Annotated in this window: 85 protein-coding genes, 2 tRNA genes and 1 pseudogene; 54 read left to right on the forward strand and 34 right to left on the reverse strand. The window is 70.7% G+C overall.

All coding sequences use genetic code 11. From position 1 onward, the window contains the following. Positions 1–193: 193 nt before the first annotated feature. The 4 genes from GXW76_RS08020 (at position 194) to recJ (ending at position 5,585) form a co-directional block, all read left to right on the forward strand. Entirely contained in the window at positions 194–1,414 is a 1,221-nt protein-coding gene (locus GXW76_RS08020) for an LL-diaminopimelate aminotransferase (protein WP_211861487.1), read from the forward strand. After that, a complete protein-coding gene (locus GXW76_RS08025) occupies positions 1,411–2,703 on the forward strand; it encodes a homoserine dehydrogenase (RefSeq protein ID WP_211861488.1) in 1,293 nt (430 codons plus the stop codon). The genes GXW76_RS08020 and GXW76_RS08025 overlap by 4 nt, the downstream gene beginning before the upstream one ends. Before the next feature lie 90 nt (positions 2,704–2,793). Next, positions 2,794–3,804, forward strand: a complete 1,011-nt coding sequence (gene glpX / locus GXW76_RS08030; protein ID WP_246514026.1) for a class II fructose-bisphosphatase — start codon at positions 2,794–2,796, stop codon at positions 3,802–3,804. Next, on the forward strand, positions 3,804–5,585 hold the full coding sequence (gene recJ / locus GXW76_RS08035) for a single-stranded-DNA-specific exonuclease RecJ (protein WP_211861489.1): 1,782 nt from the start codon (positions 3,804–3,806) through the stop codon (positions 5,583–5,585). Before glpX ends, recJ begins: the two co-directional genes overlap by 1 nt. Before the next feature lie 168 nt (positions 5,586–5,753). Here recJ and GXW76_RS08040 read toward each other — a convergent pair whose 3' ends face one another. The 3 genes from GXW76_RS08040 to GXW76_RS08050 form a co-directional block, all read right to left on the reverse strand. Continuing rightward, positions 5,754–6,683: a sugar kinase gene (locus GXW76_RS08040; RefSeq protein WP_211861490.1), complete on the reverse strand. Its 930-nt coding sequence runs from the start codon at positions 6,681–6,683 to the stop codon at positions 5,754–5,756. A gap of 1 nt (position 6,684) precedes the next feature. Then, on the reverse strand, positions 6,685–7,311 hold the full coding sequence (locus tag GXW76_RS08045) for a bifunctional 4-hydroxy-2-oxoglutarate aldolase/2-dehydro-3-deoxy-phosphogluconate aldolase (protein ID WP_211861491.1): 627 nt from the start codon (positions 7,309–7,311) through the stop codon (positions 6,685–6,687). Positions 7,312–7,375: 64 nt separating this feature from the next. Further along, the gene (locus GXW76_RS08050; protein WP_211861492.1) at positions 7,376–7,675 is read right to left on the reverse strand and encodes a hypothetical protein; all 300 of its coding nucleotides are present in this window, start codon (positions 7,673–7,675) and stop codon (positions 7,376–7,378) included. A 350-nt stretch (positions 7,676–8,025) separates the two neighbouring features. On the opposite strand from GXW76_RS08050, the gene GXW76_RS08055 reads away from it, so the two are divergent. After that, positions 8,026–9,324, forward strand: coding sequence for a hemolysin family protein (locus GXW76_RS08055; RefSeq protein WP_211861493.1), 1,299 nt, complete (start codon positions 8,026–8,028; stop codon positions 9,322–9,324). Between the two features lie 4 nt (positions 9,325–9,328). Here GXW76_RS08055 and gpt read toward each other — a convergent pair whose 3' ends face one another. Next, positions 9,329–9,805, reverse strand: a complete 477-nt coding sequence (gpt, locus tag GXW76_RS08060; protein ID WP_211861494.1) for a xanthine phosphoribosyltransferase — start codon at positions 9,803–9,805, stop codon at positions 9,329–9,331. Next, positions 9,805–10,146, reverse strand: coding sequence for a tRNA-binding protein (locus tag GXW76_RS08065; protein WP_211861495.1), 342 nt, complete (start codon positions 10,144–10,146; stop codon positions 9,805–9,807). Before GXW76_RS08065 ends, gpt begins: the two co-directional genes overlap by 1 nt. A gap of 127 nt (positions 10,147–10,273) precedes the next feature. Between GXW76_RS08065 and ggt the strand changes: the two genes are divergently transcribed. The 3 genes from ggt (at position 10,274) to GXW76_RS08080 (ending at position 14,034) form a co-directional block, all read left to right on the forward strand. After that, positions 10,274–11,884, forward strand: coding sequence for a gamma-glutamyltransferase (gene ggt, locus GXW76_RS08070; RefSeq protein ID WP_211861496.1), 1,611 nt, complete (start codon positions 10,274–10,276; stop codon positions 11,882–11,884). 153 nt (positions 11,885–12,037) lie between these two features. Then, entirely contained in the window at positions 12,038–12,541 is a 504-nt protein-coding gene (locus GXW76_RS08075; protein ID WP_246514027.1) for a macro domain-containing protein, read from the forward strand. Beyond that, positions 12,538–14,034, forward strand: coding sequence for an amidase (locus GXW76_RS08080; RefSeq protein ID WP_211861498.1), 1,497 nt, complete (start codon positions 12,538–12,540; stop codon positions 14,032–14,034). Before GXW76_RS08075 ends, GXW76_RS08080 begins: the two co-directional genes overlap by 4 nt. A 6-nt stretch (positions 14,035–14,040) precedes the next feature. Here the strand turns inward: GXW76_RS08080 and GXW76_RS08085 are convergent, their stop codons facing one another. The 4 genes from GXW76_RS08085 to GXW76_RS08100 all read right to left on the reverse strand — a co-directional run bounded on the left by GXW76_RS08085 (position 14,041) and on the right by GXW76_RS08100 (position 15,315). Then, on the reverse strand, positions 14,041–14,307 hold the full coding sequence (locus tag GXW76_RS08085; RefSeq protein ID WP_211861499.1) for a hypothetical protein: 267 nt from the start codon (positions 14,305–14,307) through the stop codon (positions 14,041–14,043). Positions 14,308–14,425: 118 nt separating this feature from the next. Next, positions 14,426–14,689, reverse strand: coding sequence for a hypothetical protein (locus GXW76_RS08090; RefSeq protein WP_211861500.1), 264 nt, complete (start codon positions 14,687–14,689; stop codon positions 14,426–14,428). A gap of 113 nt (positions 14,690–14,802) precedes the next feature. Continuing rightward, complete coding sequence (locus tag GXW76_RS08095) at positions 14,803–15,057, reverse strand: Lrp/AsnC ligand binding domain-containing protein (RefSeq protein WP_211861501.1); 255 nt, start codon at positions 15,055–15,057, stop codon at positions 14,803–14,805. 39 nt (positions 15,058–15,096) lie between these two features. Further along, entirely contained in the window at positions 15,097–15,315 is a 219-nt protein-coding gene (locus GXW76_RS08100; protein ID WP_211861565.1) for a papain-like cysteine protease family protein, read from the reverse strand. 486 nt (positions 15,316–15,801) lie between these two features. Between GXW76_RS08100 and GXW76_RS08105 the strand changes: the two genes are divergently transcribed. The 6 genes from GXW76_RS08105 to GXW76_RS26145 all read left to right on the forward strand — a co-directional run bounded on the left by GXW76_RS08105 (position 15,802) and on the right by GXW76_RS26145 (position 26,294). Then, positions 15,802–16,854, forward strand: coding sequence for an ABC transporter ATP-binding protein (locus GXW76_RS08105; protein ID WP_211861502.1), 1,053 nt, complete (start codon positions 15,802–15,804; stop codon positions 16,852–16,854). Continuing rightward, positions 16,851–17,843, forward strand: coding sequence for an ABC transporter ATP-binding protein (locus GXW76_RS08110; protein WP_211861503.1), 993 nt, complete (start codon positions 16,851–16,853; stop codon positions 17,841–17,843). Before GXW76_RS08105 ends, GXW76_RS08110 begins: the two co-directional genes overlap by 4 nt. A 73-nt stretch (positions 17,844–17,916) precedes the next feature. Continuing rightward, positions 17,917–19,035, forward strand: a complete 1,119-nt coding sequence (locus GXW76_RS08115; RefSeq protein ID WP_211861504.1) for an efflux RND transporter periplasmic adaptor subunit — start codon at positions 17,917–17,919, stop codon at positions 19,033–19,035. A gap of 5 nt (positions 19,036–19,040) precedes the next feature. Next, positions 19,041–22,184, forward strand: coding sequence for an efflux RND transporter permease subunit (locus GXW76_RS08120; protein ID WP_211861505.1), 3,144 nt, complete (start codon positions 19,041–19,043; stop codon positions 22,182–22,184). A 64-nt stretch (positions 22,185–22,248) separates the two neighbouring features. Next, entirely contained in the window at positions 22,249–24,012 is a 1,764-nt protein-coding gene (locus GXW76_RS08125; RefSeq protein ID WP_211861506.1) for a thiamine pyrophosphate-dependent enzyme, read from the forward strand. A gap of 158 nt (positions 24,013–24,170) precedes the next feature. Further along, positions 24,171–26,294: an ATP-binding protein gene (locus GXW76_RS26145; protein WP_211861507.1), complete on the forward strand. Its 2,124-nt coding sequence runs from the start codon at positions 24,171–24,173 to the stop codon at positions 26,292–26,294. Positions 26,295–26,303: 9 nt separating this feature from the next. Here GXW76_RS26145 and GXW76_RS08135 read toward each other — a convergent pair whose 3' ends face one another. Beyond that, on the reverse strand, positions 26,304–26,732 hold the full coding sequence (locus GXW76_RS08135) for a response regulator (RefSeq protein ID WP_211861508.1): 429 nt from the start codon (positions 26,730–26,732) through the stop codon (positions 26,304–26,306). A gap of 363 nt (positions 26,733–27,095) precedes the next feature. Between GXW76_RS08135 and GXW76_RS08140 the strand changes: the two genes are divergently transcribed. Further along, positions 27,096–29,159 carry an ATP-binding protein gene (locus GXW76_RS08140; RefSeq protein ID WP_211861509.1) on the forward strand — a complete coding sequence of 688 codons (2,064 nt, stop codon included), beginning with the start codon at positions 27,096–27,098 and terminating at the stop codon, positions 29,157–29,159. Here the strand turns inward: GXW76_RS08140 and GXW76_RS08145 are convergent. After that, on the reverse strand, positions 29,126–29,902 hold the full coding sequence (locus GXW76_RS08145) for a response regulator transcription factor (RefSeq protein WP_211861510.1): 777 nt from the start codon (positions 29,900–29,902) through the stop codon (positions 29,126–29,128). The genes GXW76_RS08140 and GXW76_RS08145 overlap by 34 nt on opposite strands. 90 nt (positions 29,903–29,992) lie before the next feature. Then, on the reverse strand, positions 29,993–30,427 hold the full coding sequence (locus tag GXW76_RS08150; RefSeq protein WP_211861511.1) for a carboxymuconolactone decarboxylase family protein: 435 nt from the start codon (positions 30,425–30,427) through the stop codon (positions 29,993–29,995). A gap of 50 nt (positions 30,428–30,477) precedes the next feature. Between GXW76_RS08150 and GXW76_RS08155 the strand changes: the two genes are divergently transcribed. After that, entirely contained in the window at positions 30,478–30,969 is a 492-nt protein-coding gene (locus tag GXW76_RS08155) for a flavodoxin family protein (protein WP_211861512.1), read from the forward strand. Between the two features lie 98 nt (positions 30,970–31,067). On the opposite strand, the gene GXW76_RS08160 is transcribed toward GXW76_RS08155, so the two are convergent. Genes GXW76_RS08160 through GXW76_RS08170 form a run of 3 tightly spaced genes read right to left on the reverse strand, consistent with a single transcriptional unit; the run spans position 31,068 to position 34,625 of the window. Then, positions 31,068–31,892 (reverse strand): amidohydrolase family protein, encoded by an 825-nt coding sequence (locus GXW76_RS08160; protein WP_211861513.1) that lies wholly within the window; start codon positions 31,890–31,892, stop codon positions 31,068–31,070. Positions 31,893–31,944: 52 nt separating this feature from the next. Continuing rightward, positions 31,945–32,787 carry a hypothetical protein gene (locus GXW76_RS08165; protein ID WP_211861514.1) on the reverse strand — a complete coding sequence of 281 codons (843 nt, stop codon included), beginning with the start codon at positions 32,785–32,787 and terminating at the stop codon, positions 31,945–31,947. Beyond that, a complete protein-coding gene (locus GXW76_RS08170; protein WP_338150917.1) occupies positions 32,787–34,625 on the reverse strand; it encodes a gamma-glutamyltransferase family protein in 1,839 nt (612 codons plus the stop codon). The genes GXW76_RS08165 and GXW76_RS08170 overlap by 1 nt, the downstream gene beginning before the upstream one ends. A gap of 72 nt (positions 34,626–34,697) precedes the next feature. On the opposite strand from GXW76_RS08170, the gene phnN reads away from it, so the two are divergent. Then, positions 34,698–35,255: a phosphonate metabolism protein/1,5-bisphosphokinase (PRPP-forming) PhnN gene (gene phnN, locus GXW76_RS08175; protein WP_246514028.1), complete on the forward strand. Its 558-nt coding sequence runs from the start codon at positions 34,698–34,700 to the stop codon at positions 35,253–35,255. Here the strand turns inward: phnN and GXW76_RS08180 are convergent. Genes GXW76_RS08180 through phnG form a run of 8 tightly spaced genes read right to left on the reverse strand, consistent with a single transcriptional unit; the run spans position 35,221 to position 41,488 of the window. Further along, positions 35,221–35,901 (reverse strand): DUF1045 domain-containing protein, encoded by a 681-nt coding sequence (locus tag GXW76_RS08180; RefSeq protein ID WP_211861515.1) that lies wholly within the window; start codon positions 35,899–35,901, stop codon positions 35,221–35,223. The two genes, phnN and GXW76_RS08180, sit on opposite strands and share 35 nt — an antisense overlap. Next, the gene (locus tag GXW76_RS08185) at positions 35,898–37,040 is read right to left on the reverse strand and encodes an alpha-D-ribose 1-methylphosphonate 5-triphosphate diphosphatase (RefSeq protein ID WP_211861516.1); all 1,143 of its coding nucleotides are present in this window, start codon (positions 37,038–37,040) and stop codon (positions 35,898–35,900) included. Before GXW76_RS08185 ends, GXW76_RS08180 begins: the two co-directional genes overlap by 4 nt. Then, positions 37,037–37,735: a phosphonate C-P lyase system protein PhnL gene (gene phnL, locus GXW76_RS08190; protein WP_211861517.1), complete on the reverse strand. Its 699-nt coding sequence runs from the start codon at positions 37,733–37,735 to the stop codon at positions 37,037–37,039. Before phnL ends, GXW76_RS08185 begins: the two co-directional genes overlap by 4 nt. Next, positions 37,732–38,490 carry a phosphonate C-P lyase system protein PhnK gene (gene phnK / locus GXW76_RS08195; RefSeq protein WP_211861518.1) on the reverse strand — a complete coding sequence of 253 codons (759 nt, stop codon included), beginning with the start codon at positions 38,488–38,490 and terminating at the stop codon, positions 37,732–37,734. Before phnK ends, phnL begins: the two co-directional genes overlap by 4 nt. Then, the gene (locus tag GXW76_RS08200) at positions 38,487–39,374 is read right to left on the reverse strand and encodes an alpha-D-ribose 1-methylphosphonate 5-phosphate C-P-lyase PhnJ (protein WP_272876037.1); all 888 of its coding nucleotides are present in this window, start codon (positions 39,372–39,374) and stop codon (positions 38,487–38,489) included. The genes phnK and GXW76_RS08200 overlap by 4 nt, the downstream gene beginning before the upstream one ends. Then, a complete protein-coding gene (locus tag GXW76_RS08205) occupies positions 39,371–40,456 on the reverse strand; it encodes a carbon-phosphorus lyase complex subunit PhnI (protein WP_211861519.1) in 1,086 nt (361 codons plus the stop codon). The genes GXW76_RS08200 and GXW76_RS08205 overlap by 4 nt, the downstream gene beginning before the upstream one ends. Positions 40,457–40,460: 4 nt before the next feature. Continuing rightward, positions 40,461–41,036, reverse strand: a complete 576-nt coding sequence (gene phnH, locus GXW76_RS08210) for a phosphonate C-P lyase system protein PhnH (RefSeq protein WP_211861520.1) — start codon at positions 41,034–41,036, stop codon at positions 40,461–40,463. Further along, a complete protein-coding gene (gene phnG, locus GXW76_RS08215; protein ID WP_408904316.1) occupies positions 41,033–41,488 on the reverse strand; it encodes a phosphonate C-P lyase system protein PhnG in 456 nt (151 codons plus the stop codon). The genes phnH and phnG overlap by 4 nt, the downstream gene beginning before the upstream one ends. 88 nt (positions 41,489–41,576) lie before the next feature. Between phnG and phnF the strand changes: the two genes are divergently transcribed. The 11 genes from phnF (at position 41,577) to GXW76_RS08270 (ending at position 51,559) form a co-directional block, all read left to right on the forward strand. Continuing rightward, complete coding sequence (gene phnF, locus GXW76_RS08220; protein ID WP_246514029.1) at positions 41,577–42,308, forward strand: phosphonate metabolism transcriptional regulator PhnF; 732 nt, start codon at positions 41,577–41,579, stop codon at positions 42,306–42,308. 4 nt (positions 42,309–42,312) lie between these two features. Then, positions 42,313–43,455: an alpha-D-ribose 1-methylphosphonate 5-triphosphate diphosphatase gene (locus GXW76_RS08225; RefSeq protein WP_211861522.1), complete on the forward strand. Its 1,143-nt coding sequence runs from the start codon at positions 42,313–42,315 to the stop codon at positions 43,453–43,455. A 268-nt stretch (positions 43,456–43,723) separates the two neighbouring features. Next, positions 43,724–44,995, forward strand: a complete 1,272-nt coding sequence (locus tag GXW76_RS08230; protein WP_211861523.1) for a tyrosine-type recombinase/integrase — start codon at positions 43,724–43,726, stop codon at positions 44,993–44,995. An 804-nt stretch (positions 44,996–45,799) separates the two neighbouring features. Beyond that, the gene (locus GXW76_RS08235) at positions 45,800–46,198 is read left to right on the forward strand and encodes a helix-turn-helix transcriptional regulator (RefSeq protein ID WP_246514030.1); all 399 of its coding nucleotides are present in this window, start codon (positions 45,800–45,802) and stop codon (positions 46,196–46,198) included. Then, positions 46,195–46,515: a hypothetical protein gene (locus GXW76_RS08240; protein WP_211861524.1), complete on the forward strand. Its 321-nt coding sequence runs from the start codon at positions 46,195–46,197 to the stop codon at positions 46,513–46,515. The genes GXW76_RS08235 and GXW76_RS08240 overlap by 4 nt, the downstream gene beginning before the upstream one ends. After that, positions 46,512–47,123 (forward strand): hypothetical protein, encoded by a 612-nt coding sequence (locus tag GXW76_RS08245; protein WP_211861525.1) that lies wholly within the window; start codon positions 46,512–46,514, stop codon positions 47,121–47,123. Before GXW76_RS08240 ends, GXW76_RS08245 begins: the two co-directional genes overlap by 4 nt. Before the next feature lie 503 nt (positions 47,124–47,626). After that, on the forward strand, positions 47,627–49,516 hold the full coding sequence (locus GXW76_RS08250; protein ID WP_211861526.1) for a hypothetical protein: 1,890 nt from the start codon (positions 47,627–47,629) through the stop codon (positions 49,514–49,516). Between the two features lie 103 nt (positions 49,517–49,619). Beyond that, entirely contained in the window at positions 49,620–50,066 is a 447-nt protein-coding gene (locus tag GXW76_RS08255) for a hypothetical protein (protein WP_211861527.1), read from the forward strand. Then, on the forward strand, positions 50,063–50,308 hold the full coding sequence (locus GXW76_RS08260; RefSeq protein WP_211861528.1) for a hypothetical protein: 246 nt from the start codon (positions 50,063–50,065) through the stop codon (positions 50,306–50,308). Before GXW76_RS08255 ends, GXW76_RS08260 begins: the two co-directional genes overlap by 4 nt. 304 nt (positions 50,309–50,612) lie before the next feature. After that, on the forward strand, positions 50,613–51,188 hold the full coding sequence (locus GXW76_RS08265) for a hypothetical protein (RefSeq protein ID WP_211861529.1): 576 nt from the start codon (positions 50,613–50,615) through the stop codon (positions 51,186–51,188). Next, a complete protein-coding gene (locus GXW76_RS08270) occupies positions 51,185–51,559 on the forward strand; it encodes a hypothetical protein (protein ID WP_211861530.1) in 375 nt (124 codons plus the stop codon). Before GXW76_RS08265 ends, GXW76_RS08270 begins: the two co-directional genes overlap by 4 nt. A 291-nt stretch (positions 51,560–51,850) precedes the next feature. Here GXW76_RS08270 and GXW76_RS08275 read toward each other — a convergent pair whose 3' ends face one another. Next, positions 51,851–52,939, reverse strand: coding sequence for a COG3904 family protein (locus GXW76_RS08275; protein ID WP_211861531.1), 1,089 nt, complete (start codon positions 52,937–52,939; stop codon positions 51,851–51,853). 700 nt (positions 52,940–53,639) lie between these two features. After that, the gene (locus GXW76_RS08280; protein WP_211861532.1) at positions 53,640–54,107 is read right to left on the reverse strand and encodes a hypothetical protein; all 468 of its coding nucleotides are present in this window, start codon (positions 54,105–54,107) and stop codon (positions 53,640–53,642) included. Here GXW76_RS08280 and GXW76_RS08285 point away from each other — a divergent pair. Further along, a complete protein-coding gene (locus tag GXW76_RS08285; RefSeq protein WP_211861533.1) occupies positions 54,094–54,867 on the forward strand; it encodes a hypothetical protein in 774 nt (257 codons plus the stop codon). The genes GXW76_RS08280 and GXW76_RS08285 overlap by 14 nt on opposite strands. Positions 54,868–54,897: 30 nt before the next feature. On the opposite strand, the gene GXW76_RS08290 is transcribed toward GXW76_RS08285, so the two are convergent. Both GXW76_RS08290 and GXW76_RS08295 read right to left on the reverse strand, forming a co-directional pair. Continuing rightward, complete coding sequence (locus tag GXW76_RS08290) at positions 54,898–55,422, reverse strand: hypothetical protein (RefSeq protein WP_211861534.1); 525 nt, start codon at positions 55,420–55,422, stop codon at positions 54,898–54,900. 12 nt (positions 55,423–55,434) lie between these two features. Beyond that, positions 55,435–55,719, reverse strand: a complete 285-nt coding sequence (locus tag GXW76_RS08295) for a helix-turn-helix domain-containing protein (protein WP_211861535.1) — start codon at positions 55,717–55,719, stop codon at positions 55,435–55,437. 62 nt (positions 55,720–55,781) lie between these two features. On the opposite strand from GXW76_RS08295, the gene GXW76_RS08300 reads away from it, so the two are divergent. From GXW76_RS08300 to GXW76_RS08350, 11 genes are all read left to right on the forward strand, one after another. Then, entirely contained in the window at positions 55,782–56,558 is a 777-nt protein-coding gene (locus GXW76_RS08300; RefSeq protein WP_211861536.1) for a hypothetical protein, read from the forward strand. 86 nt (positions 56,559–56,644) lie between these two features. Further along, complete coding sequence (locus tag GXW76_RS08305; RefSeq protein ID WP_211861537.1) at positions 56,645–57,145, forward strand: hypothetical protein; 501 nt, start codon at positions 56,645–56,647, stop codon at positions 57,143–57,145. Continuing rightward, on the forward strand, positions 57,142–57,456 hold the full coding sequence (locus GXW76_RS08310; RefSeq protein ID WP_211861538.1) for a hypothetical protein: 315 nt from the start codon (positions 57,142–57,144) through the stop codon (positions 57,454–57,456). Before GXW76_RS08305 ends, GXW76_RS08310 begins: the two co-directional genes overlap by 4 nt. Beyond that, positions 57,443–57,892: an antitoxin Xre/MbcA/ParS toxin-binding domain-containing protein gene (locus GXW76_RS08315; RefSeq protein WP_211861539.1), complete on the forward strand. Its 450-nt coding sequence runs from the start codon at positions 57,443–57,445 to the stop codon at positions 57,890–57,892. Before GXW76_RS08310 ends, GXW76_RS08315 begins: the two co-directional genes overlap by 14 nt. Further along, positions 57,889–58,587 carry a hypothetical protein gene (locus GXW76_RS08320; protein ID WP_211861540.1) on the forward strand — a complete coding sequence of 233 codons (699 nt, stop codon included), beginning with the start codon at positions 57,889–57,891 and terminating at the stop codon, positions 58,585–58,587. The genes GXW76_RS08315 and GXW76_RS08320 overlap by 4 nt, the downstream gene beginning before the upstream one ends. Beyond that, positions 58,584–58,997: a hypothetical protein gene (locus GXW76_RS08325; protein ID WP_211861541.1), complete on the forward strand. Its 414-nt coding sequence runs from the start codon at positions 58,584–58,586 to the stop codon at positions 58,995–58,997. The genes GXW76_RS08320 and GXW76_RS08325 overlap by 4 nt, the downstream gene beginning before the upstream one ends. Before the next feature lie 289 nt (positions 58,998–59,286). After that, positions 59,287–60,000, forward strand: coding sequence for a hypothetical protein (locus GXW76_RS08330; RefSeq protein WP_211861542.1), 714 nt, complete (start codon positions 59,287–59,289; stop codon positions 59,998–60,000). Positions 60,001–60,154: 154 nt separating this feature from the next. Then, complete coding sequence (locus GXW76_RS08335) at positions 60,155–60,739, forward strand: hypothetical protein (RefSeq protein ID WP_211861543.1); 585 nt, start codon at positions 60,155–60,157, stop codon at positions 60,737–60,739. An 80-nt stretch (positions 60,740–60,819) separates the two neighbouring features. Further along, positions 60,820–61,149 carry a hypothetical protein gene (locus GXW76_RS08340; RefSeq protein WP_211861544.1) on the forward strand — a complete coding sequence of 110 codons (330 nt, stop codon included), beginning with the start codon at positions 60,820–60,822 and terminating at the stop codon, positions 61,147–61,149. Positions 61,150–61,152: 3 nt separating this feature from the next. After that, complete coding sequence (locus tag GXW76_RS08345) at positions 61,153–61,704, forward strand: hypothetical protein (protein ID WP_211861545.1); 552 nt, start codon at positions 61,153–61,155, stop codon at positions 61,702–61,704. A gap of 226 nt (positions 61,705–61,930) precedes the next feature. Further along, on the forward strand, positions 61,931–62,437 hold the full coding sequence (locus tag GXW76_RS08350; RefSeq protein WP_211861546.1) for a thermonuclease family protein: 507 nt from the start codon (positions 61,931–61,933) through the stop codon (positions 62,435–62,437). A 16-nt stretch (positions 62,438–62,453) separates the two neighbouring features. Here the strand turns inward: GXW76_RS08350 and GXW76_RS08355 are convergent, their stop codons facing one another. Together GXW76_RS08355 and GXW76_RS08360 are read right to left on the reverse strand one after the other, a co-directional pair. Next, positions 62,454–63,038: a hypothetical protein gene (locus tag GXW76_RS08355; RefSeq protein ID WP_211861547.1), complete on the reverse strand. Its 585-nt coding sequence runs from the start codon at positions 63,036–63,038 to the stop codon at positions 62,454–62,456. After that, positions 63,035–64,012, reverse strand: coding sequence for a hypothetical protein (locus GXW76_RS08360; RefSeq protein WP_211861548.1), 978 nt, complete (start codon positions 64,010–64,012; stop codon positions 63,035–63,037). Before GXW76_RS08360 ends, GXW76_RS08355 begins: the two co-directional genes overlap by 4 nt. A gap of 277 nt (positions 64,013–64,289) precedes the next feature. Here GXW76_RS08360 and GXW76_RS08365 point away from each other — a divergent pair, with 277 nt between their 5' ends. Next, the gene (locus tag GXW76_RS08365) at positions 64,290–65,030 is read left to right on the forward strand and encodes an SOS response-associated peptidase (protein WP_211861549.1); all 741 of its coding nucleotides are present in this window, start codon (positions 64,290–64,292) and stop codon (positions 65,028–65,030) included. A gap of 133 nt (positions 65,031–65,163) precedes the next feature. On the opposite strand, the gene GXW76_RS08370 is transcribed toward GXW76_RS08365, so the two are convergent. From GXW76_RS08370 to GXW76_RS08380, 3 genes are all read right to left on the reverse strand, one after another. Beyond that, complete coding sequence (locus GXW76_RS08370; protein WP_211861550.1) at positions 65,164–65,811, reverse strand: hypothetical protein; 648 nt, start codon at positions 65,809–65,811, stop codon at positions 65,164–65,166. A gap of 240 nt (positions 65,812–66,051) precedes the next feature. Beyond that, positions 66,052–66,127: transfer RNA gene (locus GXW76_RS08375), tRNA-Asn, on the reverse strand. 59 nt (positions 66,128–66,186) lie between these two features. After that, positions 66,187–66,260, reverse strand: a tRNA-Cys gene (locus GXW76_RS08380). A 115-nt stretch (positions 66,261–66,375) separates the two neighbouring features. Here GXW76_RS08380 and GXW76_RS08385 point away from each other — a divergent pair. From GXW76_RS08385 to GXW76_RS08430, 10 genes are all read left to right on the forward strand, one after another. Continuing rightward, the gene (locus tag GXW76_RS08385; protein ID WP_211861551.1) at positions 66,376–67,032 is read left to right on the forward strand and encodes a protein-L-isoaspartate O-methyltransferase family protein; all 657 of its coding nucleotides are present in this window, start codon (positions 66,376–66,378) and stop codon (positions 67,030–67,032) included. A 369-nt stretch (positions 67,033–67,401) separates the two neighbouring features. Next, positions 67,402–68,922, forward strand: a complete 1,521-nt coding sequence (locus tag GXW76_RS08390) for a TolC family outer membrane protein (protein ID WP_246514032.1) — start codon at positions 67,402–67,404, stop codon at positions 68,920–68,922. Then, entirely contained in the window at positions 68,919–69,473 is a 555-nt protein-coding gene (locus tag GXW76_RS08395) for a DUF2497 domain-containing protein (RefSeq protein WP_211861552.1), read from the forward strand. The genes GXW76_RS08390 and GXW76_RS08395 overlap by 4 nt, the downstream gene beginning before the upstream one ends. Before the next feature lie 380 nt (positions 69,474–69,853). Further along, a complete protein-coding gene (locus tag GXW76_RS08400) occupies positions 69,854–72,553 on the forward strand; it encodes a valine--tRNA ligase (protein ID WP_211861553.1) in 2,700 nt (899 codons plus the stop codon). A gap of 6 nt (positions 72,554–72,559) precedes the next feature. Further along, complete coding sequence (locus tag GXW76_RS08405; RefSeq protein ID WP_211861554.1) at positions 72,560–72,748, forward strand: hypothetical protein; 189 nt, start codon at positions 72,560–72,562, stop codon at positions 72,746–72,748. A gap of 69 nt (positions 72,749–72,817) precedes the next feature. Beyond that, positions 72,818–73,636, forward strand: coding sequence for a DUF72 domain-containing protein (locus GXW76_RS08410; protein WP_211861555.1), 819 nt, complete (start codon positions 72,818–72,820; stop codon positions 73,634–73,636). Positions 73,637–73,674: 38 nt separating this feature from the next. Beyond that, positions 73,675–74,682, forward strand: coding sequence for an LLM class flavin-dependent oxidoreductase (locus GXW76_RS08415; RefSeq protein ID WP_211861556.1), 1,008 nt, complete (start codon positions 73,675–73,677; stop codon positions 74,680–74,682). A gap of 85 nt (positions 74,683–74,767) precedes the next feature. Next, the gene (gene ilvD / locus GXW76_RS08420; RefSeq protein WP_211861557.1) at positions 74,768–76,492 is read left to right on the forward strand and encodes a dihydroxy-acid dehydratase; all 1,725 of its coding nucleotides are present in this window, start codon (positions 74,768–74,770) and stop codon (positions 76,490–76,492) included. A gap of 81 nt (positions 76,493–76,573) precedes the next feature. Continuing rightward, a complete protein-coding gene (locus tag GXW76_RS08425; protein ID WP_211861558.1) occupies positions 76,574–76,789 on the forward strand; it encodes a hypothetical protein in 216 nt (71 codons plus the stop codon). 26 nt (positions 76,790–76,815) lie between these two features. Then, positions 76,816–77,166 carry a hypothetical protein gene (locus tag GXW76_RS08430; RefSeq protein ID WP_211861559.1) on the forward strand — a complete coding sequence of 117 codons (351 nt, stop codon included), beginning with the start codon at positions 76,816–76,818 and terminating at the stop codon, positions 77,164–77,166. A 6-nt stretch (positions 77,167–77,172) separates the two neighbouring features. Here GXW76_RS08430 and GXW76_RS08435 read toward each other — a convergent pair whose 3' ends face one another. Beyond that, positions 77,173–77,940 (reverse strand): exodeoxyribonuclease III, encoded by a 768-nt coding sequence (locus tag GXW76_RS08435; RefSeq protein ID WP_211861560.1) that lies wholly within the window; start codon positions 77,938–77,940, stop codon positions 77,173–77,175. Positions 77,941–78,030: 90 nt separating this feature from the next. Continuing rightward, entirely contained in the window at positions 78,031–78,384 is a 354-nt protein-coding gene (locus GXW76_RS08440) for a HesB/IscA family protein (RefSeq protein WP_211861561.1), read from the reverse strand. A gap of 106 nt (positions 78,385–78,490) precedes the next feature. On the opposite strand from GXW76_RS08440, the gene GXW76_RS08445 reads away from it, so the two are divergent. From GXW76_RS08445 to GXW76_RS08455, 3 genes and pseudogenes are all read left to right on the forward strand, one after another. Continuing rightward, the gene (locus GXW76_RS08445; protein WP_211861562.1) at positions 78,491–79,639 is read left to right on the forward strand and encodes a deoxyguanosinetriphosphate triphosphohydrolase; all 1,149 of its coding nucleotides are present in this window, start codon (positions 78,491–78,493) and stop codon (positions 79,637–79,639) included. A 7-nt stretch (positions 79,640–79,646) separates the two neighbouring features. Further along, complete coding sequence (locus tag GXW76_RS08450; protein WP_211861563.1) at positions 79,647–81,485, forward strand: arginine--tRNA ligase; 1,839 nt, start codon at positions 79,647–79,649, stop codon at positions 81,483–81,485. A 29-nt stretch (positions 81,486–81,514) separates the two neighbouring features. Then, positions 81,515–81,897, forward strand: a pseudogene (locus tag GXW76_RS08455) (hypothetical protein); the annotation flags it as partial.

Raw genomic sequence — 81,897 nt, forward strand, 5'->3', positions numbered from 1 at the left:
CCGCGCCCGCCCTGCCGCAGATGGATGCGGCCCCGCCGCCCCCGCCGCCGGCGGAACTGCTCGCCCCCGGCGCCGCGCCGCCGGCGCTGCCATCCCCCGACCTGCTTGCGCCCCGGACCCGCTGAACGCGGCGATACACAGGGGGCGGCCCTTGATCTATGGTCCGCGCCCCTCTCACCCACGGATCCCGAGAATGACCGAGGACTTCCACCGCATCCGCCGCCTGCCGCCCTATGTCTTCGCCGAAGTGAACGCGGCGAAGGCGAAGGCGCGCGCGGCAGCGGAGGACATCGTGGACCTCGGCATGGGCAATCCGGACAGCCCGACGCCGCCGCACATCGTCGCCAAGCTGATCGAGGCGGTGCAGGACCCGCGGACGCACCGCTATTCGGTGTCCAAGGGCATCCCGGGCCTGCGCAGGGCGTTGGCCGGTTACTACGACCGCCGCTTCGGCGTGAAGCTCGACCCCGAAACGGAAGTCGTCGCGACGCTGGGCTCCAAGGAGGGACTCGCCAACCTCGCCCAGGCAATCAGCAGCCCGGGCGACACCATCCTGGTGCCGAACCCGTCCTATCCGATCCACCAGTTCGGCTTCATCATCGCCGGCGCCTCGGTGCGCAGCATCCCGTACACGCCGGATGATTCGATGCTGGCGGCGATCGACCGCGCGGTGCGCCATTCCGTGCCCAAGCCGACCGCGGTGATCGTCAACTTCCCGTCCAATCCGACCGCGCTCGTCGCGTCGATCGAGTTCTATCGCGAGCTCGTGGCGCTCTGCCGCAGGCACGAGCTCTTCATCCTGTCGGACCTCGCCTACGCCGAACTCTACTACGGCGACGTGCCGCCGCCCTCCGTGCTGGAAGTGCCGGGGGCGAAGGACATCACGGTCGAATTCACCTCGATGTCCAAGACCTACAACATGCCGGGCTGGCGCATGGGCTTCGCGGCGGGCAACCCGCGGCTGATCGCCGCACTCGCGCGGGTGAAGTCCTATCTCGACTACGGCGCCTTCACGCCGATCCAGGTCGCCGCCACCGCCGCGCTGAACGGCCCGCAGGACTGCATCGCGGAGATGCGCGCGCTCTACAAGGACCGCCGCGAGGTGCTGGTGAAGGGCCTGCGCGCCGTGGGGTGGGACGTGCCGGCGCCGGAGGCGTCGATGTTCCTCTGGGCGCCGATCCCGGAGCGTTTCCGCCATCTCGGCTCGGTCGGCTTCTCCAAGCTGCTGCTCGAGAAGGCGAAGGTCGCCGTCGCACCGGGCCTCGGCTTCGGCGAACATGGCGACGAACACGTGCGCATCGCGCTGGTGGAGAACAACCACCGCATCCGCCAGGCGCTGCGCGGCATCAAATCCTTCCTCGCCGGCGACAATGCCGCGCCGGCCGAAGCGCAGCAGGAACTGACCAACGCATGAACCGTCCGCTTGCCATTGCGGTCGCCGGCCTGGGAACGGTCGGCGCCGGGGTCGTCAACGTGCTGCGCGCGAATGCGGACATCATCGCCGCGCGCGCGGGGCGGCCGATCGCCGTCACCGCCATCTCCGCCCGCGACCGCTCCCGCGACCGCGGCATCCCGCTGTCGGGCCTGCGCTGGTACGAGGACCCCGTGGCACTCGCCGCCGACCCGCAGGTCGAGGTGGTGGTGGAGTGCATCGGCGGCTCCGACGGCCCGGCCAAGGCGCTGGTGGAAGCGGCGCTCGCCGCGGGCAAGCACGTCGTCACCGCCAACAAGGCGCTGCTCGCGGTGCATGGCGCGGCGCTCGCCCAGGCCGCCGAGGCCAAGGGCGTGGCACTCGCCTTCGAGGCATCGGTCGCCGGCGGCATCCCCGCGATCAAGGCGGTGCGGGAAGGGCTCGCGGCCAACCGCATCCAGCGCGTCGCCGGCATCCTGAACGGCACCTGCAACTACATCCTGACGACGATGCGGACCGAGCGGCGCGAATTCGCCGAGGTGCTGCACGAGGCGCAGAAGCTCGGCTACGCCGAGGCCGATCCCTCCTTCGACATCGACGGCATCGACGCGGCGCACAAGCTGGCGATCCTCGCGGCGCTCGCCTTCGGGCGGCCGGTGGATTTCTCCGCCGTGCACGTGGAAGGCATCCGCGACGTCTCCGCGCTCGACATCGCGCTCGCCGAGGAACTCGGCTACCGCATCAAGCTGCTCGGCATCGCCAAGCGCGAGGAAGGCGGCATCTCGACCCGCGTGCATCCCTGCATGGTGCCGGTCGGCGCGCCGATCGCGCGGGTGGACGGCGTGTTCAACGCCGTGGTCGCGGAAGGCGATTTCGTCGGCCGCGTGATGATGGAAGGCCGCGGCGCCGGGGCGGGGCCGACGGCCTCGGCCGTGGTGGCGGACCTGGTGGACATCGCCCGCGGGCGCTTCACCCCGGTCTGGGGCGCGGCCTCCGCCGCGCTGAAGCCGGAGCCGTCGCTGCCGATGGACCGCCATGTCGGCGCCTATTACCTGCGCCTGATGGTGGTGGACCGGCCCGGCGTGATCGCCGACGTGACGGGCGTGCTGCGCGACCACGCGATCAGCCTCGAATCCATGCTCCAGCGCGGTCGCGCGCCGGGCGAGGCGGTGCCGGTGGTGCTGACCACCCACGAGACGAGCGAGGCCTCCGTGCGCGCCGCCCTCGCGCGCATCGCCGCACTCGATGCGGTAGTGGAAAGGCCGGCGCTGATCCGCATCGAGGCACTTTAGCCCCGGGGCGGCCGGGGGGGGGGCTCTGCCCCTGGCCGCGCGAATCCAGGCACTGGTATAGACTGGGGTGGAATCACAGGAGAACGCCCCATGCCCGAGACCGCCACCCCGCCCGGAATGGTCGTGGACCGCAACCTGGCCCTGGAACTGGTGCGCGTCACCGAGGCCGCGGCGCTTGCCGCCTCCCGGTGGATCGGGCGCGGCGACAAGAACTCCGCCGACGGCGCGGCGGTCGAGGCGATGCGCAAGGCCTTCGACACCGTCGCCATCACCGGCACCGTCGTCATCGGCGAGGGCGAGATGGACGAGGCGCCGATGCTCTACATCGGCGAGAAGGTCGGCCTCTACGCGCGCGCCGGCGGCGGGCCGGAAGTCGATATCGCGGTCGATCCGCTCGAAGGCACCTCCATCACCGCCAAGGGCGGGCCGAACGCCATCGCCACGGTCGCGCTGGCCGAGAAGGGTGGCTTCCTGCACGCCCCCGACATCTACATGGACAAGATCGCGGTGGGCCCCGGCCTGCCGGACGGCGTGGTCAACCTCGACGCCTCCCCCGAGGAGAACCTGCGCGAACTCGCCAAGGCCAGGAAGTGCGACATCAGCGACCTGATGGTCTGCACTCTCGATCGCGATCGCCACAAGGAGATGATCAAGGCCTGCCGCGCCGCCGGCGCGCGCATCACCCTGATCGGCGACGGCGACGTGGCGGGCGTGATCAACGTCAGCCAGCGCGATGCGGGCATCGACATCTACATGGGCTCGGGCGGCGCGCCGGAAGGCGTGCTGGCGGCCGCGGCGCTGCGCTGCATCGGCGGCCAGATGCAGGGCCGCCTGATGTTCGAGAACGAGGAGCAGATCGCCCGCGCCGCCACCATGGGCGTGACGGACCCGAACCGGATCTACGGCGTCGAGGACATGGCCCGGGGCGACGTGATGTTCGCCGCGACCGGCGTGACCTCGGGCGCCATGCTGCGCGGCGTGCGGCGCTTCGCCGGCGGGGCCTACACGCATTCGATTGTGATGCGCTCGAAGTCCGGCACCGTCCGGTACGTCGAGGGTCACCACAACTTCGCCCGCAAGCCCAGCGCCTTCGTCGCCTGATGGATGGCGCGGGGGCGTCAGGGCCTGTCCTCGGGGTCGAGCGCAGCGTGACCGGCCGCCGCTGGCTGTGGCGGCCGGCGGATGCGCGAACGGGGCTCGGCATCGCCCAGCGCCTTGGCCTGCCGGAAATGGTCGGCCGGCTGCTCGCCGCGCGCGGCATCGGGCTCGACCACGCCGCCGACTTCCTCGAACCGACGCTGCGCGTGCTGATGCCGGACCCCTCGGCGCTCGCGGACATGGACGCGGCGGCGGACCGGCTCGCGGCGGCGGTGCGCAGCGGGGAGCACGTCGCGGTCTTCGGCGACTACGACGTGGACGGGGCCTGCTCCGGCGCGCTGATGTCGCGTTTCCTGCGCGACCTCGGCTGCGAGGTGACGCCCTATGTCCCCGACAGGCTGAAGGAGGGCTACGGCCCGAACGCGCCGGCGATCGCCGGGCTTTGCGACGGCGGCGCCTCCCTGCTCGTCTGCGTGGATTGCGGCATCGCGGCGGGCGAGGCGCTTGCCGCCGCCGAGAACCGCGCCGATGTGGTGGTGCTGGACCATCACAAGGCGGAAGGGCCGCTGCCGCGCATCCTCGCGGCGGTGAACCCGAACCGGCTCGACTGCGGCTCGGGCCTGCATCACGTCTGCGCGGCGGCGGTCGCCTTCCTCGCCGCCGCGGCGACGGTGCGCGTGCTGCGCAAGGCCGGCTGGTTCGCGCGCCGGCCCGAGCCTGATCTGCTCGGGCTGCTCGACCTGGTGGCGCTTGCCACCGTCTGCGACGTCATGCCTCTGACCGGCTTCAACCGTGCGCTTGTCGCGCAGGGGCTGAAGGTGATGGGGCGGCGGGGCAGGGCGGGGATCGCCGCGCTGCTCGAGGTGACCGGGGCGCGGGATGCGCCCTCGGCCCATACGCTCGGCTTCCTGCTCGGGCCGCGGATCAACGCTTCCGGGCGCATCGGGGAGCCCGATCTCGGCCTGCGCCTGTTGCTCTGCGAGGACGCCGTCGAGGCGCGCGTCATCGCCGAGAAGCTCGACGCCGTGAACCGCCGGCGGCAGGAGGTGGAGGGCGAGGTCCTCGCCGCCGCCCACGCCATGGCCGAAGCCCAGGCCGCCGAGGGCCGCGCCGTGCTGCTGCTGGTCGGCGAGGGCTGGCACCCCGGCGTGGTCGGCATCGTCGCCGGCCGCATGAAGGAACGCTTCAACCGCCCGGCCTGCGTCGCCGGGCTCGCGGATGGGCTGGCCAAGGGCTCGGGCCGCTCGGTGCCGGGGGTGGACCTGGGTGCGGCGGTGATCGCGGCGCGCCAGGCCGGGTTGCTGGAGACGGGCGGCGGGCACGCGATGGCCGCCGGCTTCTCCTTCCGCGCCGGGCGGCACGAGGAAGTGCACGCCTATCTCGAGGAACGCCTCCAGCACGCGGCGTTGCTGCCTGCCGCGGCCGACCTGCTGGTGGAGGGCACGCTGAACGTCCTCGCCGCGCAGGCGGACCTGGCGAAGGACGTGGCACGCCTCGCGCCCTTCGGGCCGGGCAACGAGGAGCCGATCTTCGTCATCCAGCGCGCCCGGGTGGTCAAGGCCGATCGCGTCGGCAAGGAGGGCGCGACGGTGCGCGCCATCGTGGAAGGCGAGGGTGGCGGCCGGCTCAAGACCATCTGCTTCCGCGCCAAGGACGGGCCGCTCGCGCAGACCCTGCTGGCCGCGGACAGGGTGCCGCTGCACCTTTGCGGCCACCTGCGCGCGGAACAGTGGAACGGGGAGGTCAGCGCCTCCCTGCAGGTGGTGGACGCCGCGCCGGCTTAGAGACCGTTTGAGAATGCCGGCACCGGCCCGCATCCCCACGCGGCCATCCAACGACAGTATCCTGGATGGGTGGCCGGGTGGGCGGTGCCGGAGTTGAGCATGCGCCATCCGGCGCATTCTCAAGCGGTCTCCCAGGCCATTCCGCCGGCAACAGCGCCGCCGCCTGCCTCAGGCCGGCGTGGCGGCGAGCAGGGCGCGGACCTGCTCCGCGCGAGGGATCGGCGCCACCGCCCCATACCCGGTCGTCGACAGGGCGGCGGCGGCATTGGCGTAGCGTGCGGCCTCCTCCGGCGCGTCGCCGGTCAGCAGGCGCGCCAGGAAGGCGCCCGCGAAGGTATCCCCCGCGCCCGTCGCATCCACCGAGGCGACGCGATGGGCCGGGATGCGCGTTCGCCTGTCCCGCGTCGCGACCAGGCAGCCCGCCGCGCCGCATTTCAGCAGCACCAGCGGGCAGAGGCGCAGGTAGTAGTCCGCCACCGAATCCGGATTGGTAAGCCCGGTCAGCGTCGTGGCGTCGTCGAGGGAGGGCAGGGCAATGTCCGCCATCCCGATCGCTGCGTGGATCACCGCCGCCGCCCGCGCCGTGGGCCAGAGCCGAAGCCGCAGGTTGGTGTCGTATGAAACGCGCACACCGGCGGCGCGCGCGATCCCGATCGCGCGGAAGGCTGCATCGCAGGCGCTCTCCGAGATGGCCTGGCTGATGCCCGAGAGATGCAGGACGCGCGTGGCCCGGATGGCGTCTTCCGGCACCTCCTCGGGCAGATAGCGCGCGGCGGCGCTGCCGCTGCGGTAGAAGGTGAAATGGTGCCCTGCGGCGTCATGGGAGACGAAGTAGATGCCGGTCGGCGCCTCTGCACGGCGGATCACCGTCGCGGTGTCCACGCCTTCGCGTGCCCAGAGCGCCATGAAGGAATCCCCCGGCCCGTCGCGCCCCACCGCGGTGACGTAGCCGACCGAGGCGCCGGAGCGCGCTGCGGCGATGGCGGCGTTGGACGTATCCCCGCCGTGCCCTTCCAGGTAGAGCATCCGCCCATCCGCTCCGGGCGGCTGCTGGTTGAACTCCAGCATGGGCTCGCCCATGCAGAGCAGGTCCGGCATCTCAGGCCCTCATGATGCCGAGGGCCGCCTCGGCGGCCTTCTGCACGGCAGCGCGGTCGCCCGCGGCGATCAGCGCCTCGTCCACCAGGCGGCCGCCGATGCCGACGAAGGCGGCCCCGGCGGCGAGGTAGGCGGGCGTGTTGTCCGGATCGACCCCGCCGGTCGGGCAGAAGACGACGTCCGGAAAGACTGAGCGCAGCGACCTGATATGCCCAGGGCCCCCGGTCGAGCTCGCCGGGAAGATCTTCACCACGTCGGCCCCGGCGGCCAGTGCCGAGCGCACCTCCGTGGGCGTCAGCGCACCGAGCATCAGGCAGGCCCCGGCATCCTGCACCGTGTCGGCAAGTGAAGGATCCACCCAGGGCGCCACGACGAAGCGCGCCCCGGCCTCGAGGCATGCCTCTGCCGTCCGCGCATCCGGCACGGTGCCGGCCCCGATCAGCAGTTCGGGGTCGGCGGCCAGCGCGCGGATCAGCGCAGGCGCTTCCGGCACGGTCATGGTGATCTCGAACACGCGCAGCCCGGCTTCCTGAAGCCAGGCGACGGCGGTGGCCGCGCGGGCGGCGGAGGAGGCGCGCACCACCGGGATGATGCGTGCTTCCTTCAGGCGGGGGATCAGCGGGTGCATGGCAGCCTCGGACTTGGCGACACCATGCTCGGGGCGCCTCGCACCGGAGGCAAGGGGCGGGCGGTCAGACCGCCATGCGATCGGCGGTTGCCTGCAGGGTGCGGGCGGCGGCGAGGGCGCGCTCGATCTCGGCCGCGGTCGTATCGAGGGCGCCGCGATAGCCGGCCACGCCTTCCCCGAGCCGCGCCATGGTGCAGGAGAGGTCGCCGATGGCCGAGCGCAGCCCCTTCGTGGCTTCGGACTGCTCGCCGATGGCCTGCTCCAGGCGACGGAGCGCGAGGCGGAGCCGATCCTCGGGCCGCAGCGGGAGGGTCGTGACGTTCGTCTCGGTTGCGGGGGATTCGCTGGGGACGGGCGCGGACATGGGGCCTCGGTGGAGGACGTTAACGAACGATTAGTGAATCTTCCTGAGGGATGCGAGCAAATTCGTCTTGTTTTTGTTCGCTTGTCGCGAAAATGCGTGAATCATCCTGCGGCCGGATTCACCACGGGCGTCACACGATGAACCCGCATTCTCAAACTCTTGCGGGAAGCACGGCTGCTTGGCCGGCCGCTCATGCCGCGTGTCCTGTGTCCGTGCCGGCGCCGCGCCACAATCGCTGGTGGCGTGGCCGGCTCCGATACATCCCCACGCGCGCCTTTCGGCCTGCCGGCACGCCGAATTCCAACCACAGCCCCGATGCTCTATGACGCAGCCCGGAGGTGGCTTACCCCATGGGCCTGGCCCTAGAGATCGGCGTTATCCTTGTTCTCGTGCTGTTGAACGGCGCCTTCGCCATGAGCGAATTGGCGATCGTGTCGTCGCGGCGTTCCCGCCTGATGGCGCTGCAGCGCCAGGGCAGCGTGGGGGCCGAGGCCGCACTCGCCCTCGCCGACGACCCGCAGCGCTTCCTGCCGACGGTGCAGGTGGGCATCACCATGGTCGGCATCATCGCCGGCGCCTTCGGCGGCGCGCGCCTCTCGGGCACGGTGGGGGAGGCCTTCAACGCCATACCGGGCGTGGCGCCCTACGGTGTCGAGATCGGCTTCGCCCTGGTCGTCATCCTCATCACCTATCTCAGCCTCATCCTGGGCGAACTGGTCCCGAAGCAGGTGGCGCTCCGCAACCCGGAGCGGGTCGCGGTGGCCGTATCCCGCCCGCTCGCGGCGCTGGCGCGCTATTCCGCGCCCGTCGTCTGGGTCCTGGGGAAGTCCTCGGCCTTCGTGCTGAGGTTCTTCGGCCCAGCCGTCCCCGGCGAGCAGTCGGTCACGGAAGAGGAGGTCAAGGCCGTGGTCGCCGAGGGCGCCCAGGCCGGTGCGCTCGAGACCGAGGAGCAGCACATGATCGAGCGCGTGCTGCGCCTGGCCGACAAGCCGGTGCGCGCGCTGATGACGCCGCGCAACGACCTGGCCTGGCTCGATCGCTCCGACCCGCCGGAGGAGAGCGCCGCGCGCCTGCGCGCTTCGGACGTGACGCGCTTCGTGGTTGCCGACAAGCGCGTGGACAATGTCGTCGGCGTGGTGGTTGCGAAGGATCTGCTGGACCAGATGCTGGAAGGCAAGCCGATGTCGCTTGCCGCCGTGATGCGCCAGCCGCTGGTGCTGCCGGACACGCTGACCGCGCTCGATGCGCTGGAGCGGCTGCGCGGCGACCGTCTCGGCATGGCGCTGGTGATGGACGAGTACGGATCCTTCGAGGGCGTCGTCACTGCCTCGGACCTGCTCGAGGCCATTGTCGGCGACCTCGGCCCTGTCGAACTCCCGCGGGACGGCGTGGCGGTGGAGCGTGCGGATGGTTCGCTGCTGCTCGACGGCTCCATGCCGTCGGACGAGTTGCGGGCGCGGCTTGAACTCCCGGAACTGCCGGGTGCGGGCACCTACCACACGGTGGCGGGGCTGATGCTGGCGCTGCTCAAGCGCGTGCCGAAGGAAGGCGACCGCATCGTCTGGGCCGGCTGGCGGTTCGAGGTCGTCGACATGGACGGCCGCCGCGTGGACAAGGTGCTGGCGATGCGCGAGGAGGCGGCCACCTGACTGCTCACCTCGTCGCGGTCTTGGCGATCGGCGCGACGAACTGCGGCTCGGTGTCCCAGGGGAACAGGATCCAGGTGTCCTGGGAGACCTCGGTGATGAAGGTATCCACGGTCGGCTTGCCTGCGGGCTTCGCATAGACGGTCGCGAAATGCGCCTTGGGCAGCAGGGCGCGGACCACGCGCGCCGTGGTGCCGGTGTCCACCAGGTCATCCACGATCAGCCAACCCTCGCCGTCACCGGCGGCGACCGGCGGCTTGGCCACGCGGGGCTGGCCGCGCTTCTCCTCGTCGTAGGTGACGATGGACACGCTCTCGATGAGGCGGCAGTCAAGTTCGCGCGCGATGATCGCGGCCGGGATCAGCCCGCCGCGGGTGATGGCGACGATGCCGCGATAGGGGCCCCTGTCCAGCAGGCGCCAGGCGAGGGCCTTGCTGTCCCGGTGCAGCTGGTCCCACGTCACCGTGTAGTATTTCTGCGTCATCAGTACATCTTTCCCCCGTCCGGGACCCGCATGTCGGGTTTGAGAAGCACAACCTCGCCGTTCTCGTCCGGCACGCCGAGGGTCAGGACCTCGCTCTCGAAGCCGGCGATGCTGCGCGGCGGGAAGTTCACCACCGCCAGCACCTGCCGGCCGATCAGCCGGTCGGTCGGATAGTGCACGGTGATCTGCGCCGAGGACCGCTTGACCCCGAGCGTGCCGCCGAAGTCGATCCAAAGCCGGATCGATGGCTTGCGTGCCTCCGGGAAGGGCTGCGCGTCCACGACGGTGCCGACGCGGATATCGAGGCGGAGGAAGTCGTCGAGCGTGGCGAGGCTGTCCATGGTCAGCGTCTAGAGCAGGTTGCAGGGGGCTGGGAATGCCCTTCGGCATGGCCGGGGGGCTTTCCCCCGCGCCCGCGCCGTTGCATGGAGGGGACCAAGCACACCCCCCAACGGAAACGGACAAGCAATGCGCGACTTCCACCTTCCCGGCCGCAGCGCCGCCTATGGCACCAATGGCATGGCCGCGACCTCGATGCCGCAGGCGACGCTCGCCGCGCTCGACATCCTGCGCGCCGGCGGCAATGCGATGGACGCCGCCATCGCCGCCTGCGCCGTGCAATGCGTGATCGAGCCCGCCTCGACCGGCATCGGCGGGGATTGCTTCTGCCTCTACGTGCCGGCGGGTTCGTCGAAGGTCGTCGCGCTGAACGGCTCGGGCCGCGCGCCGGGGGCGGCGACGCCGGAGGCGCTGCGCGCCGCGGGCCTGACCGCGATGGTCAACACCTCCGCCCATTCCGTGACCGTCCCCGGCGCGATCAGCGCCTGGGAACTCCTGAACCGGACGCATGGCAAGCTCGGCCTCGACGTCATCCTGCAGGCGGCCATCCGCTATGCGGAGGAAGGCTTCGCCGTCTCCCCGCGGGTGGCCAGCGACTGGCAGGGCCTGGTCGGCAAGCTGTCGAAGCATCCGGCCTCGGCGCGCCGCTTCCTGAAGGACGGCGAGGCGCCGGCCCTCGGCAGCCGCTTCGTGCAGCCCGAACTCGCGCGCACGCTCCGCGCCATCGCGGCCAAGGGCAAGAAGGCCTTCTACGAGGGCGAGGTCGCGGCCGACATGGTCGCCACCCTGCGCGCCGCCGGCGGCCTGCACACGGAAGAGGACTTCGCCCGCGGCGCCGACGTGGCCGAGTTCGTCGAGCCGATCTCGATCAAGTGGCGCGGCATGGAGGTGTTCCAGTGCCCGCCGAACGGCGTCGGGATGCATGTGCTGCAGATCCTGGGCACGCTTGGCAACCTCGAGACGCCGGAAGGCGGGCCGGGCTCGGCGCTGCGCTACCATCGCCACATCGAGGCCGCCCGCTTCGCCTATCGCGACCGCGACGCCTTCCTCGCCGACCCGTCGCAGGTCGATGTGCCGGTCGCGAAGCTGCTGAACGCCGACTACCTGAAGCGCGTCGCAGGCGCCATCCGCGACGACGCTGCGATGACCGAGGCGGAACTACCGCCCGCGGGCGAGAGCGACCTCGCGAAGCACAAGGACACGGTCTATCTCTGCGTGGTGGACAAGGACGGCAACGCCTGTTCCTTCATCAACTCGCTCTTCGAGGGCTTCGGCACCGGCATCCTCGCCGAGAAGGCGGGCGTGATGCTCCAGAACCGCGGCTTCGGCTTCCGCATCCAGGAAGGCCACCCCAACTGCATCGCGCCGAACAAGCGGCCGCTGCACACCATCATCCCCGGCATGGTGATGAAGGACGGCCAGGCGATCATGCCCTATGGCGTCATGGGCGGCCGCTTCCAGCCGATGGGCCATAGCCTGTTCCTGACCAACCACTTCGAGTTCGGCCTCGACGTGCAGGAGGCGATCGACTTCCCGCGCCTGATGCCGCAGGGCGGCAATGTGCAGGTCGAGCGCGGCATCCCCGGCAGCGTCGTGGACCAGCTGAACCGGATGGGCCATGTCTGCGAACTGGTCGACAAGCCGCATGGCGGCGGGCAGGCCATCTTCATCGACCGGAAGAACGGCTGTCTGGTCGGCGGGTCGGACCCGCGCAAGGACGGGTGCGCGATGGGCTACTAGCGTAGCCTCGCTACGTCTACCTTGCCCTCAGACGTCGGGCGGGCCGCATCCGCGGCCCTTGGCTTCGCCGGGCAACCGGCGGGCCGCATTCGCGGCCTCGGCGCGCCAGGGAGGCGCGCCGCAGGTCGCGCTCGCCAGATGAGGGAGGGAAGGATGCCGCTCCATGCCATCCGCGCCGACATCACGACGCTTTCTGTGGATGCGATCGTGAACGCGGCGAATGAACGCCTCGCCCAGGGCGGCGGCGTCTGCGGTGCGATCTTCCGGGCTGCGGGCGCGGCGGAACTCGCCGAGGCCTGCGACCGCGTCGCCCCGTGCCCGACCGGGGAGGCGCGCATCACCCCGGGTTTCGCGCTGCCCGCGAAGCACGTGATCCACGCCGTCGGCCCGGTCTGGTACGGCGGCGACCGCGGGGAGCCTGCGCTGCTCGCCGCCTGCTACCGCGAATCCCTGCGCCTGCTGCGGGAGGCGGGCGGCCGTTCGATCGCCTTCCCCGCCATCTCCACCGGCATCTTCGGCTACCCGCTCGACCAGGCGACGCGGATTGCCGTCGCGACGGTGCGGGAGGAGATTGCCCGCCACGGCGAGGTGGACGTCACCTTCGCCTGCTTCGACCAGCACACGCTCGACACCTACGTGAAGGAAATCGGTCCATGACGGAACCCTGCGATCTCTCCGCGGTCGAGGCGCGGCGCCTGATCGGGCGCAAGGCGCTTTCCCCGGTCGAATTGCTGGAGTCCTGCCTGGCGCGCATCGGCGAGGTGAACCACGCGGTGAACGCGATGGTCGCGATGGACGAGCCCGCCGCCCGCGCCGGCGCCAAGGCCGCCGAGCAGGCGGTGATGAAGGGCGAGACGCTCGGCGCGCTGCATGGCCTGCCGGTCGGCATCAAGGACCTCGAGGAGACCAAGGGGCTGCGCACCACCTATGGCAGCCCGATCTTCGCCGACTTCGTGCCCGAGGCCGATTGCGGCATGGTCGCCAACCTGCGCAAGGCCGGCGCCATCGTCATCGGCAAGACCAACACGCCGGAATTCGGCGCCGGCGCGAACACGCGGAACGCTGTCTATGGCGTGACGGGCAATCCATTCGATCCCACGAAGTCCGCGGCGGGTTCCTCGGGCGGGTCGGGCGTGGCGCTGGCCTGCGGCATGGCGCCGATCTGCTCGGGTTCCGACACCGGCGGTTCGCTGCGCAACCCGGCGGCGTTCAACGGCATCGTCGGCTACCGGCCCTCGCCGGGGCTGGTGCCGTCCGAAAAGCGCGGGCATGGCTGGTCCGGCCTGCCGGTGCTCGGGCCGATGGCGCGGAACATGCAGGACACGGCGCTGATGCTCTCGGCGATGGCATCGGACGATGCCCAGGACCCGCTGGCCTATACGCTGCATGGCGCGGTGGGGCGCGGCGTGGCGGACATGTATTATCCGGTGAAGCCGATCGACCTCGGCTCGCTGCGCCTCGCGGTCAGCGCGGATTTCGGCCAGGCGCCGGTCGAGAAGCACATCCGCGAGGTCTTCGCGACCCGCGCCCGCGCCATCGCCCCGATGTTCGGCGCGGCGGATGAAGCCAGCCCCGATTGCCGCGGCGGCGACGAGGCCTTCGAGGTGCTGCGCGCCACCGGCTTCCTCACCTCCCACCTCGAGAAGGCGCGCACGCGCCCGCAGGATGTTGGTCCGAACGTGCGTGCCAATGTCGAGGAAGGCCTGCGCTACACGATCGAGGACGCGGCGCGTGCCGCGGCGCAGCAGACGCGCATGTACCGGGCCTGGCAGCATTTCTTCGCGCGCCACGACATCCTGATCACGCCGGCCATCACCGTCTCCCCGCGGCCGTGGAAGGAACTCTACCCCGCGGAGATCGACGGCCAGCCGACCCGCACCTACTTCCACTGGCTGGCGATGGCCTACTACGTGACGCTGTGCGGCCACCCGGCGGTGTCGATCCCGATGGGCGTCGACCGCAACGGCATGCCCTTCGGCCTGCAGGTGGTCGGCCCGCGCGGCGGCGACGCACTCCTGCTGCGCGTCGCGGCGGCGATCGAGGAGGCCTTCGTGAACGACCCGGAACTGCGCCGCCCGGTCCCGGACCTCGCCGCGCTGAAGGCGGCACCGCCGGTCAAGGAGATGCCGGGCGCGGTGGGCTGGGACTGATCGGGTTCACCAGCCGCGGTAGTAGCCCGACGGCGGACCGTAATAGTACCGGGGCGCCGGGGCATAGTAGCGCGGCGCCGGCGCGTAGTAGCGCGGGCTGTCGTCGTAATAGCGGTAGCGCGGCTGGGACGCGGCGGCGACGCCGAGCCCCGCCGCCGCACCAACGCCGGCGCCGAGCAGCGCCGTGCGCGCGGGGTCGACGCGGCCGTAGGCGTCGTAGCATCCCGCAGTGAGAAGCGCGGCCCCGAGGGCCAGGATCGGCATGGCTCGCATGGCGGGTCTCCTCTTTTCCATTGGGCCTGTCGTCACCCTGTAAGAAGACGCGCTCAGCGTGAAAGTTGCGGGGCTGAATCAAGGCCGGGGTGCGGCGGTTTGTAACGCGCCGTCGCTCTCACCAGCGTGAGCGATAGGGCCGGTCCCAGCCGCTCGCATAGCGGTCGTAGCCGCGCTGGCGGTAGCCGCCTTGGCGCCTGTAGTCGCGCCGATAGTACCGGTCGTTGTCGCTGTTGTTCGCCGCGACTGCCGCCAGGCCGACCAGGGCCGCCGCTCCGATGCCGAGCGCGGCCGTGCTGCCCCAGTCGGTGCTGCCATCCGGATGCTGGCAGGCGCCGAGGGCGATGCTCGCGGAAAGGGCGAGGGTGGGAAGAAGACGCATGGCGGAGATCCTCCTGGCACCTCGGAGGATCGCCGCGGCTCATGGCCCGGCGGCGGCCGGGCGGCGGCATCGCGGCGGCACCATTGCGGCGGGCCGCCACGATTCAGCGGGCTTCAGCCCCGCGTGCCGGAGAAGGCGTTGAAGGTCTGCAGCGTGTAGGTGTCCTTCACGCCGGACACGGTCTGCACCTTCTCCACGACGAAGAGGCCGATGTCCCGGTCCGGCTCGAGGTAGAACTTCCCCAGCAGGTCGTACTGGCCGGAGATGGAGTGCATCTCCGAGAGTTCCTCGATGCTGTCGGCCATTTCCCGGGCAACCCGGTAGGCCTGCCCCATGTCGCATTTGATCATTACGAAGATCGCGCGCATCGCCGGTCCATCTGCTGCGGCGCCGCGCGGATCGGGCGCCTACTTAGCCGGCTTGTACATCATGCAGCGGTCCAAGGCCCAGAAGAGGTGGTGGTTGAACCACTGCACGGCTTCGGTCCCGCGCCGCCCGTCGTCACCGCCGATCCGGTCGTCCGGATCGTTGAGGCGCAGCGTGTCACCGTCGATTCCGGTCAGCACGATCACATGGCCGAGGCCATACCAGTCGCCGGCCGCCCGGACGGGGCCGTAGAGCGTCAGCCAGCGGACGCGCGGGGGTTGTGGGTGCCGGAGGGCAGCGGCACGGGTTCCAGCCCCTCGACGGCGGCGGGGCGGGTGAAGCCCTGCTCGGTGATGCCTTCATTCGCATTCCATTCGACCGGAATGGCCGAGGCGCGGCCCGGCCTCCCGGCAATAGGCGACCATGCAGGCGGCCGCGTGCCAGCAGTCCATGGAGCGACCTGCCCGACCAGCGGCTCGTGAGCAGCAGCGAAGGCCCGGTCGACGAAAGGGCGTTCGAGCGGCTGCGGCCGGGGAAGCGGTGGGCACCGATCAGCGTGGGATGCCTCTCGAGCGGAAGCGGGCAGATGCCTCCAGACTTCGTGGATTTGCTGCCACGAAGCTTCGATGAGCGTCGCGTGGCGCACGGGTGGGCGGCAGTGCCCAAGCGCTGGGCAGGTGGCGTCCGCGGCTGGCGGGAGCAGGGGGGGGACGACACGCGGCATGGTGGTTGCTAGCCTCCCGGGCATGACCGCACTCTCCCAGGCCCCTGATCGGGGCGGACCTGCGCAGCCACTGCTCGAGGTGACCGGCCTCGTGAAGCATTTCCCCATTCACGGTGGGCTCCTCGGCCGCCAGGTCGCGACGGTGCGCGCCGTGGACGGCGTGGACCTGACGATCCTGAAGGGCGAGACCCTTGGCATCGTCGGCGAGAGCGGCTGCGGCAAATCCACCACCGCCCGCCTGCTGATGCGCCTGCTCGACCCCGATGCCGGCCGGATGGTCTTCGACGGCGAGACGGTCGGCGGCAGCGACCAGGCCGGCGGCATCGCGCTGCGCGACTACCGACGCCAGGTGCAGATGGTGTTCCAGGATTCCTACGCCTCTCTGAACCCGCGCCTGACCATCGAGGAAACCATCGCCTTCGCGCCCAAGGTGCATGGCGTGCCCGCGCAGGAAGCGCGGGAGAGGGCGCATGACCTGCTCGCCGCCGTCGGCCTCGCCCCCGGCCAGTTCGCCCGGCGCTACCCGCATGAGCTCTCGGGCGGCCAGCGCCAGCGCATCAACATCGCCCGCGCGCTGGCGCTGCAGCCGCGGCTCGTGATCCTGGACGAGCCGGTCTCGGCGCTCGACAAGTCGGTCGAGGCGCAGGTGCTGAACCTTCTCGTGGACCTCAAGGAGAAGTTCGGCCTGACCTACGCCTTCATCAGCCACGACCTGAATGTGGTGCAGTACATCAGCGACCGCGTGCTGGTGATGTACCTCGGCAAGGTGGCCGAGCACGGTCCGGTCGGGGAGATCTACGAACACCCGGCGCATCCCTATACCCGCGCGCTGCTCGCTTCCCGTCCCTCGATGGACCCCGGCCAGCGCCGTACCGAGCCGCCATTGACGGGCGACCCGCCGAATCCGGTGAATCCTCCCTCCGGCTGCCGTTTCCGCACGCGCTGCACGATGGCCGAGGCCGTGTGCGCCGAGCGCGAGCCGGCCCCCGCCACCCTGATGAACGGCCACGAGGCCGCCTGCCACGCCGCGATGGCCGGCAGCGGCCATTCCGCCGCGCCGAGGATCGCCGCATGAGCGCCGCCCTGAAGCCCGAGGCGCCCGCGCCGCTGGTCCGCGCGCGCGACCTGACCGTGCGCTTCGTCTCCCGCGACTCAACGGTGCATGCGGTGAACGGCGTCGACCTCGACCTCGCGCAGGGGGAGGTGCTGTGCCTGCTCGGCGAATCCGGCTCCGGCAAGTCGGTGACGCTGCGCGCGCTGATGAAGCTGCTGCCGAAGCGCGCCCAGGTCGGCGGGACGATCGAGGTCGCCGGCCGCGACGTGCAGGCGATGAGCGAACGCCAGCTCGCCGACTTCCGCGGCGGCGATGTGGCGATGATCTTCCAGGAACCGATGACCGCGCTCGACCCGGTCTTCACCATCGGGCGCCAGATCGCCGAGGCGGTGCAGCGGCATGAGGGTGCCTCCCGCGCTGCGGCGGATGCGCGCGCGCTGGAACTGCTGGAACTGGTGCATATCCCATCGGCCAAGCGCCGGCTCGCCGCCTACCCGCATGAGTTGTCCGGCGGCCTGCGCCAGCGCGCGATGATTGCGGTGGCGCTCGCCTGCAAGCCCAAGGTTCTGCTGGCGGACGAGCCGACGACGGCGCTCGACGCGACAGTGCAGATCCAGGTGCTGCTGCTGCTGCGCGAATTGCAGGAAAAGCTCGGGATGGGCGTCATCTTCGTCACGCACGACCTCGGCGTGGCGGGCGAGATCGCCGACCGCGTCGCGGTCATGTACGCCGGGCGCGTGGTGGAGGAAGGCCCTGTCGGCCCCTTCATGGCGGGGCCGCTGCACCCCTATCCACAGGGATTGCTGGGCGCGACCGTGCATGCCGGCATGCGTGGCAAGCGGCTGACCACCATCCCCGGCGCACCGCCGAGCCTGGAGCGGTTGCCGGAAGGTTGTGCCTTCGCTCCGCGATGCAACCTCGCCGAACCTGCCTGCACGGCCGCCATGCCGGAGGCCCGCCACGCCGGGCCAGGCCGCATGGCGCGCTGCATCAAGGTTCCGGGCATGTGAATCCCGTCCGCCCGAAGCCTTGTGGAAACGGCAGGCTGGCGTCACATATTCGCGACGGCAGGGCGGACGACGTATGCGGACCATAACCCAGGTGGCGGTGCTGGCCTTGATTGGTGGCGCCGGCGCTGCCTGGCACTTCTACGGCGACAAGGTGGGTCTCCCGCCGCCGCTGGAACTGCTCGGCATGCAGGTCGGCTCGCAGCAGGGCGGCGGGCGGGGCGGCGGCGCGGGCGGTCCCGTCGGCGTGATCGTGCAGCCCGTGCGCGTCGCGCCGGTCGTCGAACGGGTCGAGAGCGTCGGCACTGTCCGCGCGCGGGAAGCCGTGACGATCACCAGCAAGGTCGCGGGCATCGTCGAACAGATCCGCTTCACGGAAGGCGAGCGCGTCGAGATGGGCACGACGCTGGTGCAGCTCGATGCCGCTGCCTTGCGTGCGGAACTCGACCAGGCGCGCGCAATGCTGGATGACGCGCGCAACCAGTTGGTGCGGGCGCGGCAGCTGCAGGCCGGCCAGACCATCGCCGCCCAGCGGCTCGAGACGCTGGAGGCGCTCTCCCGCCAGTCCGAGGGCCGCGTCCGCCAGGCCGAGGCGCGACTCGAGGAACTGCGCGTGACCGCGCCCTTCTCCGGCCGCGTCGGGCTGCGACAGGTCAGCCCCGGCGCCCTGATCCAACCCGGTACGACGATCACGACGCTCGACGACACGGCGCGCGTGCGCGTCGAGTTCTCGATCCCGGAGGTGTATCTCGCGCGAATCCGCGTCGGCAGCGGCGTCACCGCGCGCAGCAGCGCCTACGGCACCCGGCGCTTCCAGGGCACCGTCGCGGTCATCGACACCCGCATCGACCCGGCGACGCGCTCGATCCGCGTCATCAGCGAGTTCGACAACTCGGATGAGGCCTTGCGCCCGGGCCTGTTCCTGACCGTGGAACTGGTGCTCGAGGAACGCGAGCGCGCCCTGCTGGTCGCCGAGGAGGCGATCGACCCGGTGGGCGATCGCGCCTTCGTGTTCGTCGTCCGCGACGGGCGCGCACGGCGGCAGGAAGTGAAGCTCGGCCTGCGCCTGCCCGGCGAGGTCGAGGTGCGCGAGGGCCTGAACGCCGGCGAGCCGGTGGTGGTCCGCGGCGTGCAGAGGCTGAGGAACGACCTGCCGGTGCGCGTGGTCGAGACGCTGGCGCGGCCGACGAGCTGACGGGCATGGTTCTCTCGGACACCTCGATCAAGCGTCCGGTCTTCGCGGCCGTCATCAGCCTCATGCTGACCGTGCTCGGCATCTTCGCGCTCATGCGCATGCCGATCCGCGAATACCCGGCCATCGACCCGCCCATCATCCAGATCACCACGACCTATACGGGCGCCTCCGCCCCGGTGGTGGACAGCCAGATCACCGAGATCCTCGAGGCCGCCGTCGCGGGCATCGAGGGGATCAAGACCATCTCCTCCCAGTCGCGCGACGAGCGCAGCCAGATCACCCTGGAATTCCGGCTGACGCGCAACGTGGACGCCGCGGCGAACGACGTGCGCGACAAGGTGGCACGCGCCCTGGCGCGCCTGCCGGAGCAGGCGGACACGCCGGTGGTGGCGAAGGTCGATGGCGACAGCCGGCCCATCCTCTGGATCGCGCTCGCCTCCGACCGGCTCTCGCCGCTGGACCTGACGGACCTTGCGCGGCGGCGGATCGTCGATCGCCTCGCGATCGTCGAGGGGGTCGCCCAGGTGCTGATCCAGGGCGAGCGGCGCTTTTCCATGCGCATCTGGCTCGACCGCCAGGCCATGGCGGCGCGCGGGCTGACCGTGCAGGACATCGAGGACGCGATCCGGCGCGAGAACGTCGAACTCCCGGGCGGCCGCATCGAGAGCCTCCAGCGCGAGCTGACCGTGCGCACCGACACGCGCATGAGCCGGCCGGAGCAGTTCCGCGAGGTGGTGGTCAGCCGGAACGCGAGCGGCGCGCAGGTGCTGCTCGGCGAGATCGCGAGCATCGAGATCGGCGCCGAGGACACGCGCGGCGCCTACCGGATCAACGGTCGCCCCGCCATCGGCCTTGGCGTCCTTCGCCAGTCAACCGCCAACACGCTGTCCGTCGCCAACGGCGTGAAGGCGGAGATGGAACTCATCCGCCCCTCCCTGCCCGAGGGCGTGGACACCATCATCGGCTACGACGAGAGCCTGTTCATCAGCCAGTCCATCTATGAGGTGGAGCATGCGCTGATGATCGCGCTGGCGCTGGTCGTCGGCGTCATCTTCCTGTTCCTGCGCAGCGTGCGGGCGACGATCATCCCGGCGGTCGCGATCCCGGTCTCGATCGTCGCATCCTTCATCGTCATGGCCGCGCTCGGCTTCTCGGTGAACGTGCTGACGCTGCTCGGCCTGGTGCTCGCCATCGGGCTTGTCGTGGACGACGCCATCGTGGTGCTCGAGAACATCCACCGCCGGATCGAGGAGGGTGAACCCGTCCTGCTCGCCTCGGTCTATGGCGCGCGGGAGATCGCCTTCGCGGTCATCGCGACGACGCTGGTGCTGATCTCGGTCTTCGTGCCGCTCTCCTTCATGGGGGGCAACACCGGGCGGCTGTTCACGGAATTCGGCCTGGCGCTGGCGGCCTCGGTGCTGTTCTCAGGCCTCGTCGCGCTGACGCTGACGCCGATGATGTGCTCGAAGCTGCTCAAGCCGCATGAGGGCGAGACCTGGCTGATCCGGCTGACGGAGCCCTTCTTCGTCGGCCTCAACAACTCGCTGCGCTGGACGCTCGACCGCGCCCTGCGGGCGCCGCTGCTGGTGCTTGGCGGCGCGGCCCTGCTCTCGGCCTTCGCGGTGGTGTTCTACACCGTGCTGCCCAAGGAGTTCGCGCCGACCGAGGATCGCGGCGTCGTCATCATCCCGACCACGGGGCCGGAGGGCGCGTCCTTCAACTACACGATGGAGCACGTGACGCAGATCGAGCGCCTGCTCCAGCGCTATGTCGACAATGGCGAGGCGGCCGCGGTCTTCGCCACCGTCGGCGGCTTCCAGCGGCCCGCGGTCGGTAATGTCGCCAATGTCTTCATCCGCCTCGCGCCCTGGGCGGAACGCAGCCGCAAGCAGCAGGAGATCGCCGCCGAGGTCTTCCCGCAGATCGCCGCCATCCCGGGGGTGCGCGGCTTCGCGCTCAACCCGCCCTCGCTCGGCGCGCGCGGCTTCCAGCCGCCGGTGCAGTTCGTCATCGGCGGGCCGGACTACGATACGCTGATCCAGTGGCGCGACCGCTTCCTCGAGCGCGCGCGGGAGAACACGCGCCTGCTCAACCTCGACCACAACTTCAAGGAGACGAAGCCCGAGGTCCGTGTCGAGATCGATCGGCGCAAGGCCGCCGACCTCGGCATCTCCATCGCCGCGGTGGGCCGCACCATCGAGACGATGATGGGCTCGCGCGAGGTCACGACCTACGTGGTGGGCGGGCAGGAATACAAGGTGCTGCTGCAGGCGCCCGACTCCGCGCGGCTTTCGCCCTACGACCTGCAGAACGTCTTCGTGCGCACCTCCTCCGGGGGGCTGGTGCCGCTGTCCAACGTCGTCACGCTCTCCGAACGTGCCCGCGCGCAGACCCTGGCGCGGGAGGACCGGGTGCGCGCCATCACCATCACGGCCTCGCTGGCGCCGGGCTATTCGCTCGGCGATGCGCTGGGTTTCCTCGACGGCGTGGCGCGGGAAGTGCTGCCGGCCGAGGCGCGCATCTCCTACCGGGGGCAGTCGCTGGAGTTCAAGGAATCCTCCGGCGCGCTCTACGTCACCTTCGCCATGGCGCTGCTGGTGGTGTTCCTGGTGCTGGCCGCACAGTTCGAGAGCTTCGTCCACCCCTTCGTCATCCTGCTCTCGACGCCGCTGGCGGTGACGGGCGGGCTGCTCGCGCTCTGGTGGACCGGGCAGTCCCTCAACGTCTTCAGCCAGATCGGCATGATCCTGCTGATCGGCCTGATGGCGAAGAACGGCATCCTGGTCGTCGAATTCGCCAACCAGTTGCGCGACCGCGGCATGAGCGTGCGGGATGCGGTGCTGGAGGCTTCCGTCGTCCGCCTGCGGCCGATCCTGATGACCTCGATCGCCACCGTGCTGGGCGCGGTTCCGCTCGCCGCCGCGACCGGGGCGGGGGCGGAAAGCCGGATGGCGCTGGGCGTGGTGATCGTGGGCGGCATCACGCTTTCCACCTTCGTCACCCTCTATGCCGTGCCCGCGCTCTACCTGCTGCTGGCACCCTTCACCCGGCCGATCGGGGCGATCGCGGCGAAGCTCGCCGTGCTGGAGGCGGAACAGGGGACGGGCGGCGGGAAGGGCCACGGGCACGGCCCTCAGCCGGCGGAGTGACGCGGTGCGCGGGACGCGATAGGTTCCCGCCCATTACTGCCATGACCACGAGAAGGATGGCCGGATGACCGAGCGACGGAGCGCCCCTGCCGGGCGCACGGGGGGAAAGCTGCTGGCGGATGCGCTGGTCGCGCAGGGTGTGACGCACGCCTTCTGCGTGCCGGGCGAATCCTACCTGGATCTGCTCGACGGCCTCTATTCGGTGCGCAACCGCCTCCAGCTCGTGACCTGCCGCTTCGAGGCCGGCGCCGTTCACATGGCCGAGGCCCATGGCAAGCTGACCGGCAAGCCGGGCGTCGCCATCGTCACCCGCGGGCCGGGCGCCTGCCACGCCGCGATCGGCGTGCACGTCGCCTTCCAGGATTCGACCCCGCTCGTGCTGCTGGTCGGCCAGATCCCGGTCGATGAAACCGACCGCGAGACCTTCCAGGAGGTCGACTACCGCCAGATGTTCGGCCCGCTCGCCAAGTGGGTGACGCAGATCGACGACGAGAAGCGCATCCCCGAGCTGATGGCCCACGCCTTCGACGTCGCGACCTCCGGCCGCCCCGGCCCGGTGGTGGTGGCGATCAGCGAGGAAATGCAGAAGCGCCTCGCGACCGTGCCCGACATCGGCCCGGCCGAGGTGCTGCCCGCGCACCCGGCGCCGGATGCGCTGCCGCGGCTGATGGACATGCTCGGCAAGGCGAAGAAGCCGCTCGCGATCCTCGGCGGGTCGCGCTGGACGGAACAGGGCAGGGCGGACATCCGCGATTGGCTCCTGGCCAATGACCTCCCGGTTGCCGTCGCCTTCCGCCGCATGGGGCTGTTCGACGGAACCTCGCCGAACTACGTCGGCGACCTCGGCGTCGGCGCCGATGCCGGGCTCGTGGCCAAGGCGAAGGAAAGCGACCTCATCATCGCCATCGGCACCCGCATCGGGGAGCCGGTGAGCCAGGGCTACACCCTCTTCGACATGGCCGGCGCGACGCCGATCGTGCATGTCTATCCGGACCAGGCGGAGATCGGGCGCGTGTATCGCCCGGCGCTCGGCGTCGTGTCCGAGGTCAACGCCTTCGCCGCCGCGGCCAAGGCCGCCGGCGCCGTGAAGAAGCCGGCCTGGTCCGCCTGGACCAAGGATCTGCGCGCGGCCCGCGTCGCCCAGGCTGCGCCGCAGGACTACGAAGGCCCGCTGAACCTCGCGACCGCGCTGCAGGAACTGGAGAAGGTCCTGCCGAAGGACACGATCTTCACGACCGACGCCGGCAACTTCGCGACCTGGCCGAACCGCTTCATGCATTTCAGCGAGAAGCAGGATTTCCTCGGCCCGACCAACGGCGCCATGGGCTACTCGGTGCCGGCCGCGATCGGGGCCAAGATCACCCATCCTGACCGTGCCGTGATCGCCTTCGTTGGCGACGGCGGCTTCATGATGACGGGGCAGGAGATCGCGACGGCGTTCCACCACTCCGTGAACCCGGTGATCCTGGTCTTCAACAACCAGATGTACGGCACGATCCGGATGTACCAGGAGCGGACCTACCCGCACCGCGTCTCCGGCACCGCGCTGACCAACCCGGACTTCGCCAAGTTCATCGACGCCTTCGGCGGCCATGGCGAGATCGTCGAGCGCACCGAGGAACTGGTGCCGGCGGTGCAGCGGGCGCTCGCTTCCGGCAAGCCCGCAATCGTGGAGGTCCGCACCAACCCCGAGCAGGTGACCAATCGCGCCACCATCGCGGATCTGCGCGCCCAGGCGGCGACGGCGGCAGCCGGGGTGGCGAACCCCGTGCCGGCGCAGGCAAGTCGCGTCCCCGCACCGCGCCGCACCGGGCCGCGGACGCGCTGACATCGGCGGCGGGCCTGCCCGCCGACGGCACGCACTGGCAGGATCGGGGGGAGGCAGATCCCCCCGAGACCCGCCGGGCGCCCGACCCGGCGTATTCGGCCCTGGGTGGTCCCGTCCGGTTTCGTTAGGCTGGCGGGCGGTTCTGTCGGGTATCCGCCGTGCACGTCTGGCCCCCGCCGCATCATCTGCCCCGCCTCGCGCCTGCACTGCTGCTGGCCTGGGTGATGCTTGCGGCCGTGGCGTTCTGGGGCGGCGAGGCCTATCTGGCCGACCAGCGCAGGATCGCCGTCGCCGAGGGCTACGCCGAGGCGGACGCGGATGTGCGCGCCGCGGAGCAATACCTGCTGCGCATCATCGACCATGTGCAGGGGCTCCATGCCCTGGCGAGGACGCGCGAACTCCTCCGCGCGCAGCGGGAATCCGAGGACGCCGTCGCGGCGATCGAACGCCACCTGATGGAGGTCGCCGGCGCCCGCGCCAGCCTGGTCCTGCAGGTTGCCGTCATCGATCCCGAGGGGTGGCTCTCCTATTCCACGACACCGGGCTGGCGCCCGCTCTACCTCGGTGACCGCGAGCATTTCCTTGTCCATCTGGGGGGAGTGGAACAAGGCCTCCATATCAGTGAGCCGCTGATCGGGCGCACCTCCGGCCGTGCGAGCGTGCAGACCACCCGCGCCATCGCCGATGCCGATGGCGGGCTCCGGGGTGTCAGCGTGGTTTCGCTCGACCCGGTGGTGCTTTCCCGTGGCCTCGCCGCGCTCGGATCGGTGCCGGCCGCGCAGGCCAACCTCATCACCCTGCTGCGCAGGGAAGACGGCAGGGTGCTGGCCCGCACGCGCGACCCCGAACTGCACCTCGGCCGGCCGGCCGCCGACCGCTCGGCCGCCGGCCGCGCGGCCATCGAGTCAGGTGAGCGGAGCGGGACCGCCGACGGGCTGACCCTGGACGGGAAGGAGGTCCTGCTCGCCTTCCGGGTCGTGGAGGGCACGTCCATCATCGCGACCTCGGCGGTGGATCGCTCGGCGCATCTGGCGCGCGTCGCGCAGGAGGCGTCGCGGCTGCGCGTTGCGGTCGCGGGCCTGCTGTTCCTGCTGTTCCTGGTCGGCGTGGCCGCTTCCCTCTGGAGCGCGCGGCGGCGCGCGGCGGCGACGCTCGAGGAACTCGACCGGACGCTGAGCAGCATTCCCTTCGTCGTCTATCGCGGCGCGATCGGGGCGGACGGCGCGCTTTCCCTGCTCTACCTGAGCCCCAGCGTGGAGGACGTGACCGGCTGGCCGCGCGATCCGTCGGGCTGGACGCCCGCCGCCTGGAAGCAACGCGCCGATGCCGGGGCGCGGGACGGTGCCGCCGCCTTCGCCACGCGGCTGGCCGCCCACGGCGCGGCGGAACGCGAGTACCGGATGACACGCCGCGACGGCGGCACGATGCTGGTGATGGAGCGCGCCCGCGTGCTGCGGCGGCGCACCGAGGGCACGCTGGAGATCGTCGGCTCGCTGACCGACGTCTCGGCGGCGCGGGAGGTCGAGGCGAAGACCGCCGTGGCCGCCAAGCTCGCAACCCTCGGCGAGATGGCGGCGGGCATGGCGCATGAGCTGAACCAGCCACTCGCGGCCATGCTGCTGGCGGCGGAGAACGCGCAGAACGCCCTGCGGCGCGGCGATGCGCCGGCTGTCGATGCCCGGCTCGAGATCATCGCCGGCGAGGCCGAGCGTGCCCGCGACATCATCGACCACCTCCGGATCTTCGCCCGCGGCGACGAGGGCGCGCCGCTCGGCGCCGTCGATCCCGCGGCGGCGGTGCGCGACGCGCTGCTGCTCGTCCGTGCCGCGCTGCGTGAGGCGGGTATCACGGTCACCGTGGACCTGCCCGGCCACCTCCCCGCCGTGCGCGGCCGCCAGGTGCAGCTCGAGCAGGTGCTGCTGAACCTGCTGATCAATGCACGCGATGCGCTGCAGGAACGGCCGCCCGCCGCGGAAGGCCGCAGGCTTGCCATCACCGGCCGTGTTACGGCGGAAGGCGGGGTGGAACTCGGCGTGCGGGACAATGGGGGCGGCGTCCCGCCGGCGCTGATCGCCCGCGTCTTCGACCCCTTCTTCACGACCAAGCCGCCGGGGGTGGGGACCGGCATCGGCTTGTCGATCTGCCATGGGATCATTCTCGGCTTCGGCGGCACGATCGCGTGCCGCAACGCCGACGGCGGGGCCGAGTTCACCATTGCCCTGCCGGCGGCGGACCCTGCCGGCGCCGCGCAGGACCCGGTGCAGCCGGCGCTCCAGGCGTGACGGCCGCCCTCAGCAGTCGTGGGCGCTCGCCGCGCCGCGCCGGGCTGCGGCGCGGTGATGGGCACGCTCCACCGCGGCCCCGATCTCCTTCAGCCGAAACGGCTTGCGGACAAGTTCGGCATCGCCGCCGGGCATTGCGCGCGCCAGTTCCTCCGGAGTCGCATGGCCGGTGATCAGCACCACCGAGATCGCCCTGCCGGCCTCGCGCCCCGCAGTGGCAGCGTGCGCGAGGGCGATGCCGTCCGTGCCGGGCATGCGTATGTCCGTGACAAGCACGGTGATCTCCGGCCTCGCCGCCAGGATCTCCATGGCGCGCGCGGCGCCGAGTGCATGCGCCGTCGCATACCCCATGTCCGCCAGGCCGGCGGCGAGTTCGGCGGCGACGACCGGCTCGTCGTCCACCACCAGGACGAAGCCGCCCGGCGGGGCGGGGGTCATCCCCGGACCTGCGGGCAGGTTGGCGACAGGCTTATGGCGATCCATGTCGACGGGTGAAGCGGTCGGCACACCATGCTCCGGATGTCTGGAGGGCCCCCTCTCCGACGGGCGAAGGTCGCACGGGGCATGCACCCGGGGCAAGCAAGCCGGTCCGCGGCCGACAAAACTCAACCTTCACCGCCGGCCGCTTCCGCGTGACAAATGCGGCATGATGCTTCCACGCGCGCCGCATCGCGCCGCACCGGGGCCCGCTGCCCGCCCGGTGGCGGTGCATGCCCGCCGCGCGGGCCTGGGGCCGCCGCCGTGAGGGCCCGGCCACCGGAGGAGGCCTCCCGCCATCCGCCCTGGTGGCGGAGCAGGGTGGTGCTGCTCGCCCTCGTCGCCGTCCTGCCTCTCGGCCTCCTGTCCGGCTTCATGAGCCTGGAGACGCTACGGTCCTACCGGGCCGCCGATGAGGCGCGGCTGCGCGACACCGCCCGCGCCCTGGCCGCGGCGGTGGATGCGCAGTTCGGGGCGATGCTGATGACCGCGATGGCCATCGCCGAATCGTCCCGGCTCGACCGCATGGAGGACATCTCCGTCTTCGAGCGCCTCGCCGCCCGCCAGGCGGCGCATGTCGACGGCTGGATCGCGGTGTTCGGCGCGCCGCCGGAGAACCGGGTGTTCGCCATGTCGCGGCGCGGGCCGGAGGAACCCCTGCCGCAGACACTTTCCCCGGAGACCGTCGTCGGGCTGGCCGGCGCCCTCGAGGATGTCTTCGCGCGCGGCATGCCGAGCGTCTCCGACCTTTTCATGGGCACGATGGTGCGGCGCCCGATCCTCTCGGTCCTGGTGCCGGTCGATCGGGACGGCCAGCCGCGGCGGGCCCTGTCCCTGAGCGTGGAGCCGGAGATCATGCGCGCGATCCTGGCGCGGCAGGAACTCGCGCGCGGCACTTTTGCCGCCATCGCCGACAGCGGGCTGCGCATCGTCGCGCATACGCTCGATCCGCATGGCGACCGGGTGGGGGCGTCGGCGCCGGCATGGGTGCGTGACGCCATCGTCGGCCGGCAGCGGGCGGTCTTCGTCGGACCTGGCTGGTCCGGCGAGGACAATGTCTATGCCATGGAACGCCTGGTCAATGCGCCGGGCTGGACCGTCGTCGTCGCGCAGCCGGTGGGCGAGCAGGCGCGCGATGCGTGGCGCGCGGTCGGCTGGCTCGCCGCCGGCTTCCTCGCCCTCGGGCTCGGCCTCGCGGCCCTGGCCTGGGTCAGCCGGCGCGAGGCCCTGGAGGATGCGCAGCGGGAGGCCGAGGCCCTGCGCCGCGGCCGCGCCCAGGTGGAGCGCCTGCATGGCGCGCTGCCCGCCGTGCTCTTCCTGCGGCATGCGAACGCCGACGGCACCTCCCGGCTACTATACCGCGGCGGCGACATCGCTTCGGTCACCGGCTGGCCTGTGGAGCACTTCTCCGCCCATGCCGACCTCAGCGAGTTCGTCCACCCTGACCATCCGCCGCTGTCGCATGCGCTCGCGCGCACGCTGCGGACCGGGGCGGAGGAGGAGGAATGGCGCCTTCGCCAGCCGGACGGCAGCTGGCGCTGGATGCGCACGCATTTCCGCTGCCTGACGCGGGAGCCGGACGGCGGTGGCGACGTCGTCGGCTACATCCTCAACATCACCGCCGAGCGGGAGGCGCGCGGCCGGGCCCTGACCGGCGCACGGCTGGCGTCGCTGGGGGAGATGGCCGCCGGCCTCGCGCACGAGCTGAAGCAGCCGCTCCAGGCGATCTCCCTTGCCGCCGAGAACGCCCAGTTCGCGGCGCGGGCGCTCGGCGCGGCGGACATCGACCGCCGGCTCGAGCGCATCATCGGGCAGGCGCACCGCGCCGGCGACATCATCGAGCATCTCCGCCGCTTCGCGCGCGGTGCCGGGGACATGACACGCCAGGTCGAGGTCGGCCTGGACGGCGTGGTGGACGCCGTGCTGGCGATGGTCGGCCCGAGCCTGCGCGATGCAGCCATCGACATCGGGATCGACCTCGGCACCCCGCCGCTCCGCGTCATGGGGGACCGGATCGCGCTCGAGCAGGTGCTGACCAACCTGCTGCTCAATGCCCGCGATGCCTTTGTCCAGCACGCGCCGGAGGGCAGGCGCCGCACCATCGCCATATCGGCCTCGCCTGCCCCGGGCGGACAGGTCGCGCTGCGGGTCGCCGACACCGGGGGCGGCATTGCGCCGCAGGTCATGGACCGCGTCTTCGAGCCCTTCGTGACGACGAAGGACCTCGAGAAGGGCACCGGCCTGGGCCTCGCCGTCTGCCATGGCCTCGTCATGTCCATGGGCGGGACCATCGCGGCGGAGAACGGGCCCTATGGCGCGACCTTCACCGTGAGGCTGCCGGGGGTGGCCCTCGCTCAGCCCGCCAGCGGGAAGCCCGTGAAGGCATAGCCCTTGTTCCGCACCGTGGTGATGATGGCCGCGCCGCGCCGGGCGCCGAACTTCAGCCGGATGTTGTGGACGAGGTTGTCGATCGCGCGGTCCTCCGGCCGGTAGGGGCGCTGGAGGATCCGCAGCGACAGCACGTCGCGGTCCACCGGCTCGCCGGGCGTCTGCATCAGGAGCATCAGGAGGTCGAATTCCGTCCCGGTCAGCGGCACCGCCTTTCCGCCGGGGCCGAGGATGCGGCGCGCACCCTCCGCGACGTGCCACCGGGTCGCAGCGGGGACTTCGGGGGCGGGCGGCGGGGTCGGGCCGTGCCGCCGCAGGCGCGCCCTGACACGGGCGACGAGTTCCCGCCCGGAAATCGGCTTCTGCAGGAAATCGTCCGCGCCGACCTCCAGCCCCACGATGCGGTCGGTCTCGGCCCTGTTGCCGGTGAGGATGACGATGTGCGCTGCCGTCGCGGCCCGCATCCGCGGCAGCAGCGTCAGCGCGTCCAGCCGGCCGAGCCATTGGTCCAGGATGACCAGGTCCACGGGTTCGGCAGCGATGGCCGCCATCGCGGCATCCCAGCCGGCGACGCGGGTCGCGCTCATGCCATACGTGGTCAGTATGCTGACGAGTTCCTCGCCGATCGCATCGTCATCCTCGACGACGAGGATGCGTGGCGCCCCGGCGCCACCACCCCGGCCACCATCCGGCGCCTGGATCATGGAGCCCAGAGACGGGGCGCTGTCCTCGTTCAGGTCCATTCTCGCTTCCGCACCATCGCCGGACGTTCCGCGCGCCACGATGCGCGGCCGGCTCAGGCCCGACCGCTTTCGTAATGTAACACGGGGACTTCAGGAATCATCCCCTTCTGCGGGGGATTTCGCGGGTGGTGGCGTGGCGCCGGCCTCCCGCAACACCTCCTCGGCCGTCCGCAGGGCGGCGATGGCGTAGGGGAAGCCGACATAGGCCGAGGAATGGGTGAACACTTCCGCGATCTCCTCGGGCGTGCAGCCGTTGTTGAGCGCGCCGACCAGATGACCGCGCAACTCGTGGTGCTGGTTCAGCGCGGACAGGATGCCGAGCGTCACCAGGCTGCGTTCCCGCCGCGTCAGCGTGCCGCGCGTCCAGAGCGAGGCGTAGGGGAATTCCTCCGAAAGGTGGCGCAGCGCCTGGTTCAGCGGCGTCGTGCTTGCGTCGCGGCGGGCCATGTAGGTGTCGCCCAGCACCTCCCGCATCGCCTGCCGTCCCTTGCTGCGCAGTGCCTCGTGCGCCGACTCGTCATCCATGCGTCCCGCTCCCATGATGCGTCGGGGCGATCCTATGCGCGGTGAGGGCGATGACGAAGACGCTGCTGGTCGTCTTCCATTCCATGACGGGCGGCACGCGGCAGATGGCGGAGGCGGCGGCGCTTGCCGCGGCGGGGCAGGGCGTGCGCGTGCGGCTGCTGACGGCGGGCGAGGCGGTGGCCGAGGACGTCCTCGCCGCCGACGGCTTCGTCTTCGCCACGCCCGAGAACCTCGCCGCCATCGCCGGCGTGATGAAGGCCTTCTTCGACCGCACCTATTACGCGGCGCTGGGGCGCATCGAGGGCCGGCCCTATGCCCTGATGGTCTGCGCCGGCAGCGACGGCACGAACGCCGCCCGCCAGGTGGCGCGAATCGCCACGGGCTGGCGGCTGCGCGCGGTGGCGGAGCCGCTGATCGTCTGCACCCACGCCCAGACGCCGGAGGCGATCCTCGCGCCGAAGGTCATCGGCGCCGAGGACATCGCGCGCTGCAAGGAACTGGGCGCGACGCTCGCCGCTGGCATGGCGATCGGGATGTTCTAGCGGCCTCCGTTCGCCGGGGCTCCGGGACGCCGCGCCGGCTCCTCGTTCTTGCGAGCGTCTTCGCCCGATCGGGCGATCCTGCCTGATCGGGATCCGTTTCAGGCGAAGGGCCGCTGCCAGCCGATCCAGTCGCAGACGGCGCGGCCCATCACGCGTTCAAGCTGCGGTCCCTGGAGCCAGGGCAGTTCCTCGGTGAAGAGCGTGATGCACTGCGTCCAGGAACACGGCATGCGCGTGATGTCGGTGCCCCAAAAGAATCGGTCCGGCCCGAAGGCGTCGTAGAGGCGGTGCAGCCCGTCATGGATGTCGCGGAAGGGATAGGGTTCCAGCGAATAGGCCGGCGCGCCGGTCGCCTTGAGCGCGACATTCGGGAAGCGGGCCAATGCCGTGACCGCATCGAGGTTGGCGAAGGCGGCCTTCCCCTTCTCGTGCCGGATCAGTCCGCAATGATCGATGATCAGGCGCAGCCGCGGATGGCGTTCCGCGATGCGGGCGAATTCCGGCAGGAAGCGCCAGGCCATGGTGGCGACGGGCAAGCCGGCCTCCTCCGCCGCCGGCCAGAGCCAGTCCAGCGTGCCGTCGAAGGGCCAGGATTGCTGGTCGGCGCGCACCAGCGGGTAGCGCAGGCCGCACTGGCCGGGGCGCTCGCGCCAGCGCGCGAGAAGGGGGCGGCTCGCCTCCGGCGCGTCGAGCGGCACCTGGCCGAGCACGGCGAAGCGGTCCGGGTATGACGCGGCGGCTGCTTCCGCGATCGCGTTGGCACCGGGGTCCCAGGAGACGGGCGGGTGGATGAGCGCGGCATCCACGCCGGCGGCGTCCATCTCCGCGAGCATCTGCTCCGCGGTCAGTATGGAAACCTGGCGATGGTCGCCGCTCGGCGTGCCGCTGCCCCAGATATGCACCTGGGCGTCGATGATCTTCATGGCGCGTTTCCCTCTCGCGCCAGTCTCGGCCCGCGGCGCATGCCGCGCAATCTCACGCCCGCGGCAGCGTCATGCCCGAGAAGCGGCTGTCGAGATGTTCGATCTCGAGGAATCCGGCATCGGGGCCGAAGGCCTTGTAGATCGGGAAGGTCTTCATCACGCCGAGCGTCGCAGCACTTTCGAGCGGCGAAATGAAGGAGGCATCGCCGTCGTTGAAATGCGGCTGGCGGATCCAGTGGGCCAATTGCGTCGCCGTGACCGCGTGGAAGCCGCTGTGGGGGTTGAGCGCGCGCCGGAAGGTGGTGGGGCCGAGGCGCAGGAACTCCTCGTCCGGCAGCGGGTCCCGCCAGCGTTCCGTCGCGCCGGGGCGCAGGTCCCCGTCGATCCAGGTCTTGATGGTCGGGCCCTTGGGGTTCCACTCGAAGCGGTTCGGCATGAGCAGGCGGCGCCAGCCGAAGGCGTCCTGGAATGCCATGATCTTCGCGACGAAGCCGGCATCCGCGATGCGCAGGTCGTCCTCGGAGAAACAGAAGAGGTCATAGGCGTTGCGCGCCTCGGCAAAGAGCCGCCGGGCGGAGAAGCCAAGCATGCGCGGGTTTTCCATGGCCACGGCCACGTGGCGCACGCCGCGCGCCTTGGCGTGCTCCTCGTCGAGCAGGTGGTCCCTGCCGTTGGTCAGCACGACGATGTCGAGCGCGTCCACGGCGCCGCGCACGCGCTCGAACCGCTTGTTCTCGATGTTGAGCACCGTCGTCGCGCCGAGGGTGCCGCGCCAGGAATCGATCGCCAGCCGCAGCGTGGCGGCGCGCTGCTCGCGCCGGTGGGAGTCGGTGGAGGAATGGGTCGAGCCTTCCTCCGCCTTGAAGTAGTGGACGATGGCGAGCAGGACGCGCATCAGCGGCCCACCGCGTATCCTTGCATGCCGCGGGGGTTGGCGCCGGCGCGGATGGTGCCGTCAGGCTCCCGCCGCGCGCCGGTCAGCCGGCCTTCGGACCACTCGCCGCCCATCTCGGCGGCGTGGCCGCGCGCCTGGAGGTCTGCCAGCACTTCCGGGGCATAGCGCCCTTCGATCACCACCTTCCCCGGCTTCGCGCCGCGCGGCCAGAAGGAAGAGATCCAGTGCTCCGAGTGGAAGGAGGGCAGGTCGATCGCCTGCTGGATGTTCATGCCGTGGTGGATCATGCGCATCAGCATGATCGGCTGCCACTGGTCCTGCTGCTCTCCGCCCGGCGTGCCGAAGGACATCCAGGGCTGGCCGTCGCGCAGCACCATCGAGGGCGAGAGCGTCGTGCGCGGCCGCTTGCCGGGCTTGAGGCCGTTCGGCAGCGTCTCGTCCAGCCAGAACATCTGGCAGCGGGAACCGAGGCAGAAGCCGAGTTCCGGTATGGCGGGCGAGGATTGCAGCCAGCCGGCCGAGGGCGTGGCGCTGACCATGTTGCCGTCCTTGTCGATCACATCGACATGGCAGGTGTCGCCGCCCGAGGCGCCGAGGCGCGAGACGGTCGGCTCCCCCGAGCCCATCGCGGCGGCGAGTTCCTGCGCGCGGCGGATGGCGGCGTCGTAGTCCGTGCGCGGCGCGCGGCCGTCGGGGCTGCCGGGACGGAACTCGAGCGAGGCGCGGTCGGTGATGAGCGCCCGCCGCGCATCGCTGTAGGCCGGCGAGAGCAGCGTCGCCAGCGGCACGTCCACGAAGTCCGGGTCGCCGTAGAAGGCCTCGCGGTCGGCAAAGGCGAGCTTCTGCGCCTCGATGACGAGGTGGATGAAGTCGGCGCCGACCGGGTCCATGGCGTTCACGTCGAAGCCCGCCATCAGGGCGAGCGTCTGCAGCATCGCCGGGCCCTGGCTCCAGGGGCCGCACTTGAGGACGGTGTGGCCGTGATAGTCGAGCGTGACCGGCGCCTCGACGCCCGCCGACCAGCGGGCAATGTCGTCGGCGGTGATCACGCCGCGATGGCGGCGGCCGGAAGTGTCCATCGCTTCCGTCGTGGCGGCGAAGCGGCCGATCGCCTCGGCGACGAAGCCGCGATACCAGGCGGCGCGGGCGGCATCGACCTGCTTCTCGCGGCTGCCGCCGGCCGCCTCGGCTTCCTTCACGACGCGCTCGTAGGTGTCGGCCAGCACCGGGTTGGCATAGAGGCCATTCGGCTCCGGCCCGCCATTGCGCAGCCAGAGCGCCGCGGAGGTCGTCCATTCGGATTCGAAGAGCGGGCGGACGCTCTCGATGGTCGCGCGGATGCGCGGCACCATCGGCGCGCCGTGCCGGGCATAGCCGATGGCGTAGGAGAGCACGTCCCGCACCGACCAGGTGCCGTGGTCGCGCAGCATCACCATCCAGGCGTCGAAAGCGCCGGGAACCGGCGTCGCGAGCAGGCCGGTGCCGGGCATGATGTCGTGGCCATGCGCGCGCATGTGCGCGACGGTCAGCCCCGCCGGCGCCGGCCCCTGGCCGCAGATGACCTGCTGCGTGCCGGTGCGCGCGCTGTGGAGGATGATTGGGCAATCGCCGCCGGGGCCGTTCAGGTGCGGCTCGACGATCTGCAGCGTGAAGCCTGCCGCCACCGCCGCGTCGAAAGCGTTGCCGCCGCGTTCGAGCACCGCCATCCCGACCTGGCTCGCCAGCCAGTGGGTGGAGGCGACGGCGCCGAAGGTGCCGATGATCTCTGGACGGGTCGTGAACATGCGGGGCGGTTCCTTCGCGGGGAAGCCGATCATTTCCGGCGAGACGGCGGACATGTGGGCGGTTCCTCGGTCTTGCTTCCTTCGTCGTCGCGCAGCACAGGGTGCGCGTCAATCCTGCGGGAGCGAATGCGGATGCTGGTGGCGGTGGTGGGGCCTTCGGGCGCGGGCAAGGACACGCTGATGGGCCTGGCGCGTGCGCGGCTGGAGGGCGACGACCGCTTCCGTTTCGTGCAGCGCGCGATCACCCGCCCCGCCGAGGCCGGCGGAGAGGCGCACCGGGCGCTGGACCTGACCACCTTCGAGGCCGAACGCGACGCCGGCGGCTTCGCCCTGTGGTGGCGCGCGCATGGGCTGCTCTACGGCATCCCGCGCGACATCGAGGCCGACATGGCCGCGCGGCGCGTGGTGGTGGCGAACCTGTCCCGCGGCGTGCTGGCGGAAGCCGCGGCGCGCTACCGCCTGCGCGTGCTGCAGGTGACGGCACCGACGGAGTTGCTGGCCGCACGCCTCGCCGCGCGGGGGCGCGAGAGCGCGCAGGACATCGCCGCGCGCCTCAGGCGGGAAGCCGCGCTGCCGCCCCGCCTCGACGTCGCGACGGTGATGAACGACGCGACCCCCGAGGAAGGCGCCGCGCGCGTGATCGAGACGCTCAGCCGCGCAGCGGAAGACGCTCGGCGATCGTGAAGGGCTCGCCGGGGGCGGGCTGTACGAACAGCGAGATCGCGCCGACGCGGCGCGCGATGCCCGGCGCATCCCCCAGATGCTCCGTCACGGCCGGCAGGATCACGGCCTTTTCCTCGGGCTCCAGGCGCCGTGTCAGCGTGACGTGGAAGCGCCATTCCTCGAAGACATAGGGGTAGCCCCAGCGGTCGAGATGCGCCCGCTGGCGCGCCGGGAGTCGTTCCGGCCGGCGGCGGGCGATCTCGGCCTCGGTTGCCGGGGCGCGGTGGGCGTCGAGCGCCTCCACGCAGGTATCGGCGAAGGCGTGCAGGGCCGGGCAGGGGGCGGTTTCCCGCAACGCCAGGAAGCCATCGAGGTCGTGCACCGCGAGCGGCGGCAGGTCGAAGGGCGCGATCCGCGCCGCCAGCGCCGCGGTCGCGTCGCGTGCGGCCGCGTAGCCGTTCGCTAGCCGGAAGGGCGGCTTCAGCGTGGCGTGCAGGCCGTAGCCGCGCGGATCGGCGGTGGCCTCGGCGAGGTCCAACCCCGGCAGCGGCGGCTGCGGCAGCGCGTCACCCGTTGCCGCATCGCGGCCCAGCCAGGCGCTGCCCGCCGCGTGCAGTGGGTCGTCCGTATCCGGCGCCCAGTAGAGCGCGACGCGGTAGGGCGTCATGCGACGCGCTTGCCCTCGCGCCACACGCGGCGCACCACCGGGATGCCGTGGACGGCACGCAGTTGCACGAGGTCCGCGCGCAGCCCCACCTCCAGCCGGCCGCGATCCGCCAGCCGCGCCATCCGCGCCGGGCGATCGGTGATCATCGCGACGGCCTTCGGCAGGCTGATCCCGGTTTCCTCCACCGTCCGCCAGGCGGCTTCGACCATCGAGGCCGGGACGTAGTCGGAGGCGAAGGCATCCGCCGCGCCCGCGCGCACCAGGTCGGCCGCCGAGACGTTGCCGGAATGGCTGCCGCCGCGGACGATGTTCGGCGCGCCGGCGATGACCTCGACCTTCGCGTCGCGCGCGGCCTCGGCGGCCGCCATCGTCACCGGGAACTCGCTGATGGTGATGCCGTCGGCGAGGTTGCGGCGCACTTCCTCCGGCGTCTCGTCGTCATGGGATGCGATCGGCAGGTCGCGGTGGCGGATGCGGTCCATCAGCCAGGCGCGCTGCGGTTCGCGCAGCCGTTCCCGCTGGTCGAGCAGGAAGGCGATCCGGTCCTCCACCTGCTCCACCGTCATCTGCGTCTGCTTGCGGCGCATCGCGACGTAGCGTTCGACGTCGCGGTACTGCCCGACACCGGGCGAGTGGTCCATCAGGCTGACCATCTGCACGCGCGGATGGTCGGCGACCGGGTCCATCGCCGGCTTCATGTCCGGGGCTGGCAGTTCGCAGCGCAGGTGCAGGAAGTGCTCCGAGCGCAGGAGGCCGGTCTCCGCCATGGCATCGAGATCGGCGACGCCGTCGAGGAAGGTCTGCCCGCGCCCGGCATCGAAGCCGAGGTCGCCGAGGCAGAGCGCGTCGAATACCGTCGTCACGCCCGCCGCCGCGCATTGCGCGTCATGCGCGACCATCGCCGAGCGCGAGGGCCAGCGGGCGTTCTGCCGTGGCTGCACCTGGCGCTCGAGGTTGTCGGTGTGAACGTCCACCACGCCGGGGATCAGGTGGTCGCCCTCCAGGTCGCGCGCGGCGGCGACATGGCTACGGCCCGGCTGGATCTCGGCGATGCGGCCGTCGCGGATTACCAGCGTGCCGGGTAGCGTTTCCTCCGGCAGGACGAGGATGGCATTGGTGAGGATGGTCTCTGCGGTCATGCGGCGTCCTGGTGCGGGAGAACGTCGAAGAGGCGGTCGGCGACGGCTTCGCGCACCTCGGCATCGTGGAAGATGCCGACGATGGCGGTGCCCTGTGCCTTGGCCTCGTTGATCAGGGAAATCACGATGGCGCGGTTCGCGGCGTCGAGGCTCGCGGTGGGCTCGTCCAACAGGAGCACGGGGTAGCCCGGGGCGAAGCCGCGGGCAAGGTTCACGCGCTGCTGCTCGCCGCCCGAGAAGGTGGCCGGCGGCAGGCTGTGGAGGCGTTCGGGCAGGTTGAGCCGGTTCAGCAGGGCGGTGGCGCGGGCCAGCGCTTCCTCCTTCGGCACGCCGCGGGCGATCATCGGCTCGGCGACGATGTCGCGCGTGGCGACACGTGGAATGACGCGCAGGAACTGGGAGACATAGCCCAGCGTCTCCCGTCGCGCCTCGATCACCGCGCGCGGGTCGGCGGTGACGAGGTCGAGATCCTCCCCGCGATGACGCAGGACGATCCGCCCCGCCCCGGCGCCGTAATTGCCGTAGAGGCAGCGCATCAGCGTGGACTTGCCCGCGCCCGACGGGCCCCAGAGCGCGACGCATTCCCCGGCATGGACGACGAGATCGACGCCCCCGAGCACGGGAATATGCGTGCCGCCCTGCAGGTGCAGCGTGAAGGCCTTGGACAGGCCCTCTGTCCGAAGAGCGGGGGTCATGCGGCGAGCACCGAGGAAACCAGGAGTTGCGTATAGGGATGCTGCGGATCGTCGAGCACACGGTCCGTCAGCCCCTGTTCCACCACGCGCCCGCGGCGCATCACCAGGATGCGGTCCGCGAGCAGCCGCGCGGCGGCGATGTCGTGCGTGACGATCAGCACGGACAGGCCGAGTTCGCGCGACAGCGAGCGGATCAGGTCGAGCAGCCGCGCCTGCACGGACACGTCCAGCCCGCCCGTGGGCTCGTCCATGAACACGAGGCGCGGGTGCGTGACCAGCGTGCGCGCGATCTGCAACCGCTGCTGCATGCCGCCCGAGAAGGTGCGCGGCAGGTCGTCGATGCGCGCGGCATCAATCTCGACCTTGGCGAGCCAGGACAGCGCCTCGGTGCGGATATTGCCATAGTGCCGGGCGCCGACGGCCATCAGCCGCTCGCCGACATTGCCGCCGGCCGAGACGTTCAGCCGCAGCCCGTCGCGCGGGTTCTGGTGCACGAAGCCCCATTCGGTGCGCATCAGGCGGCGGCGCGCGGCCTCGCCCATGGCGTGCACTTCCTCGCCGAGCCAGCGCACCGTGCCGGCATCCGGCGTCATCATGCCGGAGAGCACGCGCAGCAGCGTCGTCTTGCCGGATCCGGATTCGCCGACGATGGCGACGACCTCGCCCTCGGACACGTCGATCGCGACGTCGAGCAGCGCGGGAATGGCGCCGAAGCGGAGCGTCAGCCCCTCGGCGGTGAGAAGGGGCTTGGTCATTCGGCGGCCTCCTGCGCGGTCGCGGCCTGGCGCTCGGCGCAGAAATCGGTGTCGGAGCAGACGAACATCCGCCCGCCCGCATCGTCGGTGATCACCTCATCCAGGTAGGTGTCCGTGCTACGGCAGAGCGCGCAGGCGTGCGGCGCGCGGATCGGGCGGAAGGGATGGTCCTCGAAGTCCAGGCTGCGGACCTCGGTGTAGGGCGGGATGGCGTAGATGCGCTTCTCGCGTCCCGCGCCGAACAATTGCAGCGCTGCCATGCGGTGCATCTTCGGATTGTCGAAGGCCGGGATGGGGGAAGGCGACATCAGGTAGCGCCCGTTCACCATCACCGGATAGTCGTAGGCCTTCGCGATGTGCCCGAGCCGCGCGATGTCCTCGTACAGCCGCACATGCATCAGCCCGTAATCGGCCAGCGCATGCAGGCGCTTCGTCTCGGCCCGGCGCGGTTCCAGCCTGAACAGCGGCTCCGGCTGCGGGACCTGGTAGACCATGATCTGGTCCTCGCGCAGCGTCCGTTCCGGGATGCGGTGGCGGGTCTGGATCACGCTCGCTTCCGCCGTGTGCTCGGTCGTCGCCACCCCGGCGACGCGGCGGAAGAAGCGGCGGATCGAGATGGCGTTGGTGGTGTCGTCCGAACCCTGGTCGATCACCTTCAGCGTGTCGGCCGGACCCAGGATCGAGGCCGTGACCTGGATGCCGCCCGTGCCCCAGCCATAGGGCAGCGGCATCTCGCGCGCGCCGAAGGGGATCTGATGGCCGGGGATCGCCACAGCCTTGAGGATCGCGCGGCGGATCATCCGCTTCGTCGCCTCGTCGAGATAGGCGAAGTTGTAGCCTTCCATGGTCGCACCTTCGGCGCGCGGGCTTTCGAGTGCGCTCATTCCGCGGCCTCCGGCAGCGCCTGTTCCGCGCTCTTGCGGATGGTGCGCAGGTTCTCAAGTTCGGACTGGAAATCGACGTAGTGTGGCAGCTTCAGGTGCTCGACGAAGCCGGTCGCCTCGATGTTGTCCGAATGGTACAGGACGAATTCCTCGTCCTGCGCCGGGGCGGTGACGTCCTCGCCGAGTTCGCGCGCACGCAGGCCGCGATCGACGAGCGCCATCGCCATGGCGCGGCGCTCTCCGTGCCCGAAGACCAGCCCGTAGCCGCGGGTGAACTGCGCGGGCTCGGTCCGGCTACCCTTGAACTGGTTCACCATCTGGCATTCGGTGATGCCGATCTCGCCCAGTTCGATCGGGAAGCCGAGTTCCGGCGGGGTGAATTCCACCGTCACATGGCCGACGCGGATCTCGCCCACGAAGGGATGCGCATTGCCGTAGCCGCGCTGCGTCGAATAGCCGAGGGCGAGCAGGAACCCCTCGTCGCCTCGCGCGAGGTTCTGCAGCCGGACGGGGCGCTCGGCGGGGAAGGCGAGCGGCTGGCGCGTCAGGTCGCCAGGCTCCGCCTCGTCGTCCCGCTCGCGCTGCATCAGCCCTTCGCGCGCCAGGAGTTCGGTGACGCGCGGCGCCTCGCCGACAGGCGCGGATGCCTCGGGCCCGGTTGCGCGTTCCTCGCCTTCCGCCGCCAGCGCGAAATCGAGCAGCCGGTGCGTATAGTCGAAGGTCGGCCCAAGGACCTGCCCGCCGGGCAGGTCCTTGTAGGTCGCGCTGATGCGGCGGCGCAGGCGCATGCGCGCCGTCTCCAGCGGCTCGGAAGCGCCGAAGCGGGGCAGGGTGGTGCGGTAGGCGCGCAGCAGGAAGGCGGCCTCGATCAGGTCGCCCTTGGCCTGCTTGATCGCCAGCGCGGCGAGGAAGCGGTCGTGGCACGATCCTTCCGCCATCACGCGGTCCACCGCGAGGGGCATCTGCTGCTCGATCTGCGCAACCGCAAGTTCGGGCACCGACGCATCACCGCGCCGCGTCTCCTCGAGCCAGGCATGGGCGGCGCTGATCGCGCGTTCGCCGCCCTTCACTGCGACATACATCGGTTCAGCCCTCCGCGATCATGACGGTGCGCGGCAGCGCCGTGAGGCGGTCCCCGGCGCAGAGCACCACGTCCACGCCGCAGGGGAAGCCGGCGCGGTTCGCCACCCAGGCGGAGAGGAAGCCCTCGGGCGCGCCGGTCACGCGCAGCCGGTGTTCATGCTCGATGCCGGGGCCGGTCAGGTGCCAGCCTTCACCTTCGGCAAGGTCCGAGACCTGCAGCACCAGCGTCGCGCCGCCCTGAGGTTCTTCCTCGGTGCCCTGGGCGAGGGCTGCCAGCGCGGGTGGCATTCCCGTCGCCAGCGCGAAGGCGGCCGCGCCCGGTTGCGCGACGACCGGCGCGCCGCAATGGAAGCGCAGCCACGCCTCCGCGGCCGACCCGCCATCGAGCCAGAGTGGCGTATCGGCATCGGCCAGCGTCAGCAGCACCGCCGCGGCGGCCTGGTTCAGAGGTGCAGGAGGGTTCAGCGCGCCGCCCGCGCGCTGGATGCGCCCGGGGCGGCTCACCGCCTCCAGCACCGCGCGGAAGGTGGCCTGGGCGTCGAGGACGGGATCGGCGAAGCCGGCGGTCAGCATGGTCATCGGGTCGTCTGCATGGCGAAGAAATCCACGCGCGTGGCGGCGGCCTTGCGCGCCTCGGCGTCCCGCGCCGCCTGCTGGCGGGTGGCGAGCGGCGCGATCACGCCTTCCATCAGGGCATCGCGCCGCGCCGGGTCCTGGAGAGCGGCGTCGAGCAATGCGGCGAGTTCCGCCTGACGCTTGTCCCGCCCGGCCACATAGCCATGCCCCACGGCATCGCCGAGCCGCACGGCGCAGCGTGTCACCGTCATCTCGCCGAGGTTGAAGGGTGCGCCATCCCCGCCCGCGCGGCCGCGCACCATCACCAGCCCCGTCTCCGGCGCGCGCAGGCGTTCATGGGCGGGAAGGGGGGGCAGGGTGGCGAGCAGGCCGGCGATCTCGTCGGCGGCTGCGCGTGCGAGCACCGCCATCCAGCGGCGTCGCTTCTCGGTGTCGGCGGTGATCATGTGGTCCATCGAATTTGTCTAGACAGTTAGACATCCGCCGCGCGACAAAGTCCATGCGGATATCTCATGGACTTGGTCAGGCATGGTTGAAGTTTCGATGACAGACGCGCCGCTGGCGCGCGGGCAGGGCATCGCCCTCTGGCGGCAGATCGCGGCCACGATCGAGGGCGAGATCTCCCGTGGCGGCAAGGCCGGCGGTGAGCGCCTGTCGACCGAGGCGGTGCTGACGAAGCGTTTCGGCGTGAACCGCCATACCGTCCGCCGTGCGCTCGAGGACCTGGAGGCGCGCGGCCTCATCCGCGTGGAGCAGGGCCGCGGCGCTTTCGTCGCCGAGGACGTGGTGGATTACCGCCTTGGGGCCCGCACGCGCTTTTCCGAACTCGTGCGAGGACAGAACCGCGAACCGGCGGGGCGCATCCTGCGCATCTCGGAGATCCAGGCGGAGACGCAGCTCGCCGAGGCGCTCGGCATCCGTCGCGGCAGGCTCGTGCTGCGGGTGGATCGGCTGGGCCTGGCGGACGGGCGGCCGGTGGTGCTCGGCGCGCATTACCTTCCCCTACCGCGCTGCGCGGCCGCACCGGAGGCGCTGGAGCGCAGCGGCTCCATCACCGCGGCGCTCGAGGCTTGCGGAATCCCCGACTACCGGCGGCGCGCCTCGCGCATCACCGCCCGGCTGCCGACGCCGGAGGAGGCGGAACTGCTGCAGCAGTCGCGCTCGCGCCCGGTGCTCGTCGCCGAATCCCTCAATGTCGATCCGGCCGGGCAGCCGGTGGACTGGACCCAGTCCGTCTATGCCGCGGGTCGCGTGCAACTCGTGGTGGAGCCCTGACGGCATGGACTGGACACTGACCGACGGCACCGTCCTCAAGGACGGGGCCTTGGCGAAGGATGCACTCGCGCTGGCGGGCGGACTGGTGACGGAGGCGCCCGCGCCCGGCGCGGCGCGGTTCGATGCCTCCGGACTGCTGGTGCTCCCCGGCCTCGTCGACATCCATGGCGACGCGCATGAACGGCAGTTGCAACCGCGGCCGGGCGTTGACCTGCCGGTTCCGCTCGCGCTGCGCGATTCGGCGGCGCAGCTCATCGCCTGCGGCATCACCACGGCCTATCTCGGCGTGACGCTGTCCTGGGAGCCGGGGCTGCGCTCGCTGGGCGCCTGGCGCGCGCTGAAGGCGGCGCTGCCCACCGCGCGCGCGCACGCGGCGACGGACCTCCGCGTGCACCTGCGCTTCGAGGCCGACAATCTCGATGCGCTCGAGGAGGCGCTCGAGGGCATCGCGGATGGCAGCGTTCACCTGCTCGGCTTCAACGACCACACGCCGGCGATCGTGAAGAAGCTCGGCGACCCCGTGCAGGTCGCGAAGTATGCCGGCCGCGCCGGGGTGAAGGCGGAAGCCTATCGCGCGCTTGCCGACTCGGTCATCGCGCGGCGCTACGAGGTCCCGGCCGCGCGCGCGCGCCTTTCCGCCGCGGCGCAGGCGGCGGGCATCCCGATGCTCAGCCACGACGATGCGACGCTCGATGACCGCGCGCATTACCGCGCGCATGGCGCAACCATCTGCGAGTTCCCGATGGCCGAGGAGGTCGCCGCCGATGCGCGCGCGGCCGGCGAGCATGTCGTGATGGGCGCGCCGAACGTGGTGCGCGGCGGCAGCCATCTCGGCTGGGCCTCGGCCGCGCCACTCGCCGAGCGTGGCCTCGTGACGGTGCTTGCCTCCGACTACGTCTGGCCGGCGATGCTGGAAGCCGCCTTCGCCATGGTCCGGCGGGGCGTGCTGGACCTGCCGCGGGCCTGGGCGCTGGTGTCGGCGAATCCGGCCGAGGCCTGCGGCCTGGCGGATCGCGGGCGGCTGGCGCCTGGCCTGCGCGGGGATGTGGTGGTCGTGGATCCGGCGACGGCGGCGCCGGTCGCGGTCTTCGCCGGCGGCGGCCTGGCCTGGCTGGCGCCTGGAGCGGCGGTTCGGCTGCGGCGCTGAGCGCCGGAACGCGCGTCGGGGGCGGCGCATCGCTGCGACCGCCCCCGGCGTGATCTCCCGATCGGAAGGATGGGCTTGGCTCCCCGAGTAGGCGCGCAGCGGGCGTCCCGATGGTTCCCATAATGTGCCAACGCATCCCTGAAATCCCTTGAATTCCGCGGCATAGGCGGCCAACTGGCGGCCCCATCCATCCCAAGCCATCCCGCCGCATCCCGGCGCGGCCAATGGGGCCGGATGGGGCCGCTCAGGAAGGAAAGCCCCGCCCGAAATGCTCACTGAAGTCCAGATCAAGGCCGCGCGACCCGGCCGCTACTCCGATGGCCGCGGCGACGGCCTCATGCTGTTCGTCAGTCCCACCGGCGCGAAGAAGTGGGTGCAGCGCATCAAGGTCGGCGCGCGCTACCGCGAGATCGGACACGGCGGTCACCCCGAGGTCGGCTTGGCCGAAGCCCGGCGGCGCGCCGCGGAGGCGAAGTTGCAGGTCGCCGCCGGCGTGGACCCGATTGAAGCGCGGCGTCAGGTGCAGGCCGTCAAGGCCGCGCCGCTGGGCCGGACACTGAAGGATGCGGTCGAGGGCTACATCGCCGCGCATGGCCCGGCATGGCGAAGCCCGAAGACGGCGACCCTGTTTCGCAGGAGCCTTGAGGATCATGCGGCAGGGCTGCTGGCGCGCGATCCCGCCGGCATCACCCTCGATGATGTGCATTCGGTCCTGGCGCCGATCTGGTCCTCGAAGCCGGTCCTCGCGCAGAAGGTCCGAAGCAGGCTTGAGCACTCTCTCGAATGGTCCATGGCGGCGGGTTGGCGTCCGCATGGGCTGAACCCCGCCGCGTGGCGGGGGGCGATCCGGACGCTGCTCGCCAAGCCCGGAAAGGTGACGCGGAACAGGCACCATCCGGCGCTGCCCTGGTCGCGCATCCCGGAATTCATCGCGGCGCTCCGGGATGAGGTTGGCAACGCCGCGCGATGCCTCGAATGGGTGGTGTTGACGGCCAGCAGGAGCGGCGAAGCGCGCGGTGCGACTTGGTCCGAGATCGACCTTGATTCGGCGATATGGGCGATACCGGCGGCGCGCATGAAGGCGGGCCGGGCGCACCGTGTTCCGCTATCCGCGCCGGCCGTCGCCCTGCTTCGCGCCATGCTGCCAAAGGGCGGCGTGAAGCCGGCGCAGGGCCTGATCTTCCCGAACAGCCGGACGGGCGCGGAATTCTCGGATGCGGCGCTGCTGGCGCTGCTGACCCGGATGGATGCCGGCTCGACCAAGGCGGGCGGCGTCGGCTGGCGGGATGAAGCCGGCCAGAAGGCGACGCCCCATGGGATGCGGTCGGCCTTCCGAGATTGGTGTGGCGATGCCGGCCATCCGCGGGAGATCGCGGAAGCCGCGCTGGCTCATGCCATGGGAAGCGCGACCGAGCGGGCTTATGCGCGGTCCGACCTGTTCGAGCGGCGGCGCGTGCTGATGGATGCCTGGGCGATCACCTGCGATGGCGCGGCGCAGCCCGGTGGCAATGTCGTCCAGATCGCGCGGGGCGCGGCGTGATGCTGACCGCGTGGGACGCGATGTGGTCGCTTGCATCGGCCGAGGAAGCAGGGGAGTGGCGGGCGGCGGAGAATCTCGCGCCATCGGAGGATAATCCGGCGCCTTGTTGGATGGCACGGCAAGGTATCGAGGACTCCCTTCGGTTCCGGCTTCATGCCGCGCTGGCTGAGGGTGCGATGCTTGCGGAAGGCTGGCCGGATGATGGCGGCGACCGGCGGATGATCCCCCCGCCGGCATGGGCGGGCATGGGGCTTGATGTGGAAGCCGGCAGGGCCGAGGGCGGGGGGCGCGCTTGGGCTGGGTTGCGCTTCCGCCCGGCGGCGGCCCAGGCGGCGCTTATGGCGGCCCCGGCGGCGGCCCCGGCGGCGCCATCCCGGCCGGCCCGCGGAAGGCCGCGGCGGGGGGAGGACGATCTATCGCTAGCGGAAGGGCGGGCCGCCTACTTGGCGTGGTGCCGCCGCATCAAGCGCGACCCCCGCGACCCAGATGCGCGGTCGCCCTCGTGGCAGGAGGTATGGTCAAAATTCCGCGGGTTGATGAAGCGCGAGACGATCCGCGCCATCCATCAGCAGGCGTGGGGGCCGAAGGCATCCGAGAAGGGGCGGAAGGGCGGCCCGGCGTGAGTGTTCCCGGCGTGAGTATTCCCGCGCGGGCGGAATTTCGGGAACACTCAGAGCCGCGGAAATCTGCCGTTTTTGCCCCCTGAGTATTCCCGCTGAGTGTTCCTCGAAAGTTGTTTTCGGTACACTTACGATGCCTAGAATGGGGGGCCTTGAAGCATCGAAGCGGAAGGGCATTCCCCCAATGTCGAAGCAGGCGCCAAGCGCCACCACCAGCACGCCGGCGGGCGGCGCGATGCCGTCCGGCCTGCGAATACTCCGAGGCGAGGATGTTTACGGGAAAGAGGGGCGGACGGGCTGTAGTCGAAGCCAGTGGTATCGCCACATTGCGGAAGGTCGTGCGCCGCCTGGATTTATGATCTCGCCGCAGGCGCGCGGATGGCTGGAGCACGATATCGACGCATGGATCATCGCGCGCGTCGAGAAAGGTGGAATCGACAAGGCGCCGCCCGCCACGCCTGAACCTTATGCGTCCATGGTCGGGCACAACGGCGGCCCGCCGATGAAGCGCCGTCGGGGAAGGCCGCGAAAGAACGCGACCCCGCCCGGCGTGTTCGGCGGCCCCGCGGAGGGCGGAGCATGAGCGCTGCCCGGGTTTCCAGGCGTCCTGTTATCGTCGTGGCTTACGATGCGCGCGACGCCTTTGCCGAAGTAATCTACTTCATCGCGATCCGGCGCCGCGGCCAACAGCTGCCGCTCGTTGAGATCGGAGACGAGGGGCCTATCGAACCTATTGATCTATTGCGCAGGATGCGGGGCTGCGGCGACATCCTTCCGGGCAGCGTCGGCGATGCCGTTCATGGCATCCTCGAGGACATCTATCGCGGCGAACCGCCGCGATACAGGAACACGTATGCGGCTGCGGCTCGGCGGCTGATCGAGGCGGAGGCGCTCGTATGAGCGACGCCCCGAAGGCCGCACGCACCATTTGCCTGAACGTCACTAGTGGGACCATCCCGCTGATGGCTTCCGCGTTGCACGTCGCCGAGGATGATGATGTGGCCGAGCAACGCTGCGTCGCTGTCCACGAGGCTGGGCACGTAGTCGCCGCTCTGGTTTTGGGGATCTCATTTCGGAGCGTCAGCATCGTGCCTTGCGCTGATCATGCCGGCATAGTCCGCATGGGAAAGCCTCCCGAATGCCTGGGCGGCGCTGACATGCCAAGCCGCTGGGTGATGGCCCGCGGCATCGTTTCGATGGCAGGGCCGGCTGCTGAAAAACTATTCTCCGAGCGTGAGCGCTGGCGCACTGATCGGGACCGTTGGGGTGCCGATGAACGAAACGCTGCTGACTTCGCCGACCGGGCGGCGTGCGGCCATAGGGACACCATGGATGCGTTCGTCGCGCTGTGGCGCGCGCAGTCCTCCGCCCTGGTGGAACGAGAGGGTTACGCTATCGACGCCGTAGCGCATGCGTTAGCCGAACGCGGCCGGATGAGTGCCGCCGAAGCCCGTCAGGTATGGCATGCCGCTACTTCTGCGCGGATTGATGCGGCGAGACGGCCATGAACGCCGCCGTCGATCGGCTGGCGTTTGCGTGCGCGCGATGCCTCGACACAGCGGAAGTCCGCGACCGGGACCGCGGCGCGTGAGAGGCGGTCATCGACGCCTTGTCCGGCCATGGCAGCGCGGTCGATGCGCTCTCGCAGATCGATGCGGCGAGGGCGCGCACGCGATGATCGAAATGGCGAAAAAGACTGGCTTGCGCGGCCATAGCGGCCACGCGCAAACTGAATACCGGAGAACCCCACAACGCAGATCCGCAAGCAAGCGGGCTGGCCGCCGCGTCGGAATGGTCCGGCCCGGTAGAAGCGAAGGGGTTTTCCGATGATCCGACAGCACCGCATCCTGCGCCGCGCCTCCGAGCGCGCAGCCACTTGATCCCGTCTTAACCCGCTGGTGCATCAGCAGGGGAAGAACAGGACCAAGCAAGCGCGATCTTTTCCGGGGATCGCCGCGAGCATAATCCATCCTCTGCCCGAGGCGCCAGCCGTCCATGAAGGACGCGCGCCGTGTTCATCGACCTGCAGCAAGGCGTTCCGGCCTATCGCTTGCCATGGAACGCATCGCCTTTCAGTTCCGCCCGGTCTGGCGGAGGCATCGTCACCGCCATTCGCGCGACCACCCCGGACGTGGTGCAGAAGGTCTTCGCCGTCGATGCGGACGGGCGCGCGACCAAGAAGGCCGCGGCCACGATCCGGGCCGGCGTCTGTCACCCGATCGAGGTCGCTGATCTGCGCGACATTGGCGAGTTGCTGTCGGAACTGTCAGAGAAGCCCGACCACTGCCTCATGCTCGACGCCTTCCTCTATGCGCCGGCCTTCGGCACCTTCGATCTGGTCAATCGCTACACCCTACGCCGGATGCTGCCGCGCCTCGGCCCGGATGCGCCGCATGGGGTCCATCAAGGGCCGTTCGGCCCGGTTGCCGCCCGCCTCGCCGCTGGCATCGACCATAGCGGGTTTGTCCTGCTCGATGCCGACAACTGGCCCGGTATGCCGAGCGAATGGGCGGCGATGACGATGGCCGAGCGCGTGCAATTCCTCGCCGCGGTGGTGCCTGGTCTCGACGCCTGCGAGCGGGTGGAAGCGCGATCATCCTCTGCCCGCGCCGTCGCGCCCGGCGGCCGGCCCGGCCCGGCCTCGCATGGCTATATCCGCGTCTCGCATCCCGCGCTGGTCGATGCGCTCCGGCGCCACATCATCCGCGCCACGAAGGCGCGCGGGCTGGCCGCGCCGATGGCGCGCATCGCGCGCGACGGGTCCGGCCGCATGGTCGGCCGGGAATGGCGCACCGTGATCGACCTCGCCGTGATGCACCGCGGGCGGCTGATCTTCACCGCCCCGCCATGCGTTGATGGCGCTCCCGGCTGGACCATCGCCGATGCAGGCGTGCGGCTGGTCAATGAGGGCGGCGGCGACCTCGATCTTGGGTGGCTCGATCAAGAGCGCCCGGCGGTGGCTGGCTGGCGAGGCGATGCCAGCGCCGCCGAGCCCGCGCCGATGGAATGGGCTGACGCCGCGCCGCCGCATGAAAGCCCCGAGCGTAGCCCGACCCGGCCGAAGGGCGTCGCCGTGCCGCGGACGCTCCCGGACCCGGCAAGCGCCATGGTCGGCACGCGCAACATGACGATGTTCAACTACGCCCGGTTCAAAGCCTACGCCTGGGCGGATGCGAACGGCACGCCCAAGGTTCCGTTCGGCCTGGTCCTGTCGTGGTGCCGCGAGGCCATCGCCGGGATGCTGTGCGACACCGCCGAGACGGAGCAGCAGGCCGTCGCCACGGCGCGGAGCATCACGGACTGGATGCCGTTGAACTATGAGCCGGGCGTCGGCATCCGAAGCGCACCCAAGACCGAGGCGGAAAAGCGCGCCGCGCGAGTTGCGGGCCGCGCGCAAGGGGCCGCGACGCAGCGGAACAGGACCGACGCAGACGTGGAGGGCGCGATCAAGCGGCTGAACGTGTGGGGCGAGCGCGTGACGGCCGCGAGCGTGGCAAGGCTGGCGAAGGTGTCGATCAGGACGGCAGCGGGGCGGCTTGCGAAGGCCAGGGCGGCGGCAACGGACCATGCAAACATAGCGCGCCATCATATGAATAGCGTGGGCGCGCTTGTCGCCGCCGATGCGCCGCTTCCGGTGCCGCCTTCCGCCGCTCCTGCGCCTGCCCCACTGCGGAAATCTATCGTTCCTGCCTTCCCCGGAAAAACGCGGCCGAATTGCGCGCCGCGCGCAACGGTGGATCGCGCTGTCGATGCATCGGCGGGGCTTTCGCCCTCCTGGCATGGGGAGCGGCGCGCCAGCCCGCCACGATGGCCGCCGCCCGATCCGATGGCGGCGGGCCTGCATCGCGGCTGGCATGAGCACCGGGCGCGGCTTCGAGCCGGCGCGAGGGCGTCGCCATGAGCCGGGAGCAGCGCCGGGCCGTCCGTCAGGCGCTCGCCGATCTGCCGGGCGTCCGCATCGAGGGCGACCGGATCATCACCACCACCGAAGGGAGCGCCACGCCATGAGCAAAACACGATTCACATACCACCAGATGTGCGACGCCATCCGCGATGTCTACGAACGCGACGAGATCGCCGCCATCGCAAAGACCGATCCAATCCGCGCCATTAAGCTCTACTGCGAACAGGCCGCCACTACGGCCCCAGAGGCGATGGCCGTCCGCATCCGCCTTCGCGCCGAGAAGCGCATCGACTCCCTGATGCGCAAGATGCGAAGCCGCAAGCAGCCGTCGCCCGCGAAGCAGGACGCGCCGCCGCCTATGCCAGCCAATCCCGGCGTATCCGCGCAGGAGGCAGCCGACTTCATTGCCATGGCCGCCCTGCCGAATGAGCAATTCGAGCAGATGATCGCCCAACCCGGCGCGACCACTGAAGCCGTCGCGGCGGCTGGTCGAGCGCATCTTTCAGCGACCGCCGGCGCATCGCCGGGCAGCGGAACGAAGCCATGACCGACGCGACGCGCCTTGGCCTGTTCGGGCTGCCGCTCGATGATGCGCCGGCGGGTGCGGACGCAGACCTTGTGCTCGACGTGTTTGGCGAGCCGGCAGACCCATCGGCAGCCTTCGCGTGTCCGAAGGCGAGGCGCAAGGCTTTCGAGCAATGGGTCGCTGGTGGGCGCGATTTCGACCGTCTTCCGGTCGGCCTTCTCGGCGCGATATGCGGCGCGGCGCTCGGGAGCCGGAAGCAATGAGCCGCGTCGCCGAGATCGTCTCGCGCCTCGCCCGCTATCCCCGCCCCGGCCATCCAAAAGCCGCCCAGCGGCATTCCCGCGCAGCATGGTCGGGTTCGCCGCATATGCACGGACTGCATGACCTGATCCGCGCGAGATTTGACCTACGCCAACGCGATGGCGCCGCAGCTGGTGCTACACGGTCGCCGCGGATCGCCCCCGGCGCCCTGGCACTTCGCCTGCGTCGCGAGGGCGGGAGGGAAGCGGCCGGAAGCCGCCGCCCTGGCCCTGACGACCGCAACCGGCGCTTGGAGGCCCCGACACGATGGCTGAGACAACCACACCCCTGCCCGAGGTCGGCGCCAAGCCCGCCGCGACCGCGACGAGGGCCGCGACGTCAATGCGAAAGGAGGACAACGTTGGTCTTGCGGCGGAATTTGCCGTCGCCGCCTATCTGACCAACGCCGGCTGGTTCGCCGCGATGATGCCATCGTCCACCTTCCCCGGTATCGACATCATGGCGCGCAAGGCCGGCTACGAACCTGTCTCCGTTCAGGTGAAGGCGTCGCGGAAGCGCGGGCAGTTTTTCGTGATCGACAGCAGCGCGACACGGGTCAATGGGGCGGTGCCAGACGTGCCGGCACAGATCTACGTTTTCGGCGCGAACGAAGCCCCCGGCTTCAACAGCGCATGGTCCTTCTCGGTGATGACGCGGGAGGAGGTTCGCGCATGCATGAAGTGTGATGCTGGCGGCTCCTATGTGCCGGCGGCTGCGGTTCGCGATCCTGCGAATGTCGATGCGTGGTCGAAGATGGCGTTGGCCGCGAGGCCCATCGCGGAGACGCGGGCATGCCCCATGCCGTCCCCATCTCCACGAGGATTGGAAGGAACATCGACATGACCTCGCCCGCCATCCCGCCCGGCATCAGGCAACTCGCAGAAGCCGTTGCAAACCAAATGCGGGCTGACGATGCCTCGTTCTATTCCTTGTATTCGGATGGCTGCGACGAGGGCGCTGTTCAACACCTCTCGACACTCATCATCCAGGCGCGCATTCGAGCAGCATCGCGAATCTTCGAGGGCCGATCGACCGTTAATGATCGCGACGCCGCCATCGCGGCCGCCGGTCTCCTGTTGGCTGCCGATCGGATAGTTGCTGACCCGGCGACGCTTGAGCCCTTCGTCGCGGCCGCGCTGGCGCCACGGGTGGAAGACCGATCGAGCAACGCTTCCGGCCCGGCCCCCATCAAGCCGCCCGACCAATTCGGGTAGCGCCGGCCCCCTTCCGCCCCCGCACCAGAAGGCCGCTTCCCGCATGCGGGGAAGCCGCCACGCGGCGCCTAGGCATCCCGCCGCCCCGCCGATGCGGGCCGGCCCCCGAAGGCCGCCAGCGCGCGCCCCATGCGTCCATGCGGGTCGCCCTCGCTTCCCGCGACTTCGCGCTGCGCTACAATCACGGTCGCAACTTGATGCCCGACCGCGCGCAACGCAGTTCAGCGCCCTGAACTATTTAACCCCTACGTTGCCCGACGAAGGCGGTTCCAGGGCGGGCCAGCCCGGCACTTATTGCGAGGGGCAATTGCGCAGCAGCAGTTGCTGAGCTTCAGCTAGTTCTGGTGCTGCAAGTTCGATGTGGGGAAGCGATCTGGAGATAAAGCCGGGGAGTTCGAAAGATAGGTCCATTTTTTCGCCTGCAGCGAGGGCTCTTGCGACAGGCGCCGGGAGGCTGACCTCAACCTCGACTTGAGAGCCGTTCCATCGAAACCCGCGCGTCTGAGCCGGCCAGCGTTGAGGTCGCGGGGCGGGATACGGTTCGCTCCAGATCGCGCCGCCGTAGTTGGATGCGAGGACACGATTTACGTCAGCGGCAGTTCCGCCCCGCGCCAGGTAGCGAAGGTCAGAATTGATCAAGAGCCGTGCCCTCAACCCGGCCGGATTGCGGTGATCGCACGCGATCTCCGCCACGACGGCTGTCTGGTTAACGATGATCCTGGTTCGGAGGGCAAGTCCGCCAGCGGAAGGGGTCATGGTCCACGGCGGCGCTGACGCTGGGTCGTTCGCCAGACCGATGCCAAAGGCCTCAGCTCTGGTGAGGGCACGGACAGTGTCAGGGCTGGTCCGGGCCGCTAAATCAAGAAGTCGGGCGTGAACGCCCATTACCGCGAGATACTCGACGAGTCGGCCGCTGATTTGTTGGGCATCGGACAAGCCGCGGTCGTAGGTGTCCGCATCTCGCTGTGGACCGCCCCGTCCGGCGCTTGATCCCGGCGTGCCAGGCGACCGGTAGAATTGGTGCACGCCGAGGATCTGTCGGCTGTAGTCGCTCACGACCCACTGCGGTGATCGGGGAGGGACGCCGCCGACGGGATCGTAATAGCGCCGCACACCACCGGCGAAAGCGAAAACGCACGCGGACATGCATTCGGCGCCCTGGGCGAAGGCGAACGGGGCACCGTTGGGATCGGTCAGGCGTACAACGTGGCCTACGACGGTATTGACCGCGTTGGCTCGGAACTGGCGACCGAGTTCCATGCCGCCGGTGAGCGAGCCACCAGGGCTGTGCAGATACACTGTCACGCCGCTGTAGTTCTGAGGGTTGTCGCTCACAAATCGGCGGAAATCGGCGGGCGTTTCAGAGGTGATCCGCCCCACGGCGGAGACGAAACTGCAATTCGCACAGTTTCCCCCATTGTGCGCCCATGCGAAGCGCATTGGTGTTGATGGTGCGGGTGTTGCTGGCGGGTCTGTCTGGGCGGTAGCAGGCAGCACGGTCACCGCCAAAAGGAGAACGGCCGCAACGATACTGCGTGGCAGGGAGAGCCGCGCGGGTAAGGGCATTTCACTCTCTCTTAGGCGATCGATGCACGGAGGTAGATAAAGAACTCCGTAGCGCGCAAGCCCAATCGCAGTCCTCTCAGCCTTTGCGACGGCCAGCTCGCAATTGCGGCTGACCCGCGCAAGGCTCCCGACGGGTGAAGCGCGAGGAAGCGGAGTGTCGGCCTGCGGACGGGAAACGGCGCGAGGCGCTGCGAGTTCGGCCGAGGCGCAACGGACAAGCGCGATCGCCCCCCCGCGTGAGTGCTGACGCCGAGCCTACGCAGCCCACCGCGCAGGACAGCCCATGGACCGCGCCGGCTACCTCGCCGCCTCGCGCATGCGGCGCGCCGTCTGGACGTGTAGCGACGCCTCGCCCCGTCCCTGATCCAGCGACCGGTTGCAGCCCCATGGACCGGGCCATCCCTTGGGACAGAGGGGGGGATGGGACAGCCGGCGGGTATGCGCCAAACCGGACGCTGGGACCGGATTTTCCTTGCCCGCGAGATTCCCATTTGCGGGGGCCGCGGGCCTTCGATCATCGGCCCTCGGTGATCGCAGCGGCTTGGCGGCGAGTGCGGTATCGCTTCGGCGCGACCGACAAAGCGCGCGGCAGCGACCAGCCGATGCGGAGGCGGCCCCACACGACGGAAGGATGCAGGCCGGCGGCGAGCGCTGCCTCGCGGATCGCGCCGGGGGGGCGACCGGAGGGGCGCTTGCCCATGGCGAGCGCGTCGGCGCGGGAAATGCCCCGCGCCATGCGGGCGCGGATGGTGCTTTCGACCAAGCCGGCCGCGGCGAGCGCCTCCGCGCGCGATGCAAAGACGCGATCTCCGACCTTCACCGGCCTCTCGGGCGAGATCGGCGGCGTGCTGACTGCATGCTCGGGAGTCCAGCCGCGATGGACGCGGCCCGCGGCGGTGGCGCCGTCGATCCCGGCCGCGCGGGCAGCGGCGTTCAGTGAGCGATGCTCCGGCGGATGCGGAAGGCGAATGCGCTTCGTCATGGCGCCGATGATGCCACCGGCCGCACGGCGCTGCGACCGCGGCATGGAAGCCGAAAGGATTCCTTCGCCGCGCTTCCGCGCATATGGTCGCGCCGTGAGCCAACATGCCGCCGCGCCCCGCGATCATGCCGAAGCCGCGCCGCCCCGGCGGATGCGCGCGGGCGCCGATGGGCCGGTCAATTTCGGCAAGGATGCGCTTCGGTTGTTCGACCAGGCCGACCAACTCGCGGCCATGATCCACCAGCGCAAGCGTCGGGACTTCCAATCCTGGCTGCTGATCGGCAAAGCCCTCGCGTCCGCAAAGGCGCAACTGGCCGCGCATCATGGAACATCGCTCACGCACCTTGGCCGGCCGTGGACCGTATGGCTCGACCGGCGTCCGGGCCTTCGTGCCATCAGCGAGTCCGACCGATCATCGGCGTGCTGGTTGTGGGCGAACCATGAGGACGTGATTGCGTGGCGCGACGCGCTGCCCGAGGCGACCCGCGAGAAGTTGGTGCACCCGGCGACGAACCGGCAGGCGTGGAATCGGCACGTCCGAATGTTGGTGGCGTCGCCGCTGGCAAAGCCGCCGCAGCCGAAACCGGACCTTCGGTGTCACGTCACGCGGCTTGAGAAGATCGTGGTCGATCTATCGAGCAGGCACGCTGCGCTTGAAGGCGAGGTCGCCGCGCTGCGGGAGACGGTGAGAAGCCTCGAAGCCGTCGCGGTCGGGGCGATGAAGCCGAAGGGGAACGGCGTTGCGGCCAGGGCGGCGTGAGCGCGAGGCGGCGCATGAGGCGCTGGTTCGTCAGGTAGCCGAGCAACGGCGCCGGGCGGATGAAGCCGAGCGCCGCGAGAAGCAGGCGCGGGATGAAGCCGCGCGGATGAAGGCGGCGGCGGCCAGGGCGTTGGACGCGCTGCGGGCGAGGGGCTGAACTTCATCGAGGCTGATGGTGCCGGCCATCACCTGTTCCGCCGTGCCACGCGCCCAGCGCAGGACGGCGCGGGCCTGTTGCAAAAGGCGCGGCGTAAAATGCGAAGCGGCTTCGCCTTTTGCGGCCTCGTCCTTGTTCCCTCGCCCGCGCTTGGCCTCGGGGAAGTGCATCGCCAGGGCCATCGCGAGTTGGCCTTTCGACATGTGGCGGCGCGCCGTGTTCTTGCTGACGATCAGCGCGACGATGGCGGCCTCGGCGGTGCCGCGCGACCAACGCAGGACGGCGCGGGCGCGGGAGAGGCGTTCCGCCGACACGCCTTGATGTTTGGCCGCCAAAGAACCGCTGGAACCCTTGCGCTTGAGCGTGGCCGCGGCGGGATAGTGCATCGCCAGGGCCATGGCCTGATGAGATCAGCGCGACACCCATTGCGGCGCATCGCGCAGGTCCGGCCGGGCATCGGGACCAAGCGCCACGCCGCCAGCATCGAGCGCGGCCAGCACGGCTTCGAGGTCGCGCACCGGCAGCCCGCCATGGTTTGCTTCCAACCGGGCGATGGCCTCGCGGCTGACGCCTGACCGCGCGGCGAGTTCGGCTTGCGTGAGGTCGAGCAGCGAGCGTCCCTCGCGCACGAGGTCGGCGAAGCGGAGGCGACCGAGAGCGACGCGCGGCATGGGCGGCTGCATGACGTGGAGCATACCGCGGTCATCACGCGAACAACATCGCGAGGCGACGCGCCGCGCGGGTCTATCCCGGTCGCATGGACGCCCCGAACGCTGCTGCTGAAACCGCGCCGCCGCTTGTCGCCACCTTCGGCGCCAACTGCCGGATTCCGCCGCCGCCGGAACTGCTCGACGCGGACACGCGCCAGATGATCGAGGCGCAGGATCGCATCCTGATGGGCGTGATGCGCGACGTTCTCGGCGTCGCCCAGATCCCGATGCCCGGCCCGGTCCATCGCGCCCGCGTCTGCCCGCCCGGCTGGTGGGGCAGTAGCGCGATCTTCGGGTCTTGCTCGCCATTCGGCCGCGTCGTGATGATGGCCGCGGGCGCCGAGGGCATGGCGTTGGATCACGTCGCCGGCCCCGGATCTGACTTCCGCATCCGTGGCCTGTCGCCGGAGGTGTGGGCGGTCATCGCGGGGCATGAAGCCTGCCACGCTGCTCATTGGGCCAGCCTCGGCCCCGGCGCGGCGGCGGCGCTGGCGACGGACCCGGATCGCCGGCCGGGCGAAGAGCCGGCGGGCTTCGGCGCGTTTGTGCGGGAGTTGCACCACCGATGGACGGGGCGGGCGCTGCCGGGCGGCTACGATCCGCTCCGCTGGCCGCAAGACGCGCCGGGCCTCGGTGTATGGACCGCGCTCGTTGCATGCGCTGTCTCGGCGGTCGCCATCCCGCCCCCGTTGGGTCGGCAGCCCAGCGAGGAGGAATGGATGCGGGCGTGGCGACGGGAGGCGTCCATCAACTGCTGGGAAGACGATCAGATGCGCGCGGCCGCCGCCGCATGGCGCGCCGAGCAGGGGCGGGCCGTCGCATGAGCAACGCAGCCGCCGCGCCGCCGACCCTCGGTGAACTGGACGTCCTGCTCGATGAGGTCGGCGATTGGGCCGCGCTGGAATGGGGCATGGACCGGCCGCTGCTGCCGCGTGAGGCCGAGGCGATCCTTCGCCGGCACGAAGCGGACCCGGCCAGCACCCGGCCCGGCCAAAGCCGTGAGACCCTTTCCGCGGCCGAGCGGCAACTTCGCCTTCAAGCCGACGCCTTCGCCGCCTGCGCCGCCGCGCTTCGGGCGGGCGATGCCGCCGCCGTGCCTGCGGGAAACCCCAATGGCAGCGGCCATGCCGAGGTCCGCGAATTGCTGGTCGATGCGGCGGAACTGCTCCCGCTGCTGACGGGCGACGCGACGGCGGCCGGGATCATCGAGCGCGAGCATGAAGCCCTGGCCGACGCCTTCGCCGCGGCGTCCGTCCGGTGCCTGGGGATCGCGCGCCACCTTCAGGGCGAGCGTCATCGCATCCACGCCGCGGACTATCGGCGCGTGCTGGTCGACGGGTTGCAGGAAGACGCGGGCGAGGCGCGGCGGCGGCGGGGCGCGGGCAAGGCCGACAAAGGGGCATCCGCATGAGCCAGGATATCGAGCAGTTGGTGATCGCCACGGGAATGCTGGTCCGCGAGACGAAGCAGCAATTGCGCGGCGAGAGCGAGGCGCTTCTGCAAGCGGTCGGCGCGCTGGCACGCGAGGAACGCAAGCGCGTTGATCGTGCAATCTCCGGGGTCGCGGCCGTTGTCGCGGCTGGCACGGCGAACGCCGCCGCGCTGGTCGCCCCGGCCGCCACCGCCGCGGAGGCCCGCCGCGATGTTCTTCTCCGGCGCAGGACGGACACCATGGCGACACTCCTGCACTGGCTGGAACGGTGCGTCGATGATGACGGCTGATCCCGCCGACCTCGCCGGCCTTGCGCCCATCCCGCCCGGCGATTGCGAACGGTGGTCGCCCGCGGCGCTGGCCGAGGCGGCCTTCATCGCCGAAGCCCTGGGCCTGGACCTCGATGCCGTGGTCGGCGCCACCACGGTTCCGGCCGGCGGCCTGGACTCCCTGACGCTGCACACGATCGGCGCATTGATCGGGCTGCATCGCGCCCTGGTCGTGGTCCTGGGCGCCGAGCAGGGGCGCGAGTGGCTTCATCGGCGGAATTCCGGGATCGCCTTCGGGGGAGACGCGCCGGCTGCGATCATGCAGCGGGACGGCCGGCGCGGATTGCTGGCGACGCGCGCTGTCCTCGATGCGATGCGGGGCGGCACCTTCCCGGCGATGGAAGTGGGCGAGCCTACGCCGGTTCGGCTGGCGCCGGTTCGGCTGGTGATCGCATGAGCGCCGTCGCCGCCAGCGCCGTCGATCTCGCCCTCCCTCTCGCGGCGCCGGTGGTACGTTCCATCACCCACCCGCTGGTGGACTGGTCGGGCGTGGCCTACCGATTGGTCGCGGTGCCGGCCGTCGCGAGCCGGGCCAGATCGGTGCCGCAGGCGATCGTGGCTCTGGCCGCCATGTCCTCGCCCCGCGCGCGCCTCGGCCTGACGGAAACGCCACACGGCCATGCGCGGATTGTCGAGGCCGCCATGGCCGCCGTCGCCTTCATCCCCGGCCTGCCCTGGGTGGCCGATGGCGTCGCGGCCTGGATTGCCTTTGCCAATCCGGGGGACGCCCTGGCCGCGACCGCCGCCGGGCTTCATGCGCAGGTTCTCGCCGCCGGCATGGCCGAGATTCGGGGCCTATGGCGCGTGCAGCCGGCCGATGTGCGAGGCCGCTTCCTCGATGCCAGGGAGGCGCGCGACCGTCCGGCCTTGCTCGCCGGCCCCGAGGCCGCGCCCCTATCGCGCCGGATGGGAGGCCGCATTGCGGCCGCCGGCCGGCTCGATGGCGTCCTGGCGGCTGACGGCCGGATCGTGGTCTTTCGCGCCGCCGCGGTCAGGGTTCACCCGCTCGGCGCGGCCTACGACCTGGTGGTCGCTCGCGGCGGCGAGGCGACGGCGCGGCGGATAATCATGGGCAAGGAGAGCGAGACATGAATGGCGAAGTCGAAGGGCTGCGGCGTCATAGCCGGGAGCAGGCGGCCCACGCGGGCCAGCGGGCGCGAGATTGGGCGGCGCGGCAGGTCGAGGCCGAGCGCGGCCCCGTCCGGTTCGTCCTGCCGCCCGGCGCGAATGCGGCGCAGGCGGCGGCGTGGCAGCGCGCTGCGGACGAGATCGCGAGCCGCGAGCGTCAGAGCAAGGTCGCCCGCGGGTGGGAGCGCATCCCGCAGCGGAACGCGCCGCCGGGCTGCATCCCGGTCTGCGCACTGTTCGGCAGCAAGACGGTCATCCTGGTCGTGGATCGCGCCGGCCGGCTGTGCCTGTCCGAAGGCGGGAAGGCCGGGTCGGTCATCACTGTTAGCGAGGCCGCAGCCATCGCCCGGGGGCTGATCGCCGCCGGTCGCTGACGGCCGCGCTGCCTCGTCCTGCAGGGCCGTCCCGTTTACTAGGAAGGTCGCTACCTTCGGCGATCCTCGGTCGCATCGCCCGCAAGGCCAGGATCGCCCGCCAGCCGGCTTGATGCTCGCGCATATCATGCAGCGCGTGCATCTGGAACATCGCCATGTCACGCCAACGGATTGATCGGGCGCCACGCATTCGCCGCGGCGCTGGTGCTAGGAGACGTAGGGATTGGGGAGCGGTGGAACCGCCGCCTGTCACCTTACTCCCACCCGGCGCGATGGAGGCGCCGACACGATGGCTTTCACCACCACAACCCAGTCCGGGGCCGCGGGAAAGGCCGACGCGCCGAATCCTGCGCTGGTCAACGCTCTGGCCCCTGCCTATGGACCGTGTCCGCACTTCTGCACCCAGGGCGGACGGTGCAAGGATGCAGTCTGGAATCCGGCCCGAGGGCACATTCCGCGCGGCTTTCTCGGCGCGACAGGCGCGCTTGAGGAGGTGCGCCTCGTGATGGTGTTCGCAGAGCCGGGCCATCCCTACGCCGACATGGACTTCAGCGGCGCGACGACGCCCGCGGCCCTGATCGCGGCCACCACGGCCCATTCAGCCAGCCGCCGCAGCGGCGCAAACGAGAAGGGATTCGCCGGTGATCGTTTCCACCGAAACGTGGAATGGTTCATCGAGCAATGCTTCCCCGGCGCTTCGTCTGAGGAAAAGGCGCGGCGGGTTTGGCAGACCGAGGCGCGGCTTTGCTCGGTCCCTGAGGAGATCGGTAAGTCGGACAGCAACCCGTGCGCGGAAACATACCTGACGCGCCAGTTTCACCTTCTGTCGCATGCCACATGGGTTGCCTTCGGCTCTAAGGCGCAGCGAACCATGCGCAGGCTCCGCCTCCCGCATGTCGCGGCCTACGCGTTGGCACCGCCGGGCTGCAACCACATCCCTGCGCGCCCGTCTTGGGAAGCGGCGATTGCGAAGGTGCGCGCTGTGCACGAAAGCGGGGGCTGACGCATGGAAGCCCTGGCCGTCCAGGCGCTGTTGCTGATCCTGGCCCGAGCCGTGCGCAGGGCGGGCCGCGCATCCCTCGACATGGCCGCAGCCTGCGCCGGCCTGTAGATAAACCGGGCGCGCGCTTCATGCGCGTCCAAGAGAAAATCGCGCCATGCCGCACCGTCGATCCATTTCAACCGCGCCTGTAGTTGTCGCTTTCCTGCTCGGGCTGAATGCGTGCGGGTCTCCAGCCGAACGGCACTTGCCGCTTGAAGCCGACGAATTCCACATTCCAAGGCCGGCCCAGACCATCACGCCAAGCCTTCGATCAATCGAACTCTACGGCGCGCGGCAATACGTGCTGCCGGCAAGCCTTGGGGGCGCTTATCGAATTGTGGAGCACCGCCAGGCCAGCGGCCTCGATCATGTCATCCTGCGCTGGCGGCCGACCAGCCTCGACAGTGTGTTCCTTCGTGGCGACAAGCCCGACACGGAGTTGCGCGAATATCAGGTCTGGACCTTCGATTGCGCGAAGTCCTCGTGGACATTCAACGGGTTCGGCCCGTCGCTGGATCGCGCGCGTATGGCCGCGCAGGCAAATCGCGGCGCGCTCCGAGCCCGAGACGATGCGCGCGATTTGCAGGTAACGCGGGCGATCTGCGCCCGAATAGCGGCCGCCCCGGCGGCGGCGCCCGTTGAGGCCAGTTCGGAGAATGCCCGCGTCAGCCCGACCGTGCCGGTGTCGAGGGGCCGGTAATCCGCGCCGCGATCCTTCGGGCGGACAATGGCACCATGGGGCACCACAACCGCGCCGCAGTCGCCGGGGAGATTTGCGACATGGAAGTCCTCCTTATCACCGCCATCGCTCTCTGGATCATCGGCAGGGTCGCCAAAGCGCGCCGCCGCGCCCGCGCCGTGGCGGAACTGACGCGGGCCTTCGATGAGGCACATCGGGCGCTGGCCGAGCAGTCGGCGTGCATCGAGGCGGCGCGGGCGGAACTCGCCGATATGGTGAGTACGGTCGCCGGCATGCGGGACCTGTTGCGTCGGCATGGCGGGGGTGGCGGTGATGAAGGCCGGGACGATCCTCCGCCTTCCGGCCCGCTGCCCGACCCGCTGCGCGATCTCATGGCCCGGCGGGCGAAGACCGGGGCGGGGAGGGCGTAGGCCATGGCCCGACTGCCCGAGGCGGAAGGCTGGCGCTGCATCGGCGAGGTGAGATCGACCGGCCGCGCCAATCACGGAAGCAAACTTCGCCTCCCCGACGCCCCGCCGCCCGTCGCCTTCACGCTCTACGCTGCGTGCGATCCGCGAGACCTCGATTGCTTCTATGTCGGCAGCGCCGCGACCATCGGCCGGCTTCGCGAGGCTTGGCGCATCGGCCCGCGCCGGGGGCAAAGCGGTGAGCATCACACGACCAAGCGCGGGCCGCGCATCTTCGCCGAGTGCGGACGCTTCCTGCTTTTCGAGAAGGTGGCGCGCTGCCATGCCGACCCCGGCGGGCCGACCAAGCCGGCGCTCATCGCGGAGGAATTGGAATGGCTCGCGCGGATGGATGCCGCTGGCCCCTTCCTCCTCGACAACGTGTTTGGGATGGGCGCCATCCGCGCGGGGCGCGGGCTCGACATTCGAGGGCGCCCGCTCGCCGAGCGCCGGGCTGTCAACCGGCTTCGCTCGGGCGCGACCGCCGGGCCGCCTGATCCCCGCCACACGCGCGACTGACGCGCCCCGTCGCTCTCGCCGGCGCCATCCTGCTGTGCGCCGCCTGGGTCGAGCAGCCTCGGTCGCTGCCGGCGACGCCGTAGTCAGGCCGGGTGGCGCCACGGCGGCCCCGCGTGCAGCATCCGATGCGCCGCGCGCATACCGATCGTGCACCGAGAACCGCTGGCGCCAGTGGCCGCATATCGGCCAACAGACGGCGCAGCGCCCAGGAGAACCGCCGCCATGAATGAGCCGTGACGCCGTGCGCTGGCTGATACTTGGCGCCGCGGCGCTCGCCCTCTTCGTTGGCCTCGGCCTCCGGGAGCCGGCACGCATCCAGCCCATGCCGCGGGTGGTCTATGGCCCGGCCTATGCTCCGGGTGCCACCGCAGTGCCGGCCACGTCTGCCGCGTCGCCCCGCGGCGTCTGGACCGAGCCGCCCCGCTCCATGTCTGCCGAGCCGATGCGGTGCACCGCTACCGCCTGGGCCGATGGCGACACCCTGACCGTCATCTGCGGCGGATCGCAGCATCGCATCCGCGTCCGCTCCGTCGATACGGTCGAGCGCGGCGAGCCGGGATACGCGGCGGCACGAGAGGAATTGCGGCGCCGCACGCAGGGCTGCCCGCTCGTGCTGGTCCCGCACCATCGCTCCTATGACCGCATCGTCGCCGATGTGATCTGCAACGGCGTCGATGTGGGTCGGGCGATGGATGCGGCCGGCTGGTCGAAGCCGGTCGGGGCGCGGCGGTGACGATGCGGCCTCCGGGTCACAAAGGCCGGCGCGGGATGATGGCGCGCAAGACCTCCGACTGCTCGTGCGTCATGCGTTTGGCCAGCGCCGCTAGGTAGTCTCGCTCCTTTTGTAGGTCCGCAAGATAGAACCGTTGGCGCTTATCCCGTAGCCGGGCCTCGTCACCATTCGACCGCGGCATGTGCCCGAGGGGGACGCCCGGCTGCTGATACTCGCGGAACATCTCCATGCGCTCGTGGGTCGCCGATGGGTCGTCCTCGACTTCATCGACCAGCCTCCGTTCCCGCCAGACGCCATGGACGATCCGGTTGCGCGATGTGGTCGCCCGATCCAAAGCCGCGAGCAGGTCTTCAACTTGTTCCTGCCCGGCGGGGGTCAGTGTGATTTCGGCAAGCGCCGTGAGCATCCGTCGCAGACGTTCCGATCCGCCCGCTGCGTGGAAGATCGCCCATGTGCAGTTGAAGTCGCGGATGCCAGCGAGGTTGCCGAGCAGGATCATCGCCTGGTGCTCGACCTTATCCCATTGCTCCATGAACTCGCCGAAAGCGATGAACAGCGCCTCGCGGGGCGGGTCGAAGGGCGGGTGCGGCAGAGGGTTCACGAGTTTGGTCGTTCGGCGTTGCTCGTGCCACCGCTCGGCGGACCATCCACGGGTGGCGCGTCGGTCGTGGCGTTCGAGAACGAATTGACCAAGTCATCCATGTGGGAAAGTAGGCCAAGCGCCTTCGCCGTATTCCGTTCCAGATCCTCTCGAAGCGATGCCGTCAGCCGGGCTTCGTCCGTTGCCACTCCAAGATCCTTTCGGATCGCAATGATCGCCTCGATGACAACGGGCTCGCACTTTTTGGCCGCATCCAAGATGGCGTGGGCGACCGCCGCAAGCACCTTGAAGGACTCCCCCTGAGCAGCCAGAAGCAAGTCCTGTTGGCGCATGTCTGCGGCGTCCAGGTTTCTGACGCGCTCTTGCAGCCTCTGCACCACTGGGTCGCGGGGGTCACGGATCATGGTTGGGTCTTGAAGCCAGCGCAGGTAGGTCGCCCGCTCGGAGCGCAGCCGATCAAGCCCATCCTGGAGGGTCCGCACGGCGCTGTCCTTGCCGCGCGCATAGATGCGATGCCGAATGACGACCTCGCCGCTCGCGAGGGTCAACGCGGCTTGGGCGCGATGCAGGGTCAGGAAGGTCTGGTCGCTCGCAACCGCGTAAGCCCGTGCGAGACTGGCACTTTGCTTCTTGGTCAGCGTGATGATCTGCATTTCGGACACGTCCATGCGCGCCGCCGTGCCGAGGGCGACCAGTCGAGCCTGGAGCGTCTCTGCGGATTGCAGCAATGCCTCGCGCCTGAGATCGTAGGCTTGCGTCCGCTCGGCAGATTTCCGTTCGTGATCGAACTGCAAGCGTGCGCGATCCGCGCTGGCCTTGTTGGTCAGAAGGATGCCGAGAATGGTGGCGAAGGCAGTTACCAGCACCGTGATCAAGGCGGCGCCTGCCTCGTCGCCCTTCGTGCGAACCCAGGTCAGGATGCTGGTTCGTGCCTCTGGAAAGTGCAGCGCCAGACCCGCCGCCAGGGCTGTCACGAGCGCACCCCATGTCCATCGAGATTTCAGGAGCCGTCGCAACATCCCCCCTTAGCCGACGTGCTTTCCCCTCGCGCGGCTGCGCTCATCATGCAGCGTGGACGTGCAGAATGCACGATGCCGGGATAGCCTTCCCGGCGATGGACCCCAGGCGGTGGCGCGCGAGGCCCGGCGCGGCGATGACGAACAGCGGAGAGCAGGATGACCGACCGCAGCCACGGCCCGGAGCCGCTGTGCCCCACCTTCAAACCGCTGGCGCCGCGGTAGGGGCGGGGCGATGTGCGGGCGCTTTGCCAAGTACGCTTCCAGCGCCGAGCGGGCCGCCATGCGCGCGGAGGACTGGCGCTCGATCCGCGAGGAATGGCGGCCGAAGCCGGGGCGCGAACGCGCCGACGCGGATGGCCGGCTGTCTCGGGACCGCTTCAACATCGGCCCGGCGCAGCCCATCGAGACGATCCGCCACAATCCCGAGACGGATGAATTGCTGGTCGATCCCCTGCAATGGGGCATCGTCCCGCGATGGACCAAGGACCTCAAGCAGGCCCGCAAGCCGATCAACGCGAGGTCGGAGACGGTGCGGACCTCGGGCATGTTCAAGGACTGCTTTGCGCGCCGCCGATGCCTCGTGCCGATGGATGCCTATTACGAATGGTCGGGTGAGAAGCCGCCCAAGCAGCCCTGGGCCATCGGGCGGCGCGACGGCCACGAATTCCTGGTCGGGGCGATTTGGGACGGCTGGAAGACGCCGGATGGGGCGATCCTGCGGACCATCGCGCTGATCACGACCGAGCCGAATGAGTCGCTGGCGAGAATCCACGACCGGATGCCGGTGATCGTCCAGCACGATGATGTGGAAACCTGGATCGGGGGGGATGCGGACGCCGCCGCGGGCCTGATGGTGTCGGCGCCGGATTTCTACCTGCGCGCCTGGGCGGTCGGCAGGGGGGTGGGGGATGTGCGGAATGACGGGCCGGAACTGCTCGCGCCGATCAACCTGCCGGCGGGGCCGGATGAGTGACGTCATCCCCAGGCCATCCATGCGCGCGGCCCTTGTCCGCACCGCTGGATGCAGCAGGCGGCAGAAGGCGCGGGGCGGCCCGGCGTGAGGAAGGGCCGGCGCGGCGGCCGGCCCTCCATGAGCCGCGGCGCCCTCAGGCCTTGGCGGCGGCGGCCTGGGCTTCCAAGGCGGCCATCGCGGCATTGCGGTAGCGGTCCAGAGCCTTCGGGCTGCTGCTGATGGGATTGATCACCGCCGCCCGCAGCCCTTCCAGATCCCCGGCCTCGACCAGGGCGACCAGTTCCGCGAGGCGCTTGCGGAATCGCTTGTGGGTCTCGGCGGAAAAGTCCGGCGGGGCGGGCAGGGTGCCCTTGGCCGCGGCCTCCATCATCGCCTTGCCGGTGATGATCGGCTTCCCGGCCGGGCGGCCAATGGCGGGCGCGGCATCCGGGGGTGCTTCCGGGGCGGCGGGGGCGCCTTCCTGATCGGGCGGGGCGGCTTCCGCGGCCTTGCGGCGCCGGGCGGGCTTGGCGCCTTCCTGGGCGGCCGGGGCTTCCGGCGCGGCATCGGGCTTCAATGCCTCCCGGCCCGCCAATGTGATCCGCAAGCCGGTCCCATCCTTGTGCCATGCCGCCGGGTCGGCCTCATGAAGCGGGGCGGCGCCGGCCAATCCGGCGGCGGAAAGGCGCCGCGCGGTCATGGTGCGGATGGCGGGCGCCATGTCGGCGGGCGGCAACACCAGCCCATCGGGATGGGCGGCAGCGGCTTCGAGCAAGCCGCGCTGCAAGTCGGTCAACTTCACGGGGATGGTCCTCCTGGCCGGCGGGATGCCGGCGCGGCGGACACCCAGGCATGAGCCGGGAATAGGAGGTCGCCCGCTGTCACCATGGCCGGCATGGTCAGCCAGCATGGCGGGCGCTGGCGGTAGCGCACGCCCGGCGGGCGTCTTGGGTGCGGCAGATGGGCTGAATGGGGCCGCCAATGGGGCCGGAATTCCCGGCAAAGAAAAAGCCGCGGAAATCCGCGGCTTTCGCAAGGGGCTTGGCTCCCCGAGTAGGACTCGAACCTACGACCTAGGGATTAACAGTCCCGCGCTCTACCAACTGAGCTATCGGGGAACGGAGCCGGGCGCCGCGTATAGTGCTGAGCGGCACCCTTGTAAACCCATCCCGCGCGGTGGAGGTCCGGAGCGGAATCGAACCGCTGTAGAGGGTTTTGCAGACCCTTGCCTGACCACTCGGCCACCGGACCGCCTGACGCGGGCGCCCCATATCGTCCGGGCGCCGCCCGGGGTCAAGCGCCCGCTTGGCGCATTCGGGACGACGGACCTATAAGGCCGCGACGATCCTGCACGAGGCCGACAGAGATGGATTTCGCGGAAGCGCGCCGGTACATGGTGGACGGTCAATTGCGGCCGAACCGGGTCGAGGAGCCGCGCATTCTCGCTGCCCTGCGCGAGTTGCCGCGGGAACGCTTCGCGCCGGCCGCGCTCGCCGCCCGCGCCTATGCCGATGCGGACCTGCCGCTGCCGGGCGGGCGCGCCATGCTCAAGCCGCTGGTCATTGCCCGCCTGGTCCAGCTTGCCGCGCTGAAGCGCGGCGAGCGTGCCCTGGTGCTTGGCGCCGGCACCGGCTACGGCGCGGCGCTCTTCGCCGCGATCGGCGGCACCGTGACGGCGGTGGAAGCTGATCCGGCGTTGCTCTCCATCGCGCGTGCCGCGCTGGCGGCCGCCGCACCGGCGGACAGCGTGACGCTGGTCGAGGCCGATCCCGCGCGCGGGCATGCCGCCGGCGCGCCCTACGACGTGATCCTGATCGAGGGCGGCGTCGCCGAAGTGCCGCGCGCGATCGAGGAGCAGCTTGCCGAGGGCGGGCGGCTGGTGACCGTCGGCCTCGCCGGCGGGCCGCCGGGGCGCGCGCTGCTGGTGCGGCGCGCAGGCGGTGCCTACTCCGCCACGCAGGAATTCGATGCGCATGCGCCGGCGCTGCCGGGTTTCGCCGGGGCCGCGGCCTTCGCTTTCTAGCGACCCGAGGCCCAGAACCTTCGGGCTTCGTTCCCGGGCCGCTGGCCCTGGACTTCCGTGGCCTGCCGATCTGCGATGTTCGCCGCGGAAGCAGTGAACGTCGCGGGCAGGACATCGGCGTGGCATCTTCGCCGCGCGACGGCTTCGCGCTCCGCCGCCGCGGGCGCCCCATGGAGCTGACGTTTTCAGGGGGCGCGGTGGACGGCGAGGCATTGTGGATGTGATTCCGAAGTCACACTTCTTTGCCGAACCGGGCTGGCGTGCCCGTGTTGCGCTGCGTTAAGATTCCTTCGCTTACACTACTGGCGCGTCCCGGGCTGCGGCCCGGCGGATGTGGCCGGCCGGCGATCCTGGGGGACGGCAGACACTATGACGAGCCTGCGCAAGACGATGCTGTTCACCGCGGCCCTGGCGGTCCTGCCGGCTGCCGAAGGGTGGTCGCAGACGCTGCAGGAAGCCCTGGCTGCCGCCTACTCCAACAACCCGAGCCTGCTTGCGGCGCGGGCGGCGGTGCGCGTGGTGGACGAAAACGTGCCCCAGGCGCTTGCCGGCTGGCGGCCGACGGTGGTGATCGCGGGTGCGGCGGGGTATTCGGACACGACGGCGCGCGTCCCGGCGACCGTGCCTGTCCAGCGCGACGTCTTCGGCAACGTGGTGAACCCGGGGACGGCGGGGCAGCCCTTCGCGCTCTTCACCGATTCCCCGCGCAACACGGGCAGCCTCCAGGCAACCGTGAGTCAGCCGATCTATCGCGGCGGCCGGACCACCGCCTCCACCCGCCGTGCCGAGAACCAGGTCTATGCGCAGCGCGCCCGCCTCCTGGCGGCGGAGCAGCAGGTGCTCCTGGAATCGGTCCGCAACTACGTCCTCGTGGTCCAGAACCAGGAAGAGGTGCGGCTCAACACCAACAACGTCGAGGTGCTGAACCGCCAGTTGCAGGCCACGAACGAGCGCTTCCGCGTCGGCGAGATCACCCGCACCGACGTGGCACAGGCCGAGGCGCGGCTCGCGCTCGCGCGCTATCAGCTCGAGCAGGCGCAGGGGAATCTCCAGTCGGCCCGCGCCATCTTCCTGCGCTGGATCGGCCTCGAGCCGGCGCGCGTCGTCGCGCCGCCTCCGGTGGTGTCCCCTGTTCGATCGCAGCAGGACGCCGTGCGCGTCGCCACCGACAACAACCCCGCCGTGGTCGCCGCGATGTTCGACGAGGCTGCGGCGCGCGACTTCATCGACGTGCAGTTCGCCGCGCTGCTGCCGCAGGTGACGGTGAACGCCTCGGCCTTCCGGCTCGACAACCAGAACACGCGCGGCACGCGCCAGACCGGCGCCCAGGTGACGGCGAACCTGAACGTGCCGCTCTATCAGGGCGGCGCCGAGCACGCGGCGGTGCGCCAGGCACGCCAGCAGGCGCAGCAGGCCCGTCAGGCGGTGTCGGATGCGCGGCGGATCGCCGCGCAGGACTCGACGCGCGCCTGGGAGGCGCTGGTCACCGCGCGCGCGCAGGTGGAGAGTTCCCGCGCCCAGATCCGCGCGCAGGAGATCGCTCTCGACGGCGTGCAGCGTGAGGCGATCGTCGGCAGCCGCACCACGCTCGACGTGCTGAACGCGGAACAGGAATTGCTGAACGCCCGCGTGAACCTGGTCCGCGCTCTGGCGACCCTGATCACCGCTTCCTACGAGTTGCCGTCGACGCTCGGGCGCCTGACGGCGCGCGACCTCGGCCTGCCGGTGCAGCTCTACGATCCGTCCGCGTACTACAACACGGTCAGGGACCGCTGGGTCGGCACGGGCGACTTCTCCGAGGCCGCCACCCAGGCGCCACAGGGCGCGGTCACGGTGCAGACCCTTCCGCCCGCCACACCGGCACAGGCGCCGGCCCGCCGGACGCCATGAGCAGCCCGAAGCAACCACCCGACACGGCCCCGGGCGGCTTGGCCAGCGACCAGTCGATGGAGGACATCCTCGCCTCCATCCGGCGCATCCTGAACGAGGACGAAGCCCCCGCGGCGGAGCCTGCCGCCGACACCCCGGCCGCGGCCGAGCCTTTCGTTCTCACGGAGGAGATGATGGTCACGGCCCCCGAGGAGCCTGCATCGGTGGCCATGGCCCCGCCGCCGGAGGTCGCCGCGCCGGAGCCGCCGCATGTCGCGGCTTCCGAGACGCTGCCCGCCCCGGCCGCGGAGGCGCTGACCCCTCCGGCCACAGATGCGTTGCTCGCCCCGGCCGCGGCCGCTGCGGCGACGGCGGCCGTCGGCCAGTTGCTCCGCGCCGTCAGCAGCGAGCGCGGCGCCACCGTGACCCGTGGCGGTCCTTCCATCGAGGATGTGGTGCGCGAGGAAATGCGACCGCTGCTCAAGGACTGGCTCGACCAGCACCTGCCGCCGCTGGTGGAGCGACTGGTGCGCGCGGAGATTGAGCGCCTGGTCGGGCGCGCCCTGTCCTGATCCACTCCGCCGCCCGGCTCAGTCCGGGCGGTGTGGTGCCGTTGCGCGCCATGCGACCCCGGGTTTCCACACGGATGTCGAGGAAGGCACCGGAGACCTTCGCCACGCCGGGGTGCGCCGCCGGGTGCGACTGCAGCGCGCGGGAGTTCACCGCCACCGGCCCACCGGGTGGAAAGGGACCGATGAGACGGTTTGGCCATGCCGCCCGGGCCAGCGCCGGCCGGGTCGGGACACCCACGGAAATGCCGTGCGGCAGGCGGCTGCCCGGGTTCGTCGCGGGGCCTCCGCGCTGCTTGCGCCTCAGCCGGGCGCCCGTAGACCGTTCAGCCGGCGCGTTCGGCCCTTGACGCAGGGCGGCCGGCGGGGAAGGGATGCGCCCCATGCTGGACAAGTCCTTCGACCCCGCCGCCATCGAGCAGCGCCTCTATGAGGGCTGGGAGAAGTCGGGTGCCTTCTCGGCCGACCCGTCTTCCCCGGCGAAGCCCTTCACCATCATGATCCCGCCGCCCAACGTCACGGGCAGCCTGCATATCGGGCACGCGCTGGACAACACATTGCAGGACGTCCTGATCCGCTGGCGGCGGATGCAGGGGCGGGACGCGCTGTGGCAGCCGGGCACGGACCATGCCGGCATCGCGACCCAGATGGTGGTCGAACGCCTGCTGGCGCAGGAGGGGAATGCCGACCGGCGGTCCATGGGACGCGAGGCCTTCATCAAGCGCGTCTGGGAATGGAAGGCGGAGAGCGGCGGGACGATCACGCGGCAGTTGCGGCGCCTGGGCGCCTCGCTCGACTGGCCGCGCGAACGCTTCACGATGGATGAGGGGCTGTCGGAGGCGGTGCGCGAGGTGTTCGTGCGCCTTTATCGCGAAGGCCTGCTCTACCGCGACAAGCGGCTGGTGAACTGGGACCCGAAGTTCCTGACCGCGATCTCGGACCTCGAGGTCGAGAGCAAGGAGGTGAAGGGCTCGCTCTGGCACCTCCGCTACCCGGTGGAAGGCGAGCCGGGCCGCTTCCTCGTGGTCGCGACGACGCGGCCGGAGACGATGCTGGGCGACACCGCCGTCGCCGTGCACCCCGAGGATGAACGCTTCCGCGACCTGGTCGGCAAGCGCGTGATCCTGCCGCTGACCGGCCGGGCCATCCCCGTGGTGGCGGACGAGTATTCCGACCCGGAGAAGGGCTCGGGCGCGGTGAAGATCACCCCGGCGCACGACTTCAACGACTTCGAGGTCGGCAAGCGCCATGCGCTGGCCTCGCCCTCCGTGCTGGACGCCGAAGGCAAGGTGATGCTCGACGAGATCGCGACGACGTTCGCCGCGGCCGAGGGCGTGTCGGACCTCGACTTCGTTCGCGGCCTCGTCGGCCAGGACCGCTTCGCGGCGCGCAAGGCCATCGTCACGCGCCTCGAGGAACTGGAACTCGTCGAGAAGATCGAGCCGCACACGCATGCGGTCCCGCATGGCGACCGCTCGGGCGTGCCGATCGAGCCTCGCCTGACCATGCAGTGGTACGTCGACGCGAAGACGCTGGCGCAGCCGGCGATCCGCGCCGTCGAGACCGGGCAGACCGTCTTCACGCCGAAGCAGTGGGAGAACACCTTCTTCGCCTGGATGCGCGACATCCAGCCCTGGTGCGTGTCCCGTCAGCTCTGGTGGGGCCACCAGATCCCGGCCTGGTACGCGCCGGACGGCGAAGTCATCGTCGCCCACACCGAGGACGAGGCCCGCAGCCTGGCGCGCGAGAAGTTCGGCCGCGAGGTCGAGCTGACGCGCGACGAGGACGTGCTCGACACTTGGTTCTCCTCCGCCCTGTGGCCGTTCTCCACCATCGGCTGGCCGCAGAAGACGCCGGAACTCGCGAAGTACTACCCCGGCGACGTGCTGGTGACCGGCTTCGACATCATCTTCTTCTGGGTCGCCCGGATGATGATGATGGGAATCCACTTCATGGGCGAGGTGCCGTTCCGCACCGTCTGCATCCACGGCCTGGTGCGCGACGAGAAGGGACAGAAGATGTCCAAGTCGCGCGGCAACGTGATGGACCCGCTGGAACTGATCGACGCGCATGGCGCGGATGCGGTGCGCTTCACGCTCTGCGCGCTGGCCGGGCCTGGGCGCGACATCAAGCTCGCGAAGCAGCGAATCGAGGGCTATCGCGCCTTCGCTACCAAGATCTGGAACGCGTCGCGCTTCTGCGAGATGAACGGCATCGCGCCACGCCAGGACTTCGATCCGGCGACCGCGAAGCTGCCGCTGTCCCGCTGGATCCTGGATGCGTCGAACAACGCCGTCGCGGAAGCGAATGCCGCGCTCGAAGCCTTCCGCTTCGACGACTATGCCGGTGCCTGCTACCGCTTCACCTGGAACACCTTCTGCGACTGGTTCCTGGAATTCGCCAAGCCCGTGCTGCTCGGCCCGGACGGGGCGGAGAAGGACGAGGTGAAGGGCGCCGCCCAGCATGTGCTCGGCACCATCCTGCGCATGCTGCATCCGGTGATGCCGTTCCTGACCGAGGAACTGTGGCACCGCATGGGCTATGGGCCGGAAGGCAGCCTGATTCGCGAATCCTGGCCGGAAGCCGTGTCCGTGGACGGCGCGGCCGAGGCGCGGGCGGAACTCGACTGGGTGGTGCGCCTGATCTCCGAGGTCCGCACCGTGCGGTCCGAGATGAACGTCGCCCCGTCCATCACCGTGCCTCTGCTGCTGGCCGGTGCCTCGGGCGAGAGCCTGGAGCGCGCGAACCGCTGGACGGATGCCATCCGGCGCCTAGGCCGGGCCACCGAGATCCGCGCGCTGGACGGCGAGCCGCCCAAGGGCGCCGTCCAGGCCGTGATCGGGGAGGCGACCATCATGCTGCCGCTCGCCGACGTGATCGACCTGTCCGCCGAGCGCGCGCGCCTCGCCAAGGAACGCGCCCGCATCGCAGGGGAGGCGCAGAAGATCGAGGCCAAGCTCGGCAACGAGACCTTCGTCTCCCGCGCGCCGGAGGAGGTGGTCGAGGAGAACCGCGAACGCCTCGTCGCCGCACGGACGGAAATGGCGCGCCTCGATGCCGCCATGGCGCGCATCGCCGGCTGACCTGGCATGTTCGACAGCGCCACGCTCAACCTCTTCGGCGCGATCACCGCCTTCGTCGTCGTCACGGTTTTCGGCCGCGACTGGCTGGCGGGGCGGCGGATCGCCGGGCGGGAGGTGAGCAAGGCGCTGGCGCAGTCCATCGCCGGCGCGGCCGGGCTGGCGGTCGCGGTGGGGTTCCTGCTCGCGGTGGGGTAAGGTCGCGGGACGCCGGAGGAGGAACCACGATGCACCTTCACCCCGTCCCGCGCTGCGGCGCGTAGCCCCATGGCACCCGCGGCGAAGGCCCCGCCGGGGCGCATCCGCATCGGCATCGGCGGCTGGGTCTTCGCGCCCTGGCGCGGCAGCTTCTACCCGAAGGGCCTGGCCCAGAAGGAAGAACTGGTCTTCGCCAGCCGCCGCCTGACCGCCATCGAGGTCAACGGCACCTTCTACGGCACTCAGTCACCGGCGAGCTTCGCCCGCTGGCACGACGAGACGCCGGAGGATTTCGTCTTCTCGCTGAAGGGACCGCGCTTCGCCACGAACCGGCGCGTGCTGGCGGAAGCGGGCCCATCCGTGGAACGCTTCTTCGCGAGCGGCGTGACGGAGCTGAAGCGCAAGCTTGGGCCCATCAACTGGCAACTCGCGCCGACCAAGGCCTTCGACGCCGCCGACGTGGATGCTTTCCTCGGCCTGCTGCCGAAGCAGGTGGACGGCCTCGACATCCGCCACGCCATCGAGGTGCGGCACGAAAGCTTCCGCACCCCGGATTTCATTGCCATCGCCCGCCGCCACGGCGTGGCGGTCGTCATCGCCGCCGACAGCGAGTATCCGCAGATCGCGGACCTGACGGCGCCCTTCGCCTATCTGCGCATCATGGGTACCAGTTCGGAGCACGCGGCCGGCTACGCGCCCGTGGCGCTCGACGCCTGGGCGAAGCGCGCCAGGGCGCTCGCTGCGGGGCAGGGGCTGGATGACCTCGCCCCGCCGATCGCCACGCCCGGCCAGCCGACGCCGCGCGATGTCTTCCTCTTCGTCATCAGCGGCGAGAAGCCCCGCAACCCTGCTGCCGCGATGCAGCTGATCGCGCGCGTGCCGGGCTGATGCTTCCCGCCCGGGTCGCCCTTGCCCATATGGGGCGCATGATCCCACTTTCGGTCCTCGACCTCTCCCCGATCCCTGAAGGCAGCAACGCCGGCGAGGCGTTGCGCCACTCGCGCGACCTTGCGCGCCATGCGGATTCCCTCGGCTACCGCCGGTTCTGGATGGCCGAGCACCACAACATGCCCGGAATCGCCAGCGCCGCGACCGCCGTCGCGCTCGCGCATGTCGCGCAGGACACGCAGCGCATCCGCATCGGCGCCGGGGGCATCATGCTGCCCAACCACGCCCCGCTGGTCGTCGCGGAGCAGTTCGGCACCCTCGCGGCGCTGTATCCGGGGCGGGTCGATCTCGGCCTCGGCCGCGCCCCGGGCACGGACCAGGTCGCCGCCCGCGCGCTGCGCCGCAACCTCGCCGGCGATGCCGGCGCCTTTCCGCAGGACGTGGTGGAACTGCTCGAATATTTCCGCCCGGCCGAGCCTGGCCAGGCGCTCCAGGCCGTGCCGGGGGCAGGGGAGGAGGTCGAGGTCTGGGTCCTCGGCTCCAGCACCTTCGGCGCGCAGCTCGCTGCCTATCTCGGCCTGCCCTACGCCTTTGCCTCGCATTTCGCGCCGGCGCAGATGACGGAGGCCATCGCCGTCTATCGCGAACGCTTCCGCCCCTCCGAACGGCTTGCGGCGCCCCGCGTGATGATCGGCGTGAACGTCTTCGCCGCACCGACGGAGGAGGAGGCGCGCTTCCTGTTCTCCTCCCTGCAGCAGGCCTTCCTGAGCCTCCGCCGTGGCCGGCCGGGCAAGCTCCCGCCGCCCGTCGAGGGGCTGGACGCACGGCTCGACCGCCATGAGCGGGCCGTGCTCGATCACTCGCTCTCCTGCTCCGTGCTCGGCACGCCGGAGATGGTCGGCCGCGGCATCGCCGAACTCGCCGCCCGCACCGGCGCCGACGAGCTGATGGTCACCGCGCAGATCTTCGATCACGCGGCACGGCTGCGTTCCTTCGCCCTGCTCGCCGAGGCGCATCGGATGGCGGTGGCCCCGGCGCAGGCTTGACGCGGCCCCCATCCGCCCTGGATAGGCGGTTCCAACAGGGGCGGCCGGCCGTCGCCGGCACCCCAGAAGCGTGAGGAGACAGCCCGTGCCCGCCAACACCTGGGACAAGTCCAGGCTTCCGAGCCGCCACACCACGATGGGGCCGGAGCGCGCGCCGCACCGTTCCTACTACTACGCCATGGGCCTGACGGCGGAGGAGATCGCGCAGCCGCTGGTCGGCGTCGCCTCCTGCTGGAACGAGGCCGCGCCGTGCAACATCGCGCTGTCCCGCCAGGCGCAGGCGGCCAAGAAGGGCGTGAAGGCGGCCGGCGCCACGCCGCGCGAATTCACCACCATCACGGTGACCGACGGCATCGCCATGGGCCACCAGTCGATGAAGTCCTCGCTGGCCTCGCGCGAGGCCATCGCGGATTCCATCGAACTCACCATGCGCGGGCATTGCTACGACGCGCTGGTCGGCATCGCCGGCTGCGACAAGTCCCTGCCGGGCGTGATGATGTCTATGCTGCGGCTGAACGTGCCGAGCGTCTTCATGTATGGCGGCTCGATCATGCCCGGGAAGTTCCATGGACACGACGTGACGGTGCTCGACGTCTTCGAGGCCGTGGGCCAGCACGCGGCCGGCAACATGTCCGATGAGGATCTGGACGACCTCGAGCGCCACGCCTGCCCTGGCGCGGGCGCCTGTGGCGGCCAGTTCACGGCGAACACCATGGCCTGCGTGTCGGAGATCATCGGCCTCGCGCTGCCCTTCTCCGCCGGCGCGCCGGCGCCGAACGAGGAGCGCGACGCCTATGCCGTCGCCTCCGGCAAGGCGGTGGTGGAACTCATTCGCCGCAACATCCGCCCGCGCGACATCGTGACGCTGGACGCGCTGCACAACGCCGCGGCCATCGTCGGCGCGACGGGCGGGTCCACCAATGCCGTGCTGCACCTGCCGGCCATGGCGCATGAGGCGGGCATCCGCTTCACCCTGCAGGACGTCGCGGAGATCATGCGCAGGACGCCGCATATCGCCGACCTCAAGCCGGGCGGGAAATACGTCGCGGCGGACGTGCATCGCATCGGCGGCGTGCCGGTCATCATCAAGGCGCTGCTCGACGGCGGCTACGTCAAGGGCGATTGCCTGACCGTCACGGGGAAGACGCTCGCGGAGAATCACCGCGAGGTCATCATCCCGAAGGACCAGGACGTGGTGCACCCGACCACCAATCCGATCTCCCCGATCGGCGGCGTGGTCTCCCTGCACGGGAACCTCGCCCCCGAGGGCGCGATCGTGAAGATCGCCGGCATGCACAACCTCCGCTTCGAGGGCACGGCCCTCTGCTTCGATTGCGAGGAGGACGCCTTCAAGGCCGTCGAGATGCGCGCCTACAAGCCCGGCGACGTCATCATAGTGCGCTACGAAGGCCCGAAGGGCGGGCCGGGGATGCGGGAGATGCTCTCCACCACCTCCGCGATCTACGGCCAGGGCATGGGCGACAAGGTGGCGCTGATCACCGATGGCCGCTTCTCGGGCGCGACGCGCGGCTTCTGCATCGGCCATGTCGGGCCGGAGGCCGCGGTCGGCGGCCCGATCGCCCTGCTTCGGAACGGCGACCGCATCGTGATCGACGCGGAGGCGGGCACCATCGACATGATCGTGCCGGAGGAGGAGATCGCCCGCCGCCGCGCCGCATGGAAGCCGCGCGCGCACGACTACAATGCCGGCGCGCTGTGGAAATACGCGCAACTCGTCGGTCCGGCCTATCTCGGCGCCGTGACCAACCCGGGCGGGGCCGCGGAAACGCATTGCTACGCGGACCAGTAGTCCGCCACGCCTTTGCCACCTCGCCGGTGGCATGATGATCCCGGGAAAGGGACCACGAGTGCCCTTTCCCGGGGAGTGCCCATGATGCGCACGCGCCTGATCCTGCCGCTGCTGGCCGGCCTCGGCCTTGGCGGCTGCGTGGCCTATCCGGCGCCGGTGGCCTACGCGCCGCAACCCGGGCCGGTCTATGCTTACCCTCCGCCGGCGGCCGTCTATGGCGCGCCGCCGCCTGCGCGGTACTGGGTGCCGAGGCGCTGCGACGGCTGGGGGCGCTGCTGGGGCGGCTACTGGCGCTGAGCCCGGCACGGCCGGAGGAGGAAGCGATGCGTCGGTTTCTGGCTGGCCTGGTGTTCGCCGCGCCGCTCGCTGGTTGCGCGGTGTACCCGGACGGCAGTCTCGGGCCTCTGCCCGCCGTGCCGCCGCCGGGTGTCGCCATCGCGCCACCCGCGCCCGGCGTTCCCTATGCCCCGCCTTCCTACAGCTACGGCTATGGTGCGCCGGCCGACCAGGGCGTGCCGATCTACGTCGTGCCGCAGCAGCCCCCGCCGGTGGTGGTGTCGCCCTCGATCAGCCTGGGCCTCGGATGGGGCTATGGCTGGGGGTGGGGCGGGCGCGGCTATTGGGGCGGCCGCCCGGGCTATTGGGGGCGGCCCTATTACGGGCGCCGCTGGTAGGCGCGCTCAGCGCAGCGTGGCGATCACCGGGGTGTGATCGGAAGGCTGCATCTCGGAACGGGGGCCGGTGTCCACCTCGCTGGATGCCAGCCGCTCGGCCAGTTCCGGGCTCAGCAGCACATGGTCGATGCGCAGGCCGCGGTTGATCTCGAAGGCCGCGCCGTAGTCCCAGTAGGTGTAGAGCGTCTCGTCCGGATGCAGCGCCCGCAGCGCGTCGGTCAGGCCGAGGTGCAGCAGGGCGCGGAAATGCGCGCGGCTCTCGGGCCGCACCAGGGCGTCGGTCGGCGGCAGGGCGCCGGGCGCCAGGTCGGCCTCGGTCGGGCAGACGTTGAAGTCGCCGAGCACGGCGAAGGGTGTGAAGGAATCGAGCCGTTCCGCCGCCACCGCCCGCAACCGGTCCATCCAGGCGAGCTTGAAGGCGAAGCCGGCCTCGCCGCCGGAATTGCCATTGGGCAGGTAGATGCCGGCCGCGTTCAGCCCGTCCGCGCGCACCTCGACATAGCGGGCCTGGGTGTCCTCGTCGTCGCCGGGCAGGTGTTCGGCGACGATCTCGAAGGGGATGCGCCCGATCACCGCCACGCCGTTCCGCCCGCCCGCCTGTCCGACGGCATGGGTCCTGTAGCCCAGCGCCTCGAACTCCAGGGCCGGCACCTGTTCCGCGGTGCAGCGCGTCTCCTGCAGGAAGAGCAGGTCCGGCTGCTCGCGCTGCAGGAACCGCGCCACATGTCCGGCGCGCTGCCGGATCGAGTTCACGTTGAAGGTCGCGAGTTTCATGGGCCTCGTCTTGCCGCGCCGACGCAGGAGGTGCGGCCCTGCCAGAAAAGGGAGGGGGTTCGGGGGAGGTTCTCCTCCCCCGCACGTCTTTCAGCCGACCGAGAAGGACGACCCGCACCCGCAGGCGGACGCCGCCTGGGGATTGCGGATGGCGAAATGCGCCCCGATCAGTTCCTCGGCCCAGTCCAGTTCCGCCCCGGCCAACAGGTCGAGCGACACCGGGTCCACGAAGACCCGCCCGGCGCCCTCGCCGACCACCAGGTCCTCCTCGGCCGGCGCGTCCTCCAGCCCGAACCTGTACTGGAATCCCGAGCAGCCGCCGGCCTCGACGGCCAGGCGGAGCCCGGCGCCGGCCCGCCCGTCCCGGCTGGCGATGTCGGCAATCTGGGCATGGGCGCGGTCGGTCACGCGGAAGGCAGGGGCGGGGCTGGCGCCGTCGGGCATGGCGGGGGTCACTCCTCGTAATGTCAAAGATAGGCGCTCCCGCGCGCCGTTCCAACGCGGGGGTGCGGTTGCCGGGGGGCCTGCCCGGATGCTACGGCCCCCGGCCATGAGTCTCGCGCCCTATGCCGTCCGGCCCGAGACCTCCCGCGGCCGGCTATACCCGGAAGCGGGAGGTGACGCGCGCTCGCCCTTCCAGCGGGACCGGGACCGCATCATCCATGCCACCGCCTTCCGCCGCCTTCAGTACAAGACGCAGGTCTTCGTCTATCACGAAGGCGACCACTTCCGGACCCGCCTGACCCATTCCATCGAGGTCGCGCAGATCGCCCGTTCCATCGCCCGCCTGCTGGCGCTGGACGAGGACCTGGCGGAGGCGCTGGCGCTCGCCCACGACCTCGGCCATCCGCCCTTCGGCCATGCGGGGGAGGACGCGCTGAACAGCGCGATGAAGCCGTATGGCGGCTTCGACCACAACGCGCAGTCGCTCAAGGCCGTCACGGCGCTGGAGACGCGCTACGCCGGCTTCGACGGGCTGAACCTGACCTGGGAGACGCTGGAAGGCCTCGCCAAGCACAACGGCCCACTGCGCCGCCCCTCGCCCTACATCGCCGAATACGACGCGCAGCACCCGCTCGACCTCGACACCCATGCGAGCGCCGAGGCGCAGGTCGCCGCCCTGGCCGACGACATCGCCTACAACAACCATGACCTCGACGACGGGCTGCGGGCGCGGCTCTTCACGCTCGAGGAGGTCGGTGAACTGCCCCTGATCGGGGAGGCGCTGCACGAGGCCCGCGCCTGCGCCACCGACGTGCCGCCGGAGCGCCTGGCGCCCGAGATGATCCGCCGCGTCATCAACCGCATGGTCGGTGACGTGGTGATCGAAAGCCGCCGGCGCCTCGCCGCGCTGGCACCGCAGACGGTGGACGACATCCGCCGCGCCGCGCGGCCCATGGTCGCCTTCTCGGAGGCGATGACGGAGGCCAACCTCGCGGTGCGCGACTTCCTCTTCCACCGAATGTACCGGCACTGGCGCGTCAACCGCACCATGGCGAAGTCCAAGCGCGTGGTGCAGGTGCTGTTCAGCCTGCTGCACGGCGGGCCGCAGATGCTGCCGCCGATCTGGCGCGCCCGCGCCGGGGAGCCCGGCAGCACGCGCTGCGCCCTGGTGGTGTGCGACTACATCGCCGGCATGACCGACCGCTACGCGCTGGAGGAACACCGGCGCATGACCGACCCCGACATCCCAGGCTGAGCACCCCATGACCGAGAACATCTTCACCCTGCTGACGCAGGAGGTGCGCGGCGCGCTGGCCGCCCTGGTGCCCGACCTGCCTCCCGAAGCCCTGGCGCGCGTGCAGGTCGAGCCCCCGCGCGATGCCGCGCATGGCGACATGGCGACGAATGCCGCCTTGGTCGCAGCCAAGCCCGCGCGCATGCCGCCGCAGAAGCTCGCCGCGGCGCTGTCGGAGCGGCTGGCGGCATTGCCCATGGTCAGCGAGGCATCGCCGGCCGGCCCCGGCTTCGTGAACCTGCGGCTGCAGGAGGACTTCCTGCGCACCCAGGTGCCGGCCGTGCTGCGTGTCGGGGAACGCTTCGGGGACAGCGGGCTCGGCGCGAATGTGAAGGCGAATGTCGAGTACGTCTCGGCCAACCCGACCGGACCGATGCATGTCGGCCATTGCCGCGGTGCGGTGGTGGGCGATGCGCTGGCGAACCTGCTCGCCAAGGCGGGCTGGGCCGTCACCAAGGAGTACTACGTCAACGATGCCGGCAACCAGGTGATCGCGCTCGGCTGGGCGGCGTACTGGCGCTACCTGCGCGCCGTCACGCTCAACGGCGAGGACTGGACCGCGGAGGCGACCGAGCGCCGCTTCGGCGTGACGCTGCAATATCGCGGCGACTACCTGGTCGCCGTGGGCGAAGCCCTGGCCGAACGATTCGGCGACAGCCTTGCCGCCCGCCGCATGGAAGGGGAGAAGCTCCCGGCGGAGGAGACGCTTTCCGCCTTCGCGCCGGCGCTGGAACGCGGCTGGCTGGTGAAGACCGCCTGGCTCGACACCGCGCGCGAGACCGCGGTCGCGATGATGATGGCCGAGATCCGCGAGGACCTCGCGCTGCTCGGCGTGAAGCAGGACGTGTTCCTGAGCGAACGCGCGCTGGTCGAGGCCGGGTCCGTCGAGGGCGCAGTCCGGCTGCTCGAGGACAGGGGCCTGCTCTATGAGGGCGTGCTCGAACCGCCGAAGGGCAAGACGCCCGACGATTGGGAACCGCGCCCGCAGACTCTGTTCCGGGCGACGGATTTCGGCGACGACGTGGACCGGCCGCTCCGCAAGTCGGATGGATCGAACACCTACTTCGCCAACGACATCGCCTGCCACGCCGACAAGATCGGGCGTGGGCACGAATTGCTGATCGACGTCTGGGGCGCCGACCATGGCGGCTACGTCTCCCGCATGCAGGCGGCGGTGCGGGCGGTCTCGGACGGGAAGGTGCCGCTGGAGATCGTGCTCTGCCAGATCGTGCACGTGATGAAGGCGGGGGAGCCCGTGCGCATGTCCAAGCGCGCCGGCACCTACGTCACGCTGCGCGACCTGATCGAGGAAGTGGGCCGCGACGCGGTGCGCTTCACCATGCTGACGCGCAAGTCGGACGCGCAGATGGAATTCGACCTCGACAAGGTCGTGGAGCAGACGCGCGACAACCCGGTCTTCTACGTGCAGTACGCCCACGCCCGCTGCCGCTCGGTGCTGCGCCAGGCTGGGGATCCGGCGGTGGCGGACCTCGTCTCGGCGCCGCTCGATGCGCTGATGGATCCGGCGGAGATGGCTCTGATCCGCCGCATCGCCGCCTGGCCGCGCACCGTGGAAGCAGCCGCAACAGCGCGTGAGCCGCACCGGATCGCGTTCTATCTTCAGGACTTGGCCGGGGATTTTCATGTACTGTGGAATCGTGGTCGCGACGATTCGACGCTCCGGTTCATCCGGGCGGAGGATCCGGAGGCGACCCGGGCCCGGCTGGCCCTCGTCGCGGCGACCGCGACGGTGATCCGCTCGGGCCTCGGCGTCATGGGGGTGACGCCGGTGGAGGAGATGCGCTGACGGGCTGAGCACGGCCCAGGGGGTGGGGCGTGAACGACATTCCGGTACCGTCCTATCGGGTGCGTCCGTCGAACGGCGGCGGGCCGCCCTGGCGACTGTTCGCCATCGGCGCGGGGCTCGCCGCGGCACTCATGGTCGGCGGCGCGGTGGTGTGGGGCGTCATGCGCCTGGGTGGCGTGCGCAGCGTGCCGCTCATCGAGGCCGATCCGCGCCCCTTCAAGGTGCGCCCGGACGATCCCGGCGGGCTGCGCGTGCCCAACCAGGACGAACTGATCTTCGAGCGCAACCGCGGCGCAAACCAGACTGGCGGAGGACGGCTGGCCCCGGAACCCGAGGCGCCGCGACTCGATGCGCTGCGAGCGCAGGTCGCGCAGCCCGCGCCGCGCCCGGGCGCGCCCGCACCAGTCGCGCC

The organism is Neoroseomonas soli (assembly GCF_018129065.1).
In the GTDB taxonomy this organism is placed as follows: domain Bacteria; phylum Pseudomonadota; class Alphaproteobacteria; order Acetobacterales; family Acetobacteraceae; genus Neoroseomonas; species Neoroseomonas soli.

What these genes read in the sequence shown, in the direction of transcription:
- GXW76_RS08405 (WP_211861554.1), top strand. Translation starts at nt 72,560, where the DNA reads ATGTTCGACAGCGCCACGCTCAACCTCTTCGGCGCGATCACCGCCTTC.
- GXW76_RS08080 (WP_211861498.1), top strand. Translation starts at nt 12,538, where the DNA reads ATGACGGAACCCTGCGATCTCTCCGCGGTCGAGGCGCGGCGCCTGATC.
- GXW76_RS08435 (WP_211861560.1), bottom strand. Translation starts at nt 77,940, where the DNA reads ATGAAACTCGCGACCTTCAACGTGAACTCGATCCGGCAGCGCGCCGGA.
- GXW76_RS08170 (WP_338150917.1), bottom strand. Translation starts at nt 34,625, where the DNA reads ATGTCCGCCGTCTCGCCGGAAATGATCGGCTTCCCCGCGAAGGAACCG.
- GXW76_RS08350 (WP_211861546.1), top strand. Translation starts at nt 61,931, where the DNA reads ATGAGCCGTGACGCCGTGCGCTGGCTGATACTTGGCGCCGCGGCGCTC.
- GXW76_RS08285 (WP_211861533.1), top strand. Translation starts at nt 54,094, where the DNA reads ATGCGCTTCGTCATGGCGCCGATGATGCCACCGGCCGCACGGCGCTGC.
- GXW76_RS08330 (WP_211861542.1), top strand. Translation starts at nt 59,287, where the DNA reads ATGGCTTTCACCACCACAACCCAGTCCGGGGCCGCGGGAAAGGCCGAC.
- GXW76_RS08105 (WP_211861502.1), top strand. Translation starts at nt 15,802, where the DNA reads ATGACCGCACTCTCCCAGGCCCCTGATCGGGGCGGACCTGCGCAGCCA.
- GXW76_RS08160 (WP_211861513.1), bottom strand. Translation starts at nt 31,892, where the DNA reads ATGAAGATCATCGACGCCCAGGTGCATATCTGGGGCAGCGGCACGCCG.
- GXW76_RS08085 (WP_211861499.1), bottom strand. Translation starts at nt 14,307, where the DNA reads ATGCGAGCCATGCCGATCCTGGCCCTCGGGGCCGCGCTTCTCACTGCG.
- GXW76_RS08150 (WP_211861511.1), bottom strand. Translation starts at nt 30,427, where the DNA reads ATGGATGACGAGTCGGCGCACGAGGCACTGCGCAGCAAGGGACGGCAG.
- GXW76_RS08450 (WP_211861563.1), top strand. Translation starts at nt 79,647, where the DNA reads ATGACCGAGAACATCTTCACCCTGCTGACGCAGGAGGTGCGCGGCGCG.
- GXW76_RS08205 (WP_211861519.1), bottom strand. Translation starts at nt 40,456, where the DNA reads ATGTATGTCGCAGTGAAGGGCGGCGAACGCGCGATCAGCGCCGCCCAT.
- GXW76_RS08200 (WP_272876037.1), bottom strand. Translation starts at nt 39,374, where the DNA reads ATGAGCGCACTCGAAAGCCCGCGCGCCGAAGGTGCGACCATGGAAGGC.
- GXW76_RS08125 (WP_211861506.1), top strand. Translation starts at nt 22,249, where the DNA reads ATGACCGAGCGACGGAGCGCCCCTGCCGGGCGCACGGGGGGAAAGCTG.
- GXW76_RS08270 (WP_211861530.1), top strand. Translation starts at nt 51,185, where the DNA reads ATGACCTCGCCCGCCATCCCGCCCGGCATCAGGCAACTCGCAGAAGCC.
- GXW76_RS08050 (WP_211861492.1), bottom strand. Translation starts at nt 7,675, where the DNA reads ATGTCCGCGCCCGTCCCCAGCGAATCCCCCGCAACCGAGACGAACGTC.
- GXW76_RS08225 (WP_211861522.1), top strand. Translation starts at nt 42,313, where the DNA reads ATGGACTGGACACTGACCGACGGCACCGTCCTCAAGGACGGGGCCTTG.
- GXW76_RS08390 (WP_246514032.1), top strand. Translation starts at nt 67,402, where the DNA reads ATGACGAGCCTGCGCAAGACGATGCTGTTCACCGCGGCCCTGGCGGTC.
- GXW76_RS08095 (WP_211861501.1), bottom strand. Translation starts at nt 15,057, where the DNA reads ATGCGCGCGATCTTCGTAATGATCAAATGCGACATGGGGCAGGCCTAC.
- gpt (WP_211861494.1), bottom strand. Translation starts at nt 9,805, where the DNA reads ATGACGCAGAAATACTACACGGTGACGTGGGACCAGCTGCACCGGGAC.
- GXW76_RS08110 (WP_211861503.1), top strand. Translation starts at nt 16,851, where the DNA reads ATGAGCGCCGCCCTGAAGCCCGAGGCGCCCGCGCCGCTGGTCCGCGCG.
- GXW76_RS08185 (WP_211861516.1), bottom strand. Translation starts at nt 37,040, where the DNA reads ATGACCGCAGAGACCATCCTCACCAATGCCATCCTCGTCCTGCCGGAG.
- GXW76_RS08365 (WP_211861549.1), top strand. Translation starts at nt 64,290, where the DNA reads ATGTGCGGGCGCTTTGCCAAGTACGCTTCCAGCGCCGAGCGGGCCGCC.
- GXW76_RS08240 (WP_211861524.1), top strand. Translation starts at nt 46,195, where the DNA reads ATGAGCGCTGCCCGGGTTTCCAGGCGTCCTGTTATCGTCGTGGCTTAC.
- GXW76_RS08255 (WP_211861527.1), top strand. Translation starts at nt 49,620, where the DNA reads ATGAGCAAAACACGATTCACATACCACCAGATGTGCGACGCCATCCGC.
- glpX (WP_246514026.1), top strand. Translation starts at nt 2,794, where the DNA reads ATGCCCGAGACCGCCACCCCGCCCGGAATGGTCGTGGACCGCAACCTG.
- GXW76_RS08440 (WP_211861561.1), bottom strand. Translation starts at nt 78,384, where the DNA reads ATGCCCGACGGCGCCAGCCCCGCCCCTGCCTTCCGCGTGACCGACCGC.
- GXW76_RS08075 (WP_246514027.1), top strand. Translation starts at nt 12,038, where the DNA reads ATGCCGCTCCATGCCATCCGCGCCGACATCACGACGCTTTCTGTGGAT.
- phnH (WP_211861520.1), bottom strand. Translation starts at nt 41,036, where the DNA reads ATGACCATGCTGACCGCCGGCTTCGCCGATCCCGTCCTCGACGCCCAG.
- recJ (WP_211861489.1), top strand. Translation starts at nt 3,804, where the DNA reads ATGGATGGCGCGGGGGCGTCAGGGCCTGTCCTCGGGGTCGAGCGCAGC.
- GXW76_RS08400 (WP_211861553.1), top strand. Translation starts at nt 69,854, where the DNA reads ATGCTGGACAAGTCCTTCGACCCCGCCGCCATCGAGCAGCGCCTCTAT.
- GXW76_RS08055 (WP_211861493.1), top strand. Translation starts at nt 8,026, where the DNA reads ATGGGCCTGGCCCTAGAGATCGGCGTTATCCTTGTTCTCGTGCTGTTG.
- GXW76_RS08045 (WP_211861491.1), bottom strand. Translation starts at nt 7,311, where the DNA reads ATGCACCCGCTGATCCCCCGCCTGAAGGAAGCACGCATCATCCCGGTG.
- GXW76_RS08295 (WP_211861535.1), bottom strand. Translation starts at nt 55,719, where the DNA reads ATGCTCCACGTCATGCAGCCGCCCATGCCGCGCGTCGCTCTCGGTCGC.
- GXW76_RS08445 (WP_211861562.1), top strand. Translation starts at nt 78,491, where the DNA reads ATGAGTCTCGCGCCCTATGCCGTCCGGCCCGAGACCTCCCGCGGCCGG.
- phnN (WP_246514028.1), top strand. Translation starts at nt 34,698, where the DNA reads ATGCGGATGCTGGTGGCGGTGGTGGGGCCTTCGGGCGCGGGCAAGGAC.
- GXW76_RS08395 (WP_211861552.1), top strand. Translation starts at nt 68,919, where the DNA reads ATGAGCAGCCCGAAGCAACCACCCGACACGGCCCCGGGCGGCTTGGCC.
- GXW76_RS08040 (WP_211861490.1), bottom strand. Translation starts at nt 6,683, where the DNA reads ATGCCGGACCTGCTCTGCATGGGCGAGCCCATGCTGGAGTTCAACCAG.
- GXW76_RS08305 (WP_211861537.1), top strand. Translation starts at nt 56,645, where the DNA reads ATGGACCGGCCGCTGCTGCCGCGTGAGGCCGAGGCGATCCTTCGCCGG.
- GXW76_RS08145 (WP_211861510.1), bottom strand. Translation starts at nt 29,902, where the DNA reads ATGGACCTGAACGAGGACAGCGCCCCGTCTCTGGGCTCCATGATCCAG.
- GXW76_RS08425 (WP_211861558.1), top strand. Translation starts at nt 76,574, where the DNA reads ATGATGCGCACGCGCCTGATCCTGCCGCTGCTGGCCGGCCTCGGCCTT.
- GXW76_RS08065 (WP_211861495.1), bottom strand. Translation starts at nt 10,146, where the DNA reads ATGGACAGCCTCGCCACGCTCGACGACTTCCTCCGCCTCGATATCCGC.
- GXW76_RS08345 (WP_211861545.1), top strand. Translation starts at nt 61,153, where the DNA reads ATGGCCCGACTGCCCGAGGCGGAAGGCTGGCGCTGCATCGGCGAGGTG.
- GXW76_RS08415 (WP_211861556.1), top strand. Translation starts at nt 73,675, where the DNA reads ATGATCCCACTTTCGGTCCTCGACCTCTCCCCGATCCCTGAAGGCAGC.
- ggt (WP_211861496.1), top strand. Translation starts at nt 10,274, where the DNA reads ATGCGCGACTTCCACCTTCCCGGCCGCAGCGCCGCCTATGGCACCAAT.
- phnG (WP_408904316.1), bottom strand. Translation starts at nt 41,488, where the DNA reads ATGGACCACATGATCACCGCCGACACCGAGAAGCGACGCCGCTGGATG.
- GXW76_RS08230 (WP_211861523.1), top strand. Translation starts at nt 43,724, where the DNA reads ATGCTCACTGAAGTCCAGATCAAGGCCGCGCGACCCGGCCGCTACTCC.
- GXW76_RS08090 (WP_211861500.1), bottom strand. Translation starts at nt 14,689, where the DNA reads ATGCGTCTTCTTCCCACCCTCGCCCTTTCCGCGAGCATCGCCCTCGGC.
- GXW76_RS08315 (WP_211861539.1), top strand. Translation starts at nt 57,443, where the DNA reads ATGATGACGGCTGATCCCGCCGACCTCGCCGGCCTTGCGCCCATCCCG.
- GXW76_RS08115 (WP_211861504.1), top strand. Translation starts at nt 17,917, where the DNA reads ATGCGGACCATAACCCAGGTGGCGGTGCTGGCCTTGATTGGTGGCGCC.
- GXW76_RS08290 (WP_211861534.1), bottom strand. Translation starts at nt 55,422, where the DNA reads ATGGCCCTGGCGATGCACTATCCCGCCGCGGCCACGCTCAAGCGCAAG.
- GXW76_RS08180 (WP_211861515.1), bottom strand. Translation starts at nt 35,901, where the DNA reads ATGACGCCCTACCGCGTCGCGCTCTACTGGGCGCCGGATACGGACGAC.
- GXW76_RS08430 (WP_211861559.1), top strand. Translation starts at nt 76,816, where the DNA reads ATGCGTCGGTTTCTGGCTGGCCTGGTGTTCGCCGCGCCGCTCGCTGGT.
- GXW76_RS08025 (WP_211861488.1), top strand. Translation starts at nt 1,411, where the DNA reads ATGAACCGTCCGCTTGCCATTGCGGTCGCCGGCCTGGGAACGGTCGGC.
- GXW76_RS08385 (WP_211861551.1), top strand. Translation starts at nt 66,376, where the DNA reads ATGGATTTCGCGGAAGCGCGCCGGTACATGGTGGACGGTCAATTGCGG.
- GXW76_RS08235 (WP_246514030.1), top strand. Translation starts at nt 45,800, where the DNA reads ATGTCGAAGCAGGCGCCAAGCGCCACCACCAGCACGCCGGCGGGCGGC.
- phnK (WP_211861518.1), bottom strand. Translation starts at nt 38,490, where the DNA reads ATGACCAAGCCCCTTCTCACCGCCGAGGGGCTGACGCTCCGCTTCGGC.
- GXW76_RS08155 (WP_211861512.1), top strand. Translation starts at nt 30,478, where the DNA reads ATGACGAAGACGCTGCTGGTCGTCTTCCATTCCATGACGGGCGGCACG.
- GXW76_RS08340 (WP_211861544.1), top strand. Translation starts at nt 60,820, where the DNA reads ATGGAAGTCCTCCTTATCACCGCCATCGCTCTCTGGATCATCGGCAGG.
- GXW76_RS08260 (WP_211861528.1), top strand. Translation starts at nt 50,063, where the DNA reads ATGACCGACGCGACGCGCCTTGGCCTGTTCGGGCTGCCGCTCGATGAT.
- GXW76_RS08020 (WP_211861487.1), top strand. Translation starts at nt 194, where the DNA reads ATGACCGAGGACTTCCACCGCATCCGCCGCCTGCCGCCCTATGTCTTC.
- GXW76_RS08135 (WP_211861508.1), bottom strand. Translation starts at nt 26,732, where the DNA reads ATGACCCCCGCCCCGCCGGGCGGCTTCGTCCTGGTGGTGGACGACGAG.
- GXW76_RS08265 (WP_211861529.1), top strand. Translation starts at nt 50,613, where the DNA reads ATGGCTGAGACAACCACACCCCTGCCCGAGGTCGGCGCCAAGCCCGCC.
- GXW76_RS08165 (WP_211861514.1), bottom strand. Translation starts at nt 32,787, where the DNA reads ATGCGCGTCCTGCTCGCCATCGTCCACTACTTCAAGGCGGAGGAAGGC.
- GXW76_RS08310 (WP_211861538.1), top strand. Translation starts at nt 57,142, where the DNA reads ATGAGCCAGGATATCGAGCAGTTGGTGATCGCCACGGGAATGCTGGTC.
- phnF (WP_246514029.1), top strand. Translation starts at nt 41,577, where the DNA reads ATGACAGACGCGCCGCTGGCGCGCGGGCAGGGCATCGCCCTCTGGCGG.
- GXW76_RS08280 (WP_211861532.1), bottom strand. Translation starts at nt 54,107, where the DNA reads ATGACGAAGCGCATTCGCCTTCCGCATCCGCCGGAGCATCGCTCACTG.
- GXW76_RS08325 (WP_211861541.1), top strand. Translation starts at nt 58,584, where the DNA reads ATGAATGGCGAAGTCGAAGGGCTGCGGCGTCATAGCCGGGAGCAGGCG.
- GXW76_RS08300 (WP_211861536.1), top strand. Translation starts at nt 55,782, where the DNA reads ATGGACGCCCCGAACGCTGCTGCTGAAACCGCGCCGCCGCTTGTCGCC.
- phnL (WP_211861517.1), bottom strand. Translation starts at nt 37,735, where the DNA reads ATGACCCCCGCTCTTCGGACAGAGGGCCTGTCCAAGGCCTTCACGCTG.
- GXW76_RS08320 (WP_211861540.1), top strand. Translation starts at nt 57,889, where the DNA reads ATGAGCGCCGTCGCCGCCAGCGCCGTCGATCTCGCCCTCCCTCTCGCG.
- GXW76_RS08245 (WP_211861525.1), top strand. Translation starts at nt 46,512, where the DNA reads ATGAGCGACGCCCCGAAGGCCGCACGCACCATTTGCCTGAACGTCACT.
- GXW76_RS08335 (WP_211861543.1), top strand. Translation starts at nt 60,155, where the DNA reads ATGCCGCACCGTCGATCCATTTCAACCGCGCCTGTAGTTGTCGCTTTC.
- GXW76_RS08120 (WP_211861505.1), top strand. Translation starts at nt 19,041, where the DNA reads ATGGTTCTCTCGGACACCTCGATCAAGCGTCCGGTCTTCGCGGCCGTC.
- GXW76_RS08410 (WP_211861555.1), top strand. Translation starts at nt 72,818, where the DNA reads ATGGCACCCGCGGCGAAGGCCCCGCCGGGGCGCATCCGCATCGGCATC.